112 protein-coding genes, 1 tRNA gene, 1 other RNA gene and 1 riboswitch (1 of these 115 only partly in view) are annotated in these 113938 nt (G+C 63.3%); of the genes, 65 read left to right on the top strand and 49 right to left on the bottom strand.

The genetic code is table 11. From position 1 onward, the window contains the following. Positions 1-101 precede the first annotated feature (101 nt). Positions 102-470: a DUF1304 domain-containing protein gene (locus JGU71_RS05355; RefSeq protein WP_199703015.1), complete on the top strand. Its 369-nt coding sequence runs from the start codon at positions 102-104 to the stop codon at positions 468-470. A gap of 76 nt (positions 471-546) precedes the next feature. Here JGU71_RS05355 and JGU71_RS05350 read toward each other — a convergent pair whose 3' ends face one another. Together JGU71_RS05350 and hisN are read right to left on the bottom strand one after the other, a co-directional pair. Next, positions 547-903, bottom strand: coding sequence for a hypothetical protein (locus JGU71_RS05350; protein ID WP_199703014.1), 357 nt, complete (start codon positions 901-903; stop codon positions 547-549). Between the two features lie 21 nt (positions 904-924). After that, positions 925-1728, bottom strand: a complete 804-nt coding sequence (gene hisN / locus JGU71_RS05345; RefSeq protein WP_199703013.1) for a histidinol-phosphatase — start codon at positions 1726-1728, stop codon at positions 925-927. Between the two features lie 33 nt (positions 1729-1761). Here hisN and JGU71_RS05340 point away from each other — a divergent pair, with 33 nt between their 5' ends. After that, the gene (locus tag JGU71_RS05340) at positions 1762-2682 is read left to right on the top strand and encodes a DUF4073 domain-containing protein (protein ID WP_199703012.1); all 921 of its coding nucleotides are present in this window, start codon (positions 1762-1764) and stop codon (positions 2680-2682) included. 6 nt (positions 2683-2688) lie between these two features. Here JGU71_RS05340 and JGU71_RS05335 read toward each other — a convergent pair whose 3' ends face one another. Continuing rightward, positions 2689-3183, bottom strand: a complete 495-nt coding sequence (locus JGU71_RS05335; RefSeq protein WP_199703011.1) for a beta-class carbonic anhydrase — start codon at positions 3181-3183, stop codon at positions 2689-2691. A gap of 253 nt (positions 3184-3436) precedes the next feature. Between JGU71_RS05335 and prfB the strand changes: the two genes are divergently transcribed. From prfB to JGU71_RS05300, 8 genes are all read left to right on the top strand, one after another. Next, positions 3437-4549, top strand: coding sequence for a peptide chain release factor 2 (gene prfB / locus JGU71_RS05330; RefSeq protein ID WP_199703010.1), 1113 nt, complete (start codon positions 3437-3439; stop codon positions 4547-4549). Positions 4550-4574: 25 nt separating this feature from the next. Continuing rightward, positions 4575-5459 carry a mechanosensitive ion channel family protein gene (locus tag JGU71_RS05325; RefSeq protein WP_199703009.1) on the top strand — a complete coding sequence of 295 codons (885 nt, stop codon included), beginning with the start codon at positions 4575-4577 and terminating at the stop codon, positions 5457-5459. Beyond that, positions 5456-5815, top strand: a complete 360-nt coding sequence (locus JGU71_RS29705; RefSeq protein WP_233528789.1) for an Rv3103c transmembrane domain-containing protein — start codon at positions 5456-5458, stop codon at positions 5813-5815. The genes JGU71_RS05325 and JGU71_RS29705 overlap by 4 nt, the downstream gene beginning before the upstream one ends. 4 nt (positions 5816-5819) lie before the next feature. Further along, positions 5820-6488, top strand: coding sequence for a lysophospholipid acyltransferase family protein (locus JGU71_RS05320; RefSeq protein ID WP_307829511.1), 669 nt, complete (start codon positions 5820-5822; stop codon positions 6486-6488). Positions 6489-6575: 87 nt separating this feature from the next. Beyond that, positions 6576-7265 (top strand): cell division ATP-binding protein FtsE, encoded by a 690-nt coding sequence (gene ftsE, locus JGU71_RS05315; protein WP_199703007.1) that lies wholly within the window; start codon positions 6576-6578, stop codon positions 7263-7265. A 54-nt stretch (positions 7266-7319) separates the two neighbouring features. After that, complete coding sequence (gene ftsX, locus JGU71_RS05310; RefSeq protein WP_199703006.1) at positions 7320-8225, top strand: permease-like cell division protein FtsX; 906 nt, start codon at positions 7320-7322, stop codon at positions 8223-8225. Between the two features lie 70 nt (positions 8226-8295). Continuing rightward, positions 8296-8769, top strand: coding sequence for an SsrA-binding protein SmpB (gene smpB, locus JGU71_RS05305; RefSeq protein ID WP_199703005.1), 474 nt, complete (start codon positions 8296-8298; stop codon positions 8767-8769). After that, positions 8766-9629 carry an EamA family transporter gene (locus tag JGU71_RS05300; protein WP_504739549.1) on the top strand — a complete coding sequence of 288 codons (864 nt, stop codon included), beginning with the start codon at positions 8766-8768 and terminating at the stop codon, positions 9627-9629. Before smpB ends, JGU71_RS05300 begins: the two co-directional genes overlap by 4 nt. Before the next feature lie 69 nt (positions 9630-9698). On the opposite strand, the gene JGU71_RS05295 is transcribed toward JGU71_RS05300, so the two are convergent. The 6 genes from JGU71_RS05295 to JGU71_RS05270 form a co-directional block, all read right to left on the bottom strand. Beyond that, positions 9699-11024: an ABC transporter substrate-binding protein gene (locus tag JGU71_RS05295; protein WP_199703004.1), complete on the bottom strand. Its 1326-nt coding sequence runs from the start codon at positions 11022-11024 to the stop codon at positions 9699-9701. A 76-nt stretch (positions 11025-11100) separates the two neighbouring features. Continuing rightward, positions 11101-12300 carry a branched-chain amino acid ABC transporter permease gene (locus JGU71_RS05290; RefSeq protein WP_199703003.1) on the bottom strand — a complete coding sequence of 400 codons (1200 nt, stop codon included), beginning with the start codon at positions 12298-12300 and terminating at the stop codon, positions 11101-11103. Continuing rightward, positions 12297-13250 carry a branched-chain amino acid ABC transporter permease gene (locus JGU71_RS05285; RefSeq protein WP_199703002.1) on the bottom strand — a complete coding sequence of 318 codons (954 nt, stop codon included), beginning with the start codon at positions 13248-13250 and terminating at the stop codon, positions 12297-12299. Before JGU71_RS05285 ends, JGU71_RS05290 begins: the two co-directional genes overlap by 4 nt. Then, complete coding sequence (locus JGU71_RS05280; RefSeq protein WP_307829510.1) at positions 13247-15115, bottom strand: AMP-dependent synthetase/ligase; 1869 nt, start codon at positions 15113-15115, stop codon at positions 13247-13249. The genes JGU71_RS05285 and JGU71_RS05280 overlap by 4 nt, the downstream gene beginning before the upstream one ends. Further along, the gene (locus JGU71_RS05275) at positions 15112-15918 is read right to left on the bottom strand and encodes an ABC transporter ATP-binding protein (protein WP_199703001.1); all 807 of its coding nucleotides are present in this window, start codon (positions 15916-15918) and stop codon (positions 15112-15114) included. The genes JGU71_RS05280 and JGU71_RS05275 overlap by 4 nt, the downstream gene beginning before the upstream one ends. Next, a complete protein-coding gene (locus JGU71_RS05270) occupies positions 15915-16703 on the bottom strand; it encodes an ABC transporter ATP-binding protein (RefSeq protein ID WP_199703000.1) in 789 nt (262 codons plus the stop codon). Before JGU71_RS05270 ends, JGU71_RS05275 begins: the two co-directional genes overlap by 4 nt. 252 nt (positions 16704-16955) lie before the next feature. Here JGU71_RS05270 and ssrA point away from each other — a divergent pair. The 4 genes from ssrA to JGU71_RS05255 all read left to right on the top strand — a co-directional run bounded on the left by ssrA (position 16956) and on the right by JGU71_RS05255 (position 22107). Then, positions 16956-17329: a transfer-messenger RNA gene (gene ssrA / locus JGU71_RS05265) on the top strand. Between the two features lie 231 nt (positions 17330-17560). Then, positions 17561-20326, top strand: coding sequence for a DEAD/DEAH box helicase (locus JGU71_RS05260; protein ID WP_199702999.1), 2766 nt, complete (start codon positions 17561-17563; stop codon positions 20324-20326). An 84-nt stretch (positions 20327-20410) separates the two neighbouring features. After that, positions 20411-20542, top strand: coding sequence for a hypothetical protein (locus JGU71_RS30175; protein ID WP_267908364.1), 132 nt, complete (start codon positions 20411-20413; stop codon positions 20540-20542). Next, a complete protein-coding gene (locus tag JGU71_RS05255; RefSeq protein ID WP_199702998.1) occupies positions 20542-22107 on the top strand; it encodes a mucoidy inhibitor MuiA family protein in 1566 nt (521 codons plus the stop codon). The genes JGU71_RS30175 and JGU71_RS05255 overlap by 1 nt, the downstream gene beginning before the upstream one ends. Positions 22108-22128: 21 nt before the next feature. On the opposite strand, the gene JGU71_RS05250 is transcribed toward JGU71_RS05255, so the two are convergent. From JGU71_RS05250 to JGU71_RS05235, 4 genes are read right to left on the bottom strand one after another with little or no spacing between them, the layout of a single operon-like run. Then, positions 22129-23418 carry an acyl-CoA dehydrogenase family protein gene (locus JGU71_RS05250; RefSeq protein WP_199702997.1) on the bottom strand — a complete coding sequence of 430 codons (1290 nt, stop codon included), beginning with the start codon at positions 23416-23418 and terminating at the stop codon, positions 22129-22131. Positions 23419-23430: 12 nt separating this feature from the next. Continuing rightward, positions 23431-24048, bottom strand: coding sequence for a TetR/AcrR family transcriptional regulator (locus JGU71_RS05245; protein WP_199702996.1), 618 nt, complete (start codon positions 24046-24048; stop codon positions 23431-23433). Between the two features lie 2 nt (positions 24049-24050). Beyond that, positions 24051-25103, bottom strand: a complete 1053-nt coding sequence (locus JGU71_RS05240) for a zinc-binding dehydrogenase (RefSeq protein WP_199702995.1) — start codon at positions 25101-25103, stop codon at positions 24051-24053. Then, positions 25100-25840: an SDR family NAD(P)-dependent oxidoreductase gene (locus JGU71_RS05235; protein ID WP_199702994.1), complete on the bottom strand. Its 741-nt coding sequence runs from the start codon at positions 25838-25840 to the stop codon at positions 25100-25102. The genes JGU71_RS05240 and JGU71_RS05235 overlap by 4 nt, the downstream gene beginning before the upstream one ends. A 102-nt stretch (positions 25841-25942) precedes the next feature. Here JGU71_RS05235 and JGU71_RS05230 point away from each other — a divergent pair, with 102 nt between their 5' ends. Next, the gene (locus JGU71_RS05230) at positions 25943-26551 is read left to right on the top strand and encodes a TetR/AcrR family transcriptional regulator (RefSeq protein WP_199702993.1); all 609 of its coding nucleotides are present in this window, start codon (positions 25943-25945) and stop codon (positions 26549-26551) included. Positions 26552-26562: 11 nt separating this feature from the next. On the opposite strand, the gene JGU71_RS05225 is transcribed toward JGU71_RS05230, so the two are convergent. From JGU71_RS05225 to JGU71_RS05205, 5 genes are all read right to left on the bottom strand, one after another. Next, positions 26563-27960 (bottom strand): HNH endonuclease signature motif containing protein, encoded by a 1398-nt coding sequence (locus JGU71_RS05225; protein WP_199702992.1) that lies wholly within the window; start codon positions 27958-27960, stop codon positions 26563-26565. 130 nt (positions 27961-28090) lie between these two features. After that, the gene (locus JGU71_RS05220) at positions 28091-28816 is read right to left on the bottom strand and encodes a metallophosphoesterase (RefSeq protein WP_307829507.1); all 726 of its coding nucleotides are present in this window, start codon (positions 28814-28816) and stop codon (positions 28091-28093) included. A 387-nt stretch (positions 28817-29203) separates the two neighbouring features. After that, positions 29204-31138: a neutral/alkaline ceramidase gene (locus JGU71_RS05215; RefSeq protein ID WP_307829506.1), complete on the bottom strand. Its 1935-nt coding sequence runs from the start codon at positions 31136-31138 to the stop codon at positions 29204-29206. After that, positions 31135-31977: an SDR family oxidoreductase gene (locus tag JGU71_RS05210; RefSeq protein WP_199702991.1), complete on the bottom strand. Its 843-nt coding sequence runs from the start codon at positions 31975-31977 to the stop codon at positions 31135-31137. The genes JGU71_RS05215 and JGU71_RS05210 overlap by 4 nt, the downstream gene beginning before the upstream one ends. Next, a complete protein-coding gene (locus tag JGU71_RS05205; protein ID WP_307829505.1) occupies positions 31974-33320 on the bottom strand; it encodes a D-arabinono-1,4-lactone oxidase in 1347 nt (448 codons plus the stop codon). The genes JGU71_RS05210 and JGU71_RS05205 overlap by 4 nt, the downstream gene beginning before the upstream one ends. Before the next feature lie 59 nt (positions 33321-33379). Between JGU71_RS05205 and JGU71_RS05200 the strand changes: the two genes are divergently transcribed. Continuing rightward, positions 33380-34378, top strand: coding sequence for a LysR family transcriptional regulator (locus tag JGU71_RS05200; protein ID WP_307829504.1), 999 nt, complete (start codon positions 33380-33382; stop codon positions 34376-34378). Continuing rightward, positions 34375-35571 (top strand): MFS transporter, encoded by a 1197-nt coding sequence (locus JGU71_RS05195; RefSeq protein ID WP_233528788.1) that lies wholly within the window; start codon positions 34375-34377, stop codon positions 35569-35571. The genes JGU71_RS05200 and JGU71_RS05195 overlap by 4 nt, the downstream gene beginning before the upstream one ends. Before the next feature lie 128 nt (positions 35572-35699). Here JGU71_RS05195 and JGU71_RS05190 read toward each other — a convergent pair whose 3' ends face one another. After that, entirely contained in the window at positions 35700-36383 is a 684-nt protein-coding gene (locus JGU71_RS05190) for a TetR/AcrR family transcriptional regulator (protein WP_307829503.1), read from the bottom strand. A gap of 111 nt (positions 36384-36494) precedes the next feature. On the opposite strand from JGU71_RS05190, the gene JGU71_RS05185 reads away from it, so the two are divergent. Then, positions 36495-38006 (top strand): MFS transporter, encoded by a 1512-nt coding sequence (locus tag JGU71_RS05185; RefSeq protein WP_199702989.1) that lies wholly within the window; start codon positions 36495-36497, stop codon positions 38004-38006. Positions 38007-38100: 94 nt separating this feature from the next. On the opposite strand, the gene JGU71_RS05180 is transcribed toward JGU71_RS05185, so the two are convergent. Then, entirely contained in the window at positions 38101-38715 is a 615-nt protein-coding gene (locus JGU71_RS05180; RefSeq protein ID WP_199702988.1) for a TetR/AcrR family transcriptional regulator, read from the bottom strand. Between the two features lie 112 nt (positions 38716-38827). Here JGU71_RS05180 and JGU71_RS05175 point away from each other — a divergent pair, with 112 nt between their 5' ends. From JGU71_RS05175 to JGU71_RS05145, 7 genes are all read left to right on the top strand, one after another. Continuing rightward, on the top strand, positions 38828-40237 hold the full coding sequence (locus tag JGU71_RS05175; RefSeq protein WP_199702987.1) for an ABC1 kinase family protein: 1410 nt from the start codon (positions 38828-38830) through the stop codon (positions 40235-40237). Then, complete coding sequence (locus JGU71_RS05170; protein WP_199702986.1) at positions 40234-41352, top strand: cytochrome P450; 1119 nt, start codon at positions 40234-40236, stop codon at positions 41350-41352. The genes JGU71_RS05175 and JGU71_RS05170 overlap by 4 nt, the downstream gene beginning before the upstream one ends. 90 nt (positions 41353-41442) lie before the next feature. Then, entirely contained in the window at positions 41443-42060 is a 618-nt protein-coding gene (locus JGU71_RS05165) for an LON peptidase substrate-binding domain-containing protein (RefSeq protein ID WP_233528787.1), read from the top strand. Positions 42061-42198: 138 nt separating this feature from the next. Further along, positions 42199-42618 (top strand): fluoride efflux transporter CrcB, encoded by a 420-nt coding sequence (crcB, locus tag JGU71_RS05160; RefSeq protein WP_199702985.1) that lies wholly within the window; start codon positions 42199-42201, stop codon positions 42616-42618. Then, positions 42615-42977, top strand: coding sequence for a fluoride efflux transporter CrcB (gene crcB, locus JGU71_RS05155; RefSeq protein WP_199702984.1), 363 nt, complete (start codon positions 42615-42617; stop codon positions 42975-42977). The genes crcB (JGU71_RS05160) and crcB (JGU71_RS05155) overlap by 4 nt, the downstream gene beginning before the upstream one ends. 52 nt (positions 42978-43029) lie before the next feature. After that, positions 43030-44673: a phosphoglucomutase (alpha-D-glucose-1,6-bisphosphate-dependent) gene (pgm, locus tag JGU71_RS05150; protein WP_199702983.1), complete on the top strand. Its 1644-nt coding sequence runs from the start codon at positions 43030-43032 to the stop codon at positions 44671-44673. A gap of 73 nt (positions 44674-44746) precedes the next feature. Next, a complete protein-coding gene (locus JGU71_RS05145; RefSeq protein WP_233528851.1) occupies positions 44747-45958 on the top strand; it encodes an MFS transporter in 1212 nt (403 codons plus the stop codon). On the opposite strand, the gene JGU71_RS05140 is transcribed toward JGU71_RS05145, so the two are convergent. Continuing rightward, positions 45929-46660 carry a VIT1/CCC1 transporter family protein gene (locus tag JGU71_RS05140; protein WP_307829502.1) on the bottom strand — a complete coding sequence of 244 codons (732 nt, stop codon included), beginning with the start codon at positions 46658-46660 and terminating at the stop codon, positions 45929-45931. The two genes, JGU71_RS05145 and JGU71_RS05140, sit on opposite strands and share 30 nt — an antisense overlap. 115 nt (positions 46661-46775) lie before the next feature. Here JGU71_RS05140 and JGU71_RS05135 point away from each other — a divergent pair, with 115 nt between their 5' ends. Both JGU71_RS05135 and JGU71_RS05130 read left to right on the top strand, forming a co-directional pair. Continuing rightward, positions 46776-47525 (top strand): DsbA family protein, encoded by a 750-nt coding sequence (locus tag JGU71_RS05135; RefSeq protein ID WP_307829501.1) that lies wholly within the window; start codon positions 46776-46778, stop codon positions 47523-47525. Positions 47526-47708: 183 nt separating this feature from the next. Then, positions 47709-47781, top strand: a tRNA-Ala gene (locus tag JGU71_RS05130). Between the two features lie 79 nt (positions 47782-47860). Here JGU71_RS05130 and JGU71_RS05125 read toward each other — a convergent pair. The 5 genes from JGU71_RS05125 to JGU71_RS05105 all read right to left on the bottom strand — a co-directional run bounded on the left by JGU71_RS05125 (position 47861) and on the right by JGU71_RS05105 (position 50494). Next, positions 47861-48094 (bottom strand): hypothetical protein, encoded by a 234-nt coding sequence (locus tag JGU71_RS05125; protein ID WP_199702980.1) that lies wholly within the window; start codon positions 48092-48094, stop codon positions 47861-47863. A gap of 125 nt (positions 48095-48219) precedes the next feature. Continuing rightward, on the bottom strand, positions 48220-48540 hold the full coding sequence (locus JGU71_RS05120) for an SH3-like domain-containing protein (protein ID WP_199702979.1): 321 nt from the start codon (positions 48538-48540) through the stop codon (positions 48220-48222). Beyond that, positions 48537-49127: a nitrile hydratase subunit alpha gene (gene nthA, locus JGU71_RS05115; protein ID WP_199702978.1), complete on the bottom strand. Its 591-nt coding sequence runs from the start codon at positions 49125-49127 to the stop codon at positions 48537-48539. The genes JGU71_RS05120 and nthA overlap by 4 nt, the downstream gene beginning before the upstream one ends. After that, positions 49124-49804, bottom strand: a complete 681-nt coding sequence (gene nthB / locus JGU71_RS05110; RefSeq protein WP_199702977.1) for a nitrile hydratase subunit beta — start codon at positions 49802-49804, stop codon at positions 49124-49126. The genes nthA and nthB overlap by 4 nt, the downstream gene beginning before the upstream one ends. A 66-nt stretch (positions 49805-49870) precedes the next feature. Further along, entirely contained in the window at positions 49871-50494 is a 624-nt protein-coding gene (locus JGU71_RS05105) for a CYTH domain-containing protein (RefSeq protein ID WP_199702976.1), read from the bottom strand. Between the two features lie 219 nt (positions 50495-50713). Between JGU71_RS05105 and JGU71_RS05100 the strand changes: the two genes are divergently transcribed. The 3 genes from JGU71_RS05100 to JGU71_RS05090 all read left to right on the top strand — a co-directional run bounded on the left by JGU71_RS05100 (position 50714) and on the right by JGU71_RS05090 (position 52660). Beyond that, complete coding sequence (locus tag JGU71_RS05100; protein ID WP_199702975.1) at positions 50714-51556, top strand: SH3-like domain-containing protein; 843 nt, start codon at positions 50714-50716, stop codon at positions 51554-51556. 34 nt (positions 51557-51590) lie between these two features. Continuing rightward, a complete protein-coding gene (scnC, locus tag JGU71_RS05095) occupies positions 51591-52298 on the top strand; it encodes a thiocyanate hydrolase subunit gamma (RefSeq protein WP_199702974.1) in 708 nt (235 codons plus the stop codon). Between the two features lie 80 nt (positions 52299-52378). Next, positions 52379-52660 (top strand): SH3-like domain-containing protein, encoded by a 282-nt coding sequence (locus JGU71_RS05090; RefSeq protein WP_233528848.1) that lies wholly within the window; start codon positions 52379-52381, stop codon positions 52658-52660. A gap of 1 nt (position 52661) precedes the next feature. Here JGU71_RS05090 and JGU71_RS05085 read toward each other — a convergent pair whose 3' ends face one another. From JGU71_RS05085 to JGU71_RS05070, 4 genes are all read right to left on the bottom strand, one after another. Beyond that, the gene (locus JGU71_RS05085; protein ID WP_199702972.1) at positions 52662-53639 is read right to left on the bottom strand and encodes an MOSC domain-containing protein; all 978 of its coding nucleotides are present in this window, start codon (positions 53637-53639) and stop codon (positions 52662-52664) included. 36 nt (positions 53640-53675) lie between these two features. Beyond that, positions 53676-54590, bottom strand: a complete 915-nt coding sequence (locus tag JGU71_RS05080) for a MerR family transcriptional regulator (protein WP_199702971.1) — start codon at positions 54588-54590, stop codon at positions 53676-53678. An 86-nt stretch (positions 54591-54676) separates the two neighbouring features. Next, positions 54677-55186: a nitroreductase/quinone reductase family protein gene (locus tag JGU71_RS05075; protein WP_199702970.1), complete on the bottom strand. Its 510-nt coding sequence runs from the start codon at positions 55184-55186 to the stop codon at positions 54677-54679. Between the two features lie 99 nt (positions 55187-55285). After that, entirely contained in the window at positions 55286-57115 is a 1830-nt protein-coding gene (locus tag JGU71_RS05070; RefSeq protein ID WP_199702969.1) for an AMP-dependent synthetase/ligase, read from the bottom strand. A gap of 206 nt (positions 57116-57321) precedes the next feature. Here JGU71_RS05070 and JGU71_RS05065 point away from each other — a divergent pair, with 206 nt between their 5' ends. Then, positions 57322-57936 carry a TMEM175 family protein gene (locus JGU71_RS05065; RefSeq protein ID WP_199702968.1) on the top strand — a complete coding sequence of 205 codons (615 nt, stop codon included), beginning with the start codon at positions 57322-57324 and terminating at the stop codon, positions 57934-57936. A 13-nt stretch (positions 57937-57949) separates the two neighbouring features. Here the strand turns inward: JGU71_RS05065 and JGU71_RS05060 are convergent, their stop codons facing one another. After that, the gene (locus JGU71_RS05060) at positions 57950-58984 is read right to left on the bottom strand and encodes a patatin-like phospholipase family protein (protein WP_199702967.1); all 1035 of its coding nucleotides are present in this window, start codon (positions 58982-58984) and stop codon (positions 57950-57952) included. A 173-nt stretch (positions 58985-59157) separates the two neighbouring features. On the opposite strand from JGU71_RS05060, the gene JGU71_RS05055 reads away from it, so the two are divergent. Then, positions 59158-60651, top strand: a complete 1494-nt coding sequence (locus JGU71_RS05055) for a sugar transferase (protein ID WP_199702966.1) — start codon at positions 59158-59160, stop codon at positions 60649-60651. A gap of 24 nt (positions 60652-60675) precedes the next feature. Here JGU71_RS05055 and JGU71_RS05050 read toward each other — a convergent pair whose 3' ends face one another. Then, complete coding sequence (locus JGU71_RS05050; protein ID WP_199702965.1) at positions 60676-62925, bottom strand: putative bifunctional diguanylate cyclase/phosphodiesterase; 2250 nt, start codon at positions 62923-62925, stop codon at positions 60676-60678. 292 nt (positions 62926-63217) lie between these two features. Next, a riboswitch (cyclic di-AMP (ydaO/yuaA leader) is annotated at positions 63218-63371 on the top strand. A gap of 60 nt (positions 63372-63431) precedes the next feature. Between JGU71_RS05050 and JGU71_RS05045 the strand changes: the two genes are divergently transcribed. The 8 genes from JGU71_RS05045 to JGU71_RS05010 all read left to right on the top strand — a co-directional run bounded on the left by JGU71_RS05045 (position 63432) and on the right by JGU71_RS05010 (position 70678). Next, complete coding sequence (locus tag JGU71_RS05045) at positions 63432-63986, top strand: C40 family peptidase (RefSeq protein ID WP_372433127.1); 555 nt, start codon at positions 63432-63434, stop codon at positions 63984-63986. A 129-nt stretch (positions 63987-64115) separates the two neighbouring features. Further along, complete coding sequence (locus JGU71_RS05040; RefSeq protein WP_199702963.1) at positions 64116-65585, top strand: serine/threonine-protein kinase; 1470 nt, start codon at positions 64116-64118, stop codon at positions 65583-65585. Next, positions 65575-66498 carry a serine hydrolase gene (locus JGU71_RS05035; RefSeq protein ID WP_199702962.1) on the top strand — a complete coding sequence of 308 codons (924 nt, stop codon included), beginning with the start codon at positions 65575-65577 and terminating at the stop codon, positions 66496-66498. The genes JGU71_RS05040 and JGU71_RS05035 overlap by 11 nt, the downstream gene beginning before the upstream one ends. 376 nt (positions 66499-66874) lie before the next feature. After that, positions 66875-67372, top strand: a complete 498-nt coding sequence (locus tag JGU71_RS05030; RefSeq protein WP_233528786.1) for an RNA polymerase sigma factor — start codon at positions 66875-66877, stop codon at positions 67370-67372. Positions 67373-67526: 154 nt separating this feature from the next. After that, complete coding sequence (locus JGU71_RS05025; RefSeq protein ID WP_199702960.1) at positions 67527-68198, top strand: hypothetical protein; 672 nt, start codon at positions 67527-67529, stop codon at positions 68196-68198. Next, positions 68188-68763 carry a DUF6529 family protein gene (locus JGU71_RS05020; protein ID WP_199702959.1) on the top strand — a complete coding sequence of 192 codons (576 nt, stop codon included), beginning with the start codon at positions 68188-68190 and terminating at the stop codon, positions 68761-68763. The genes JGU71_RS05025 and JGU71_RS05020 overlap by 11 nt, the downstream gene beginning before the upstream one ends. A 103-nt stretch (positions 68764-68866) precedes the next feature. Then, entirely contained in the window at positions 68867-69319 is a 453-nt protein-coding gene (locus JGU71_RS05015; protein ID WP_199702958.1) for a Rieske (2Fe-2S) protein, read from the top strand. Between the two features lie 195 nt (positions 69320-69514). Further along, positions 69515-70678 (top strand): N-acetylmuramoyl-L-alanine amidase, encoded by a 1164-nt coding sequence (locus tag JGU71_RS05010; RefSeq protein ID WP_199702957.1) that lies wholly within the window; start codon positions 69515-69517, stop codon positions 70676-70678. On the opposite strand, the gene JGU71_RS05005 is transcribed toward JGU71_RS05010, so the two are convergent. Then, entirely contained in the window at positions 70675-71559 is an 885-nt protein-coding gene (locus JGU71_RS05005) for an alpha/beta fold hydrolase (RefSeq protein WP_307829499.1), read from the bottom strand. The two genes, JGU71_RS05010 and JGU71_RS05005, sit on opposite strands and share 4 nt — an antisense overlap. A 54-nt stretch (positions 71560-71613) precedes the next feature. Here JGU71_RS05005 and JGU71_RS05000 point away from each other — a divergent pair, with 54 nt between their 5' ends. Beyond that, positions 71614-72645 (top strand): CobW family GTP-binding protein, encoded by a 1032-nt coding sequence (locus tag JGU71_RS05000; protein ID WP_199702956.1) that lies wholly within the window; start codon positions 71614-71616, stop codon positions 72643-72645. Here the strand turns inward: JGU71_RS05000 and JGU71_RS04995 are convergent. Then, on the bottom strand, positions 72642-73262 hold the full coding sequence (locus JGU71_RS04995; RefSeq protein ID WP_199702955.1) for a TetR/AcrR family transcriptional regulator: 621 nt from the start codon (positions 73260-73262) through the stop codon (positions 72642-72644). The genes JGU71_RS05000 and JGU71_RS04995 overlap by 4 nt on opposite strands. Positions 73263-73416: 154 nt before the next feature. Here JGU71_RS04995 and JGU71_RS04990 point away from each other — a divergent pair, with 154 nt between their 5' ends. Beyond that, positions 73417-74304: an AurF N-oxygenase family protein gene (locus JGU71_RS04990; protein ID WP_199702954.1), complete on the top strand. Its 888-nt coding sequence runs from the start codon at positions 73417-73419 to the stop codon at positions 74302-74304. Continuing rightward, entirely contained in the window at positions 74301-76070 is a 1770-nt protein-coding gene (locus JGU71_RS04985; protein ID WP_307829498.1) for a DUF4873 domain-containing protein, read from the top strand. Before JGU71_RS04990 ends, JGU71_RS04985 begins: the two co-directional genes overlap by 4 nt. Before the next feature lie 12 nt (positions 76071-76082). Here the strand turns inward: JGU71_RS04985 and JGU71_RS04980 are convergent, their stop codons facing one another. Genes JGU71_RS04980 through JGU71_RS04970 form a run of 3 tightly spaced genes read right to left on the bottom strand, consistent with a single transcriptional unit; the run spans position 76083 to position 78657 of the window. Further along, positions 76083-76496: a molybdenum cofactor biosynthesis protein MoaE gene (locus JGU71_RS04980; RefSeq protein WP_199702953.1), complete on the bottom strand. Its 414-nt coding sequence runs from the start codon at positions 76494-76496 to the stop codon at positions 76083-76085. Next, positions 76493-77476 (bottom strand): bifunctional molybdenum cofactor biosynthesis protein MoaC/MoaB, encoded by a 984-nt coding sequence (moaCB, locus tag JGU71_RS04975; protein WP_199702952.1) that lies wholly within the window; start codon positions 77474-77476, stop codon positions 76493-76495. The genes JGU71_RS04980 and moaCB overlap by 4 nt, the downstream gene beginning before the upstream one ends. Then, on the bottom strand, positions 77473-78657 hold the full coding sequence (locus tag JGU71_RS04970; RefSeq protein ID WP_199702951.1) for a molybdopterin molybdotransferase MoeA: 1185 nt from the start codon (positions 78655-78657) through the stop codon (positions 77473-77475). The genes moaCB and JGU71_RS04970 overlap by 4 nt, the downstream gene beginning before the upstream one ends. Before the next feature lie 94 nt (positions 78658-78751). Between JGU71_RS04970 and moaA the strand changes: the two genes are divergently transcribed. The 3 genes from moaA to JGU71_RS04955 all read left to right on the top strand — a co-directional run bounded on the left by moaA (position 78752) and on the right by JGU71_RS04955 (position 82931). Further along, positions 78752-79813 (top strand): GTP 3',8-cyclase MoaA, encoded by a 1062-nt coding sequence (gene moaA / locus JGU71_RS04965; RefSeq protein ID WP_199702950.1) that lies wholly within the window; start codon positions 78752-78754, stop codon positions 79811-79813. After that, complete coding sequence (locus JGU71_RS04960) at positions 79806-80039, top strand: MoaD/ThiS family protein (protein ID WP_199702949.1); 234 nt, start codon at positions 79806-79808, stop codon at positions 80037-80039. Before moaA ends, JGU71_RS04960 begins: the two co-directional genes overlap by 8 nt. A 72-nt stretch (positions 80040-80111) precedes the next feature. Next, on the top strand, positions 80112-82931 hold the full coding sequence (locus JGU71_RS04955) for an NAD(P)-binding protein (RefSeq protein WP_233528784.1): 2820 nt from the start codon (positions 80112-80114) through the stop codon (positions 82929-82931). A gap of 69 nt (positions 82932-83000) precedes the next feature. Here the strand turns inward: JGU71_RS04955 and nadE are convergent, their stop codons facing one another. Next, entirely contained in the window at positions 83001-83825 is an 825-nt protein-coding gene (nadE, locus tag JGU71_RS04950; RefSeq protein WP_199702948.1) for an NAD(+) synthase, read from the bottom strand. Between the two features lie 34 nt (positions 83826-83859). On the opposite strand from nadE, the gene JGU71_RS04945 reads away from it, so the two are divergent. Beyond that, a complete protein-coding gene (locus JGU71_RS04945; protein WP_372433102.1) occupies positions 83860-84633 on the top strand; it encodes a fructosamine kinase family protein in 774 nt (257 codons plus the stop codon). Here JGU71_RS04945 and JGU71_RS04940 read toward each other — a convergent pair. The 6 genes from JGU71_RS04940 to JGU71_RS04915 form a co-directional block, all read right to left on the bottom strand. After that, positions 84619-85599: a Gfo/Idh/MocA family protein gene (locus tag JGU71_RS04940; RefSeq protein ID WP_199702947.1), complete on the bottom strand. Its 981-nt coding sequence runs from the start codon at positions 85597-85599 to the stop codon at positions 84619-84621. The two genes, JGU71_RS04945 and JGU71_RS04940, sit on opposite strands and share 15 nt — an antisense overlap. Further along, positions 85596-86516, bottom strand: a complete 921-nt coding sequence (locus tag JGU71_RS04935) for a sugar phosphate isomerase/epimerase family protein (RefSeq protein WP_199702946.1) — start codon at positions 86514-86516, stop codon at positions 85596-85598. The genes JGU71_RS04940 and JGU71_RS04935 overlap by 4 nt, the downstream gene beginning before the upstream one ends. Then, a complete protein-coding gene (gene iolD / locus JGU71_RS04930; RefSeq protein WP_199702945.1) occupies positions 86513-88417 on the bottom strand; it encodes a 3D-(3,5/4)-trihydroxycyclohexane-1,2-dione acylhydrolase (decyclizing) in 1905 nt (634 codons plus the stop codon). Before iolD ends, JGU71_RS04935 begins: the two co-directional genes overlap by 4 nt. Then, a complete protein-coding gene (iolB, locus tag JGU71_RS04925) occupies positions 88414-89292 on the bottom strand; it encodes a 5-deoxy-glucuronate isomerase (RefSeq protein WP_199702944.1) in 879 nt (292 codons plus the stop codon). Before iolB ends, iolD begins: the two co-directional genes overlap by 4 nt. Next, positions 89289-90269, bottom strand: a complete 981-nt coding sequence (iolC, locus tag JGU71_RS04920; RefSeq protein ID WP_307829497.1) for a 5-dehydro-2-deoxygluconokinase — start codon at positions 90267-90269, stop codon at positions 89289-89291. The genes iolB and iolC overlap by 4 nt, the downstream gene beginning before the upstream one ends. Positions 90270-90357: 88 nt before the next feature. After that, on the bottom strand, positions 90358-90963 hold the full coding sequence (locus JGU71_RS04915; RefSeq protein ID WP_307829496.1) for a TetR/AcrR family transcriptional regulator: 606 nt from the start codon (positions 90961-90963) through the stop codon (positions 90358-90360). 100 nt (positions 90964-91063) lie between these two features. Here JGU71_RS04915 and JGU71_RS04910 point away from each other — a divergent pair, with 100 nt between their 5' ends. The 3 genes from JGU71_RS04910 (at position 91064) to JGU71_RS04900 (ending at position 94087) form a co-directional block, all read left to right on the top strand. Further along, positions 91064-91627 carry an NAD(P)H-dependent oxidoreductase gene (locus JGU71_RS04910; RefSeq protein ID WP_199702942.1) on the top strand — a complete coding sequence of 188 codons (564 nt, stop codon included), beginning with the start codon at positions 91064-91066 and terminating at the stop codon, positions 91625-91627. A gap of 132 nt (positions 91628-91759) precedes the next feature. Then, positions 91760-92947 carry a hypothetical protein gene (locus JGU71_RS04905; protein WP_199702941.1) on the top strand — a complete coding sequence of 396 codons (1188 nt, stop codon included), beginning with the start codon at positions 91760-91762 and terminating at the stop codon, positions 92945-92947. A gap of 45 nt (positions 92948-92992) precedes the next feature. Further along, complete coding sequence (locus JGU71_RS04900) at positions 92993-94087, top strand: hypothetical protein (protein WP_199702940.1); 1095 nt, start codon at positions 92993-92995, stop codon at positions 94085-94087. Here the strand turns inward: JGU71_RS04900 and JGU71_RS04895 are convergent. Then, positions 94053-94499: a carboxymuconolactone decarboxylase family protein gene (locus JGU71_RS04895; protein WP_233528783.1), complete on the bottom strand. Its 447-nt coding sequence runs from the start codon at positions 94497-94499 to the stop codon at positions 94053-94055. The genes JGU71_RS04900 and JGU71_RS04895 overlap by 35 nt on opposite strands. Positions 94500-94612: 113 nt before the next feature. Between JGU71_RS04895 and ykgO the strand changes: the two genes are divergently transcribed. From ykgO to JGU71_RS04855, 8 genes are all read left to right on the top strand, one after another. Next, the gene (gene ykgO, locus JGU71_RS04890; RefSeq protein WP_199702939.1) at positions 94613-94735 is read left to right on the top strand and encodes a type B 50S ribosomal protein L36; all 123 of its coding nucleotides are present in this window, start codon (positions 94613-94615) and stop codon (positions 94733-94735) included. Positions 94736-95212: 477 nt separating this feature from the next. Further along, the gene (gene nrdH / locus JGU71_RS04885) at positions 95213-95446 is read left to right on the top strand and encodes a glutaredoxin-like protein NrdH (RefSeq protein ID WP_199702938.1); all 234 of its coding nucleotides are present in this window, start codon (positions 95213-95215) and stop codon (positions 95444-95446) included. A gap of 24 nt (positions 95447-95470) precedes the next feature. Then, positions 95471-95929, top strand: a complete 459-nt coding sequence (nrdI, locus tag JGU71_RS04880) for a class Ib ribonucleoside-diphosphate reductase assembly flavoprotein NrdI (protein ID WP_199702937.1) — start codon at positions 95471-95473, stop codon at positions 95927-95929. Between the two features lie 62 nt (positions 95930-95991). Next, positions 95992-98073, top strand: coding sequence for a class 1b ribonucleoside-diphosphate reductase subunit alpha (gene nrdE / locus JGU71_RS04875; RefSeq protein WP_233528841.1), 2082 nt, complete (start codon positions 95992-95994; stop codon positions 98071-98073). Between the two features lie 83 nt (positions 98074-98156). Beyond that, complete coding sequence (nrdF, locus tag JGU71_RS04870) at positions 98157-99122, top strand: class 1b ribonucleoside-diphosphate reductase subunit beta (RefSeq protein ID WP_199702936.1); 966 nt, start codon at positions 98157-98159, stop codon at positions 99120-99122. A 77-nt stretch (positions 99123-99199) separates the two neighbouring features. After that, positions 99200-100060: an SDR family NAD(P)-dependent oxidoreductase gene (locus tag JGU71_RS04865; protein ID WP_199702935.1), complete on the top strand. Its 861-nt coding sequence runs from the start codon at positions 99200-99202 to the stop codon at positions 100058-100060. Beyond that, positions 100057-100758: an acetoacetate decarboxylase family protein gene (locus tag JGU71_RS04860; protein ID WP_199702934.1), complete on the top strand. Its 702-nt coding sequence runs from the start codon at positions 100057-100059 to the stop codon at positions 100756-100758. Before JGU71_RS04865 ends, JGU71_RS04860 begins: the two co-directional genes overlap by 4 nt. A 78-nt stretch (positions 100759-100836) precedes the next feature. After that, the gene (locus JGU71_RS04855) at positions 100837-101229 is read left to right on the top strand and encodes a VOC family protein (protein WP_199702933.1); all 393 of its coding nucleotides are present in this window, start codon (positions 100837-100839) and stop codon (positions 101227-101229) included. A 9-nt stretch (positions 101230-101238) separates the two neighbouring features. Here the strand turns inward: JGU71_RS04855 and JGU71_RS04850 are convergent, their stop codons facing one another. Both JGU71_RS04850 and JGU71_RS04845 read right to left on the bottom strand, forming a co-directional pair. After that, positions 101239-102270, bottom strand: coding sequence for an ABC transporter substrate-binding protein (locus JGU71_RS04850; protein WP_199702932.1), 1032 nt, complete (start codon positions 102268-102270; stop codon positions 101239-101241). Positions 102271-102303: 33 nt separating this feature from the next. Next, positions 102304-103149: a hypothetical protein gene (locus JGU71_RS04845; RefSeq protein ID WP_199702931.1), complete on the bottom strand. Its 846-nt coding sequence runs from the start codon at positions 103147-103149 to the stop codon at positions 102304-102306. A 166-nt stretch (positions 103150-103315) separates the two neighbouring features. Here JGU71_RS04845 and JGU71_RS04840 point away from each other — a divergent pair, with 166 nt between their 5' ends. From JGU71_RS04840 to yczE, 6 genes are all read left to right on the top strand, one after another. After that, positions 103316-104131 (top strand): DUF427 domain-containing protein, encoded by an 816-nt coding sequence (locus tag JGU71_RS04840; protein ID WP_199702930.1) that lies wholly within the window; start codon positions 103316-103318, stop codon positions 104129-104131. A gap of 226 nt (positions 104132-104357) precedes the next feature. Beyond that, on the top strand, positions 104358-106103 hold the full coding sequence (gene ctaD / locus JGU71_RS04835; protein WP_199702929.1) for an aa3-type cytochrome oxidase subunit I: 1746 nt from the start codon (positions 104358-104360) through the stop codon (positions 106101-106103). 160 nt (positions 106104-106263) lie between these two features. Further along, a complete protein-coding gene (serB, locus tag JGU71_RS04830; protein ID WP_199702928.1) occupies positions 106264-107499 on the top strand; it encodes a phosphoserine phosphatase SerB in 1236 nt (411 codons plus the stop codon). An 11-nt stretch (positions 107500-107510) separates the two neighbouring features. Then, positions 107511-108227: an aminoacyl-tRNA hydrolase gene (locus JGU71_RS04825; protein WP_199702927.1), complete on the top strand. Its 717-nt coding sequence runs from the start codon at positions 107511-107513 to the stop codon at positions 108225-108227. 6 nt (positions 108228-108233) lie between these two features. After that, the gene (locus JGU71_RS04820) at positions 108234-108674 is read left to right on the top strand and encodes a TIGR03668 family PPOX class F420-dependent oxidoreductase (protein WP_199702926.1); all 441 of its coding nucleotides are present in this window, start codon (positions 108234-108236) and stop codon (positions 108672-108674) included. Between the two features lie 61 nt (positions 108675-108735). Further along, complete coding sequence (gene yczE / locus JGU71_RS04815) at positions 108736-109416, top strand: membrane protein YczE (RefSeq protein WP_199702925.1); 681 nt, start codon at positions 108736-108738, stop codon at positions 109414-109416. Here yczE and JGU71_RS04810 read toward each other — a convergent pair. Next, on the bottom strand, positions 109344-110645 hold the full coding sequence (locus tag JGU71_RS04810) for a glycosyltransferase (RefSeq protein ID WP_199702924.1): 1302 nt from the start codon (positions 110643-110645) through the stop codon (positions 109344-109346). The two genes, yczE and JGU71_RS04810, sit on opposite strands and share 73 nt — an antisense overlap. 303 nt (positions 110646-110948) lie before the next feature. Then, positions 110949-113069, bottom strand: a complete 2121-nt coding sequence (gene glgX, locus JGU71_RS04805; RefSeq protein WP_199703565.1) for a glycogen debranching protein GlgX — start codon at positions 113067-113069, stop codon at positions 110949-110951. Between the two features lie 87 nt (positions 113070-113156). Here glgX and JGU71_RS04800 point away from each other — a divergent pair, with 87 nt between their 5' ends. Beyond that, on the top strand, positions 113157-113938 hold the 5' portion of the coding sequence (locus JGU71_RS04800) for an ABC transporter ATP-binding protein (protein ID WP_199703564.1). It continues 52 nt past the right edge of the window; 782 of the gene's 834 nt are visible here — the first part of the coding sequence; its start codon is at positions 113157-113159; its stop codon lies off the right edge, out of view.

The raw sequence follows: 113938 nt of genomic DNA, 5'->3' as shown, positions 1-113938 counted from the left end.
TGGCCGGCATGGTCGGTAGCTATCTTACTCCAGAGTAAGGTACGGCGTCGAGCATCTGCGATGAAAGCGAATTCGGCACCAGGTTGTGAGAGCCTTGTCACATGCCCATCGCAGCCGGAATCTTCGCGGCCATCGCCGCCGCGCTACACGTGCTCATCTTCGTGATGGAGAGCGTGTTGTGGACCAAGCCCGAGGTCTGGAAGCGGTTCTCGGTAGCCAGTCAGGCGGACGCAGAGGTGTTGCGGCCCATGGCATTCAACCAAGGGTTCTACAACCTGTTTCTCGCGATCGGCATCGTCGTCGGACTGATCATCGGTGGGGACGCTGGTCATGCCCTCGTCGTGTTCGGCTGCGCCAGCATCGTCGGCGCCGCGCTCGTCCTCGCGGTCGGCGGGGCCAAGTATTTCCGCGCCGCGATCATGCAGGGCAGCACCCCGTTGATCGCACTGGTGCTCATCGCCGTTCTCTGATGCGGCTACGCCGCTCGTGCGTCTTTTCGGCGCGCCCGACCTCCGAAAAGACTCACGAGGCGCGAAGCGCCCCTGTCTATTTGTGCACCGGTGACCAGAACACGGCGACGGCAATGTTGAGCACGGTAAGTCCGAAGATGGCGTAGAACAACGCATCCGGAATCTTCGGCTTGCGGATGTTGGCCATGACGAGGACCAGGATCACCAGGCCGACACCGAGTTTCACAGCGACCTTCGCGTGATCGACGGTCGAATCGCCGGCTTCGAGAACGCCGACAAGGAGCAGGCCGGCGAGAAACGCGGTGCCCGACCCGTCACGCATCGGTCCGTTGATCCGTTTGTCGCCCGCCGACATCTGGACGAACATCCCACCCAGCAGTGCGCCGAAACCCAGAATGTGGACGAAAAGCAGAACGAGCCGCACGAACTCCATGGCGCTGAGCCTAAAACCGAGTCACGAATCCCGCAGGCGAGTGAGAACTTCGTCGTGCAACAGCCCGTTGGTTGCAACCGCGTCGCCGCCGTGTGGGCCCGGCGCGCCCGCGAGTGAGGTGAATCGTCCGCCGGCTTCGCGAACGAGGAGGTCGAGCGGCGCGAGATCCCACAGGGAGACTTCTGGTTCGGCGGCGATCTCCAACGCGCCTTCGGCGAGCAGGCAGTAGGAGAAGAAGTCGCCGTAGCCGCGCACCCGCCACACGTCGTCGGTCAAATCGACGAACCGGTCCCGGAGTCCGCGATCTCGCCAGCCCGACAGGCTTGCGAAACTCAGGCTCGCCGACCCGAGACTGCCGACGGTCGAGACCGACAGCTGTTTCGCCTCGTCACCGTCGAATCTGGTCCACGAGCCGCCACCGGCGGCAGCCCACCAGCGACGCGCCAACGCGGGCGCGCTGACGACCCCGACGACAGGCACGCCGTCGTCGAGTAGCGCGATCAACGTCGCCCAGATCGGCACGCCGCGGACAAAGTTCTTGGTCCCGTCGATCGGGTCGATGACCCACTGCCTGCCTTCGAAGGTGACTGTGCCGCCGAACTCCTCGCCGAGCACGGCGTCGTCGGGTCGCTGTGCCGTGAGCGCGTCGCGCGTCACTCGCTCGACGGCGAGGTCGGCGTCGGAGACGGGCGTCAGGTCGGGCTTGTCGTCGATGCGGAGGTCGAGCGCACCGAAGCGGTCGCGAGTGATGTGGTCGGCCGCGTCGGCGATCAGGAGCGCGAGCTCGAGGTCGGCGCGGTACGGAGAATTCTCGGCGCTGGACACGTTTGTCACCGTACCGGTGCAGAATCTGCGGTTATGAGCCAACCAGTCCGCTTCGATGTGATCTCCGACGTGCAGGGTGACGTGGACGACCTCGACGTCGCGTTGGCCGCCTTCGCCGAATTTCCGCAAGCGGATCAGTTGCTGATCAACGGCGACCTCACGTTGCGGGGCTATCGGTGGCAGTGGGACGAGTTGACGGCCAGGCTTGCCGCGACGCCGCATCCGCCTGTGCTGTTCACGATCGGCAACCACGACTTCTATCTGCCGCTGCACAAGTGGCGCTCTAGTTCGACGGCGATCAACCGGTTCCGCAACTACACCGCGATGCCGGGGTTGTACTCGGCCCACGACGTCGGTGGCGTTCGGGTGTTGCGGCTCGGCTCGATCGACGGCCGCGAACGCGGTGGCCACGAGGTTGTGCTCGGCGACGCGCAGCTGGGTTGGCTCGCAACCGAATTGGCGGCGCCGCGGACTCGCGGGCCGGTGCTTGTCGCGAGCCATCACGTGCTGCCGCGCACGATTTCTGCGACGGGGGACGACCCGGTTACCCAGGCGCCGAACGTGTATCAACGCGACTACGCGGAAGCGGATCGGCTACTCGAGATTCTCGGAGCTCATCCCGAGGTGTTGTTCCTGAGCGGGCACACGCACTGGAGTCTGTACCGCGACGACTGGTTCACCCGTCGCATCGTCGCAGGCGGCGACCCTGCCGGGTTTGCCGTCGCCAACACGGGTGCTGTCCAGTTCGGCTGGGAGGCGAACGGCCGCGGTGGCGAACAAGCGCACGACGACTCGCAGAACCAGGGTCTGCGGATCGTCGTCACCGACGATCAGGTTCGCATTCACGCACTGGATTTCGCTGCGCGCGTGGTGATCCACACCGTCGAGTTTGCGGTCGGATCACCCGACATCCGTCAGCTCAGCGGACTGACCTGGGCGGATGCTTTGAGCTGACACAGCTCACGACGCGGTGACCTCGTTCAGCTTGCCCGTCGCGACGTCGAAGACGAACCCGCGCAACGACTCGGTCTTGGTGACGAACGGGTTGTTCTCGATACGACGCAGCGACTGCCGCACATCTTCCTCCAGATCGGGGAAAGCCTCGGCGGACCAGGTCGGCTTGATGCCGATTTCATCCTGGATGCCACGCTTGAAGTCGTCGTCGGAGAAGGTGAGCATGCCGCAGTCCGTGTGATGGATGAGGATGATTTCCTTCGTCCCGAGCAGTCGCTGGCTGATCGCAAGCGAACGGATCTCGTCGTCGGTGACGACGCCACCCGCATTGCGGATGACGTGTGCTTCGCCGTCCTTCAGACCGAGGATGCGGTAGACGTCGAGGCGGGCGTCCATGCAGGCGAGGACGGCGACGTTTCTGCTCGGCGGCAGCGGAAGGGGTCCGCTGAACTCGGCGGCGTAGTCGGCATTGTTGGACAGGTATTCGTCGGTGACGGTCATGGTGTGGAAACCTCCGGGCAGTCATGACACGCGGTCACGAAAGTAGTCACGAAAAGTAGTCAGGTAAGCACCCGTGCATGAGCGCCGACTCCAAGGATGGCGACCGGCATAGAGGTCGTGGAAGGGTTCGAATCGACCTGAGCCGAAACCTATCCGCGCGGCGTGTGGTGTCGAGCGCGCCGCCGATGCAAACTCGGCTGGTCGGACCGCCGGATGTCCGGTACGGCGCCGATGCCCGGTAACCTTGAACCTCGTGCATCCTGACGTAACGGCCGATCTCGCCGAGCTAGACACAACTCTCAAAACCATCGAGTCGGTTCTCGATGTCGAAGAGCTGCGCCGACGCATCGACGAACTCGAACACCAGGCGGCGGATCCGTCGCTGTGGAACGACCAGGAGCACGCTCAGCAGGTCACCAGTCAGCTGTCGCACGCGCAGAGCGAGCTTCGCAAGGTCGAGGAGCTGCGACAACGCCTGGAGGATCTGCCTGTTCTGTACGAACTCGCCGAGGGTGAGGAAGGCGATGCAGCGATCGCCGCGACGGCCGATGCCGACGCCGAACGCGCAGCCTTGCACGGCGATATCGAGGTCATGGAAGTACGGACCCTGCTCTCCGGCGAATACGACAAACGTGACGCATTGGTCAATATTCGAAGCGGCGCGGGTGGCGTTGATGCGGCAGACTGGGCCGAGATGCTGATGCGTATGTACATCCGCTGGGCCGAGAAGCACGGGTACGGCGTCGAGGTCTACGACACGTCCTACGCCGAGGAAGCCGGTATCAAGAGCGCGACGTTCGCAGTCAAAGCGCCGTATTCCTACGGAACACTTTCGGTCGAGCAGGGTACGCATCGGCTCGTCCGAATCAGCCCGTTCGACAACCAAGGTCGACGACAGACGTCGTTCGCCGAGGTGGAGGTGTTGCCGGTGGTCGAGACGACCGACCATATCGATATCGCGGAAGGCGACCTGCGTGTCGACGTCTATCGCTCGTCGGGTCCCGGCGGGCAGAGTGTCAACACGACCGACTCCGCCGTCCGGTTGACCCACATCCCGACCGGGATCGTCGTGACGTGTCAGAACGAGAAGTCGCAGCTGCAGAACAAGGTTTCGGCTATGCGGGTGCTGCAGGCCAAACTGCTCGAGCGCAAGCGGCTCGAAGAGCGCGCCGAAATGGATGCGCTCAAGGGCGAGGGCGGCAGCTCGTGGGGCAACCAGATGCGCTCCTATGTGCTGCACCCCTATCAAATGGTGAAAGACCTCCGTACCGAATACGAGGTCAACAACCCGTCGGCGGTGCTCGACGGTGACATCGACGGCTTCCTGGAATCCGGGATCCGCTGGCGTATGAGTGAGCAGGCCTGACGTGCAGGTGCCGGGAATCGCGCCAATGACCGATATCAACGAATGGTTCAGGTCGAGCGGCTTGCAGATCGTGCTGCTTCTGATCGGAGCCGTGCTCGTCGGACGATTCGTCACCTGGGGTCGCGATCGAATCACCGAGCAGATCGACTCCAGCTTCCAGACCAGCGACGCGTTGGTTCGGACCGAAGCTGCGAAGCACCGTCATGCGCTGGCACAGGTCCTGACCTGGGTGGTGTTGACCTTGATCTACATCTTGGTCGGCATGCGGGTGCTGCAGAATTTGGGCTTTTCGCTCAACGGTCTTGTCGCACCCGCCGCCGTGCTCGGTGCCGCACTCGGCTTCGGCGCGCAGCGAATCGTCCAGGACCTCCTCGCGGGCTTCTTCATCATCACCGAGCGTCAGTACGGCTTCGGTGACGTCGTGGAGATCTCGGTGAACGGTTCCGCCGAAATAGCAGAAGGTACCGTCGAAGACGTCACGCTGCGCATCACGAAGCTGCGATCGACCGACGGTGAAATGATCACCGTCCCCAACGGGCAGATCGTGAAAGTCAAGAACCTGTCCAAGGATTGGGCGCGCGCGGTGGTCGAGATCCCGGTGCCGACATCGGTCGATCTCAACCTTGTGAACGAAGTCCTTCGTGACGTCGGTGCGAAGGCGTACCGGGAGAAGCGACTCCAAGCAATGCTGCTTGACGAACCGACAGTGATGGGAATCGAGAGCATCGAAGTGGATCAGGTCAACATTCGTATGGTTGCGCGGACCCTGCCTGGCAAGCAGTTCCAGGTCGGGCGCGATCTCCGGGTGCGAGTTGCTGCAGCACTGCGTCGTGAAGGACTCGGCGCCGCAGCAGCGGGTATGAGCGGTACTGCGATCGCGGGTCCGGATACCCCGGAGGAGACCGCGTGAAATTGCACCTGCGACGTTCCACCTGGATTCTCATCGCCGCGTGGGTTCTGACGTTGACCGTCTACATCCTCGTTCGCCCCGAGCCGACGACAATCGAGAATGCTCCTGCACCCATCGCCCCCGTTGCCCCCGCCGCCGAGAATCGGAGCGAGCCAACTCGGGAGCCGATCACCGAACCGCCGACGACCACCACACAGACCACTGCGCAGACCTCGGTGTCACCGACCACCGCGGCACCGAGCAGTGCACCGGCCGTTCCCGGGAGCCAACTGCCGACCAGCGCGCCTGCGGATTCAGTGCCACCGCCGCAGACGCAAGCTCCCAACGTCGAACCGACGGCTCCTGCAGGGGGATAAGAACGTGTCGGATGAGTCGAGGCCCGACGGGCTGCGCAAGCGGGCGTGGCTGACGACCAAGTTGCTGCGTCGGCTGTTGCGGTTTCTCGCGTTCGTCAAGTTCGTCGACGTGACGGTGACCGGCCGCGAGGTCATCCCGAAGTACGGCGCGATCATCGTTGCCAGCAACCACATCTCGATGGTGGACGCCATCTTCCTGTGGGGCGCACTGCGGCGGCGAGCGGTTGCCGTCGCGATGGCAGAGCTGTGGACCATGCCGGTCGTGTCCTGGCTGCTGCGCAACCTCGGACACATCCCGGTCGTTCGTCGCAACGCCGATTCCGGACGCGACGCCGTCGCAGCGTCGGAGTCGGTTCTGAATCACGGTGGTGTCCTGCTCATCTATCCGGAAGGTCGCTGCGTCAGCCCGGGTGACACCGAGCCCTACAAACCCGGTGTCGCGAAGCTGACGATGAGCACCGGCGTCCCGATCATCCCGGTCGGTGCGATCGGCACGAACAAGGTCGTCCCGCTCAAACGCGACCTAGAGGGTGCGAAGAAGTTCAACCGGAACCAGAAGGTGTGGATCAAGTTCGGGCAACCGATCGACCCCGCCGATTTCGACTCCTGGGAGCAATTGCTCGCAGAAGTGCGCCGCAGCATCGTTGCGCTGGTCGAGTCGGAAACGGTCTGATGCGAGACCGATCGCCTCGGTTTCGATAGCCCTGCTGCCCGCGTCGCAGCCGGAGTGAGGGTAGGGGGAGAGCTAAACTGGCTCCCCGTGATCAGCGTCCAGAATGTGTCCAAGTCTTACAAGGCGTCCGGCAGGCCCGCCTTGGACAAGGTGAACATCGAAGTCGACAAAGGTGAGTTCGTTTTCGTCATCGGTGCGTCGGGTTCGGGAAAGTCGACACTGATTCGACTGCTGCTGAAGGAAGAGTCGATCACGTCCGGCGACATCAAAGTCGCGGATTTCCACGTCAACAAACTCGCTGCGCGCCGCGTGCCGAAACTGCGGCAGCGGATCGGCTGCGTCTTCCAGGACTTTCGTCTGCTGCAGCAGAAGACGGTCGAGCAGAACGTCGCCTTCGCGCTCGAAGTGATCGGGAAGCCGCGCGCGGTGATCAAGCGGACCGTCCCCGAGGTACTCGAATTGGTAGGCCTGGCAGGTAAGGCCGATCGACTGCCGACCGAACTCTCCGGCGGCGAGCAGCAACGCGTAGCCATCGCGCGGGCCTTCGTGAACCGGCCACTGGTATTGCTCGCGGACGAGCCGACCGGAAACCTCGACCCCGATACGAGCCAGGACATCATGTTGCTGCTCGAGCGCATCAACCGCACCGGGACGACGGTCATGATGGCGACACACGACAACCACATCGTCGACTCGATGCGGCGTCGCGTGGTGGAACTGGATCTCGGGAAGGTGATTCGTGACGAGGCGCACGGGGTGTACGGCGTCGGCAGGTAGCCGGCCGACTCATCCCGAAGCTCACCGTCATAAGAAGAAAAGGAATTCGATTCCATGCGCGCCAGCTTCATCTTCAGCGAGGTCCTGCGGGGCCTGCGCCGAAACATCACGATGACCATTGCCATGATCCTCACGACCGCGATCTCGCTCGCGTTGTTCGGTGGCGGCCTGCTAGCCGTGCAGATGGCAGACAAGACCAAGGACTTCTTTCTCGACCGCATCGAAGTCCAGATCTTCCTCACCAACGATGTGTCCGATTCCGATCCGGACTGCGCCCAGGATCTGTGCAAGACGCTGCGTAGCGATCTGGAGAACACGCCGGGCGTCACGTCCGTGCAGTATCTGAACAAAGCCGATGCGTTGCAGGATGCTCGCGAACGGGTGTTCAAGAATCAGCCCGAGTTCGCCAACCTGATCAGCGCCAACGCGTTGCCCGCGTCGATGAAGGTCAAGATGGAGAACCCGGAGCTGTATCCGGCGATCTATCAGCAGTTCAGTGCCAGGCCGGGTGTCGCCAACATTCTGAATCAGAAGGAACTGGTCGACCGGCTCGTGAGTGTGTTCAACGGTCTGCGTAATGCGGCGTTCGGTCTCGCGCTCGTGCAGGTGATCGCAGCGTTGCTGTTGATCGCGAACATGGTGCAGATCGCGGCCATGACCCGGCGGGCCGAAGTGGGCATCATGCGTCTCGTCGGCGCGACTCGCTGGTACACCCAACTGCCGTTCCTGCTGGAGGCCATCGTCGCGGCGCTCGTCGGGTCGGTCCTTGCGATCGTCGGCCTGTTCGCCGCCAAGCCGCTCGTCATCGACAGCGCGCTGGGTGACCTCTATGCCAGCAACGTATTTCCGCCGATCACCGCGAGCGACATCCTGCTGATTTCCCCGTTCCTCGTGCTCGGAGGCATCGGTTTTGCGGCCGTGACCGCGTACGTGACGCTGCGGTTGTACGTGCGGGAATAAATCGATTGCCGCAGGACCTATTGTTGACTGGAGTTCACGATCTGACGTCCGGCGCGAAAGGGGCCCTGGCATGAAGGAAAAGGGCCGCAAGAACATCGCGACCAACCGCAAGGCGCGGCACAACTATTCGATCATCGACGTCTACGAGGCGGGTATCGCGCTGGTCGGCACCGAGGTGAAGAGCCTGCGCGAAGGTAAGGCCTCGTTGGTCGACGCGTTCGCGACGGTAGACGACGGCGAAGTGTGGCTGCGCGGGTTGCACATCCCGGAGTACACGGCGGGCACGTGGACCAACCATTCGCCGCGGCGCACCCGAAAACTGTTGCTGCACAAGCGCGAAATCGAGCACCTCGTCGGTAAGACACGAGAGGGCAATCAGACGCTCGTGCCGCTGTCGATGTACTTCGCCGACGGCAAGGTCAAGGTCGAGTTGGCGCTCGCTCGCGGTAAGCAGGACTACGACAAACGCCAGGATCTGGCCAAGCGTGATGCCGAGCGCGAGGTGACTCGCGAACTCGGTCGCCGTATCAAGGGCATGCGCTGACCGCGATCCTGCTCGCGCTCGCTGCTGCAGTCAGCTATGGAGTCAGTGACTTCATCGGCGGTGTCGCATCGAGGCGGGTTGCAGCTCTTCGGGTGGTGATCGTTTCCTACCCGCTATCGGTACTGATCGTGTTGGTCATTGCACCGTTCGTCGGTGGCTCGCTGTCGACCGCGGGACTGCTCTGGGGTGCGGCGTCCGGCGTCGCGGGCGGTCTCGCGGTGTGGTGGTTCTACCTGGCGTTGGCGTCGGGTCCGATGGCGGTGGTGTCGCCGCTGACCGCAGTTCTCGTAGCCGGCATTCCGGTCGGTGTCGGCCTCGCGGCGGGGGAGCGCCCGGCTGCGCTCGCGTTCGGCGGTATCGCGTTGGCGCTCGTCGCGGTCGTGTTGGTCAGCAAGGAATCGCCTGACAAAACGACGTCGGAGATCACCGGCGGGCGGGACATGCGTTTCACCAAGACCGTGGCGTGGCTGACGGTGGGGTCGGGCGTCGCGTTCGCGTTTGCATTCATCTTCCTGCACAAGATTCCCGAAGGCGGCGGGCTCTGGCCGGTGCTGGCCTCTCGTGCGACAGCGACGGTCGTCGTGTGGGGTGTGGCGCTGGCTGCGCGGCAGTTCTCGCCGCCGCACGGCGAACCGCTCAAGCTCGCGATCTACGTCAGTTTTCTCGATGTCATAGCGACGACAGCGACCATGTACGCGTTCCAAGGTGGCCTGTTGTCCCTGGTCAGCGTCATCGCGTCGCTTTATCCCGCCGCGACGGTGATGCTCGCGATGGTGATGCTCGGTGAGCGGGTCGGTCGGCTGCAGCAGGTCGGGATGGTGCTTGCCCTCGCAGCCGTCGCGCTCATTGCGGGGGCATAGGCGGCTACGCCGCTCGTGCGTCTTTTCGGTGGTCGGGCCCACCGAAAAGACGCACGAGCAGCGTGCTGCCTATGGCCGAACGCAGGGTTCGGTGTAGGTGATCTTCTCCAGGCTCGGCGCCTTGTAGCCGTCGACGACCGTCTTCATTCCCAACGGCGCGGCCGCATCCGGGACCGCGATGGTCGCAACCTGAGTTGTGACATCGGGCTCGGTGCCGAAGGTGGAGTTCGGCAGCATGCCCTTGTAGTCGACCTCGAGTCCGTCGACCAACGAGCGGACGCCGGCACGGTTCAGCTTGTCCTCCGCGTTGGCCTTCTCGAGTAGCGACTTGATCGGGTACGACAACGCCCAACCCGCGAGGTAGCCCCAGTTGGCCGGTTCCTTGCCGCCGGAGGCGTCGCGTGCTGCCTTGACGCCTTCACTCGGACCGTCCCAGCCCTGCATCGGTGCGGTGCCGTTGTAGAGCGCCGTCAACGCAGGTGCCGCGGCTGTCTTGAGCAGTGCGCCGTTCCAGGTCGGACCCGCTCCGAGGAAGCGGCCTTTGTAGCCTGCCTGCGCTGCCTTCGCGACGATCTCGGCCATTTCCTGAGGTCCGGTTGCGAGGACGACGACATCGGGTGCGGCCGCGATGATCTGGCCGACGGGACCGTCTTGGCTGCCGGCGATGGCGTTGGGTGCGGTCTCGATCTCGGCAACGAGTTCGGACTCGTTCGCGTCGACCCACTTCTTTGCGCCCGCTGCGTAGTCGCCACCGTAGTCACCCTTGTAGACGACGGATGCGACCTTCGCCGGCTTGTTGTGAACGGAGGCGAACCAGTCGAGTCCGATCACCGCTTCGGTGCAGTAGGAGTATCCGGCCTCCAGCATCACGCCCTTGTCGTCGGCCGGGAACTGCCACCCCGACCAGAAGGTGCCTGCCGCGGCGACAAGATTTCCGGTGTCCATCTGATCCAGGACCGCCTGGGTGTTGACGGTGCCCAGACTCATCGCCAGAGCAAGGACATTCGGCTCGACCTGCTGGTAGGCGGCAGCGTGCTTCTGCACGTCGTACGAGGTGTTCTTGGTGTTGGTCGCGATATCGATTTCGTAGTCACCGATACCGCCGTCCTCGTTCACCTGCTTCCAGAACGCGAGCTGCGCCTCGTTGATCGACTGGCCGAGCACCGCGAACGGACCACCCTCCAGGTCCGAGAGGACGCCGAGGTAGATGCAGCCCTTGTTCGTGTCGATCGCGTTGGGGCAGGGCTCGTCCGACACCCCAGGACCGGACGCGCCGGTCGGGGCGTCGGACCCGCCTTCCTCGGCGCTCGTACATGCGGACCCAAGGAGCAGGGCCGCAGTGGCAGGCAATGCTGCCGCTCTGAGTAACCACGTGCGACGCCTGGATCGCGTCATTGCAATCTCCTCTGTTGGTTGTACTTCTGGTGAGAACTGAACTGGGCCAATAGGTTTCGGATGGATCGCTGGGTCGTCAATACGAGAACGGCCAGCCTTTGAAGTAGTTGCGTATTCGGGTCCAGAGGCCGAACATGCCACGTGGTTCGAGGACGACCATCCCGACGATCAAGAGCCCGAACAGGATCGTCTTGATCTCGTCGAGGCTCATGCCTGCGATGTCGCCGCTCTCGGAGGTGATCGACGGGAAGAGTTGCGTGAGCTCCTCGAGCAGGCGGGGGAGCAGGACGATGAAGCATGCCCCCATGATCGAACCGGAGATCGTTGCGATGCCGCCGATCAGCACGATCGCGAGAAAGTCGATGGACAGCAAGAGGTTCCAGCGTTCTGGGCTGATGCGGCCGATGACGACCGACAACAGGCCACCGGCGACGCCTGCATATGCCGAGGAGACGACGAACGCCAGTGTTTTTGTCCGCTGCAGTGGCACACCCATCACTTCGGCGGCGATGTCGCGGTCGCGAACAGCGGCGAACGCTCGACCGACCTTGGAACGGGCCAGGTTTCGGGCCATGATGGCGAGCACGACAAGGACGACCAGTGCGACGAGGTACAGCGCCCGTTGTTCGTTGATCAGGACGCCGCCGACCTTGAACGGCTTGCTGAGGTCGGTGCCGAACAGGACGACTTCGGCTGGGGCGCGGCCGATTCCACCACCGCCGGTGATGGCGGTCCAGTGGTTGAAGAAGTGCTCGCCGAGCATCAGCAGGCCGAGCGTGAGCATCGCGAGATACAAACCGCGGACCCGGGAGGCGAGTGGAGCAACGATGAGCCCGAGCAGACCTGGCACGATCGCCGACAGGGGTAGCCACAGTGCCATGTCCCAGCCGAGCCCGATGACGGACTTGGTCTCCGTACCGCCGAATACCGCCGCGGTGTAGGCGCCCGCGCCGACGAAAAAGGCGTGGCCGAGGGAGATTTGGCCTGCGTAGCCGGTCAAGAGGTTGAGGCCGATGCCGCCGATCGCGTACACGGCGGCCAGCGCGAGAAGGTTGGTCAGGTCCTTTGCGATCAGGAACGGTGCCGCGAACGCGAGGACGACGAGTCCGACCGTCCACCACGCCTTTGCCGGTGTGTTCCAGATGGCCTGGTCCGCCGCATAGGACGTATAGACCTTCGGTCGCCCACGCAGCACTGCCCGCGGGGTTTTGATCTTCGTCTGCGTGGCCGTGCCGTCCGGGGTGGTCTGGCCGCTGAGATTCGACACTGTCGTCATACTCGCTGAACCTCTTTCGTGCCGTACAGGCCGTACGGCTGCACAAGAAGGACGACGAACATCAGCACGTACGGCATCACCACGTCGAAGTTCGCGCCGAGCCACGGTGCCGCGTCGGGTTGGTAGGTCTTGGTAAGCGCTTCTGCGACGCCGACGATCAGACCACCGATCACCGCTCCCTTGATCGAGTCGAGGCCGCCGATGATGATGGCGGGCAATGCCTTCAATGCCACCAGTGCCGCAGCTGCAGCGACGCCGCCTGCTGCTGTGCCGACGAGGATTCCGCCGACGGCAGCCAGCGCTCCCGCGATGGCCCAGGACAGGGAGAAGATTCGACCCGCGCTGATGCCTTGCGCCATGGCGGCTTCCTGGTCCATCGCGGTCGCGCGCATCGCGAGGCCGTATCTCGACCGTGCGAGCCAGGCGCCGAGCAACCCGATGACAACGGCAGCGGTGACGATCTTGAAGATGTCGGTGTAGTTGATCGCCAGGCCGTCCTGGCACGGGAGTGGGATTCCGGGAATCTCGACAGCGTCGGCTGGGCGCTCGCCGCCGATGCAGAAGTTGCCGAGACCCCACGGATCGCCCGACGTGATCACGCTGGGGCCGAACAGTTTTGCCGTCACGACGAGTCCTGCCGCGAACAGTCCGATGGTCACGAGTGCGGCCGCGAACGGCGGTCTACCGACCATCGGTCGCATGACGGCGCGCTCGCACCCCATGGCGATCGCGGCGACGGCGATGATCGCGCCTGCGACGCCGACCGGGAACGGCAGGCCGAGCGTATCGACGATGGTGAAGCTGATGTAGGTACCCAGGATCATAAAGATCGGCTGGGCGAAATTGAGCACACCCGTCGCGCGATAGATGATGACGAATCCGACCGCGATCAGGGCGTACATGCCACCCAATCCGACTCCGCGGACCAATGATTCGAGCAGTTCGATCATCGGCTCTCCCCGCGATACATGTCGTCGATCAGGTCGGCGAACTTGTCGGCCAGAGCCGAGCGTTTGACCTTGCGCGTCGCCGTGAGTTCGCCATCCTCGTGGTCGAGTTCCTTGGTGAGCATCCGGAATTTGCGAATCGTTTCCACCCTGGCGAAGTGCGCGTTCGCGTCGTCGACGGCTCGGCCGACGAGTGCAACGACCTCCGGCTTCGACGACAGGTCCTTGTACGTCGTGTAGTGAATGCCGTTGCGGGTGGCCCAGTCCGAGACGGCGTCGAACTCGATCCCGATGAGCGCGGTCAGATACGGTCGCCGGTCACCGATGACGACCGCTTCGGCGATGTAGGGCGACGCCTTGAGTTGGTTCTCGATCTCCGACGGCGAGACGTTTTTGCCGCCCGCGGTGATGATGATGTCCTTCATCCGGTCGACGATCTTCAGATAGGTTCCGTCGACCCACTGGCCCACGTCGCCGGTGTGCAGCCAACCGTCTGCGTCGAGCGTCGCCGCAGTCGCGTCGGGCCGGTTCCAGTAGCCGACGAAGTTGCCGTCGTGACGCGTCAGCACTTCGTTCGTGTGCTCGTCGAGTTTCACCTCCAGCCCGTCCGCTGCCTCCCCGACTGTCCCCAACTTCATGCGGTGCAGCCTGGTAGACGTTGCGAGAGCGGAGTTCTCGGTCATGCCGTAGGCCTCGTAGATCGGAATGCCGATGCCGAGGAAGAATTCGAGGACGTCCGGTGAGATCGGCGCGGCGCCGGAGATGGCGGTGCGCACTTTGCGGAGACCGAGCTTGTTCTGCAGCGAACGAAAGACAAGCGGGTAGCCGAGCGCTGTGCAGATGCGCGACACCGCGGTGTGGTCGCCGCCGTTCGCGCTGCGTTGCGCCGCGCACTTTTCGGCGAGGCGACGCCCGACCGCGGAGGCAGCGCGCTTGAGCGGCGACGCCGACGCAGCCTTGATCGCGACGGTCGACGCCAGCTTCTCCCAGATCCGTGGCACCGCGAACAGCAGCGTCGGTTGGACTTCGGCGAGGTCGTTGGTGACCGTGTCGAGCGACTCTGCGAAGTGGACGACGACCCCGGCCCCTGCGTTCTGCCAGATTGTGAATGCGCGTTCGGCCACGTGGCAGAGCGGCAGATACGACAGGATGACGTCGGTGGGTCCGGGTGCGGGCGAGATCAGCCAGTTGCCCGAAATCAGATGTGCCACAGAGAATTCGACATTGCGCACCGAGAGCATCGCGCCCTTCGGTGGTCCGGTCGTTCCCGATGTGTAGACCAGGGTGGCGAGGTCGTCGGGTTGGGCAGCGGCCCGTGCGTTCGACACGTGATCGGGGTGGGTGCTGCGGTGGGAGACGCCGTTGCCGAGCACGTCTTCGTACGAGATCAGTTTTGGGTGATCGTAATTCGAGACGCCGCGACGATCGAAGTACACGATCCATTCGAGGTCGGGGCACTCTTTTTCGACGGCAAGTACCTTGTCGACCTGCTCCTGATCCTCTGCGAACAACACTTTCGCGCCGCAATCGACGAGTTGGTAGCGGACCTCCGGCGCAGGGTTGGTCGTGTAGAAGCCGACGGTCACCGCGCGGATGGAGAGGATCGCGATGTCCGCGTATAACCACTCCGGACGATTCTCCGACAGAATGCCGACCCGATCGCCGACGCCGATTCCCAAGGCCGCCAACGAATGCGCGACGATGTCGACCTGCTCGGCGTACTCCGCCCACGTGATCCCGCGCCAGATGCCGAGCGATTTCTCGCGCAGAGCGATCGTGTTCGGCGTCAGTTCTGCGTGCCGTCTGATGCGTTCGGGAAGCCCGGTCGCAGGTTGGATTGCGGTAGTCGGTGGCGCTTGTACGGTCACGTCCGCGCCTCGAGTTTCGCCTGGTCGGCCGCAGCGGTTTCCGGATCTGCGCCGCCGAGGTAGGCGGCGATGACGGCAGGGTCGCGTTGCACCTCGGCGGGTGTGCCGAGCGATATCCGGCGACCGAAGTCGAGGACCATGATGCGGTCGGCGAGGTCCATCACCAGTCGCATGTCGTGCTCGACCATGATCATCGAGATGCCGAGTTCGGCACGGATGTCGAGGATGTAGCGGGCCATGTCTTCGGTCTCTTCGACGTTCATGCCCGCGACGGGCTCGTCGAGCAGCAGTAGTTTCGGTTCCATGGCAAGCGCGCGACCGAGTTCGACGCGTTTCTTGATGCCGTACGGCAGCATCCCGACGGGATGGTTGCGGACGCCTGCGAGGTTCAGAAAGTCGATCAGATCTTCGGTGAAGCGTCGCGCCGCGAGTTCGGCCCTTCGTGCGCGTCCGATGTGCAGAGCGGCTTCGAAAGCGTTGTAGCGCAGGTGGATATGGCGCCCGAGTTTGATGTTGTCCATCACCGTCAAGTTCTCGAACAACTCGATGTTCTGGAACATTCGCGCGATACCGAGCTTGGCGATTGCGTCGGGTCGGCGGCCGAGTACGGCGTCGCCGTTCAACGTGATCGAACCGTGGTCGGGTCGGTACACGCCGGAGAGGCAGTTGAAGATCGACGTCTTGCCCGCGCCGTTGGGACCGATGACGGCGAACAGTTCACGGTCTGCGACGTCGAAGCTCACATCGGACAGCGCCTGCGTACCGCCGAATCGGAGGCCGAGGTTGTCCACCTGCAGGGTCATGATGCCCACCGCTTGCGACGCTTGTAATGCTTGAGGTCGCGGTACGACGACGCGCTGCCTTCGGCACCGAGCCCGAGATAGAACTCCTGAATGTCGGAGTTCGACCGTAATTGCTCGGCCGGACCGTCGAGTACAACCTTTCCGTTTTCCATCACATAGCCGTGTGTTGCGATCGCCAGGGCCATCGCTGCGTTCTGCTCGACCAAGAGCACGCCGGTGCCTGCGCGATTGATCTCGACGATGAGGTCCCGAATCTGGGCGACGACCAGGGGCGCCAGGCCGAGACTCGGTTCGTCTAGCAACAGATACTTGGGCTCGGCCATCAGTGCGCGACCGATGGCGAGCATCTGCTGTTCACCACCGGAGAGATAGCCGGCGCGTTCGCCTCTGCGTTGGGCAAGCACCGGGAACATCGTGTAGACGCGGTCGAGGTTGGCGGCGATGCTGCCGCGGTCGCGGGTGTGCGCTCCGACTCGGAGGTTCTCTTCGATCGTGAACTCGACGAAAATCCGGCGGCCCTCCATGACCTGGCTGATGCCGGAGGTGACGACGGTCGCCGGGTCGGCGCCGGTGATCGTCTTGCCGTCGACGCTGACCGACCCGGCGGTGATCTTGCCGCGATGGGTGTCGAGCAATCCTGTGATGCCACGAAGCGTTGACGTTTTGCCTGCTCCGTTCGCGCCGAGCAAGGCGACGATACCGTCGGCGGGGACCTCGAGACTGACGCCTTTGCAGACGAGAACGACGTCCTCGTAGACGACCTCGAGACTTCGAATCTCCAGCAAGCGAGCCCCCTCTGCGCCCAAGGCCGGGTGGCCAGGCGCGTCGTGACGGGCGAACGATATCCCCTGGTCTTTACCTCGGCATTGGTTTTCGCTAAGTGACCCGTGAGTAACAAGGCGGCTCCGCCGCTCGTGCGTCTTTCCGGAGGTCGGGCACACCAAAAAGACTCACGAGCGGCGGAGCCGCCTTTAATGGGATGAAGTCAGCGGCTCGGCGCGTTAGACTGTGTAGCCCGGCAAGGTGTCGGGACGTACGGGGCTGAACGGTTTCGACTTTGTACGTGGATTCAGGGGAAGCGTGTCGGTGCAGGCAAGAGACCACCGTAAGCGTCATTGCAACCAATTAAGCGCCGATTCCAATCAGCGCGACTACGCTCTCGCTGCCTAAAAGCACCTAGAGCGTGTCTGTCAGTCCGGGTTCGCCCTCGGTCCGGGTACTGGCATCAGCTAGAGGGCTTTACCAATCGATTCGGTCGCGGAATCGAGCGGGACATCAAACAGCGACTGGGATCGTCATCCTGGCTTGTTCGCGAGACCAGGAGATCCAAGTAGAGACCTAGCGGACTGCACACGGAGAAGCCCTGGAAATGCGGCGGAGGACCCGGGTTCGATTCCCGGCAGCTCCACAGCAAAGGACCCCAGGTCGAGCAATCGACCTGGGGTCCTTCGTGTTTACAGCCCGCTGAGCAGACGAGGTCGGCGAGCCGCCGTGAGCTGAGGGGCGAGGGCGTGAGGCATGCGGCAAGTCCGCAATCGATGGACGCAATCGATATAGTGGCTCTCGCGGGGTGGATGGGGATATCTGGCTTGGTTCAGCCGACTCCGCGACCAAAATTTCTGCCATCGGGGGAGGGCGAACCGTGGATGATCTGAAGTACCAAGTCTTCTTGATTCTCGGGAAAGACGGCAAGTTCGAAGAGAAGACGTCAGAGATCGACCACTATCGCGTCGATGCGGAGGGCGTTCACGTCCGGTTCAGGGGTTCGGCAAAAACATTTGCATACGGTGCGCAACGTATTGCTATCTTGCGCAGCCCAGTACAAGTTCCTCTCGACGGGATCCGCGTCGAGATCGACGGCAAGGTGATTGGAGATGTGAGTGGAGTACTGTGTTTCGACAACCCTGCCGGGACCTGGTGGCGAATCTTCGCCTCCGACTCACCTGCCAATTCCTTCAGCACGTTCCCCGGTCCGCGAGTGCGAATCCTGCGTGATGAGGCGGCTTTGGCTCCGCGAGCGGCTGCGATACTGAACTACTGGCGCTCAATCGTCGAAATTCTTGGCGATGATGATCCACTTGCATGGCCGTATGGACGGCTGCGGTCCGTACATCCCGAGAGTGTGTTGAGCCGGTATCTCAATGCCGAGCCCATCGTGCCATCAGGATTTCCTGCGCCGAGGATCTTCCCGTTTTCGTCGAATCTTAGCCAATCCGACGCGGTGGAGAACGCGCTGCTTTATCCGATATCGGTTATCGACGGTCCGCCGGGCACCGGGAAGACACAAACGATACTGAATGTAATTGCAAACATACTTGGCGACGCAGATGCGACAGTGGGAGTCGTTTCTTTCAACAATGCGGCCGTCGCAAACGTTGGCGAGAAGCTGAAAGAGGAGGGCTTCGGCTATATCGTCGCGTCGCTTGGAAACAAGGAAAACAAGGAGGCCTTCTTCGCATCTCGGAACGAGGGAACTGGAGACCCCGACCGACCGTCGACAGAAATCGGGCCCGAGTCGAACATTCAGCTGATGGAGGTCAATGCGCGTATGCGACGACTGCAAGTGGTCGATCGCGATCGCGCGCTTCGGCGTCATGAGTTGAAGGCCTATTTGTTGGAGCAGCGGCATTTCTTAGAGCATCTCGACCGTCACCAGGTGCCGGCGCTGGCCGATATTCCGTTGCTGCGAAGGTCCTCGGAACGCATCCTCGACTTCCTCGCCGACGCTGAGATGGCGGCATACTACGACGGACCGGTAGGTCGAGTCGTCCGCCGGATTCGAGGCTACTTTCGGTACGGGCGGACTGGTGGAATGAATCCCGCTGATACCGATGTATTGCTGCAGCTGCAGCGCATCTACTACGAGAAGAGGGTCGATGAACTCGCGCAGCAGATTGCGGTCGCCGAACGAACCCTTTCCAGCGCCAACTTCGCCCGGGACCGGGAGGAACAAGGGCAATTGTCGACCGCCATGTTCCGTAACGCTCTGAGGCTCAGATATGCCGATACTGAGTGGGTAGAGTACAAGGCTGACGATTACAAACACCGCTTCGCGCAGTTCAGTAAAGCTCACCCAGTCATTTTGAGCACGTGCCATTCCCTCGCGAACAGCATTGGTTCCGGCAAGCTACTCGACTATTTGATTATCGACGAGGCGTCGCAGGTGAATCTGCTTGCTGCGGGTCTCGCACTTGCGAGCGCACGAAATGTGATAGTCGTGGGAGACGAGCGGCAACTCCCGCACATCGTGGACCAGACGGTTGCTGCTACTCCACCTTACTCGGCTTACGATTACGTCCGCCACAATATTCTTTCGTCGCTGCTCGAACTGTACGGAAATACGTTGCCGCGCACGATGTTGCGAGAACATTATCGCTGCGATCCGATGATCATCGAGTTCTGTAACAAGAAGTTTTATGGCGGCCAGATGATTCCTTTCACAACGAGCTCATGCACGCAGCCGTTGCTCGTCATGAGTACCGTTGCAGGGAATCACATGCGTCATCATCGTGAGGGCGGAAAGTCGAATCAGCGCGAGGTCGATGTAATCCAACAAGAGGTTATCCCGCAGCAATTTGCCGGAGTCTCTCCTGATCGGATCGGCGTTACGGCGGCGTATCGTCGGCAGGTCGGAAAACTCGGAGATGCGTTAGACAACCTCGATGTCGACACTGTGCACAAGTTTCAAGGGCGACAGAAAGACATTGTCATTATGTCCGCGGTCATCGACGAGTCCAAGCAAGGAAATATTGGGACGAAGTTCGTCGACGACGCGCACCTTGTGAACGTCGCGGTCTCGCGTGCAGTCGAGCGATTTGTGCTGGTCACTAACCATGGAAAACTACGCCGGACGCGCAACTTGCGCGATCTGGTCGACTACATCGAATACCGCGACCCGACTGCGACCTTGAAAAGCGACGTAATCTCAGTCTTCGACCTCCTCTATCGCGACTACTCGGCGCGCCTCGCGCCGTTGGCGGCGCGCCTGAAGCGGGTCACGAACTACGACTCGGAGAACATTGTCTGGACTGTCCTGCAGGACCTTTTTGCTGAGTCTCCGTACAGCGACTTCTACGCCCACAACAATGTAAAGCTGCGCCACCTCGTGCATAGTCTCGATGGGCTGACAGTGGAAGAACGTTCATACGTCAGACACGGAGCGTCGCTCGACTTCGTGGTCTTCAACCGTACGTCGAATCGAGTGGCGTTCTCGATCGAAGTTGACGGATTTTTGTTTCACGAAGATAGACCCGAACAGTTGCTTCGGGACCGAAGAAAGGATGCGATCTGCGCAGCTCGCGGACTCAATCTGTTGCGACTCCCAACGACAGGCAGTGGGGAAGAGCGCTTGATTCGTGAGCGGTTCGACAACGTAATCTATGACGAAGACACGGCATCGGCCAACTGAGGAACGTTCAGGTTCTGCCCGCAATCATCGACTTTTCGGGGCAGTAGACGACCAATCCGAAGAATGCGCTGGAGGACCAAGTTCGTGTCGTCGCCGGAGGTGGCCTCGCCCGACTTCGACGTTATCGGTTCGTTGCGAGCGGATCTGCCCAGTTGTCTGCTCGATCTGACGTCCAGCCACGGCACCAAGCTCAGCTTCCGCATTACCCTGGCCTGATGGCCCAAGCTGATCTCTTGCTCGAAGCTCCGATCGCGGCAGTCACGGTGTATCCGAACAGCGCCCGCGTCACGCGACGCGGCGTGCTCGACGTGAATGCGGGGGACAGCCGCGTTGTCCTCGACGGTCTGCCGATGCAGTTGGATGCGGAATCCGTCCGCGTCGCGGGTCGGGGTGCTGCAACGGTTCTCGGCGTCGACGTCGGTGTTCGGCACCACCCGGAGACGTCCGACGACGCGGTTGCCGTGCTGCACGGTCGCCGTCGCGCACTGGAGGCCCGGCTGCGGGAATTGGAAGACGCGATCGACGTCGAGTCGACCCGCAAGACCTTCCTCGACGGACTGTCGAACCATGCAGGCTCGAGCTTCGCACGCCAGATCGCCGCGGGACGCGACCCCGATGTCGCCGGGTTCGCCGAGACACTCGCGACGGGCCAGGGCGAGCTCCGAGCGCGACAACGCGCGTTGCGAGTCGACGTCGAGCAATGTCAACGTGAGATCGCCGCGGTTGCAAGAGAACTCGACGACCGATCCGCCCAGGTCGAACCCGATCGGCTCGCGGTCACCGTCGCGATCGCAGCTGAGGCCCATACATCGGTGGAGTTCGAGGTCAGCTACCTCGTCTCCTCGGCAGGTTGGTCGTCGACATACGACGTCAGGCACGCCGACGACCGCATCGGCGTCAGTTGGTACGGCGTGATCAGTCAGTGGAGCGGCGAGGATTGGCCGGAGTGCGACCTCGCGTTGTCGACCGCTCGGGTATCGGGATCGCTGACCGTTCCCGATCTTTCACCCTGGTACCTCGAACGCAGACGGCCCCTGCCGCCGATGCCGAAGATGGCACGGGGTGGTTACGGCGGTCCGCCCGGCGCCCCGGCACCGATGCAGGCCTTTTCGGCCCCGATCACCGATGCCGTCGAGATGGTGACCGCGACGGCGACCGTGGAACAGGGTGTTGTTGCCGCAACCTATCGTCCCGCACGGCCTGTCGCGGTCCCTTCCGACGGCGAAAAGCACAGGGCGACAATCGCGGTTCTCGATATGGAGAGTCACCTCGACTACATCACGGCACCCGTGCTCAGTGCCGAGACGTACTTGCGGGCCACTGCGACCAACACCTCGCCGCACACTCTTCTGCCGGGTCGTGCAGCGATCTTCCACGGCGCCGAGTTCGTCGGCGCCACCGATCTCGAATCCTGGGCGCCCGGCGAAGAAGTCGAACTGGCGCTCGGCGTCGACGACCGGGTCCGCGTCGAACGCGAATTGATTCGCCGAACCGCTGGACGTAGCTTCACCTCCAACCGACGCGAAGCCGCGTATCAGCTCACGATCACCAACCACACGCCCCGCCAAGCGAAAGTAACTGTACGAGATCAACTTCCGGTCTCGCGTGACGAGGCGGTCGCAGTGAAAGACGTGCGGATCGAGCCGCGACCGGCCGAGGTTACCGACCTCGGCGAAGTCACGTGGGTCCTCGATCTCGCCGTCGGCGCGAAGGCGGAGCTGACGATGAGCTTCCGCGTCGATATCGGCAAGGGCATCGAGCTTGCGGGTTGGCGGGACTGACTCCCCTCGGACCTGCTCGGACTAATGGTTCGCCACGACATGCTCCATGCGGGCCGCCACATGTGCTTGCGCTGCTTCGCGTCTCGACGGTCTGTGCTCGGTCGGCCACAGACCCGGCGCGGGTTGGTAGCCGCGGAGCAGTTGCTTCGCCAACGTCACCTGATGCACTTCGGTCGGTCCGTCGGCGATGCCCATGATCTCCGCATAGATCATCATGTCCGCGAACGGCATCTCGTCGGATACGCCGAGGGCACCGTGCAGATGTAGGGCCCGCTGTGCGACATCGTGCATGACTCTCGGCATCGCAACCTTGATGGCTGCAATATCTTTGCGCACCAACAGATAGTCCTGATGCTTGTCGATCAGCCATGCGGTCCGCAGGACGAGGAGGCGGAACTGTTCCATTTCGATCCAGCTGTCCGCGATCTTCTCCTGCGTCAGCTGTAGCGATCCGAGGGTCCCGCCACGGACTTGGCGAGAGACTGCTCGCTCGCACATCATGTCGAAAGCCTTGCGTACCAGCGCAACCGTCCGCATCGCGTGGTGGACGCGACCACCGCCGAGCCGCGTCTGCGCAACGGCGAAGGCTCCACCTTCTGGGCCGAGGAGGTTCTCCGCAGGCACCCGGACGTCGGTATAGCGCACGTAGGCTTCGTGATCGCTGAAGCCGGCGACGCGGACGTTGCGGACGATCTCTAGCCCGGGCGTCTCGGCGGGCACGATGAACATCGACATACCCTGGTAGGCACTCACACTCGGATCGGTCACCGCGAGCACGATGTAGAACTCGGCGAAAGCGGCGACGGAGTTGAACCACTTCTCGCCGTTGAGTACCCACGAATCACCATCGCGCACAGCGTTTGTGGTGAACAGGGTCGGGTCCGAGCCGGCGTGGGGTTCGGTCATCGAGTAGCAGGAACCGATGTCGCCGTCGAGTAGCGGCTGCAGATACTTCGCCTTCTGCTGTTCGGTTCCGTAGTGCGCGAGAATTTCGGCATTGCCCGAATCCGGTGCCTGACAACCGAAGATGGACGGCGCCCATGTCGACCGACCCAGAATCTCGTTCAGCAGTCCGAGCTTCACCTGGCCGTAGCCTGCGCCACCCAACTCGGGGCCGAGGTGGCAGGCCCACAGCCCCTTGTCCTTCACCGCCTGTTTGAGAGGCCGGGTGTAGGCCATCGCCTTCTCGTCCGAGCGATCGTACGGATTCTCGAAAACCAGGTCGAGGGGCTCGACCTCGGTTCGAACGAACTCGTCGGCCCAGTCGAGTAGTTCTTGAAACTCCGGCTCCGTTTCGAAATCCCATGCCATCGAAAGACTCCCTCACCTAGTTGTTTTCACGCCGTCGAGCAGTAGTGCGGCGAGCAGATCGCCGATTTCTTCGGGAGTGCGGCCGCCACTGGGGCGGTACCAGAAACTCACCATGTTCACGGTGCCGAGCAGACTGTTGGTGATCACGTGGTCGGCGCTGGCGAACGCGCCGTCCGCGTAGCCCTTGTCGAGCACCTGCTGCCAGCACTGCTGAACTCGATCTCGCAGTTCCTGCAACTCCGCTGCGTGCGTATCGTCGAGACTTGTGCCGTCCCGCAGTTGAATCCGCACTTCGCGACTGTGCTCGACGATGCGGGTGACGTGACTGCGGATCAGGTTGCCAAGGGTGAGTGTCGGCTCGTTGCCCGCAGCGACGATCGCTTCGGCTTCGACCAGCAGTTCGGTGACGTAGTCCCGCAGCACTTCCCACAGCAGCTCTTCCTTCGATTTGATGTGGTAGTACAGCGCACCCCTCTGGACGTCGGCTCTGGACCCGATCTCCGCGACGCCGGTACCGTGAAAACCTTTCTCCGCGAACAGCTCGAGTGCTGCCTCGACGATGCGGCGACGGGTGTCGCCCGCGTCGGGGTCGGAGGCGGGTGGGCGGCCACGTCGCCGTGGTGTCGTCATCGTCAGGCAGCCGGATCGAGGACGATCTTGCTGACCCCGTCGGTTCGACCGGCAAACATCTCGTATGCGCGCTCGCCCTCCGACAAACCGAGTCGATGTGACACAACCTCTTCGGGGCGAAGACGTCCCGCAGCGGTGAGCCGGAGCAGCGTCGGTAACTCGTATTGGACCGAGCAGAGCCCGATCGTGAATTCGAGTTCCTTGACCTGGGCAAGGGGCATGTTGAACGCGTACTTCGTGTTCTGGTTGACGCCGATCACGCCGACCCTGCCTGCGCGTCGGACTGCGCTCGTAGCCAGTTTGATGGTCGCATCCGCGCCGACAGCTTCGATGGCGACGTCGGTGCCCTTGCCGTTGGTGAGTTCGCGAATCCGGGCTTTGGGATCGTCGGAATCGATGGGCTCCGCGCCCATCGCTGCCGCACGGGTGCGCCGCTCCGGCAACAGGTCCACCCCGAGCACGCGGGAGGCGCCCATTGCGAACGCCGATTGGATCGCGAGTAGGCCGACCGGACCGAGTCCGACGACCGTCACGGTGTCGCCGGGAGCGACTCGCGCTCGTCGCGCGCCATACCAGGCCGTTGCTGCGTTGTCGGCCAACACCACGGCGGCGTCGTCGGAGATCGAATCGGGAAGCGCAACAAGGTTTCCATCGGCGCGGGGGACTGCGAGCAGTTCTGCTTGCGCTCCCGGCAGTGCCGAGCTCAGGCCGTAGCAGGCGGTCAGTGCGGTAGTGCCGGTCTCGCAGCCGGCGACGACGCCTGTCGCGCACGACTGGCAGCGCCCGCAGCCGACCGAGGCGGGCACGAGGACCCGCTGGCCAACGACGAAACGGCTCACTGCCCGACCGACCTCGACGACCTCTCCGACGGCCTCGTGCCCGACGCAGAAGCCGAGGTCGGCGCTGAAGCCGTGGCCGCCGTAGATGTGCAGGTCGCTGCCACATATGCCGGTGGACGTGACGCGGACCAACGCGCTGTCGTCGTCTCCGATCATGGCGTCGGGAACATCGCGATAGCGGATCGCCTGCGGGCCTTCGTACACGAGCGCTTTCATTTGATACCGCCGTCGAGCCGCAGAATCGCACCGGTGCAGTAGGCCGATGCATCGGTTGCGAAATACAGTGCTGCGCCGATGATGTCGTCCGGCACGCCGACCCGACCGAGTGCAATGTTCGCCTCGAGGTGCTCACGCAGTCCGGCCGGCCAGCCGTCGGCGATGTCGGTCGCGAACGGACCGCACTGAATTGCGTTGGTACGGACTGTCCTACCGAACGACTGCGCCAGTCCTTCGGTCAGTGCGTTGAGTCCGGCTTTCGCCGCGGAGTACGGCAGTGCCAAACCGTCGGCCCTGATCGCGCCGATCGAACTGATGTTGATGATGGAGCCACCGTCGCCCGCAGCCATACGAGTGCCGATGACGGACGAAAGTCGAAACGGTCCTTTGAGATTGACGCCGATGACCTTGTCGAACAGTGCTTCGCTCACCTGGTCGAGACTCGGGTAGAGCGGCGAAAGGCCGGCGTTGTTGACGAGTACGTCGACGCGGCCGAACTCGGCGTATGCAGTCTCGATCAGAGCGTCGCAGTCGTTCCAGTTGCTGACATTCGCTGCGACGGGAAGTGCTCGGCGACCGTGTTTTTCGCGGATTTCGGTGGCGAGCTTCTCGCAGCTGTCCAATTTTCTGCTGGCTATGACGACGTCCGCGCCTGCCGCCGCGAAGGCTTCGACCATCGCTTTGCCGAGTCCGCGGCTGCCGCCGGTGACCAATACGACCTTGTTGTGCAGCTGCATCCACTACCTCCGCAATTAATGTATTGATCGGTACAATACATAGCGAGGTGTAGTCGCGCCAGAGTGTCGGATGCGTTGGTGCTCGATGGTTAGATGGATTCGATGAGTACCGCGGGGACAAAGGGCGTGCCGCGCGCAGAACGCGAGCAGCAGATTCTCGATGTCGCGACCGACGAGTTCGGTACCAGTGGCTACGCCGGGATCTCGATCAACGCCGTGGCGGCGAAAGCCGGCATATCGAAGCCGCTGATCTACGGCTATTTCAAGACGAAGGACGGTCTCTACATCGCCTGCGTCGAACGTGCAGGTGCAACCTTGGTCGGCGCGATCGAAGACGTACTGGTCACCAACGAGCCCACGCTCCAGCTTGCGTCGGAGACGCTTCGCGCGGTGTTCGAGGCGCTGGCGCCGCGCCCCAACGACTGGAACGTCATCTTCGACAGGACGGTGCCGAAAACCGGTGCAGCGGCCGACGCCGCTCGCAAGGTGGTGGCGCAGATCGGCGATCAGGCGTCGCGCGGCGTCGCTAGTTTCCTCACTGCAGGTGGGCTCGACGACGAGTTGGATATTTCGGCTCTCACCGAGGTATGGGTGAGCAGCGTTACGGCACTTGTCAATTGGTGGCTGCGGCACCCGGATCAGACGGCCGAGCAAATGGCAGACCGAAGTGGCCGCATTCTTGCGGCGCTTGCTGGACGAGCCTCGCTCTGACGCGCTGAGGTTCAGACGAGGTCCCAGTATTCGTGGGGATGGAAGTAGTGATTGATTCGGGGTTTTCGCGTCGGGTCGGTGTGTTTCGGCGGAACCCACAGAATCCGGCCGGGATACTGATGATCGGATCCGGCGACGATGGTGTGCCAGTCGGTGTCTTTGAGTCCAGCCAGTGGATGGTGCGCGTCGCAGACGAGTGCCAGTTGATCGACGTCGGTGAGCCCGAGTTCGGCCACCCATTCCCGGCAGTGATGACACTGACATATATTCGCTGGTCGCCAACATCCCGGGAAGGTGCAGCCTTTGTCCCGGGCATAACACACCAGACGCTGATCACCCTGCGCGATCCGTTTCGATCTGCCTAGGTAGATGGGGCGGCCATCATCGTCGAACAACGCCAGATAGTGGTGCGCATGAGCCGCCATCCTGACGACATCTCGGATCGGAAGTAACGATCCGCCGCCGGTGATCGCAGTCCCGGACGCCTCTTCGAGTTCTTTGACGGTCATGGTCGCGACGACGGTGACCGGGAGACCGCGGTGCTGGCCGAGGGTGCCGGAGGCGAGCGCGTCGCGTAGCACCATTGTCAGTGCGTCGTGTTGACGCTGCCCGACCGACCGGTCGTCGCGTCGGACGACGTCCTCGTTCGGTTCGGCATCGACCGTCGAGTCGGCGTCTGCCGGATTTCCGACACCGGGTTTCGCGTATTTCGCGAACAGCGCCTCGAGGTAGGACCGCAGTTCCGGGTCGACGCAGAAACTGCCTTTGGTCATCAGGTCGGTGCCCTGCTTACCGAGGATGAAAGTCCGTTTGCGGTCGCGGTCCACCTCGGGTGCGTTGCCGTCGGGATTGAGGTAGGCGAGGATCCGGTTGCCTGCGCGGCGGAGTTGGTCGGGCCGCAGGATCCGGGCTTGCTCGGCAAGTTTGGCTTCGGCTTGCTCGCGGGTCTCGGCGTCGACGTAGTTGGGGACCTGGGCGAAGAATTCGCGGATCACGGTGATGTGGGCACGGTCGATCGCCCCGTCACGGTGGGCGGCGGCGGTGTGCGGGTAGATCGGGTCCAGGGGTGCGCCGGAGAATCCGGTGCGGGGTCCGAGGTCTTCGGCGATGCGGCGGCGGGCTTTGGCTTCGCTGGGATGGATCCGCAGGGTGTTGGCGAGGACGTCGGCGAGGCGGTAGTCGCCGAGTTCGCCGGGGATCCATTGTTCCTGCATGTCGGCGATCAGGACGGTTCCGAAACCGGAGATCGTGCGTGTTGCGGTTTCGAAGCGTTGCACGAGGTCGAGACGGTCGCGGTTGTTCGACAGTTCGCCGAATCCGACGTCACGTAACCCTTGGAGAGCTGTTTCGAACGCGACCATCGCAGCCTCGACCGCCGTGGCGGGTTGCGGTGTCGGGTTCGAAAGCATGTGCTAATCGTAGCGGCACCCACCGACACGGTTTCGACGGAAAGTGCCTGCACAACACCACAATTCCACCTACTACTCGTGAGTCTTTTCGGAGGGCCCGACCTCCGAAAAGACTCACGAGGCGCGCGCCCTAGGTGCCCGCTAGCTGCTGCTGGAATGCCAATGTTGCAGTCGCGCTGGGGATATCGACCGTGTACACGCGAACGGCGACCGAGCTCGGGGAGATGTCGAGCACCATGAACCCGAGATTGCTGAAGTCCTGGTACAGCGCAGGATTGGTGATCCGCGACTGACCGCCGACCGACTTGGCCGCCGCGCCCGAGACGATCTGGTACGCGCCCTTGGTTGCTGCGGTCGGGGTGAGGACCTGCTGTGAATGGTCGTGCCCGGCAAGCAGAATCGGGACTCGGCCGAGGACTTCCTGATCGAAGAAGTCCTTCGCGTAGGTGCCGTTGGCGTGCGGCAGCATCGCCGGAACTCCGTCGTAGGCGCCGGCATTGCCGTGCGGTCCGTTCGCGATGTACGGGAAGTGATTGCACGTGATCTTCCACTTCGCAGGCGACGCCGCCAGACTCTGTCGCAGCCATTCCCGCTGGCCGGTCATGTACGGACCGTTCGGCGCCCAGTAGTTCAGGATCTGCGGAATGTAGGAGCACAGCGGATTCAGATCGAGCACGAAGAATTCGACGATCGGATCGTTGGCAGGGAGAGCAACCGAGTAGTACCGCGACGGCATCCACCAGCGCGGCGAGCGCACGTGATAGCCGACCTCGTTGTTGCCCTTCTCCAGCCAGCTGCCATCGCCCGGAACGATGAGGGAGTTGTCGTGATTGCCGAGTGCCATCAGCCACGGCACGTCCAGGCCGGTGTTGGGTACCTCGAACTTTGGTGCTGAACTCGTCGTCGTCCGGCGTCTCCGCGCCGTCCTCGTAGATGTTGTCGCCCAGGCCGATTGCGAGCGACAGCTGCTCGCCCGCAAACAATTTCTTCGCGGCCTGGGTCACTGCGAGTTGCCCCGCCGCACCTGTTCCGGCGTCACCGGTGACGAGGACGGTGAGATTCTTGCCGGTTGGAAACGGATACTTCGACGCGGTCGCCCGCGCCACCGCGCCGCCGGGGACAAGCGTCGCTCCGACGGCTGCGGCCGCGGCGAGAGTTCCTGTCAACATCGACCGACGACTGAAACTCCGACCGTCGAATGCTTCGTTCACTGTTCCTCCGAAAGCTGCAGCAGGGACTTCCCCTATTCGATACCAAACGTGGTCGACGTGCCGGTGAACGGCGAGAGTCGGCCTACCGCGTCGCGGGCATCGCCGTGGTAGCGCAGGCGATAGGTGCCTGCCGCCGCGTCGTCCGGGATTTGCCACGCTACCTCGACGACCGACCCAGCCTTGCCGCGACGCTTCCAACGGTAGGTCGTTGCGAAGTCGCCGTCGTCCGCAATCCTCGCCCAGCCACCTTCCGTCTGCTGCTGGACCTCGAGATAGGTGTCGCCCCGGCGTAGATCGTTGTTCGGGTAAGCGCCGACGAAGGTCGCAACTACACGATCGCCGGCGACGTAGCGGTGTGCGGGTGTCGTCAACTGATCGCCGAAGTCGTGACCCGGGAGGGCCTCGTCCGCGGGCGCCCGTGCTGGTCCGCGGCGCTTTCGGCCAGAGAGGTCCGGCGCCGGGTCGCCGCGGTCGACGGCAACCCCGTCCGCCATCGCGGTTGCCAGTTGCGCCGCGATCTGTTGCAGCGCAGGCAGTTCCCATTTGCCGAACATGGTGCTGCCGCCCTCGTAGCGTTGGGCTTCGTACTCCTCTGGCGTCGTGACGTAGTGGATGTAGCCGTTGCTGTAGCCGGCGACAAGAACGTCGGCCAACTCGGCTCCGACTATGGCTGCGACCGTGCGCCGCAGCCGCAGGCCGGCGACGATCGTCACTTCGCCAGGTATGCCGATCAGGTACAGCTGCCCGATTCGGAACAGCTGCACCGGAACTCGCTCGATGATCATCGGAACGACCTTGTTGATCGATCCCGCTGGAGCGACAAGGCCTTTGGGCGCGTGACTGTCCGCGAGCGAGCCGGACAATCGGTAGATCAGGTGCCGTGAGATCCGATCGAACAACGGGTTGCCGTTCTCGCTGAAGCCTGCGAATCCATCGCCATCCGCGGAGGCTCCCGCAATTGCAGCGGCCCCCGGGATAGGTGCGCCTGTGTGATGGGTCTTGCCGTCACCGGTGAATTCGGGCGCGACTTCGTAGCCGGAAAGCGTGACATACAGAGTTCGGCTGTCCAGCCCGCCAGCGACAGCGGCAGTCTGTTCGGTGAGAGCCTTTGTTGCAGAATCGAACTGGCGCAACCCGATGATTCGGGTGTTGCTCACCTCGTCATCGGTTGGTCCGCTGCCTGGTTTCAGGTTCAGGTTGGGGGACATGTCGCCGGAATTCGTCTGCGCGAACGCGGCGACGAAGGCGGGGGCGTGATCGCGCAGATAGTCGACGTTCTCGGTCAGTCGCTCCCAGTGGTAGCTGGCGTAGCCCTTGTTGTCCGAGCTGATCAACGTGTTGGTGTTGGTCATGCTGGTGTTGTGTGTGGCGAACCACGTGATGGCACCGACCGTTGTTTCCTCGCGTTCCATAGCAAGAACGGTGACCTGCGGGTCGTTGGCCTCGGGGAAGAACGTCTTGTCGTGCAGAGGATTGCGGTCGAAGGCGACGCGGGATCGATTGACGCTGGCGTTGTGCAGTTCGCCGCGTGACAGCGTGAGCGTTGTGGGGGTGAGGTCTGCGTCGGCACGCTCGACGGCCTCGGCGGCACCGTCGACGATGGCATCGAAGGTCTTGGCGCGATAGCCGTTCGTCGTGGCGTTGTAGGTGTAGTGATGGGAGTAGCCACCGGGTCCGCAGTGGGTGTGTGTCGCCGTGATCATCGTGTTGGAAGCCGTGTAGCGAGCGCCGAATCGTGTTGCGATCCTTGCCAACACCGCGTTGCAGATGCTGTCGAAGATCAACGGGAGCTCGCACACCACCAACAGCAGACGATCCGCGCCGTGCTCGAAGACGAACGCCCGCGCGCGTAGGCGGGTGTGAATGCCGTCGCTGCGCTGTTCGGCTTTGCCGTACCCGAGCATCCCGGCGTCGGCGGGTTCTCCGGTGATGTCGGAAATACCGCGGCCGACCGAATAGCTTGTCACTGCTTACCTTTCGCGAAGGACTGCATCCTGCCGCCAGCGGGCCTGACCGAGTCGACTTTGTGATCTGCATAGCGCCGCAGCACAGGTGCTGCGATACTGCCCAACGAGGCCAGTGTCGAACTCGTGCGGTCCGCGTAGATGGCAAATCGCTTCTTCTCGATGCCGTTCACGATCTTTGCCGCCACCAGCTCGGGACTCAATGCTGAAATCGTCCCGCTTATCGCGGCCCTCTCGGCTGGCTTGTATCTGTTCTCGTCGGCTAGCTGGGGAGTGTCGACGTCTGGGGGAAATACGCACCCCACGTGCACACCATGGGGTCGCATCTCGTCGCGTAGCGCCTCCATCAAACCGCGGACCGCAAACTTTGCCGGACTGTATGCGGTGTAGCCGTAGATGCCGAAAATGCCTGCCATGGAGGAGATTGCGACGATGGAGCCGCGCTTTCGTTCGACCATCTCGGGAGCGACCGCGCGAATCGCGTGGAGTGTGCCGAAGTAGTCGACGTCCATCATCTGGGAGTACACAGCGTCGTCCAGTTCGAGGAATCGTCCCGGTCGTGCGACCCCGGCCGAGGTGATGAGGATGTCGCAGTGGCCGGCGGCGGAAACCAGTTGACCAAGTGCATATTCGAGAGATTCACGTTTCGAGACATCAGCCGCGGCGGTGTGCACCGTGCCGCCGTCGCTCCGGATGGTGGACGCGGCCTCTTCGAGTCGTTCGACGCCGCGGGCCAGTAGCGAGACCGTCGCGCCGCGGCGGGCCAACATCGCCGCGGTGGCGAACCCGATGCCGCTCGATCCTCCCGTGATGACTGCATGAGCGCCGGCGATTCGCGTCACCGTCGGGCGCCGTTCGCTGGTGCGCCAAGAGTCCTGTTCAGGTATGCGTTGGTAAAAATGCCTGTGGGGTCGACCTCGTCGCGCAGGTCGACGAAGCGGTCGAATTCGGGGTAGAGGCCGCGTAGTTCGTCTGCGCTGAGGCTGTGCATCTTTCCCCAGTGCGGCCGGCCGCCGACGGCACCGAAGATTCCTTCCAGCGCAGCAAAATACGTGGCGTACTGCATCCGGTGATACTGATGGAACGCGATGTAGCAGGTGTCCCGCTGGTAGGTGGGAGCAAGCGGAATGTCATCTGCGGCAACGAACCTCACCTCGAGTGGAAACGAGATCTTCTCGTCGTGGCTCTCGGTCCAACGCCGGATCTCGCGCAGCACGTCGTCGGCATCTTCGCGGGCGATGGCATATTCACCCTCGTTGAATCGAATGTCGCGTTTGGAGGCAAACGCGTTGTGCGACATGTCGGTGAAGTCTCGGCCACCGAGTGCTCGTGCGCCCACGCGGGTGATCGCCGGAATCGTGCGCTGGTATCGGCTACCGAAACGGAGCAGTCGCTCGAATACGACGTCGGTGAGGAAGTCGTCGTCGAACTTGCTTCGGCGCTGGCTGATCGGCTGCAGGTGCGCGTTGGCTGGCAGCCGGGTCGTCCGACGGGTCGAGGCCAGACGGCTGTGCGGAAACCAGAAGAACTCGAAGTGATCGTTGTCGTCGACGAACGAATCCAGTTCCTCGACAGCACGATCGAGGGACATCGTTTCCTCGACGACGTGCAATGCGAAGGCAGGCACACACTGCAGGGTCACCGCTGTGACTATTCCGAGTGCGCCGAGACTGACTCGCGCAGCGGAGAACAGATCTGGTCGCTCGGTGGGCGAGCAGGTCACGATCGATCCGTCCGCTAGGACGATTTCGAGCCGCCGGATCTGCGTCGAGATGCTGCCGAACTTGGCTCCGGTGCCGTGGGTGCTGGTTGCTGTTGCGCCGGAGATGGTTTGGCGATCGATGTCGCCCATGTTCTCGAGCGCCAGTCCCCGTTCGGCCAATGCTTTGTTCAGTCGATGCAGGGGAGTGCCGGCGGCGACCGTGACGATGCCGGTGGATTCGTCGCAATCGATGATCCCGTCGAGGTGCGTGAGTCGAAGGGATACATCGTCGGGCACGGCGATCTCGGAGAACGAGTGTCCTGAACCGACGGCCTTCACCCGTAGACCTGCTCGGGCCGCATCCTTCACTGCGGCCGCAACCGCGGCACAGTCACGTGGCTCGACGACGCGAGACGGCTGCGCGGTCAGTCGGCCACTCCAGTTGTGCCAGGAGGAAGGCAGAGCTTCGGTCGGTGCGGTCACTTCGGTACTCCTGAGGTCGTGATGTGCTGGGCCCAACACTCCTCTCGAATCGGTGAGTTGTGAAACACCGGCTCCGACCTGATTTACAATTTTTGATTGTGGATGTGTCGAGCAGGAGGCTGCGATACTTCGTTGCCGTGGCCGAGGAGTTGCATTTCAGCCGTGCTGCCGCGCGGTTGTTCGTTGCGCAACAAGCCCTGTCGAAACAGATCAGGGAACTCGAAGACGATCTCGGTGCTCAGCTGCTCAGGCGCACAACGCGTTCCGTCGAACTGACGCCGGCGGGCGAGCTGTTCCTCGAAACCGCGCGCGAGATGCTCGCAACACTGGACGCGGGCGTCGAGGCGACCCGTCGAGCTGCACTGGGCGAGTCAGGTGTCCTGCGTCTGGGGTTCCTCGTCGGAGCAGCGCTCGAACTGACTGCGCCGATCCTCGAGCAGTTCGCCGAAAACTATCCCGATGTCCGCGTCGAACTTCGCGAGTTCGGATTCAACGACCCGGCTGTCGGGCTCGGTGACGGCACCTCCGACTTGGCATTCCTCAGATTGCCGACCGGTGTCACGGATATCGATATTGTGCCGCTGTTCGTCGAGCCATGTGTCCTTGCGCTGCCGAGCGCGCATCGACTTGCCGGTCGGAAGTCGGTCGCCGTCGATGAAGTGCTGGACGAACCCATGGTTGTTGCGCGCACGGCAGATGATGTGTGGCAACGGTTTTGGACGCTCGACGCGCATCGCGGCGAAAAACGCGCAAAGATTGCCTCGTTCACCAACTCGCACACAGAGGAAATTGCCGTTGTCTCGGCAGGCGTCGGGTGCAGCGTGATGGTGGCGGGGGCGGCCAGGCACACTCCGCACAGCGGGGTCCGCTACGTTCCGATCGACGGGTTCGAGGGTTCGGTGGTCGCGCTCGGCTGGCCTGGTGGTCGGCGTTCGGTTCTTGTCGATCGGTTCGTGCAGGTTGCCCTCGACGTCTGTGATCGCGAAACCGACATCGTGTCCCTGATCGAGCACCCGTTCGAGGCGGTGGACCCGGAGGAAAGAGCCCGAATTCGATGATGCAAACACACGTGAGCCGCTGGCCGATCGTCGCCGCGTTTGCGATGGTCGGAGCAGCCACGCAGGTGCTGTGGCTCAGTTTCGCCCCGGTGACGACCGTTGCTGCCGAGCACTACGGCGTCTCCGAGTCGGCGATCGGCTGGCTGACCAACGTGTTTCCGCTGTTCTACGTTGTTTTGGCGATCCCGGCCGGCTTGCTGCTCGATCGGTGGTTCACGCAGGCTTTGGCAGCGGGTGCGGTGCTCACCGCGGTCGGCGGGCTGCTGCGGTTGATCGGCGACGACTTCGTCTGGGTGTTGACCGGACAGATCGTCATTGCGATCGCGCAGCCTCTGGTTCTCAACGCAATCACCGGAATCACCGGACGTTATCTCGCGGAGGAGGATCGTCCCGCCGGCATCGCGATCGGTTCGGCGAGCACGTTCGCCGGGATGATCATCGCCTTCCTGCTCGGCGCGGTTTTCACCGATGCCGAGCAACTCGGCGCCCTCATTGCAATCGGCGCTGCATTATCTGGCATCGCAGCCGTAGTGCTCGTCGTCGCGCTACGAACGCCGTTCGCCTTCTCGCACCGGCGTCCGCCTGCGGGTCTCGCCGCTCTTCGGATCGCCTGGAACGACGACTTCATCCGGCGGCTGTGTGCGCTGGTCTTCTTTCCGTTCGGGACCTTCGTCGCATTGACGACGTTCGCTCAAGCGCTGTTGGAACCCGCAGGTGTGGATTCGGGGACCGCGAGCATCATCCTTTTGCTCAATGTCCTTGCCGGAGTCGTCGGCTGTGCCGTGCTGCCGATCGTGGCTGCCCGACACGGCTGGGAGCTGAAAATGCTTGTGCTCGGCGCTATTACAGCGTTTCTGGGCTGCCTTGCGTTGGCGGTTGCCCCCGGCGCGATCGTGGCCTACGGCAGTCTGACCCTGATCGGTCTGCTGTTGTTGCCCGCGCTGCCGATCGTTTTGGCGATGACCGAGAGGTGGTCGGGCGAAGCGGAGGGTACGGCTGCTGGATTGATTTGGATGTCCGGAAATCTCGGCGGACTGGTAGTCGCGGCAACGGTCGGACTGCTTGTCGACCACCCGGGTTCGGCGTTTCTCGTCGCTGGAATCGCCGCTTTGCTCGCGGTGCCGCTCGTGCGGGGAATCGTTCCGTATTTCAGTTCGGATACCGAGGTCGAAACTGCCGAACCGACGCGTTAGCCAACGCGAGATCAGGGTGCGGCTGGCGAACGACGTTGGTCGCCAGCCCAGTCGGTCTCTAGTGGTCGCGAGACCAACTGCGCTCCGATAGTAGCGCTGAAACCGGGTAGCTGACGACTAACGGTAGGTCAGCGCCGACGGCCGAAGCAGGCCGACTTCGCTTCGTGAACCTGCTCGAAGGTCATCGGTCCGACGGTCAGTGGCTGCCGCGGTCGAGAGTCGGCTCGCAGGCCGTCGAGCATGATCGAGAAGTAGCGTCGCCACACTTCGGGATGGACGGTTCTGGCGAAATCGGCGATCCAGTCGACCATGTGAATCGTGGCGAAAAAGTCCTGCGCCTCCGCGTCGGGGCGCAGTTCGCCGGCGTCACGGGCGCGATCGATCACCTTCGTCACCGCGGGTTCCATCCGCTCCCGCACGCACGCGAACCGAGTCTGTTGACCGTCGAGGGTCATGAGAACCTCACCGAGACCACGATTCTCGGCCATGTGGCGGCACATGTATTCGAAGAACTGCACGAGGCCCTGCCACGGGTCGGGATTGTCGAGTGCGAGCTCGGCCTGACCCGCCATGTCGTCGACATGCTTCTCGAAGACGCCTGCGATGAGGTCCTGCTTGTTGCTGAACCGTCGGTAGACGGTGCCGACCCCTACGCCTGCGTGTTCGGCGACGTCGTCCAGCGTGATTTCGAGACCACGCGTGGCGAAGAGTTCGCGCGCGGCTTCCAGAATTCGCTGCTGATTGCGTGCGGCATCCGCGCGTAGCGGGCGGGTAGCCGGAGCCGCGGGTGCCTTCGTGGTGATGGTGTTCACATCCCCATCTTAGCAAGTTTCCGAAATAAGTGGAGACATCGCCTCCGTTACGTGTTACGTTGTTTCGAGTAAGTGGAGGAACGACCTCCATCTAGTGATTCGAGGGGATCCATGACAACCAGCACAATCGAACCCCTGGAGCCGGCCGACGCCGATGTCGCCGCACCACAGGCTCGCGGACGGGGATCGCACGCTGCAAGGTGGTGGATTCTCGGTGTTCTCGCGCTCTCGCAATTGATGGTCGTGCTCGACGCGACCGTGGTGAACATCGCGCTCCCGGCAGCCCAGCGTTCGCTCGAATTCTCCGACGCCGATCGCCAGTGGGTGGTGACCGCATACGCACTCGCGTTCGGCAGCCTGCTGCTACTCGGTGGCCGGCTCAGTGACCTCTTCGGTCGCCGCACGACGTTCCTCATCGGACTGAGCGGTTTCGCCATCGCCTCCGCAGTTGGTGGCGCAGCAACCAGTTTCGAAATGCTCGTCGCAGCCCGCGCCGGCCAGGGCGTCTTCGGTGCGTTGCTCGCACCTGCAGCATTGTCGCTACTCACCGTGACGTTCACCGAACCCAAGGAACGCGCGAAGGCGTTCGGTGTCTTCGGTGCCATCGCAGGCGCAGGCGGCGCTATCGGCTTGCTGCTCGGCGGCATGCTCACCGAGTGGGCATCTTGGCGCTGGGCGATGTACGTCAACCTGATCTTCGCTGCCGTCGCAATCGTCGGTGCCGCACTTCTGCTTGCCAAGCACGTCACGACCGACCGGCCCAAGCTCGACATCCCGGGCACACTGACCGTGACGGCCGCACTCTTCAGCATCGTCTACGGCTTCTCGCAGGCCGAGTCGCAGGGCTGGGGCGACTCGTCGACAATCAGCTGGCTCGGCGCGGGCACCGTACTGCTAGCGGCGTTCGTTTACCTGCAGAGCCGTGTTGCGAATCCGCTGCTGCCGTTGCGAATTGTCTTGGACCGCACTCGCGGCGCTTCCTACCTCGCTGTATTCATCGTCGGCGCAGGCATGTTCGCGGTGTTCCTGTTCCTGACCTACTACATGCAGCTGATTCTCGGCTTCACTCCGATCATGACCGGCGTCGCCTTCCTCCCGATGGTCGCCGCGATGATCGCGTCGTCGGTCACGTCGTCGCAGGCCCTACTGCCTCGTTTCGGCGCTCGGGTCCTGATGACGGCCGGGCTGCTCATCGGTGCGCTCGGCATGGGTCTGCTCACGCAGATCGAGGTCGACAGCAGCTACGCGCTGCACATCCTCCCCGGCTTGGTCCTGATGGGCCTCGGTTTGGGTGCGTCGATGGCGACGGCTTTCCAGGGTGCGACGTCGGCTCTCGCTCACGAAGATGCGGGTGTCGCGTCGGCCATGGTCAACACCAGCCAGCAGGTCGGTGGCTCGATCGGTACCGCGCTGCTCAGCACGATCGCAGCATCGGCGGCCGCGAGCTTCGCTTCGGGCAAGGCGGTGAACGAGTTGACTGCTATGCAGGCCGCGGTGTCGAGCTACTCGGCGACCTTCTGGTGGGCGACGTTCATCTTCCTCGGTGGAGCGGTCCTGACGGCGGTGTTGCTGCCCAACGGCGTTCCAGAGCCGAGCGAAGGCGAACCGGTGATCGCGCACTGACTCGGTAGCACCTGCACGGTTAGCACCTGCACAGTCTGCCGGCCCCCATGACCACCCGGTCGTGGGGGCCGCTTCTGTTCGCGCAGCGCGGTTTTCAGCGAGCCGGTGCGCCGCCGGTGGTGCCCTCGACACTCCGCAGCATCATGTCTACCCAGGTTTTGACGAATTGTTCGTCCCCGACGTCGTGTGGTGCCAGCCCGAACAGCAGCGGTACCAACCGTGCCGACAGCAAGGCCCCGAGGCCGACGGAGGTGATGTCGGTTGCCCGATCGGCACTGATGTCTGCTTCGTCGGCAAGCCACGAAGCGAATCCCGAATAGATTCTGCGGACCATGTTGTGGACCGCACCGTCGAGTAGGTGTGGTCGTGTCCGCGTGTCGGTCGCGAGAATGCGCAGCAGGGTTTCTTCGTTGTCGAGTTCGGTCAACACGTACTTTGCGAGCAAGGTGAGCGCGACTCGCAGGTCACCCAATCCGGACATCAACTGCGTGATATCGCGGACCGCGTTGACGCGGTCGAGGTGGCGTTCGAGACCGGCCTCGAGGATCGATTCCTTCGTGCGGAAGTGGTGATAGATCCCACCTGCACCTGGCGTCAGGCCCGCAGCGGTCTCGATCTGGGTGATGGACGTGCCTCGAAAGCTGTTCTCGCTGAACAGTTCCATCGCCGCATCGAGGATGCGGTCGCGTGTCATAGTCGTCGCTGCCACGACCTAAGTGAACGCTGAAATTTACAAAGCGTCAACTTGTTGACACCCTCGCGGCTTAAGTGTTCACTGAGGAACAGCAAGTGGGTTCGTACGGTGAGGTGGAGGACGAACGATGACGGCAGCGGACGACGCTCGGGCGCACATACCGAAGCGCGGTCGAGTGGCCAGAGCGATGCCACTCGTGGGGCTCGCGGGGCGAACCGCGGGGGAGGCTGTCGTCGAGTCGATGCGCCGACGTCGTAAGAACGCCGAAGCCGGCCGACCGGACTACCGGGTCAAGGACGCCGACCGCTACGCAAACCACCTGGGACGCTCCAAGGGCGTGTTGATGAAAGCGGGCCAAATCCTGTCCTTCACTGCCATCGGCCCGACCGTCGGCGACGAGAACCAGAACGTCTATCAACGAGCGCTGGCACGACTGCAGGACAGTGCGCCGCCGATGCCATACGAGACAGCTGCCGGCGTGATCGAAGCGAACTTGGGCAAGCCCGTCGACGAGCTGTTCGCCGAATTCGATCCCGTTCCGGTCGGCGCGGCGTCGATCGGTCAGGTCCACGCCGCGCGCCTGGCCGACGGTCGCCGCGTTGCGGTCAAGGTCCAGTACCCCGGCGTCGACGAGGCGATTCGCGCCGATCTCGCCAACACCGAACTGCTCGCCACGTTCTTTCAGATGGCGAAAGGTCTACAACCCGCACTGGCGCGACTCGACATCAAGGCACTGTCACAAGAGGTCACCGCACGCATCGGTGAAGAGATCGACTATCTCGTCGAGGCTGCCAATCAGACCGCATTCGTGGACGGCTATCGGGGTCATCCGTTCATCCGAATTCCCGAGGTCGTACCGGAGCTGACCACAAGCCAAGTTCTCACCATGGACTTCGTCGAAGGTCGACGTTTTGCCGAAGCCCTCACCGCCCCACAGGAACTGCGCGACCTATGGGGCGAGACGATCTCTCGCTTCGCTATGGGCAGCCTGCGGACCATCGGCCTCTTCAACGCGGACCCGCATCCGGGCAACTACCTGTTTCACGACGACGGCGGCGTCACGTTCATCGATTTCGGCTGCGTGAAGCGGTTCACCGAGGACAAGGTCACACTCGTCAAGAGGTCGTTGAACGCGGCCGTCGAGGACGACGTCCCAGCGCTGATCCTCGCCCTTCGCGACATGGGAATCGTCGTCGACGGCGAGCTGCCGGAACCACGCGAGATCGCGGACTTCTACAGGTGTGGTCTGGAGATGCTGACGGGTCCGCAGCCGTTCACGTACTCGACTGCGTTCGCGGCAGGCGTTGTCCAGGACAAGTTTTCGCCGGTCGGCCCGTACGGCCACGTGCTGAGAAAGGTCTCGCTCGATCCGGACTTCACGATGCTCACCCGTATCGATCTCGGCGTCACCGCCGTGCTCGGAGCGCTCGAATGCACCGGACCGTGGGAGGCGATCCGGCAGGAATGGGATAACAACGGTCCGGCGGCGACGCCCATGGGCGAGTTGGACATTGCGCACTGGGGAGCGAAGCGATGACGACTTCGATTGCAGGACAGTCTATTGCAGGACAGTCGGTTCGGTACGACGACGAGTACGGTGTGTACTTCGTCGACGGCTACGACGAGGTCTCCGCAGTGCTACGAGGCTCCGGTTGGAGCAGTGATCCGCGGCGTAACCCATTGGCACCGGCCGAGATTCGCGATCTGCCGCAGACCGCCCTCATTTTCATGGATCCACCCGACCACACCCGGCTGCGCAGGATCGTGGGCCCCGTGTTCACGCCGAGGTCGATCGAACGAATCCGGCCGAGGGTCGCATCGATTGTCGAGGCAGCGCTGGACGGTCTCGACGAATCTGCCGAGTTGGTCAGCGAATTCGCGTACGTCGTCCCGCTCGCCGTGATCGCCGAGTTGCTCGACGTCGGAGCCGAAGGCGCCGAACTGTTCGCCGATCTGACCCCCGATCTGGTCAAGATGCTCGAACTCGACGCTACGCCAGAGGATCTGGTCGCCAGCGTCGACGCATCGGTCGAGCTGATGCTCGAACTCACACCGATACTCGCCGACCGCAAACAACATCCGGGCGACGACTTCATCAGCGCACTGCTGGCGCAGGACGGCATCACCGTCGACGAGGTCCTCGGTACCTGCCTGCTCCTGCTGGCGGCCGGGCACGAGACAACGGCGAATCTGATCGCCAACGGAACCAGAGCGCTGGTGCAGAACCCGGCTCACGTTCGGCAGCTCGCACACGATCCGGTCAACGCTGTCGAGGAACTGCTCCGTGTCGAAGGGCCGGTGAAAATGGCAGGCCGGACCGCGCTCGAGGACGTCGAACTCGGCGGAGTGACGATTCCCGCAGGCAGTTTCGTATTGCTGCAGCTGGACAGGGCAAACGTGGACCCGCGTCGATTCGACGATCCGCTGCGGCTCGACCTCGGCCGAAAGTCACACGGTCACTTGGCATTCGGCTCCGGACCGCACTTCTGTCTCGGTGCTGCGCTGAGTCGCATGGAGACCGCGGAGGCGCTGACTCGGCTGTTCGCGCGCCATCCAGACCTGGAGCTTGCAGACGAAGAGCCGAGCTGGCGGGTATCCAACACGTTCCGAGCGCTCACCGAATTGCACGTCAGGGCGCTACGCGCCTCGTGAGTCCTTTCGGAGGGCGGGACCTCCGAAAGGACTCACGAGCGGCGTAGCCGCCTCCCACGTCGGCGGGGTATACCTGGTCCCGTGGAAATCATGCCGATGTTTCCCCTCGGGGCCGCGCTACTACCTGGTGAACGGCTACCCCTGCAGATCTTCGAACCTCGCTACGTCGCGATGATCCAGGCGTGCCTCGCTGCGCCGCAGCCGCGCTTCGGGGTCGTGCTCATCACCCGCGGGCGTGAAGTCGGCGGAGGTGACGAGCGCGCTCTCGTCGGGACGGCAGCGCTGATCGGGTCCTGCGTCGAGCTACCGGATGGTCGGTTCGGAATCATTGCCGTCGGTGAGCAGCGATTGCGCATCGTCCGGTGGCTGCTCGACGATCCTTACCCGCGGGCGGAAGTGGAATTCTGGCCCGACGAGCCGGACGGGGATCCAGCCGCCGCCCTCGCACGAGTCGGCGAGTTGACCGACGAACTGGAAGCGAGCTGGCACGATCTCGCTGCGAAATCCGGTGCGCCAGTGCCGACATTTGCCGACCCCCCATTGGTATCGGAACCGACACCACGTTCGTTCGCACTGGCATCCGGCCTGCCGATCGGCGAGTCCGACAGACAGAAGGTGCTCTCGGCTGCGGGGCCGACGACAAGATTGCACGTACTGGCCGATGCGCTCTCCGACGTCATTGCGGTCTTGCAGTTTCGACTGCTGTAAGGCTGGGCCTTCGGTCCGCGCGCGGTCTAACATAAACGGGTGCGGCGTTGGGGCTCGTCGTTTTTCAACCGCGGTTCCCGCCGCTAACGGTCCCTACTCGAGTAGGCCCGCGTTACCGGGTGGAGTAGGAGTACATGTATGCAGAAGCAGGATCTGGCCGTCCTCGGAGCGATTGCCGTCGGGGGTGGAATCGGAGCGGTCTCTCGGTACGGCGTCGGACATCTGCTGCCGCCCGTCCCCGGTCACATCCCGTGGTCGACGTTGCTGATCAACACCACCGGTTGTTTGCTGATCGGTGTGCTGATGGTGCTGATCACCGAAGTGTGGACCGTTCATCGATTGGTCCGCCCGTTCTTCGGAGTCGGTATTCTCGGTGGCTTCACCACGTTCTCGACCTATGCAGTCGAGGTTCACACGTTGTTCGACACGGCGGATGTCGTATTGCCTCTGGTGTACCTGTTCGGCACGGTCCTCGCAGCGGTGACTGCGGTCATGGCCGGAATGGCGGCAACGCGAGCGATCAGCGGGGTCGGTTCGAAAAGCGGTGATCGGGTATGACAGCAGCGTTGGTTGTTGTCGGAGCAATGGTCGGAGCACCTGTCCGCTATTTGATCGACAAGGAAGTACAAGCTCGCCGTGACACCCTGTTTCCATGGGGAACGTTGACGGTCAATCTGATCGGGTGCGCGATCCTCGGTGGTCTGGTCGGAGCGAGCGTGACAAGTTCGGTGATGGCATTGGCAGGAATAGGATTCTGTGGTGCGCTGACGACCTACAGCACCTTCGGTTACGAGACGGTGCGGCTGATCGAAGCCCGCGCCTACCGTTTTGCCCTTGCGAATGTGACAGTCAGCCTGGCTGCCGGGCTCGCAGCGGCGATCGCAGGTTCCGCGGCGACGAAATGGCTACTGACGTGATCGAATACAGAGCGAGTACGCGGCAACGCGCCCACGGAAGAGGAGAGTCATAGTGGCCCACGATCGAGCCGGTCAACCGGCGCGGCCGGAGGACCTGGAGGATTTGTCGCACCTGGTGACGGCGTTCTACAGCCGAGTACCGGATCCGTCGAATCCCGCGCAACAGGTGGTATTCGGAACCTCGGGTCATCGAGGCTCGAGTTTGGATGGTGCATTCAACGAAGCGCACATCCTCGCGATCACACAGGCGATCGCCGACTATCGAGCCAGTCAGCACATCACCGGACCGCTGTTCCTCGGTCGCGACACACACGCGCTGTCGGAGCCGGCCTGGACGACCGCGCTGGAGGTGCTCGCAGCGAACGGCGTGACGGTTGCAATCGATTCGCGCGGCGGTTACACGCCGACGCCGGCGGTGAGTCACGCGATTCTGCGGTTCAACAGTTCGGGCGCCATGGCGCAGGCCGACGGCATCGTCGTCACGCCGTCGCACAATCCGCCCCGCGACGGTGGCTTCAAGTACAACGCACCGCACGGCGGTCCCGCCGATTCGACAGCGACCGACGCGATTGCTGCGCGCGCGAACGAGCTGTTGTTCAACGGTCTCGAAGGAGTGCAACGCGTGACTCTCGCGCAGGCACTCGACACGGCGGTCGAGCAGTACGACTACCTCGACATCTACATCGACGATCTGCCCAACGTCCTGAACCTCGACGCGATCCGTGGCGCTGGAATCAGCATCGGCGCCGACCCGCTCGGCGGTGCGAGCGTGCACTACTGGGGTGAGATCGGCGAGCGGCACGACCTGGATCTGACGGTGGTCAACCCTGCCGTCGATGCGACGTTCCGCTTCATGACGCTCGACACCGACGGCCAGATCCGGATGGACTGCTCGTCACCCAATGCGATGGCGTCGCTCATTGCAGCGAAGAATGCCTACGACATCTCGACGGGTAACGACGCCGATGCCGATCGGCACGGCATCGTCACACCCGACGGCGGCTTGATGAACCCGAACCACTACCTCGCGGTTGCAATCGATTACCTGATCGCAAACCGAATCGGCTGGGATGCGTTGAGCAAGGTCGGCAAGACCGTGGTCACGTCGTCGATGGTCGACCGAGTTGTCTCCGTGCTCGGCCGCGGTCTCTACGAGGTGCCGGTCGGATTCAAATGGTTCGTACCCGGATTGTTCAACGGCAGCTTGGCATTCGGCGGTGAGGAAAGCGCAGGTGCGTCGTTCCTGCGTATGGACGGCGGTGTGTGGTCGACCGACAAGGACGGCATCGTTCTAGCACTGCTGGCCTCGGAAATCGCCGCAGTCACGGGCCAAAGCCCGTCGTCGCGTTATGCCGAGCTCGAAAAGCGTTACGGCAGTCCCGCATACGCACGCATCGATGCGCCCGCGACTCGGGACCAGAAGGCGGTACTCGCGAAGCTCTCGTCGGATCAGGTGAAAGCTACTGACCTCGCAGGGGAGAAGATCACCACGATCCTCTCGCACGCTCCCGGCAACGGCGCGGCCATCGGCGGCATCAAAGTGATGACGGAGAACGCATGGTTCGCCGCGCGGCCGTCCGGAACCGAGGACAAGTACAAGATCTACGCCGAGTCGTTCAAGGGACCCGACCATCTCGCGCAAGTTCAGGATGCCGCAAAGGAATTGGTGACCGAGGCGCTTGCAGCCGGTGAGTGAGCCCGGTCCCGTTTCGGACGAGGCTGGAGGGTTTCAGGGCGGCGATGCCGGCGCGGGTCCGCGATCGCAGCGGCTGCCCGCCGAGATCTGGGTGATCGTCACCGCCAGCTTCGTCATCGCGCTCGGATTCGGCATCGTCGCACCGGCACTGCCGGAGTATGCGCGCAGCTTCGGCGTCGGTCCGGCGGCTGCGTCGGGGATCATCAGCGCATTCGCCTTGATGCGCTTGATCTTTGCCCCTGCGAGCGGGCGACTGGTGCAACGACGTGGCGAACGGCCGATCTATCTGATCGGTCTTCTCGTCGTTGCCGTGTCCACCGGCGCATGCGCGTTCGCGCAGGAGTACTGGCAGCTGCTTGTATTCCGCTCTTTCGGCGGCATCGGCTCGACGATGTTCACGATTTCGTCGCTCGGGTTGGTCATCCGAATCTCGCCGCCGCACATGCGCGGACGAGTATCCGGGCTGTATGCGACGAGCTTTCTGTTCGGCGCCATCTCGGGTCCGTTGGTCGGTAGTGCGTTGCTCGGCTTCGGTTTACGCGTCCCGTTCGCGATCTATTCGGTCGCGTTGCTGATCGCCGCGGCGGTCGTCTACTTCGCGCTGCGCGATTCCACGCTTGCGACTCCTGCGGCCGCTGCAGATGCTCCGACGATGACGCTGCGGGACGGGTTGGCGAAGGTCGCGTACCGGGCCGCGTTGTGGGCCAGCTTCGTTCAGGGTTGGGCGGTGATGGGCGTTCGCTTCGCCGTCATTCCGCTGTTCGTCGTCGAGGCGTTGCATCGGGACGTGAAGATCGCCGGGTTTGCTTTGACGGCGTTCGCGGTTGGCGATGCGTTGGTTCTCATTCCGGCGGGTCGGTTGTCGGACCGCTACGGACGCAAGCCCTTCCTCGTCCTCGGCTCGATGATCAGCGGCAGTGCAACCATCGGAATGGGTGTCTCGGAATCGATCTGGGTGTTTCTGCTGACGGGTTTCGTCGCCGGTGTCGGAGTCGGACTCACGCTGCCGTCGCAGCAGGCCGCGATCGCCGACATCATCGGATCGAAGGTGAGAGGCGGACCGGTGCTCGCCGCCGTCCAAATGGTCACCGACGTCGGCGTTGTCGTCGGACCGATCGTTGCGGGTCTGTTGGCCGAGGTGCTGTCGTATCAGGTCGCATTCGCGGTGACGGGCGCGTTGATGCTTGCGGCGGCCCTGTTCTGGTCGGTGTCGCCGGAGACGTCGTCGAGAGTTGTCGCCAAGTCCTCGAAAGGGTCAGCCGGGGATGCCGATTCCGATAAGTGAGCCGATAGCGTAGGTTGCGCCGATGGCGATTGCGCCGAACAGCAACTGCCGCAACGCCCCTCGTATCGTCGACTGTGCGGTGAAGCGCGCAGCGAGTGCGCCTGCGAGTATCAGGCCTATGCCGCCGACAACGAGTCCCGCTGTGAGCGAGGCGAAGCCGAGCAAATAGGGGAGTAGCGGAAACACCGCGCCGATCGAAAACATCGCGAACGACGATCCCGCTGCGACCAACGGTGACGGTTTGTCGCTCGGATCCAAGCCGAGTTCTTGACTGACGTGGATATCGAGCGCTCGTTCGGGGTCGGCGTGCACTTCTGCGGCCGCCGAACGAGCGGTGTCCTCGCTCATGCCCATCCCGACGAACATGTCGACCAATTCGGCGAGCTCGGCATCGGGGTGCCTGCGCAATGCGTTCTTCTCGACCGACACCTCCGCGTCGAGTTGCTCGTTCTGCGTTGTGACTGAGGTGTATTCACCGAGCGCCATCGAGAACGCGCCCGATACCAAACCCGCAACGCCGCCGAGCACGATGGTGTGCGAGGCCACGCCCGCGCCGCCGATACCGGCAATGAGCGAAGTGTTGCTGACAAGGCCGTCCATCGCGCCGAACGTAGCGGCGCGCAGCCACCCACCTGAGACGTCGGAATGCTTGTGGTCGAACTCGTGCGGTAACGAATCGTCTGCGGACGGGGCGTCGGTCACAGGCGCTGAATCTACGCGCAACCTTCTCGATGGGGATTCTCAGTGCCGGCTCAGACCGAAATGGCAGAGTAGGGCGGACGTTGATGTGCAGAAGAGAGAAAGTGAAGGACTTCCGGTGAACGCCAAGCCGAAGGCTAAAGCCAGCTCGAAGTACACGCCGAAACCGACGTCGAGCGCGCCGACCTACATTCTCGGCGGCATCGCGCTCGTCGTGATCGCGATTGTCGTGATCGGCGGCGTGATCTGGCAGAACAATCGCGACAAGCCGCGCAACGAGGGCTACGGCACCGTCAACAATGCCGCGGTGCAGGTCCAGATCCAAGACCAGGGTGCAGTGCGTCTCGGACGTCCCGACGCTGCTGTCACGGTCGATCTGTTCGAAGACGCGATGTGCCCCGGTTGCCAGCAATTCGAGCACCTCTTCGGTCAGGAAATGGCCCAAGCGATCGACGACGGCAAGCTGGCGATTCGATACCACATGCTCGACGGGCTCAATCAGCTGTCAGCGAGTGGCGACTACTCCACCCGCGCAGCAGCCGCCACCCGGTGCGTCGCTGAAACTGGAAATGCGATCGCGTACAACAAGTTCCATGTCGCGCTTTACGCAGACGAGAACAAGCCCGAAGAGAAGGGCAAGACCGACCTCTCCAATGAGCAGCTCGCTCAGCTCGCGAAAGACGCTGGGATCGCGGACGCCGGCGTGCAGTGCGTTGCGAGCGGAGCGAAGGCACAGGAAGCTGCCGACGGCGCCAATCGAAGCCGTGAGGTGATGGCGGCGGCCGGAGCCAAGGTCACACCGACTGCTCTGCTCGACGGCAAGATCGTCGACACCGCGAAGGCCGACTGGATCGAGAAGCTGGGCTGATCACAGGAGATGGCTCGGCTGCTCGACGTATCAGGCAGCACCGTTTCGGGTCGGCGTGCACTCAGCTGAGCGCACACCGACCCGAACGGGTGCACAGTGACGAGGGTCCAGCTCGGGATTTGTTGACCGAAGTGCCGATGGTGTAACTTCGGTCGAGCGGTCAGGCAACCGATCGTGAAGCACGGGGCTATGGCGCAGCTGGTAGCGCACCACACTGGCAGTGTGGGGGTCAGGGGTTCGAGTCCCCTTAGCTCCACAGAAGAAGGCCGTTGAATCTCATTGAGGTTCAACGGCTTTCTTGTGAATGCAGGGTTTAGGTATGGCGGGTCCGGGGTTTACCTGGCGAGGAGGGCCAACCGACGCATTTCGGCGCGGTAGAGGCTCGGATCGATCTCTCCCTCGACGAGTTGGCGTTGCAACAATCCCTCAGCGACTTCGAGCTCGGGCGCGTGCGCTACGGCGAGTCCAGCGGATGGGTGCCGCAGCATGGCCTCGGCTCGTCGGCGAGAACGCTCTCGCTTCGACTGCGCACGGTGTCGTGTCAATTCGGTCAGCGTGGGGATCATCATCTGGGCTCCTCCGCGAAGTCGCGCGTCGTTGCAACAACTGCTTGCAATTGTTAACGCCCGCGGGTGGCCAGGTCTTCCCCGAATGAATGTTGTGTTCGTCACATCAGGCAGGGGGTGTGATGTGGCTAACCGTGGTTGTGGTCGGGGTGGTCGCTGACCAGCGCGGATTGACGCTCATCGATGATGCCGACCCGCAGCAGGTCCGCCGCGGCCAGGGCGTCCTCCAGTGCCACCGCCCATGATCGCCAGTACGGCCGGTCGGGAGATTCCGCGATGCGGGTGATCAGTCCATCGCGAAAGCGCGACCATTGGATCGTTCTCGACTCTGTCAACGCAAGCACAACGCCGAACGCGCGCTGCTGCCACGGAGCATCGAAAACGAGTTCGCCGTTCGATCGTGGCGGTGCCGCCGGACCCGTCACGTCGACAGGGATCGCACCGTTCATCGGCCAGGGTCGTGCGCGACTGCAACGCCGATCATCGAATCGCGGGTAACCAGCTCTGCCAGTTCGCCTTCCGTCATGTCGCCGGTGCCCGACGGGCGCATCGGGAGGACAAGATAACGCGTCTCGGCGCTGCTGTCCCACACGCGCACTGCAACATCGGCAGATACCGCGAGACCCATCTCGGTGAGAACTGCACGCGGCGTAGCGACCATACGAGATCGGTACTCCGCCGATTTGTACCAGCCTGGCGGCAGCCCGAGCACAGCCCACGGATAGCAGGAACACAGCGTGCACACAACGACGTTGTGGACCGACGACGTGTTCTCGACGACCGTCAGATGCGCAGCTTCGGGACCGCCGAAGCCGAGCTCGGCGATCGCTTTGGTTCCGTTGGCCAAGAGTCGTTTTCGATACTCGTCGTCGATCCAGGCACGCGCGACGACCTTCGCACCGTTGAGTGGTCCGTAGTTGACCGTGAAATGATCGATCACTCGATCGACCGCCGCTCTGTCGAGTAGACCTTTCTCGGCGAGCAGTTCTTCCAACGCCTCTACGCGGGCGGTGATGTGGGCGTCGTCGGTGCTCACGCGTCCTCCAGATACGGCTCGTAGAGCTCGATGAGCACGCTTGTATCCGCTTCGGCAGCCTCACCCCAGATTTCTCGCCCGGTGAACTCGACTGTGTACAAATGTTGTGCCCGCTCGCGTCGGCCGACCGCCCGAGCATCGGGGAACGCGGCGGAACCGAAATGAGCGACGACGACGCCGACCTTGCCCGTCACGTAGCCGGGCTGACGCGTATGCCCGTCGCGTCGCGCGCGGACCCGAACCGCGGCACCGACAGCGAATTCCGGTTTGTGTCGACTCAGTGGTGCTGCGGCGAACGGGCGGGGAGAACGTACATGCGGATCCACGCGGGCACGGTGGGGCGGGTCGAGGAGCGCGGTGCCAGGGCGGTCGACGTCGACTGGCGGATTACGCACACGTGCGTCGATCTCCCCGGCTCTCAGGTGTTTGTCGCGGACGAGGCCGTTCTCCAATGCGGCGAGCCAACGCCCGAAGTAGGACGGCAGATACTGCTCGCGTGGGAGTTGCTCCATGTCGGATCGGAACTCGTCGACGGTCTTGCGCTGTGCCGTCAAGTGAATCGACACGATGCCGAAGACCCGCTCCTCCCATCGCTGGTGGAACGGCTGCTCGTCGGCATCGTGGGGAACAGGTCCGAAGTGTTCGGCGCGACCGCCGAGATCGTGGATCTCGGGCATCGTCACACTGTATTCCGTCCGGACGCGACCGGCGGGTGATTCAGCGGCCGCAGAGCCGCCGTCATGTCAACTTTCGCTGAGGCGATTCTCGCCGAGCGAGTGGACGAATTTGGGTCCTACGAGCGCGAGCTCTCGGCGGTACGCCTCGGCCCATTCGCCGTAGGGCTGGTAGGCGAGGCGCTCGTTCTTGAATCGTTCGTCCTCGGATATCTCGGTCGCGCAGAACGCAGGAATCTGCAGGTCGACGACGGGTCCGCTGCGTTCGACCTCGGCGACGACGAGCGGCGCGTTGGTACCGAGGAACCGATCGAGGATCCAGCCGTCCTCGTCGATCCACAGCGAGTATCGAACCTTCGCGATGACGTGCTCGGCGCGGCGCACGATTTGTCCGGCGACGAGTCCGTCGAGTTCGCGTTCGGCTTCGTACCGTGTGCCACCGATGGCAGGTCCTTTCGCGGCCATGGTTCCGAATGCCGTTTCTCCTAGCGCGTCGACGAGGTCGCCGGTAGTCTCCGGTAGCTCGGCCGGTGCGGGGCCCTGCACTCTGACGCGAACCGCATAGCCGTCCGCCGCGAACAGGTAGGCCTGCACGATCAACGCGGGAGTTGGGTCGGCGGCCGCCGAACTCGGGAGTTCGTGTACGAAGAACTTGCGCTCGAACTCGAAGTCGCCGAAACCTGTGTCAGACATAGCCAGACCGTAGTACGTGGGGCGATCGGTATGCCGTAGGGCACTCCGTGCTCGTGAGTCTTTTCGGCGGGCGGGAGCGCCGAAAAGACTCACGAGCGGCGGAGCCGCCTACCGTGCAAATTCGAACGGGACGAATTGCACGAAACCGTCCGGCGACGGCGTTCAAGATCTACATTTGATTGCGACGTCAAGTTAGTTCCCGTGTCGAAGGGAGCCGCCATGAGTACGGCGGAAGAACGCGCAGCAGCCTTGGATCTCGTAGCCCGGCTCAAGTCTTCTTATCCCGAGTTGCCGAATGCGCCGACTCCGGATCTCCTCGATCACAAGCGCATCTGGGCCTATCTGAAGACCGACCACGATGTGGGCGGCGAACCCGACGCTCCGATGCGCTACGAGAACAAGCAGTACGAGATCTGGGAACACAACACGTACGTGATCTGCGAAGTGCTTGCGTGGCGCGGGATCTGGCTGTCGGAGGAGCGCCGTCGGATCGGCAACGTCGACCTCGGACGGGCGATGTACCTCGGCCTTCCCTACTACGGGCGCTGGCTGCTCGCCGTCGCGCGAGTGCTTGCCGAGAAGCAGTACATCGGACTCACCGAACTGAGCGAACGAATGCTCGAGGTCCAGGCACGCTACGAGGGTGGCATGGAGGAGGGAAAGACGCTCGAGGCTAAGCCCAAGAGCGAGGGCGACGGTTCTGCGGTCAAGCGCAATACCCATCACATCCATGCGGTCGGCAAGGGTGACCCGCAGATTTTCGCGGGCAAAGCCGGCGAAGCGCGATTCAAGGTCGGCGATCCGGTGCTGGTACGTGAATTGCCTGCCCTTTTCTACACGCGCACACCGGAATACGTGCGCGGTGCGGTGGGGGAGATTGCCGCACTCGCCTACGAGAGTCCAGCTCCCGAGGACGAGACGTGGGACCGCCAGGACGCCAAACCCGAGTGGTTCTACGTCGTCAAGTTCGATATGGCGACCCTGTGGGACGACTACACCGGACCCGACAACGACGTCCTGCGTACCGAGATCCCCGAACGCTGGCTCGTTCCGGCGACCTAGTCCGCACCGATTGCCTTCTCCAGAAAGGGATTTCATGTCCGGCCACGATCACGACCATGACCACACTCGCACTGTCGCTCCGATGGTCGACGAGATCACCGACTTCGAAGTGCTGGAGATCGCGCTGCGTGAACTGTGCATCGAAAAGGGCATCTTCACGGCCGAGGAACATCGGCGCTTCACCGAATTCGCCGAACAGATCGGACCCACTCCGGCTGCGAACCTCGTTGCCCGGGCCTGGGTCGATCCCGACTTCAAGGCCTTGGCGCTGCGCGAACCGATGACCGCGAGCAAAGAGGTCGGTGTGGATTGGCTGGAGCCGACTGGTTTCGGCACCCCGAGCGATTTCACCGCCTTCTCGATCCTCGAGGACACACCTGACGTCCACAACGTGATCGTGTGTGCGTTGTGCTCGTGTTACCCGCGACCGATCCTCGGCAATTCGCCGGAGTGGTATCGCACACCGAACTATCGGCGGCGTCTGGTTCGCTGGCCGCGTCAGGTTCTTTCCGAATTCGGCTTGGTACTGCCCGAGGGTGTTGCTGTGCGGGTGCAGGATTCGAATCAGAAGCACAGATTTATGGTGATGCCGATGCGTCCGGAGGGTACCGACGGCTGGGACGAAAGTCAGCTCGCCGAGATCGTCACCCGCGACTGCCTGATCGGCGTTGCGCTGCCGAAAGCAGGTGTGACGACCAACGTGATCACCTACACCCGTCCGGCCATCCATCCCATCCCTTGATGGAGGGAGATCACGTGAGTACGCCACACGACATCGCGCCCCTGCAGGCGATCGTGGAACGCAACCAGGTCTGGCCACGGATGGCAGCCAAGTACGGCGTGACCAACCCCGTGCCGCCGTGGAAAACCAGTCTCGACGGGATCTGCGACGCGCTCGACCGCTCGAATTGTGAAGCCGATACTCCGAACTTCAAGGACAGACGCGACGAGGAAGATGCGCTGTCGGCGACGGTCTACGCTGACCTGCCCTATCCGGAGAATCAGCTTGTCGCGCTTGCACATTCGCTTGTCGAGCGAGGAATTATCAACGAGGCGGAACTGCAGGAGAGGCTTGCCGTCATCCGGGCACGGCTCGAGGCCTGAACTACCCGGGCAGCACGCGATTTCCGGCGCGTAGCGCGTTGCGTTTGAGCCGCCCGGCCAGTCGTCCGACCGTCGATTCGAGGCCGCCTCGTGCTGCAGGCGGTTCGAAGGACACGGCGTCGCCCTGTCGCAGCCGACCCGATTCCTCGACGTCCGCGTAGACACCCAAGCATCTGTCGGCATGCCTGGATACCGCTCGCACAACGCTGGGATCGGCATCGAGTCCGTAGTGCTGTTGCTCGCGTAGCGGCATCGAACATCGCACAGTCGGGATTTCCACGCGTATCGCGGCACCTGGCGCTCGAAGAATGCCGCCGAGCCAGCCCTGCTCGACAAGTCCGTTGGCAGCGGTGGTGTCGATGACGACATTTGGTCGGAATCGTCGGGTGTCGAAGTTGCCGTTCGGCTCGTGTCCCGCCATCGTCGCCAGGCTCGCGGTGGTGAGTACGTGCAACGGGTAGGCATCGGCGAAAATGCCTATTGGAGTGGCAAACAGGGCGAGCTCGGCCAATTTTCGGAGTGGAAACATCGACAGATCAGGAAGATCGTCGGCGTCCTCGATTGCGAATTGCCGACGGATGTCGGCGTTGTTCGGGCGGACTCCTCGGTAGGCGCCTTTGTCACTGGTCGGCGGTAGCGATACCAGCGAGACGTTCTTGCGGGTCAGTTCGCTCAGCTTCGCGTCCATCCGCTCGCTGTCCGTCGAAGTGACGGTTACGCCGTCGGGAAAGGTGACCACGACGTCGACGACGTTTCCCGGCCCCGCGTCGGCAGGCGGTTCGGCGACGAAACGGGCCGAGCAGCCGAGCAACACGGGCAACCGACGTGCCGTCGTGACGGCGCCGAGGTCCAGGTCCCGCACTGCCCATAGCCGGTCGGCTCGAAGTGCGCGGTCGTCGATGTGCGCATCGGGCAACTGCTCGCCGCCCATCGATTTGACCGGGTAGCGCCACAGTTCGGCAATTGTTCCGACAACCATGGACTGAAAGCTACCCCGATCTGTTCGCGATAGCTCTCAGCCGGCCTCGTGCTCGGATTGTTTGTCCAGCAGGTCAGCGAGGAAGTTCCCCACGACGGTTTCGATCGTTCGCTCGATCGAAATCGCAAGGGATGCAGTTACAGAACTCACCGCGAGCGTTCGGAATTCGACGAGCATGCTCGCCAGGTCCGTCAGATCGGCCTCGCCGCGCGGCTTGGCAGGGTCGAAGCGCCTCGCCACCTGTTGGGCGCCGGCATCCACGAGGGTGCGACTGATCTTGTCGATCGACGGCGACACCTCCTCGTGGACGTCGATCACCGTGTCCATTGCCATCCCGTAGTTACGCATCGCCTCGAACGCGCGCAGTAGTTTCGGGCGGGCGGCGATGGCCTTGTCTCCGTCGAGGCTGACCAACCCGAGAGAGACGAGACGGTCGAGGCTGTGCTGGTCTCCGGCGAGTCGCCGAACGGCGTCGACGCTCATCTCTTCCGGCTCGTCCTCGGACCACTTCTTGACGAGTGCTTCCTGGAGTCCGAGCACATCGGCAAGTTCCTTGCCGTCTTCCAACGCGGTGAGCATCTCGCGGACGTGGGTGATGTTGTACCCGCGATCGAGCATCGACGAGATTAGCTTCAACCGTTCGAGGTGCGAATCGTCGAAGAGGGCAAGGCGACCGACCCTGCGAGGCGGCTGCAGCAGTCCCCGTTCGCGGTAGGCGCGAATGTTGCGGGTTGTCGTGCCGGACAGCCGGGCAAGGTCGTCGATGCGGTACTCGCCGCTGCTGTTCGAATCCGGTTGCAGCAGAGCCAAATCGAGCAATTGAGCGACCGCGCCGCCGATTGCATCGCGAGACTGACGACGGACCCGACCCGGCGCCTTGCGAATGTTGTCGAGAGCAACGGCGACCGGACTCGGATGCGCAGGCTTGCGCGGCGGTAGAGAAGGGGTCACACCGTCACCTCGCAACGTCGGTCACAACTTCGACTGTGCCATTTTTCAATGGACGGTTTCGATCGTAGCGGAGTACAGCGTCGGACCTACCGTCGGTCGAGGGCGAAGACCCGCAGGTCACGGTCGGTGCGTCCGGTGTAGTTCTCGTATGTCTTTGTGAAGTCGACGAACATCGCAAAGGCGCGGTCCCGCTCGTCCCCGTGCAGCTGAGTTGCGGTGACGGGAATCTCGGCACCGCCGATGCTCACCGATGCGTCCGGGTTCGCGAGCAGATTCCACGACCAGGCCGGATGCTTCTCCTGTCCGAAGTTGCTGCCTACGAGGAAGATTCGATTGCCGGAACGCATATAGGTCAGCGGATTGGTTCGGCGTTCGCCGGACTTTGCACCGACGGTGTGGAGCAACAACAGCGGCACACCGACCGGCCCGAGGATCGTGTAGCGACCCCGACTTCGGACGAGCAGCTTGTGGTCGTACGGGACAAGTTTGCGGAAGATCCACGAACCCGTCCGCGAGGATGTGAACGCTGTGATCGGTTTGTTGAGCCACGGCCGGTCACGACCCCAGCGGACATCGGGAAACGCCTCGTCGGACATCGTCCAATTATGGATCCGCGCTCGGTCGGCGTGCACGAAAACGGGTCGGTGTGCACTCGTCAAGAGTGCACACCGACCCGATTCGATGCGTGGTGACGGCTACCGAAGGTCGACCACCGACGCCGGCGGAGTCGTGTCGTAGAGATCGACGATCGCAGTGGCGTACTTCTCGGCAATCGGCTTGCGCTTGAGCTTCATAGTCGGTGTCAGCTCGATACCGCCCGGCTCCCATGCGGTGTCGGTGATGACGAACCTCTTGATCTGCTCGACGCGGGACAGCTTGGCATTGCCTGCTCGGATCGCCTCGGCGACCTCCTTGCGGATCTCTTCTCGGGCAGCCAAAGTCGCGATGTCGGCATTCGGGGTGTCGAACGCCTTTGCCCGCGCCGCAGCGGCATCGGGGTCGAGAGCGATGATCGCCGAGATGTACGGCTTGTCGTCGCCGATCGCGACGACCTGGCCGATGAGCGACGTCGCCGCCTTCATTGCGTTCTCGATGTTGGTCGGCGACATGTTCTTGCCCGACTCGCTGATGATCAGTTCCTTCTTGCGGTCGACGATCTTGACGTTGCCTTCGTCGTCGATCGTGCCGATGTCACCGGTCGCCAACCAGCCGTCCGCGTCGAGCGTTTCGGCTGTCTTGTCGGGCTGCTTGCGGTACCCGCGCATCACGGCGGCGCCGCGGATGAACAGTTCGCCGTCCTCACCGAGCTTGAGCTCGATACCGGGAAGTGCCTTGCCGACGGTTCCGATCTTCGGATTTTCGCGGTCGGTCAGTGTGGTGCCACCGCACGACTCCGACATGCCCCACACCTCCTGTACGGGGATGCCGATGGCGAGGAAGAATTCCAGCACCTCGACGGGGATCGCGGACGCGCCGGAGATCGCGAGCTGCACCTGGTCGAGGCCGAGAGCGTGACGAACCTTCGAAAGCACAAGGGTGTCGGCAATTTTGTGCTGTGCCGAGAGCACAGGGCCAAGGCTCTTGCCTTCGATATTCAGTCGTGCGGCCTTCTTGCCGACACCGACTGCCCAGCCTGCAAGGTTCTTCTTGACCGGACTCTGCTCTTCGGCCAGCTTGGCCTCGATGCCCGTACGAACCTTCTGCCACACCCGCGGCACACCGAAGAAGATCGTCGGACGCGTGTCAGGGAGAGCCGCAGCGATCTCGCGAGGATCGATGACCGAGGTGATCTGGATGCCGCGAACCTGGTTGGCCGCGTGCGCGGAAACCCGGTCGGCGATGTGTGCGGCAGGCAGGTAGGACGCGATTCGATCGTTGAACCCGACATCGAGATACGGATTCAGAGCGAGCAGTTCGGCGATGATGCTGCGATGGGTCAGCTCGACGCCCTTGGGCGGGCCGGTTGTGCCCGACGTGTAGATGAGCGTTGCGAGGTCGTCGGGTTGTACTGCACGCCAAGCGGATTCGAAGTCGAAGCCGGGAGCCGGGGTCGATTCGAGCTCGGCGAGGGAGATGGTGCCCTCGGCAGTTCCGTCCACGACGACTATGTGTTCGAGTGCCGCGCCGGACGCCTTGATCTGCGAAAGGAACACCTGCTCGGTGATGACCACCGTGTTCTCGGCATTGCCGAACAGGTAGGCGATCTGCTCCGGAGAGCTGGTGTTGTAGATGGAGAACGGCGTCGCGCCGAGGTGCAGCGCCGCGGTGTCGACGAGGTGAAACTCGGGCCGGTTGCGCAGCATGATGCCTACGGTGTCGCCTGCTTTCACGCCGAGCCCTGCCAGGCCGGCGGCGATCGCCTGTACACGTTGTGCGTACTCCGACCAGGTGATCGTCTGGACATCGCCGGGCGTGCGAATCGCAACGCTGGACGGCTGGAGCCGGACGGTTTCCTGAAAGGCCTCGGGAAGGGTACGAACGCTCTTTCCCGACGCGTGCTGGAACGCAATATCTGTGTCAGTCATGCCCACTCCAAGTGGTTGCCCGGGCTGCGGTTCGCTCGGGGGATCGTCATCGTTGAACGAAGTGTCGTGTCGAAGTGATAGTGGCGGTTGTCACAACTACCGACAGCGCCAGAACTTACCACCGTGCGCACGTTTTGTCTGATTCGCGGGGGGAGCGGCAGGGGATCGTCATTAGGCGCATCGGGCGACCGTTTTACGCTGACGACATGACAGAGCCGGGCGGACGCGGTCGCTACGTCGACCGCTTCCTGACGTTCATCGATGCGATCGTTGCAATCGCCATCACGCTGCTGATCCTGCCCCTCGTCGATCTCACCACCGATTACACGGGATCGGCCGTGGATCTGATTCGTGAGCACGTGCCAGAACTGCTGGCCTTCGGCCTGAGTTTCGTTGTGATCTTCCGATTTTGGAAGGCGCAACATCACATTCTGCGTGACGTGATCGACCTCGATGGTCCCGCAACGCAGACGTTGACCTGCTGGGCGTTCACCATTGTCTTCCTGCCCTTTCCGACGGCACTCGCATCGTCGAGTCCGCCGGATGAAACATCGACGCGCGCGTTGTACGTCGGCACCATGGCGGCCAGTGCTGGAGCGCTGGCCGTGCTCTCGTGGGCGGTCGCTCGGAATCCCGCCTTGCGTAGTGGCGCACAGGCGCCGGACCCGAAGCAAGCGTTTGCGACGTTTTCGATTCTCGTCGTTGCCCTTGCGCTCACAACGGCGATCCCGGCGACGGGTTACTACCCGCTACTGCTGTTGTTCCTGACCGGGCGATTCGTAGACGTGTGGCACCGGTTCGAACGGAAACCTGCTTCGTAGAAGCCGAACTGGCTCAGGCGTCGACGGCCTGTGGCTCGGTGAGCTCGGCAGCACTCGTCGAGTCTCCCGGTCCGGTGAGACCTGCGTCGTCGAGCGCTTTGGCGGCAGCGTTGCGTCCGAGCTCGATCAACTCTTCAGCGCGGTGAAAGTCGAGTGTGCGACCGGCAGTCCGCGGAATCTCGATGAGGACGTCGGGTGGATGACCCGCACGCTGATAGCGGGCCAATGCTGCCTGCATTACATCCAGTGACCGGTTCATCACGTCGATTCGGCCCAGGTTGGGCCATTCGTCGTCGTCTGTCTCGGCGGCTGATTCGACAGCTGCCTTTGCCTTTTCGTCTTCGTCGTCGGCGGACGCAGCCGCGAAACGTTCGATGACGGAGGTGACCGGCGCGCTGAGCTGCTCGGCGCTTCGTCGGATTTTGCCGACCCACTCGTTGAGAGCGCCAGGGTCGGCCGGAGTGGCCGGAGTCGCCCAGTCGTCATGGCCGGGAGCATCCCCGCTGAGACTGATGCCGATCGTGAGGTCGGCGTCGATGCCCGCCGTCGCAACGACGGGCAGCGGATCGAGAATGCCACCGTCGGCGAGGACGCGACCGTGTGTCAGCAGTGGGGAGATGACGCCGGGAATCGCGATGGACGCGCGGATAGCGGTGTCTACAGCACCTCGTTGGAACCACACGGCGCGTCCGGTGACGAGGTCGGTCGCAATAGCGACGTAGGGCATCGGCAGTTCTTCGATAGTGATGTCGCCGAGGATCTCGCGAATGTGGTCGAGGATCTTCTCGGCACGAATCGCCCCTGCCACCTGTATGGAGGGGTCGAGTAGCCGAATCACTTCGAACTGAGTGAGCGAGAGCGCCCATTCGGTGAACTCGGTGAGCTTGCCCGCGGCATAGACGCCACCGATCAGGGCGCCCATCGAGGATCCCGCGACACCGGCAACCTCGAAGCCGCGACTCTCCAGCTCGTTGATTGCTCCGATGTGCGCATAGCCACGAGCCCCTCCGCTGCCGAGGGCGAGTGCGATGCGTCGAGGTTCTACCATTGCCTGATTTTATCCCGGTATGCATGGGAAAATGGCCTTGTCGGGCCGTGCCGAACATCACTGCTAGCAATTGCAAGCAACCCTGTAACAAGTTCAACGTGTTGCTGGATAGTTACTACGGACTGCCCACGCTCTGGGCTTTCCGATTGATCAGACTCTCAGGAGATCAGTAGATGGCATCAGCGGCGTTCGACACCGATCGCAGCTCGCGTACGTTCGCGCAATCCGAGCGGGAGCGCTGGCAGGCCGAATACGCCAATCGGCTCGCCATCACCGACCTACTCGTCGTCGTCGGGGCCGTCCTCACCGCACAGTTCGTTCGGTTCGGCGGCCTGAGCGGTGACACCTCGCTGTTCTCGCTGGGCCGTGAGGTTTCCTACGCCGTTGTGTCAGCTGTCATCATCGTCGGCTGGCTCGCCGTGCTCGCCATCTTTCACACCCGTTCGACCAAGGTGATCGGCAGCGGCGCCGAGGAATATCGCCGAATCGCGACCGCGACCTTCCGCCTGTTCGGCATCGTCGCCATCGTGGCTCTGCTCGCCCGAGTCGATTTGGCACGCGGCTACCTGGCGATCGCTTTCCCGCTCGGCCTCGCGGCCCTGATGCTCAATCGTCGGGCCTGGCGCCGATACGCCACCCGCATGCGGGCGAACAACCAGTACCAAACCTCGGTTCTCGTCGTCGGCAGTCACTATGCGGCCAGGGCTACCGCATTGGCTTTCGCCCGTGAACCGCACGCCGGCTACCGCGTCGTCGGGATCTGCACCCCTGAAGGTCCGACCGACGACGTGTCGTCGATCGAGGTCGGGGACCTGAACATCCCTATTCTCGGCACCGACCGAACCGTGCTGGAGACGGTCCGGTTGACCGGAGCCGACACGGTTGCGCTGACAGCCACGGACAATTTCGGTCCCGGTGATACCCGCAAGCTCGTCTGGGATCTCGAACCACTCGGTGTCGATCTCATCGTCACCCCCGGCGTTGTCGACGTTGCTGGTCAGCGGCTCGAAAGCCGACCGGTCGCCGACATGCCGATGCTGCACGTGGAGAAGCCGCAATACGACCGGACCCGCTCACTCGGCAAGAAGGCCTTCGACTTCTTCTTCGCGGCGTTCGCCACGTTGCTGATCTCGCCGATCATGATCGCTGCTGCGATAGCGGTGAAAACCAACAGCCCCGGACCCGTTTTCTACCGGTCTGAGCGAATCGGCCTCGACGGCAAGCCGTTCCAGATGATCAAGTTCCGCAGCATGTTCGTCGACGCGGACAAACACGTTGCCGCGTTGCAGGAGGAGAACGACGGCGCGGGGCCGCTTTTCAAGATGCGCGACGATCCACGCGTCACCTCGGTCGGTCGCTTCCTGCGCAGGTACAGCCTGGATGAGCTACCACAATTCTTGAACGTACTGCGCGGTGAGATGAGTGTCGTCGGCCCGCGGCCGCCGCTGCGCAGTGAGGTCGAGCAGTACAACGACACCGTTCGCAGACGTCTGATGGTCAAGCCCGGTGTCACGGGTCTGTGGCAGGTCAGCGGTCGATCGGATCTGTCGTGGCACGAAGCGATCAGACTGGACCTGTCCTACATCGAGAACTGGTCGATGATCCACGACCTGCTCATCATCAAGAAGACCATCAGTGCGGTCGCCGGGAGCGACGGCGCGTACTGACGAGGCTCACGCTGACCTCAGCGGTCAGTGGGTGAGGTCGTCGATCGATTCGGTGGTGGCCGCAGGCGCGAAGCGGGGCTGCGGCAAACCGTAGAGCCAGCCCTGTGCGTAGCGGCAGCCGATATTCCGCACCTGCTGCCGCTGGTCTGTGCTCTCGACCCCCTCGGCAACAGTGACGAGGCCAAGTGCGTTCGACATCGCTTCGATCGAGTTGACGAGGACGCGGTCTTTCGCGTTCTGCGTGCTGTCGGAACCCAGCGTGGCGATGAAGCTCTTGTCGATTTTCACGATGTCGATCGGATACTTGTTCAGATTGCTCAACGCGGAGTACCCGATCCCGAAGTCGTCGAGGCAGATCGTCACACCCATCGAACTCAAGCTGTTCAAAATCGTCAGAGCCACATCGTGGTCGTCGATGAGTGCGGTTTCGGTCAGCTCGAGCCACAAAGCCGACGGCGGCAGTTCGTTCTTGGCAAGTGCTGCAGCGACGACATCGACGAAGCTCTCGTCGCGAAGCTGGCGTGCTGACAGATTGACCGAGACCGCGGGACGGTCCGCCGTTTCCTGCCAGAACCGTGCCAACTGCTCGCACGCCGAGTTGATGGCCCAAGCCCCGATCTCGATGATGATGTCACTGGATTCCGCCACCTCGATGAAGTAACCCGGCGTCCGCAACATGCCCTTGTGGCGCCAGCGGAGCAACGCTTCGTAGGTGGCGGTTCGCTCGGTTGTCGCATCGACGATGGGCTGATAGTGCAGTTCGAACTCGCGGTTGTTCAGCGCGTCGCGCAATGCGCTTGTCACCTGCAACTTCTGCATCGCCCGCTCGCGAAGCTGGTCGTCGAAGATCGCGTAGCTACCGGCACCCTTCGATTTGGCGTGATACATCGCCGAATCGGCTTCGCGAATCAAGTCGTCGAGGTCGGCTGGTTCCCCGTGCAGCGAGCTCTGGGAGATTCCGATACTCGTCGACAGCGTGACGCGAACTTGGCTCAGCTCGAAAGGTTTGCTGAAGGCTGCCAGGATCTGTTCCGCAAGCGCGATGGTCGCAAGGCGGTCGGCATGGGTTGTGACGACGAACTCGTCACCGCCGTGCCTGTGCACGATCCCGATAGCGCCGACGACGTCTTCGAGGCGCTCCGCAGCAGCCACGATCAATTCGTCCCCGGTGCGATGCCCGTAGCTGTCGTTGACCAGTTTGAAGTTGTCGAGATCCATGAACAGCAGGCTTGTCGGGCGAGCTGGTGCACCGACGCCGTGACGTCGGTGCGATGCGTAGAGCCAGGCTCGATTGGAGAGCCCGGTCAGTTCGTCGTGGGTGGCACGGTGGCGGGCGTCCGACTCCTTGTGGGCGATGGTGCGGACGGCGCGTTCACTCCGCCACAGGACGCCCGCGATCAGGGTGACCAGAATGACCGCGCGAACGATCTGGTCGGTGATGCCGAACGGTGGCCGGGTGGCGGGAATGGCCGACGCGAGCACACATGCGACCGCGACCACAACGAACCGCGGATGTGGCCGATCGGGGGCACTCGATTCCACGGATCCGATCTTCGCCATCCCAGGGTTCAACGCTGCGGCACCGAAACAGCCGTAGGAGAGCGTCGCGGCGATCATGAAGTAGCGCCCATCGCCGCTGGCTCTGATGGCATCGGTTGCATAGATGACGTCGGAAGCCAGGAGCAGAATCGTCGCCGAACCGATCAGTACGAAGGCGCGATTGCCGCGGGCAGCAGTGAAGGCGACGTGCGCGATCATCGCGACGACGAAGGCGTCGACGACCAATTGCACTCCCGCGGCGAAACGGGGGTCCTCGAGGCTGCTGCCCGCACCGACGGCGGGGGACAGCAGGAGCACCCACGCGGCCATGAGGGCGCCGACTCCGACGAGCGCCGAGTCGATGGCGACGGTGCGTGCCGTGTTCTTCGAGTACGTCCGGAGCCAAACCAACGCTGCCGCAGCGGTGAGCGGACCGGCGAGGAGCATGATCAGTTGGGGTACGAGGGCGACGCCCGGGTAGTGATCAGCTGCCCGTCCGAGCAACATACCGCCGGTGGTCGACACCGTATTCGCCGCCGCGATCAGCCACCACGGTGCAGGCAGATGCGGCTTGTGTCGGTATATCCCGACAACGATTGCGACCGTCGAAAGTATCGCGGTCGTTGCCAGCGGGGCTTGATTGGCCGGAGCGGGCAGCAACAGCACGGCGGTTGCTGCGACGACAGAACCAGCAAGGAACAGCCAGGCGGGTGCGCTCGGCCGCCGGGTGCTCATCGAACTCCTCGGGTTGTCCACGCAGATCTCGAGATCCCCACATGCAAGACGTGGCGAATTCGGTCGATGCGACTGAACCCGAGACGATTAGCGCGATGTTATCTCGAGGTTTGCGGGGGTTTCGGTGGAAGTCGCGGATTCGGCTCGACGATGTGCGAGGTATGTCCGTTTCGTGCTGTGCGCTAACACACTCGAAACGTGACGCGCCGTCTTCCTCACTGGACAGGCGCGCTTGCTTTCCGTAATCTTCCCGTGACCTCGAAAACCAGCCGAGCCGCTCCTGGTCCGGCATCGACGGTCACCGCCTAATCGAAGTCCGTGGACTTCGAGCCGGGGAACCATGTTCTCTGGGGTGAATCTCCCTGTACCGCTTGCGGTTTGGGAGTAGGGCTGCCCTTCCAGGCCCGAACCCGTCAGCTAACTCGGTCGGCGGACCGATGGAAGAATGGAGATTACTTTCTGTGGCTAAGCACAGATTGCAGCGCGAGTCGAGCGTCAGTCGAACCGTGCGAGGGGCAGTGATCGCAGGCGCGGTCACCGCTGGAACTGTCGGTCTGCCCGCGGTACCGGCAATGGCCGCGACCGTCACGATTCCCGGCATCGGCGATTTCAACGTCCCGGATATGCCGCAGCTTCCGGTCTTCGCCGCACCCGAACTGCCGCCGCTTCCGCAGTTCCAGGGCCTACCCGGCATTCCGCCGCTGCCGCAGGTCGCGGAGTCCACCGGCGAACGCGCACTCGATGCCGCACGTACGAAGGTCGGCGCGCGCTACTCGTGGGGCGGTACCGGACCGAACGCCTTCGACTGCTCCGGTTTGGTGCAGTGGGCCTACAAGCAAGCGGGCATCAACCTGCCACGCACGTCGTTCGAACAGGGCACCGTCGGTCAGCCGGTTTCGATCAGCGACCTTCGTCCCGGCGATATCGTCATCTCGAACGGTGGTGGCCACGCGTCGATCTACGCGGGCGACGGCCAGATTCTCGAAGCCTCGACGACCGGTGTTCCTGTGCAGTTCTCACCGCTGAGCTCGCAGTCGTTCTACGCGGCACGCCGCATCTGATTTCGACGGTCGACGCGACCGCGGCTGCGGTCGACGTCGCCTTCGTCAGGTGTGGAGTACGGGGACCTCCAACGCGTCTGTCTACGATGGGTTTCGTTGCGATCTGCCATCGGACGCTGAGGGGGTGACATGAGCGAGCCCGGTCACATCTCGCGTGCAGGTACCCGATTCGGGCCTTACCAGTTGCAGAGACTGCTCGGCAAGGGCGGCATGGGTGAGGTGTACGAGGCCTACGACACGGTGAAAGACCGGACGGTCGCGGTCAAACTGCTCCCCGAGTCTCTTGCGAAGAACCTCGACTACCAGGAACGATTCCGCCGCGAGTCGCGGGCCGCCGCCCGATTGCAGGAACCGCACGTCATCCCGATCCACGACTGGGGTGAAATCGATGGCGTTCTCTATATCGACATGCGGCTGGTGCCTGGGGAAGACCTGCGTGCGGTGCTGCGGCGCGAGACACTGCTTTCTCCCGCACGCGCGGTCGGCATAATCGGCCAGATCGCAGCCGCGCTCGACGCGGCGCACGCCGATCATCTCGTCCATCGTGACGTGAAGCCTGAAAATATCCTGCTCACCGCCAACGACTTCGCCTATCTCGTCGATTTCGGTATTGCCAACAACGAGACCGATCCGAGTCTGACAAAAGTTGGTACGGCGATCGGCTCCTATGCGTACATGGCGCCGGAGCGGTTCGACTCGGGCGGCGTCACCAAACGAGCCGACATCTATTCGCTGGCGTGTGTGCTGCACGAATGCCTGACCGGCGCGCCGCCGTATCCGACGACAAGCGTGAGCGTGCTGATCATGTCGCATGTGAACGCGCCGCCGTCGCGACCCGGAACGCACCAGGCCGGCATCACGCCGGGTCTCGATGCTGTCGTTGTGCGAGGCCTGGCCAAGAATCCGGCGGACCGATTCGAGTCAGCGGGCGACTTCGCTCGTGCGGCGCAGCAAGCGTTGATCGGTACCGGCCCGGACGGTGTCTACATACCCGCTCCGCCGACGGTGCCGAACGCGCCTGTGTTCGGTGAACGCAATCAACCTCCGCAGCAGATGCCGCCAGGCGGTCCGCGGAATGTGCCACCACCGTTGCCCCCGCCACCGAACTGGCAGCAGCCGAACGGTCAGCCGTATGCGCCTCCCACGAAGTCGTCCGGGTCGCGAATCGCAGTTGGGGCGTTGCTTGTCGTCCTGCTCGTACTCGGCGTGACCTTCGGCTGGATCTACCTGACGAGGTCGGACGACGGGTCGACGAACGCGCGGGACGGCGTCACGACGTCGGAATCCCCGGGCGAATCGACGAACCCGACACCGACGACCGCGGAACAGGTCTCGCTGCCCTCGGGGGCGCAGCCGTGCGATCAGCTCTACCCGGAAACATCGGCGTACACCACATCGGCGAAGGGCACGCTCATCACGTCGTGCCCGTTCGCGGAAGAAGTTCGTGTCGCCTATGCGGGTAGCGGGCCGCCAGGGGAGTCGCGACCGGTGGTCGCCATCAGTCCGGTGACACAGCAGGCCTACACGATGGACTGCACGGCGAGTGGTCCACTCGTTACCTGCACAGGAGGGGACAACGCGGTGGTCTATGTCTACTGAGCGGCGGCGACGGTGGTCGTCCGGCATCGCTGCCGTCACGGTTCTGCTCGCACTCGGCACCGGTTGCCAGTCACCCGAGCGGGCTACCGACGGCACTCCCGCTGCGCAACCGCCGACGGTCTCGAGCGATCGATCCCCGACCGGATCGGGGTCGGCGACAGCTCCGCCGACGGCATCGACAGCAGCACCGGGGTTACCGCAGCTCCAAGCCAGCTTCGAGGAATTGCAAGCGACGCTCGCGGGTACGGTCGGTGTCGCAATCGCTCCAGTTGGGGCGGGCGGCAATCCGATCATGTTGGGCGAGTGGACAAGTGGTCCAGCGTGGTCGACCATCAAGGTGCCTTTGGCGATTGCAGCATTCAGGCAGGTCGGCTCGGGTGCATCGAAATACGCCACCCCAGCGATAACGCAATCCGACAATGCTGCAGCAGAACAGCTTTGGGAACAGCTAGGCACACCCGCTCAGGCAGGGCCGGCCGTTCAGGCGGTCTTGGTGGAAACCGGTGACGAGATCACGACCGTCCAGCAACGTAAGATTCGACCGGAATACTCGGCCTTCGGGCAAACCGAATGGTCACTCGCAGAACAGGTTCGGTTCACAGCCGACCTGCCGTGCCTCCCGCTGGCAGCACCCGTCGTCGACCTGATGGGTTCGATAGCAGCGGATCAGCAGTGGGGGCTCGGGGCCGTCGAAGGAGCGAAATACAAGGGCGGCTGGGGTCCGGGCGCTGTCGACGGCGGCTACCTGGTCCGGCAGTTGGGGTTGATCACAACGCCGACCGGACAGATCGCGATCTCGATGGCGGCGTCGCCGAAATCCGGGACTTTCGAGGACGGCACCGACATTCTGACCGAGATCGGCCAGTGGCTCTCGAAGCACGTATCCGAATTGACGCCGGGGAACTGCGCATAGGCGCTCCGCGCTCGTGAGTCCTTCCGGAGGGCCTGACCACCGAAAAGACTCACGAGCGGCGTAGCCGCCCGGTGCGAACCGAAGGGGCGCTGCGTCCGTATTACCCTGCAGCGAGCGTGTGGTGTCCGCTCCTTCTGGCCCGCATAGCGGCCGATCGATCGAACGTTTACCCACCCTAGGGTGCATTTTCCGTATCCGTGATACCTATGCCTACCTCGTGCCACAAGTAGGTAGTGTTCGCCGATGTGGTGCGGGGGTCACATCCCGCAATCTAATTCACATGACTACTGCGACAGGATCTTCCGCTCGCCTCCGCCTGGTTGCGGACACCGAGCGTTGCGCCCCCCATTGCGCTCGGCTGTGCACGGACGAGGGAATGGCTGCCATCATGGCTGCCGACCGCGGACTGCTGCAGTGGCGGGCAACCAACAGCCTCGGCGATTCGGGTCTGGCAGAACAGGCGGTGCAGGAGACCTTCCTGCGGGCGTGGAAAGCGTGCCGGACGTTCGACGACCGGGCGGGGTCGGTGCGGGCCTGGTTGCTCGCGATTCAACGCAACCTCGTCATCGACATTGCGCGAAGCCGCGCGATTCGGCCCGGCGACACGCACTGGGACGAGATCGACGACATGATGAGCCACACCCACAAGATCGCCGACTTCACGAACGCACTCGCCGAATCCTGGTACGTCGAGGAATTGCTCGACCGACTGCCCGCATCGCAGCGTGAAGCTGTCGCACTCGTCGTCGTCGCCGATCGGCCGTACCAGGACGTTGCCACCGAACTCGGTGTCCCGGTCGGCACTTTGAAGAGTCGAGTGCACTACGGGTTGCGCACTCTGCGCGGACAGCTTGCCGTCATCGACGCTGCTTAAGCGCCTTCGCGTGCGGTCCAGCGTGGCCTTCGGCGATTCGGCTGAGAAATAGGCAGTCGGTACCGATGTACGAAGGCCCCTGGCGGGGCGAAAATTGAACCGAAACCGTGACGGACAGCCCATCCGACGGTCGACTTCCAACAGAGGATTCACCATGAAACGCCGAGGCCCTTTGCTGACCCTGGCGGCCGCAGCCGTCCTGGGCATGGCATTACTGATAACCAACATCTCGAAGCAGGAAGAACCGAACAAGCCGGCGCCCGCAGCACAGTCGCAACCGGCTGTCGCGGAGTCGGCAGGACCCGCGCCGACGGCCGGCGACGCTCCGGCGGCGGCCGCGCCGTTTCCGGCGAAGCAGGACTACGTCGACAACGAGATCGCGACCGCGACCGGGGTGATCACGCTGTCGATCACGATCGAGGGTGACAAAGCGATCGCGTATGCCTGCGACGGCAACACGATCGAGACCTGGCTGAAAGGTAGCGCCGTCGGTGGCGAGCTGTCACTTGCGAACGCAGACAACACGTCTCGCCTCGACGGCCGTCTGGACGGACCCGACCTGGCAGGCACATTGTTCATCGGTGACAAGAGTTGGCCGTACGTCGCCGCGCCGGTGGCACCGCCCGCCGGCATCTACGTGAATACCGTCGACGGGTCGCGACAGAGCTGGATCGTGGCAGCGGACGGCACGGTGACCGGCGTCCAACGCGGACCCGGCGGGGTGACGTCCCCGGCCCCGGCGTTGAGCCCGAACGGGACCGCCGTCGTCGACGGCGAGACTGTGACGGCCGTTCAGGTGAGCGGCGGTGACGTCGATGTCTTCTGACGACATCACCGTTGTCCAGCGCACGTCCCGCGGACCGTCCGCGGGTGCGATCCTGGTGCCGTTGCTGATCGGAGCGTTGGTAACCGTGGCGCTCGGGGTGTACTCGAAGGTCCACAACCCACAGTTCTTTTCGATCAACGTCGCTGGATTTTCGGGTCCTCTTGCCGTGAAGTCGTGGCTCGGCACGGTCGCCGCCGCGCTGGCCGTGCTCCAGTTGTTCTCTGCGGCAGCGATATACGGCAAGATTCCGGCAATCGGATCGCCGCAGTGGATCGGTGTCGTGCACGTCTGGTCGGGTCGACTCGCCGTGCTTGCAACCGTTCCTGTCGCGGTCCACTGTCTGTACGCACTCGGTTTCGAGGACACGACGACGCGGGTGTTGGTGCACTCGTTGCTCGGTTGCTTCTTCTACGGCGTATTCACCGCAAAGATGCTGCTGCTGACCAAGCAGGGGTTGCCGGGCTGGGTCATTCCAGTGTTCGGTGGGGTGGTGTTCGCCGGACTTATCGGGTTGTGGCTTACGTCGTCGCTGTGGTTCTTCCAAGAAAAAGGCATCACGTTCTGATGTAGTGAACCCGAAGCTCTGCTGCCACGTGAAAAGACAGTGCAGCTGCGTCGACAGCCCTCGGCGCAGCTGACAACCACGACCACGATTACGGAGTTACGACATGCAACTCGACGACCCTCAGCTCACTCGCCGGACAGTTGTCGCAGGCGCGGGAATTGCGGCAGCGGCCACGGCATTGGCGGCGTGCACCACCTACGGCAAGGACTCGGCGCCTGCCGGATCTGCAGCAACACCCGCGCCGGTGGTGCCTGCGCCTGCGAACGGTGCAGCGCCCGTCGATGCCATCGCCAAGACGTCCGACATTCCGGTCGGCTCAGGCAAGATTCTCGGCGACATCGTCGTCACGCAACCGACTGCGGGGGATTTCCGCGGGTTCTCCTCGACGTGCACGCACCAGGGATGTCTTGTCAACGAGATCTCCGATGGCACGATCATCTGCCCGTGTCACGCGAGTTCGTTCAACCTCGACGGCACGGTCGCGGGTGGTCCGGCGCCGTCGCCGCTGCCGGGTATCGGCATCGCGGTGCAGGGTGACTCGATTGTGAAGACCTAGCTCTTCGGAAAGTCCGGCGTTACCTGATCGAAGCGCCGAAGGTGGCCTCGACACGCCTCCTTCCCCGAACAACAGTTCCGTAACGGCCTGCTCGCAGCCTTGTCAGTTGAGGCCAATGTTGCGACAGTGGCTAACGGGATTGATGTCAACTAGTGGGGAAGGAGGCGGCACGGCGATATTGGCGTGCCGATCCGAATGAAGAAAAGCCTTATGAAAGCCGGGCTTTGCCTCGCTGTCGCATCGACGTTGGCGTTGCCCGCTACCGCGCATGCCGCACCGACGAAGCCTGCGCCGACAACACCGACCGAAACGACGGAACCAGCCGCGCCTGCCGACATGAGCACGAAGCTCGCGGGGCGCACGGTCTTCCTCGATCCTGGTCATCAGGGCACCGGACATTCCGAAAACCTGTCCCGTCAGGTCGACGACGGACGCGGTGGCACGAAGGATTGCCAGACCACCGGGATGACGAGTATGAACGGCGTCCCCGAGCACACCATTGCCTGGAACGTCTCGCAGCTGATCAAGACATCGCTGGAAAGCCTCGGCGCCAGTGTTGTGCTCAGTCGCAACGACGACACCGGCTGGGGCGGCTGCGTCGACGAGCGCGCCGCGGCGGCAAGCAAATCGGGCGCAGACGTCGCGGTCAGCATTCACGCCGACGGCGCACCCGCCGAGGATCACGGCTTCCACCTCATCATCCCGCAGTTACCGATACCGAGTGCTGCCGCGGACAAGGCGCAGTCCGAAGGCGGTCTCGCAGCGTCGAAGGACGTGCGTGACGCATACGTGAAGGCAGGCTTCAGCCCGGCCAACTACGCCGGTGTGGACGATGGACTGCAAACGCGAAGCGACGTTGCAGGTCCCGCGCTCACCACCGTTCCACTCGTCTTCGTCGAGATGGGCAACGGCGCGAACGCAGAGGACGCCGCGCTGCTGGAGAACGGCGACGGCCAACTCAAGCATGCCATCGCCATCACCACCGGAATCGTGACCTACCTGCTCGACGGCAGCCCCGATATCACGACCCCGGCCCGTGGCACACCGCCGAAGTCCACAGCACCGAGTTCGTCGGAGTCCGACGAGTTCTCGGACGAATCGTCGGACACCGAGACCCCCAAGACACCGAAAGCCAAGACGACACCGAAAGCCAGTACGCCGAAGGCGGACAAGTCGGGGACCGGAAGCTCCGGTGACTCCGTGCCAGCAACGATCATGGAGATCGTGCGCCCGCTGCTCAATGCACTCGGTGTAGGTAGCGCCGAGTCGATGGTCGACGACGAGATGTTCGGCCTGGTCTCGAATTTGGCGAGTCAGCTACTCGGCCTCGGGCTCGGTGCCTTTCAGGGAACTCGCTAGTCCGCCTGTTTCGGAAGCTCGCCCCGTCGCAGAAACGCCGACAGCGCGGCACCGACTGCGTCAGGATTCTCCACCTGAGGATAGTGACCGGTCGGTGGCGCGGCGTCGAGCACCACGAACTCCGCGTCGGGTAGCCGCTCGCGTAGCCGTGGCAGCACGTGGCCTCCGCTGACGGGATCGGCCGTACCCCAGACGAACAGTGTCGAGCCGGCGTAGGACTCCAACGCCTGCTGCCAACGTTTCGCATTGACTTTGCGTTCGTCGATGTACTGCAACAACGCGTGCTGGACTCGTTTGCCGCGGTTGCTCGAGGTCGACACCCACATCTCGTGCAGGACATCGTCGGCCACGGGCCTGCCGAAAACCTTCCTCAGCGATGCCGAGAAAGTACGTTCGCTGGCGGCGCGGGACAGCAACCCGCCGATCGGACCGTGGATCAACTTCTGAATCCTGATGGGACGGTGCAGGTCCGGGTACAGACCTCCGTTCAGCCAGGCCATGGACGTGATCCGATCGGAGCGCCGCGCAAGCAGTTCCTGCGCAACGCTCACACCGTAGTCGTGTGCGACCAAGTCGGTTTCGCTGATGTTCAGTGCCGCCCACACCCCCTCGACGAGCGTCGCCTGCTCGGTCAGGAGGTAGTCGTGTGGATGTGGCTTGTCGCTCGCGCCGAACCCGAGAAAGTCGAGAGTGGTTACCCGGCAACCAGCTTCGACGAGGGCGGGTAGGGCCAGCGACCAGTCGTGCGAGGAGGTCGGGAAGCCGTGCAGCAACGTCACGGGCCGACCGTCCGACGGCCCGTCCTGACGCACGAAGAGCGTGTGCTCTCCGACCTGCATCCTGTTGCCTGCGGCGATCCACTCTGTCAGCGTCGGTTCCACGACTGCAGGCTACGCCGCGCCGAACGTCGCAACCCCGGCGCTAGGGTGGTCGTCGTGAAGAACCCGATTCCCGTCGTGATCGTCGCGGGCTACCTCGGGTCGGGTAAGACGACGCTGCTCAATCATCTGCTGCACAACAGCGGTGGTGCTCGCATCGGTGTCGTCGTGAACGACTTCGGCAGTATCAACATCGACTCGATGCTTGTCGCCGGCCAGGTCGACTCGATGGTGTCCCTCGGCAACGGCTGCCTCTGCTGCGCTGTCGACGTCAGCGAGATGGACGACCTGTTCGCCCGGCTTGCGCACCCCCGATCCGAGATCGACGTCATCGTCGTCGAGGCAAGTGGACTCGCTGAGCCGAAGAGTCTGATCAGGTTGGTTCTCGGCAGTGCCAATCCGCATATCGCCTACGGGGGACTGATCGAAGTTGTGGACGCGGCCGAGTTCGCCGAGACACGCGAGCGGCATCCCGAAATCGATCAGCACCTGCGGCTCGCCGACCTCGTCCTCGTCAACAAGGCGGACAGGGTTGCTGCAGAACAGCTTTCGGCGACGGTCGCGACGGTTCGCGGCATCGTCGAGCAGGTTCCCGTGCTCGCAACCGCCGAGGCGCGGATCGATCCGCGGCTGCTGTTCGACCCGAAGACGGTGCCTGCGACGGGACAGCTGTCCCTCGACCAGCTACTGATCGAGGACCATCACCACGAGCCAGGCGAACCGCGAACCCACCGGCACCTGCACGACGATTACGACAGCGTGAGCTTCGTAACGCCGACGCCGCTGCATCCGGTCAGGCTGCTCGAGTTCCTGGAGGACCTACCGGTCGGAGTGTTCCGGGTGAAGGGTTTCGCCAGGTTTGCCGTCGCCGGCGAGAAGCGAAAGTTCGTCGTGCACAACGTGGGCCGTCATCTGCGTATCCGTGCGACGCGCTGGGTCGCGAGTGACCTACGGGAGACGCAGTTGGTGGTCATAGGCACGAAGCTCGATGTGGAGGCGATCCGCGGACGACTCGACGCCGCGGTGCACACCGGCACGGTGCTCGAGCAGCAGGCGATGCTCGGCATTCACCGATACCTGGAGCGTTAGCGGTCGTCGCGGTGTTGATCCGGCGGGGGCAGAAACGCGATCGACAGCAGTGACTTCACGAACGATCGCAGTGCTTGTTCGTCGGCGGTGTCGACGATCCCGTCCGTGGTGATGAGCGAGGCGATGATGCGGAAGGCCCACTCGGAGATCGCGCGCGGGCTCATCTTCGCCAGTTGCTCCGGGGTGAACAACCGCTCGAAATGTGGTGTGAGAGCGCCGGTTGCAACCTCGACGATCGGCTTCGACCTGGTTGTGAACCAGGGCAGGACGATCTCCGGACTGTCGCGCAGCCCCTTCTGCAGTAGTTCGTGATCGCGCGCGTAGATGACCGTGTAGACGATCGCGTCGACGAATCCGACTTCGAGCAGCTTCTCGCGGCCGCGGAGGATCGGGTCGAGAACAGCTAGGTACTTGGTCAGTTCGCGCTGGAACAGTGCGTCGACGATTGCGGCCTGGTCGCCGAAGTACTTGTACAGAGTCGGACGCGAGAACCCTGCGCGCTGCGCGATGACGGCGTGCAGGCGTGTGTTGTAACCGTTTTCGACAAGGCACAGTTCGGCGGCATCGAGGATTCGCTCCCTGATGCTCGCGGGATCTACCGAGTTGGCCGAGGTCACTGGCGTGATTGTAAATGCACCCGCTTCTGGTGTGGCCAATGTTAACGATTGTCACAGGTATTCCTTGACCGACAGACTCGGCAGGTTTACGTTTTAGGGACCAACGAAAACAATCTGCGCGAGCTGGTTCAACGACGAACACGAGGGTGCGACGATGACGCGAGCTGTCGACAAAGAGACCGTAGCGAGCAGGCTCCTCAAAGGGTCGATCAAGCATTCCTACGCGCCGGCCGTCGATATCGATTGGGACGCACCACTTCACGAGGGAAAGTACTTTCTTCCGCCCACCGTGCTTTCGCTATATCGGACGCCGATGTGGGAGACGATGAGCGAAGCGCAGCGTATCGAGCTGTCCCGCCAGGAGGCCGCGAACATTCTCAGCGTCGGCATCTGGTTCGAGAACATTCTCAACCAGGCACTGTTGAGGTCGCTGCTGCACAACGACCCGAGTTCGCTGCACTCGCGGTACATGCTGACCGAGATGGGCGACGAATGTCGACACATGACCATGTTCGGGCGAGCCATCGAACAGATGGGTGCAAAGCCGTACCAGTTGCACTGGTATCAGAGTGTCGTCGTCAATATTCTGCCCAAGTTCTTCCGTGGCACGATGTTGTGGGTCGCTGCGCTGATCGGTGAGGAAATCTTCGATGCGACGCAGCGGCGTGTCCTCGACGACCCCGAACTGCAGCCGATGATCAAGCGGCTCATGCAAATTCACGTCACCGAGGAATCCAGGCACATCCGGTTTGCTCGCGAAGGTGTCCGGCGTCGTGCCGCGGAGACCCATCCGATCGAGCGGCTGTGGGTCGGTTCGATCAACGGCGTCGGTGGACCGCTCTTCCAACGCCTGTTCACCAATCCCGTGATGTACAAGCGTGCTGGACTCGATCCGGTTGAGGCGCGGCGTCAAGCGCGGTCCAATCCGCACTTCCAGGACGTCCAGAAACGTGGATTCGAAAGCCTCGCAGCATTTCTCGCCGAGAACGGCTTGATGTTGGCGCCTGCGCGCGCATTGTGGCGACGCGGCCGGTTCCTGTGAGTGAACGCTTTCACGACGTCCTGATCGTCGGGACCGGGTTCGCCGGCCTCTGTATGGCTATCAAGCTGAAGGAGTCGGGTCGGCACAACTTCGTCGTGCTGGAGAAGGCCGACCGCGTCGGCGGAACGTGGCGAGAGAACACCTACCCGGGCTGTGGTTGCGACGTCATGTCCCTGATGTATTCGTTCTCGTTCGCGCCGAATCGCAAGTGGACGCGGATGTACGCTCGGCAGCCCGAGATTCTCGACTACATCGAGCGCGTCGTCGCGGAATACGATCTGGCGCACCATATTCGATTTGGTTCCGAGGTGATCGCCTACGATTTCGACGAGGCAGCGGACCTGTGGCACGTCAGGACGCGCGGCGGAACCTCCTACACAGCGCGGATCGTCGTCGCCGGGCCTGGCCCGCTCCACAAGCCGAGCATCCCGACCTTCCCCGGCCGAGAAACGTTCACAGGTCCTACGTTTCACTCCGCCGAGTGGGACCATTCCGTCGATCTGGCAGGCAAAAGGGTCGCCGTCATCGGCACCGGCGCAAGCGCTGTCCAGTTCGTACCCGAGATCGCCAAGCACGCCGCGCATGTCGACGTCTTTCAGCGCACGCCGCACTGGATCCTTCCGAAGCTGGACCGCGCAATCTCGCGACGGGAGAAGCAGGCCTTCGACCGGGTGCCAGGTGTTCAACGTGCCTACCGTGGCGCCATCTACTGGGCACACGAATACCTGATTCTCGGCTTCATGCATCCGAAGCTGATGAGAGGACTCGAATCGGCTGCCCGTGGTCTGCTGCACAAACAGGTCCGCGATCCCGAGCTACGTGCGGTGCTCACTCCCGACTACACGATCGGCTGCAAGCGAATACTGGTCTCCAGCAACTACTATCCGACGCTGCAGCGCTCCGACGTCGACCTGGTGACCGCCGGAATAGCCGGATTCACCGAGACTGGTATCCGGACCGTGGACGGCGAAGTCCACGATGCCGATGTCGTCGTCTACGGAACCGGCTTCGAGATCAGCGAAAGGTTCACCCACGAGCACATCGTCGGCCGCGGTGGTCTGAGCATCACGACGGCCTGGCGTGACGGGATGGAGGCCTATCTGGGTGTGGCGGTCGCGGGGTTCCCGAACTTCTTCCTCATGATGGGACCCAACTCCGGTGGCGGTAATCAGTCGATCGTTTTCGTGATCGAGGCCCAGGCGCGTTACATCGTCGAATGTCTGGCGATGATGGACGCTCAGGACGCCACTCGCATCGAGGTTCGCGCAGGCATGCAACGTGATTTCAATCGACAGGTACATGCCGAACTCGAAGGCTCGGTGTGGAATTCGGGCGGCTGCGAGAGCTGGTACCTCGACGAGACGGGGCGCAATCGCGCCGCATGGCCTGGGTCGAGTGTGTCGTACTGGCGTCGAATGCGCTCACCCGAGCGACGGGCCTACGAGTTGAGCAGCGTCGACGAGCGCGAACCTGACACCGAATTCAGCGGTGCCGCAGTACTTTCCGCGGGGGAGCGGACGCGACATGTCGATGTTCACCTCAACGGTCACCTGGAACCGCTCGACGGCAAGTATCACTGGTACGGACGAGTGGTCGGCGATATCGACGAGTTCAAGAAGCCAAGCGGATCGCCGCTGCTGCTGACCATCGGCGACGGACCCGCTACGCCAGCCGCGTTGGCGGACAAGGATCCGTGGGGCAACTACCGGATCACCGGAGTCGGTCGCGCGCCGTGGGAATCGACGGCTGTCGTCGGTTCCGGGTGAGCGAGGGGTTCGTCAGATACCGACCCACTCGCTGACGCCATCGGCGAAGTGCTGGCGCTTCCAGATCGGTACTTCGTGCTTGATGCGTTCGACCAGCTCGGCGCACGCGGCGAAGGCTTCGGCGCGATGCGGCGCAGCGACGGCAGCAACGAGAGCAAGGTCGCCGATCGACAACGACCCGACCCGATGGATGGCGGCAACGGGCAGGCCACTCGAGGCAGCGACGTCGTCGCAGCAGGTCTTCAAGAACTTCTCCGCGTCCGGGTGCGCCTGATATTCGAGCAGCGACACCGCTTGCCCGCCATCGTGATTGCGCACCACCCCGGTGAAGACGACAACCGCGCCGTGTTCGGGTCCGGCGACCGCAGCGTCCACGACCGCAGCGTCCAACGGTTCCGACGAAATTCGGGCGAGTTGTGCCGTCATTGGTGTGCACCGTCCTCATGGGGGCCGCCACCGGCGACTTGATCGACAAGGTGCCCGAGAATCGGTTCGAGCACCGCCAGACCGTCCCGAACGCCGCCGGGGGAGCCGGGCAGGTTGACCACTACCGTCGTGCCTGCCAAACCGGCAACGCCGCGACTCAGCGACGCATGTGGGAACTTCGCCGCTCCGCGCGCGCGAATCGCCTCGGCGACGCCGGGAAGCTCGCGGTCGAGGATCGCGAGTGTGGCTTCCGGTGTCGCGTCGGTCGGAGACGCGCCGGTCCCACCTGTGCTGATGACGACCGCGGGTGCACCCGCGAGTGCATCGGCGAGACCTGTCTTGATGTCCGCGTCTGCGTAGACGAGTGGTCCACGGGCGGTAAAACCCTGTCCGGTAAGCCATTCGACGATCTGAGGTCCGGTTGTGTCGGCTCTGGTGCCATTCGCTCCACCGGTCGAGGCGACGAGCACGACCGCGGACCTAGGACCGAGTTCTGCCGGTGCCTGCGTCGGCGTTCGTTCCCAGTGTCCGCGTTTGCCGCCGTCCTTGGTCAACAGTCGAACGCCGTCGATGCTCGCCGCCGGGTCGACCGCTTTCACCATGTCGTGCAACGTCAAACCGGCTATCGCGACGGCCGTCAAAGCTTCCATCTCGACGCCGGTCGGCCCTTTCGTCTTCGCCGTCGCCTCGATCGTGATCGAGGTTTCGGTGAAGCCGAACGACACCTCCACCGACGACAGCGCGAGCTGGTGACAGAGTGGGATCAGCTCGGAGGTCTTCTTGGCACCTGCGATACCGGCGATTCTGGCGGTCGCGAGCACGTCGGCCTTCGGCAGGTCGTCGGCCCGTACGAGCGCGACAACGGCTGCGGTCGTTCGCAGTTCGCCGGCAGCCACAGCGATGCGCGCGGTGTCGAATTTCGCGCTGACGTCGACCATCCGCGCGCGTCCCTCGCGGTCGACGTGCGACAGTTCACTCACAGCTCTTGTACCTGCACGTGTGCACCAGCTTCCAATACCGTCACCTCTGCGGGAATGTCGATGAGAACGTCGGCCAGCGCCATCCCGGCGACCAGATGCGAACCCGGTCCCGAGACGAGTTCGACTGTGTCATCTACTTTGCGGCCGCGGAGAAACTGCTGCCGGTCCGGTACCGAGGTAAGCGAAGCGGCAAGGCGCACTTCGTAGCCGGCGAGGTCGGGGAGGCCGGCCGCGCGTCGCAACAGGGGTCGAGCAAACACCTCGAACGAGACGAGGGTGCTCACCGGATTGCCGGGAAAACTCAACACGGGCACGCCGTCGACGACAGTCGAACCCTGCGGACCGCCCGGTTGCATTGCGACATGGCCGAATTCGCCACCGAGAGGCGTCAGCGCATCTTTGACAACTTCGAAGTCGCCCATCGACACCCCACCCGAGGTGAAGACCACGTCGGCGTCTTCGATTGCAGCAGTGAGAAGTTCACGGAACTCGGCGACGTCGTCGCTGCTCCTCGACACCGAGGTGACGTCGACACCGTTGGCCCGCAGGCTCGTCGCAAGCGCGATACCGTTCGAGTCGTAGATCTGTCCAGGCTGCAATGCTGTTCCTGCAGCAACCAATTCGGCACCGGTGGTGATGACCGCCGCACGTGGTCGTCGCCGCACCTCGACAGTCCGGACACCGACCGCTGCAAGCACGGCGACGTGCCTCGGTGCCAGCAGTACACCCGCACTGAGCAGGCGTTCGCCTGTTCGGACATCGGTGCCGGGCTCGCGGACGAACTCGCCGACCGAACGAGAGCGAGTGACGGTGACCCGATCACCGCTGGTGGTCGTGTCTTCGACGGGGACCACACAATCGGCGCCCGGTGGAACCGGTGCTCCGGTCATGACTTTGACTGCTGTCCCCGACGCGAAGGCGGCGGGTCCGGCGTCGCCGGCAGCAACCGTCTGCAGCACCGGCAGCTCGACGGGTACCGCGGCGATCGAGGCTGCATCGACGGCGTACCCGTCCATCTGCGAATTCCGGAACTGCGGCAGGTCCATCGGCGCGGTCACATCGACGGCGAGCAGCCTGCCGAGCGCAGCGTCGAGTTCGACGGTTTCGGCGGGAAGGGAGTCGAGCGCACTCAACAGCTGTGCGACGTGGCGACGATATTCGGCCACAGTTCGACGGGTCATGGGATCAGGTTATAGGTGCTCCTCTACGCGGGATCCCGCCACGGGGAGAGGCTCGAGAACTCCTGCTCGGAGCGACAGCGGCATACTGGTGAACATGACGATGGTTTCAGTGGGTATCCCCACCGTGCGCTCCGGCGCGCGGCCATCGCTCGACGGCCGACCTGACGTGCCGCAGCTGCTCGACAAGTTCGGCCGAGTTGCCAAAGACCTCAGGGTTTCGATCACCGAAAAGTGTTCGCTGCGGTGCACGTATTGCATGCCGGAAGAGGGTCTGCCCGCGATCCCCGCCGACGAGTTGCTCAGCGCGACCGAGATCGTCCGGCTCGTCACCATCGCCGTTCGGCAGCTCGGCGTCGAAGAGGTGCGGTTCACCGGCGGCGAACCGCTGATGCGTCGGGACCTGGAAGAGATCATCGCAGGCTGCGCGGAGGCCGTGCCGGGCACACCGCTGTCGATGACGACCAACGCGGTGGGTTTGCAGCACCGGGCCGCCGCACTCGCAAAGGCGGGGTTGGGGCGAATCAACGTCTCGCTCGACTCGGTCGATCGCGCGCAGTTCGCGCAGCTCACCCGCCGAGACCGGCTGCAGTCGGTGCTTGCAGGTATCACCGCGGCGCGAGCCGCAGGGCTGACGCCGATCAAGGTCAACGCCGTGCTGATGCCGCAAACGATCGACGGTGCCGTCGACCTACTGCAGTGGTGCCATGATGCGGGCGTCGAACTGAGGTTCATCGAAGAGATGCCACTCGACGCCGACCACGAATGGGCGCGCGACAACATGATCACCGCGGAACGCCTGCTCGGTGTCCTCGGCGAACATTTCGAACTTGTCGAGGTCGGGCGGGACGACCCGTCGTCGCCGGCCGAGGCATGGACGGTCGACGGGGGTCCTGGCACGGTCGGCATCATTGCCTCGGTCACACGGTCGTTCTGCTCGGACTGCGATCGGACGAGGCTCACCGCAGACGGCAGGGTGCGTTCTTGCTTGTTCAGCGATCAGGAGATCGACCTGCGTGACTCGCTTCGCAACGGCGCATCCGACGACGACATCGCGATGGCGTGGCGGGGCGCAATGTGGAACAAATGGGCAGGACACGGCATCAACGTCGACGGGTTCACCCCACCCGAGCGAAGCATGGGCGCGATCGGTGGTTGAGGTCCGCTACTTCGCCGCCATCGCCGACGCGACGGGTTGCGCCAAGGAAACACTCGACGCCGGCACGGTTGGCGAACTCCGACGAATCCTGATCACGAAGTACGGCGCTGGAATGGACCGGATGCTCACGGTCTCCGCGTATCTGGTCGGTGACGAGTTGACCCGCGACGACAGCACCGTTCTCGGCGATCGCGTCGACGTTCTTCCGCCTTTTGCCGGAGGCTGAGTCAATCCCGCCGAGGACTCCGTTGCAGCGGCGTAAGGTCCGAGATCCGGGTACCGGATCGATGGGAAACCTATGTCAACGCAGACATTTCGGTTCAGAGAATTCGAAGAAGCTGTCTTTCACCTCGAACAGGCGTCGAGTCCATGGAACTTGCTCATCGAGGTCGGCGCCACCGGCTCGCTCGACCTGAGTCGACTCGATCGCGCCATCCGTACCGCCGCCGCTCGACACCCTCTCGCGCGGGCGCGATTGCAGGATTGGAGCCGACTCGACCGGTCCTACCGGTGGCTGGTGCCGGACAGCTTCGACCTTGACCCGCTCAACGCCGTCGACTGTCCTGACCCCGATCGGCTTGCCGAAATTCGAGCCAACCTGGCAAGTGCGCCCATACCGCTGAGCCTTGCGCCGGGCTTTCGCGTCGTGCTTGCGCACGGTCGCGTCGGCGACACGGTGCTGTTCGCGTTCAGCAACGTCGCTTTCGACAGTGTCGGCGCCTACCGCTTCGTCCAGTCCGTCGCCAGCGCGTACCGCTCGGCAACCGATCCCTCGGACGTCGTTCCGATCGAGGTGGCGCGAGCACTCGACAAACGATTGTCCGCCACCGATTGGCGGGAGTGGACCAGTCGTGCGCTGCAGAGCGCGGCGCGGTTGGTCGACGGACTCCGCGGACCGTCTCGCGTTGCGACACAGGGTGAATCGCCGCATCCGGGTTCGGGCGTCGTCATTCGACAACTCGGCTCCGATCAAACAGATCTGCTGCTGCACGGCAGACCGGACCGTGCCACGCTCAACGACGTACTTCTTGCAGGGCTCCAGCTGACGATCGACCGCTGGAACTCCGAACGGGGGTCCGCCGTCGGCCGCATCTCGTTGCTCGTTCCGGTCAACACCCGCCCGAGCGATTGGTTCTGGGACGGCGTCGGCAACTACACGTCCATGGCGTCGGTGTCGACGGATGCCTCGGACCGCGTCGACCTTGCCACGGCTACTGCGGCTATCGCAGCACAGACTGAGCCGGTGCATCGCGCGCAGCGGTCGGCAGGGCTGTTCGACCTGATGGGAATCGGCAAACGCATACCGGTCGGCGTCAAGCAGGCGCTTCCTGCACTGTTGCCCTTGACCGGGAATCGTCTCGTCGACTCGGCCGTGCTCTCCAACCTCGGCCGCGTCCCTTCGGCGCCCTATTTCGACGGCTCCGGTCCGACGTCGGTGTACTTCTCGCCGCCTGCCGCGTTGCCGATCGGTGTGAGCGTCGGTGCCGTGACCGTCGCCGGGTCGATCCATCTGTCGTTGCGTTACCTGCTCGAGCAGTTCGACGCCGAGGCTGCCGAAGCGTTCACCGACCTGCTTCTCGAACAGCTCGGTGTGACCGCTGCTGTGTCGCATCAGGTTTCGTCGTCGCAGTCGCGGCCGGAGTTGACGTCGAGTGCGCCCGTGCACGCCGAGCACCGCGTAGCAGTCGTCGGCGCTGGCTTTGCCGGACTCTGTGCGGCGATCAAACTCAAAGAAGCCGGGATCAACAAGTTCGTGCTGTTCGAAAAAGCGGACGATATCGGCGGGACGTGGCGCGACAACATCTATCCGGGCTGCGCGTGCGACGTTCCGTCACACCTGTACTCGTTCTCGTTCGAGCCCAATCCGCACTGGTCGAGGATGTTCGCTCCCCAGGCGGAAATCTGGGCGTATCAACGCCATTGCGTCGAAAAGTACGAATTGACACCACATCTGCGACTCGGTAGCGAAGTGGTCCGCCTGGAATGGGACGACGATCGCCGGTATTGGCGCATCACAACACGCGACGGCCAGGTCACTACGGCGAAGGTGGTGATCTCTGCGGTCGGCGCGTTGAGTATTCCCGCCTACCCCCGGTTGAACGGTATCGAAAAGTTCGAAGGCACCGCATTCCACTCCGCCCGTTGGGATCACGATTTCGACTTCGGCGGCAAGACCGTCGCCGTGGTCGGAACCGGTGCTTCGGCAATCCAATTCGTGCCGAAGATCGCGCCGCTTGTGGAGAAGCTGACGCTGTTCCAGCGCACGCCGCCGTGGGTGATGTCGAAGCCCGACCGCGAGATGACCGACATCGAGCAGAAAATTCTTGCCAATATTCCACTGGCGCAAAGAGTTGCGCGGAGCGGCATCTACGTGTGGATGGAAAGCCGCGTGCTCGGCCTCGCGGTGGACCCGCGAGCGATGAAAGTCGCCGAGATCTATGCGCGACGGCACATCGACAATTCGATCGACGACCCCGAGCTTCGCGCGAAGGTGACTCCCGACTACACGCTCGGCTGCAAGCGAATTCTGATGTCGGACGAGTACTACCCGGCCCTCAACCGAGACAACGTCGAGGTCGTCACCGAATCGATCGCCGAGATCGGTCCGCACGGCATCACCACCGACGACCGCGTCGAGCGGCAGGTCGACGCCATCGTCTACGGCACAGGGTTTCACGTCTCCGACCCGATCGGTCCGATGCAGGTCGTCGGCAAGGGTGGCGTCGAGATTCGTGACTCGTGGAAGGAGGGGAGTGGCATGGAGGCGTATCTCGGTGTGTCCGTTGCGGGTTTCCCCAACTTCTTTATGCTGCTCGGACCGAACACGGGACTCGGCCACACGTCGATCATCTTCATGATCGAGTCGCAGGTGAACTACGCGCTGCAGGCTGTACAGATGTTGGGCGACGACGGACTCGATTCGCTCGACGTCAAGGCCGAGGTGCAGCGCGAATTCAACGACGGTCTGCAGCAGAAGCTGGACGGAGCGGTGTGGTCGGCGGGCGGCTGCGAGAGCTGGTATCTGGATGAGTTCGGTAAGAATCGGACGCTGTGGCCGAGCTTCACCTTCGAATATTGGTATCGGACAAGGAATTTCGAGCCGGAGCTGTACACATAGGCCGCACGCGGCTCGTGCGTCTTTTCGGCGGGCCCGACCACCGAAAAGACGCACGAGCGGCGTAGCCGCCTAGCGCCACCAAACGTCCGTCGGCGTGACCGGAACCGTCCTTTTGTGGCGCGTGGCAAGGAAAGTCGACTCCAGTTTCGCGGCGACCTCGGCCGCAACGTCCTTGCCTTCGAGGTAGTCGTCGATCTGCGCGTAGGTCACCCCGAGAGCTACCTCGTCGGGCAGCGCAGGGCGGTCGTCTTCGAGGTCGGCCGTCGGCACCTTCGCCCACGTGCTCGGTGGCGCACCGAGCTCGGCAAGCAGCGCCGCGCCCTGGCGTTTGGTGAGCCCGGTGAGTGGTGTCACGTCGACCCCGCCGTCGCCGAACTTGGTGAAGAATCCTGTCACCGCTTCTGCCGCATGATCGGTGCCGACCACCAGGTGCCCGAGTTCTCCTGCGATCGCGTACTGGACGATCATCCGTTTGCGCGCTTTGACGTTGCCGCGGACGAAGTCTCGCAACCTGTCCACACCCAGCCCTGCCGCTGCGGCAGCACCGGCCGCGTCGGCACCCGGCTTGATGTCGACGACGACGCAGCGGTCGGGTGAGATGAACCGAAGCGCGATCTGAGCGTCGTCCTCGTCGGCCTGTATTCCGTACGGCAACCGGACGGCGACAAAGGTTGCCTCGTGTCCTTCGCTGCGCAGTTCTTCCGCAGCGAGTTGGCAGAGTCTGCCGGTGAGCGCGCTGTCCTGCCCGCCGCTGATCCCGAGCACAAACCCCCGTGCGGAGGTGGAGCGCAGGTAGTCCTTCAAGAACTCCACTCGACGCCTGACCTCGGCTCTTGCGTCGATGATGGGCGCGACGCCCAACTCGGCAATGATCTGCTCGCGTAGATTCGCCATGTAGGCACTGTAGCTACGAACAGGGGAGCACCAGGTGGTGAGGTCGAGCGCGTTGTTCACCAAACGAAACCCCGACGCGCACCCCGACTTCTTTGCGGCGGAGGCCGCAGGGTTGCGCTGGTTAGGCGCGGCGGGCGCTCCGGTGGTCGATGTGATCGATGTCGCGCAGGACCACATCGACCTCGAACGGCTGATGTCCGGTCGGGCCGACCCCGCCGCCGCGCGCGTCCTCGGGAGGGCTCTCGCAACGATGCACGACGCCGGTGTCGACGGTGGTTTCGGTTGTCCGCCGGACGGATTCGCCGGGCAGATCTTCATCGGTAGACGCCCGATGAGCAGTACACAACACAGCCGGTGGGGTGAGTTCTACGCCGCCGAACGGGTGGTCGGGTTCGTTCGAATCGCTGTCGACGCAGGCAGTGTGTCGACCGAGCAACTCGGCGATATCGAACGTGCCTGCGGCGCTGTAGCCGACGGCACATTCGACGACGATGCCGCGCCCGCACGGATCCACGGCGACCTGTGGAACGGCAATGTCGTATGGACGCCCCGCGGAGCGGTGCTGATCGATCCGGCAGCCCATGGTGGCCACCGCGAGACGGACCTTGCGATGCTCGCGTTGTTCGGCTGCCCATTCCTGCCCGACGTCATCGCAGGTTACTGCGACGTGCATCCGCTGCGGCCGGGGTGGCAGGAGCGGGTGCCGCTGCACCAGCTGCATCCGCTCGCGGTCCACGCCGCAGGCTACGGACCCGGCTACGGTCGGCAATTGCACAGTGCCGCAAGGGAGGTGCTACGGCTGCTCTAGCTCGACGCTCACTCGGTTGCCCGTCTGCAGCGACAGCAATCCTGCCGCACAGACGGCCGCGGCCGCGTAGCCGTCCCAGGCGCCCGGGCCGTCGACGAACGAGCCGGTCGCCGGTCCCGCGTGTACGGCGTCGACCCAACTCTGCACCTCGGCGTCGTACGCAGCGGCGAAATGGTCGATGAAGCCGGGACTCTTTCGACCGAAACCCAAAGTTGCACTGCCGCTTTCGCCGACGACCTCCATACGAACCTCGTACCCGATGCCACTCGTGACAAAGAGTTCCACATCGACGAGCCTGCCGGATGTGGTCTCCATGATCACCAGCTGAGGGTCCTGCAGTCCGCGTCGCGCCTGCGAATTGGGTGTGGGCCTCAGCACCTGAACAGACCGGATTTCCTCGCCGAGGAGATACCGCGTGGCATCGATTTCGTGCACGAGGCAGTCTTTGATGACCATCGAGCTATCGAAATAGTCTGGTACAGAGGGATTTCGGTGCACACAATGCGCAACGAGAGGGGTGCCGAGCTTGCCGCTCGCGATCGCGTCGCGGAGCGCGAGGTACTCGGTGTCGTAGCGGCGCATGAACCCGACCTGGACGAGCTCGACGCCCGATTCGATTTCGCGACGGACGATGTCGAGGGCAGTCTCGGCTTCGGTCGTCAACGGCTTCTCGCACAGAACCGGTTTGCGTGCGGCGAGGCAAGCGAGGACCTGCTTCTCGTGCATCGTTGCCGGAGACGCAAGGACAACCGCGTCCACGTCGTCGGCCGCGATCGCGTCGTACGGATCGGCGACGGCGCGGGAACCGGGCGCAAACGCCGAGACAGCCGCGGCGCGATCGGGGAGTACGTCGCTGACGACCGTGCAGCGCGCGCCGCGGACGCGTTCGACGATCCGCCGGACATGATCGGCGCCCATCACCCCGACGCCGACTACCGCAACACGTAACTCGTCGCGCCCGGTCATCGCACATCCTCCGGTGTGAAGTGCAGCGCGGGTATCCCGCACCCCGACAAAAACTTCCGTGTTCGCTGCGCAATCGGCAAAGGCCGGTCCGGCTCGCACGGATACATGTCCTGTTCGACGATCGCGAAGACGTCGACGTCGAGGTGAGCGATCGCAGCGAGAATCGGTGGCAGGTCGGGAATGCCGGTGGGCGGTTCTGTCATCACTCCGCGCCGGACCGCATCGCCGAAAGGCACGTCGTCCGTCGTCACCGCGGTCGAGATGGCTGGGTCCACCTGCTTGAGATGGAGGTAGCCGATGCGATCCGGGTACTTGCCGATGATCTCGAGATTGTCCCCACCGCAGTAGCTGATGTGGCCGGTGTCGAGGCAAAGATGCACAAAGTCGGGGTCGGTGGATTCGAGCAGCCGATAGACCTCGGCAGGTGCACCGACATGACTGTCTGCGTGCGGATGATATTGCAAGGCAACGCCGTAGCTCTCGTACATCGCCTTGGCGAGGCGGTCGACGCCGGACGTTTTCGCGTGCCACTGCTCGGCCGACAGGTCGCGGCACTCGAGATCTGCGCCGGTCGCCGAGTCGCGCCACATCTCGGGAATGACGACAACATGTTTGCCCCCCGCAGCCGCGGTGAGCTCCGCAACCCGACTCACCTGACGCCACACGGCATCCCAGGATCCGGGTCGGTGCAGTTGCTCGAAAACCGTTCCTGCCGAAAGGGTCAGCCCGCGTGAGTCGAGTTCGTCCCGCAGTTGCTCGGGGTCGATCGGTAGATAGCCGAAGGGCCCCAACTCGATCCACCGATAGCCGGCCTCGGCAACTTCGTCGAGAAAACGGTCGTAAGGCAGTTGCCGTGCATCGTTTGCAAACCAGACACCCCACGAGTCCGGTGCCGACCCGACACGGATCACACTCATGGTTCGGGTTCCGATTCCGCCGGCCGGAAGTAGGTCCGCTGCGCTGCTCGCGAGGATTCGTACCGTGCGCGGGCCTCTTGCGTCGAGGGCAGCGCCGATACCTCGGCAACCGGTACATCCCACCAGGATTCGCTACTGGGTGACCTATCGGCAGGGTCGGTCTCGACGACGACGACGCTGACCGTTGTGCGTTCCATCGCCTCGCGAAGGGCGATGGCGAACTCGGCGCACGTCGAGGCCTTGCGCACATACGCACCGAGGCTTGCCGCGTTGGCGGCGAGATCGACGGGCAACGGATCGCCACCCAACCGGCCGTCGGCCGAGCGATAGCGGTACTCGGTGCCGAACCGCTGCGAACCGATGGATTCCGACAGACCGCCGATCGACGCGAAGCCACGGTTGTCGACGACGACGACGATCAGCCGGACGCGTTCCTGAATTGCAGTGATCAACTCGCCTGCCATCATCAAGAACGACCCGTCCCCGACCAGGACGAACACGGTGCGATCCGGACTCGCGAGGGCGACGCCGAGTCCGCCCGCAATCTCGTATCCCATGCAGGAGTAGCCGTATTCGACGTGATAGCCCTTCGGGTCACGCGCCTGCCACAACTTGTGCAGATCGCCGGGCATGGAGCCCGCGGCACACACGACGACGTCGCGCGGTGCCGACACGGTGTTGACGATACCGATGACCTGGGTCTGGGTGATCGCATCAGCCGAAGGGGCACAGGCGGTTACGACGGTCGCACGCCACGAGGAGGCGAGGACTCTCGTGCGTTCGCGGTGCTCGGCAGGCACCTCGTAGTCGGCGAGTTCCATGATCAGTTCGTCGAGTGTCGTGCGTGCATCGGCCTGCACGCTCACGGCACTGTTTTTCACTGCGTCGAGATTCGCGATGTTGATGTTGACGAATCGCACGTCCGGATTCGCGAACGCAGAGTTGGAGGCAGAGGTGAAATCGCTGTAGCGCGTACCGATTCCGATGATCACGTCGGCGTCGGCGGCAATCGCGTTTGCAGCGGTCGTACCAGTCGCACCGATCGCGCCGACCGACTGCGGGTGATCGTGGCGAAGCGCGCCGGTACCTGCCTGCGTGTGCGCTACCGGAACGCCGGTCTGCTGTGCGAAGCGCGCCAGCGAATCGGTAGCCCGCGAATAGATCACGCCACCACCGGCGATGATCATCGGCGCACGCGCTGCCCGAATCACCTGGATCGCGCGTTGCGTAGCCTCGTGATCCGGTCGTGGGCGACCGATGTGCCAAACCCGTTCGACGAAAAGGGCTTCCGGCCAATCGTGTGCCTGTGCTTGGACGTCTTCCGGCAGCGCGACAACGACCGCACCGGTATCGGCTGGATCGGTGAGCACTCGCATCGCGCCGAGCAGCGCTCCCGGAAGCTGTTCGGGACGCCACACTCGGTCGAAATACCGTGACACCGGCCGGAATGCATCGTTGACCGTCACGTCGCCGCTGTCCGGCAGCTCGAGTTCCTGCAGCACCGGGGTCGCCACCCGCGTTGCGAAAGTGTCGGAAGGCAGCAACAGCACCGGGATTCTGTTGATCGTCGCCAACGCGGCTCCGGTGACCATGTTCGTCGCACCCGGACCCACACTCGTTGTGACCGGCAAGGTTTGGAGCCGGTCCGCCGCGCGGGCGTAACCGACAGCGGTGTGCACCATGCCCTGCTCGTTGCGACCGAGGATGTAGGGGAGCGCGCTCGGATCGTTCGACTCGGATTCCAGCAGTGCCTGACCGATGCCCGCGACGTTGCCGTGCCCGAAGATCCCGAGGCACGCGGGAAACAGACGCTGGGTGACTCCATCGCGTTCGGTGTACTGACAGGTCAGGAATCGGACGAGTGCTTGACCGACCGTTGCCCGAGTTGTCTTCTCCGTCATGGGCGATCCGGAACCCGACCGAAGGGCAGCCGCGGGTCGATCGCCGCATCCGTCCATGCAGCCCGTATCCATGCCTGTTCGGGGTCGTCGGTGATCCGCCACGCGCGCACGTCGCCTGGGCCGGCCATCACGTTGAGGTAGTACATGTCGTGACCGGGTGCCGCGATCGACGGACCGTGGAAGCCGTGCGGAACGAGCACCGCGTCGCCGGAATGCACCTCCGCGAGCAACTCGATCGGCCGTGCCGGTGTGCCATGGATCCGCTGATAGCCGAAGCCGCGTTCGCCGGTGGGACCCGGTGCGATCTCGAAATAGTAGATTTCTTCGAGTTCGGTTTCGGTGTCGGTGTTTTCGTCGTGTTTGTGACTCGGGTACGAGGACCAGTTGCCGCCTGGGGTGATGACCTCGCAGGCGATGATCGAATCGGCTTCGAATTCGTCCGCGGTGGCGAAGTTGTGGATCTGGCGGCTGCAGTTTCCGGCACCGCGCTGTTCGACGGCTACCGCCTCTGCGGCAACATAGCGAAACGGATGTTGCGCCGCCGCGCGCGCACCGCAGAGTGCGAACCGGCCGCCGAACTCGCTGTCGATCGAGAACTCCGAATCCTTGCCGACATAGGCGAAGTCGGTAGGACCGTCGAAAACCGAAGCGCGACCCTGCAACTCGAACCGAGTGTCCCCACACGTCACGGCCGCCGAACCCGCAAGTGGCACGACGAGTATTTCGTCGGCTTCGGATTCGAGCGAGATACCTTCGTCCGCGGACAGGGAGACGATCCACAGACTCGTGTGGGCCCAGCCCGCCGATTCGGGCGTCACCGACAGCAGGACAGGTGGCTCGGAGGTCGGGTCCGCCACAATTACGAGTTCAGTCATCGTCCGACCATTCCTGCCGCCTCCGATTGTTCGGCGAGTGCGGCGACTTCGGCCGAAGTTGGCATCGCCGTCGAACATTCGAGACGGGACGCGACGATGGCGCCTGCTGCATTCGCATATCGCACAGTCTTCTCCAACGGCCACCCCGCAAGCAGTCCGTTGCACAAACTGCCTCCGAACGCGTCGCCCGCGCCCAAACCGTTGACGACGTCGACGATGTTCGGTGCGACCGTGACGGATTCGTGTGCCGTTTTGGCGAGCACTCCGGCGGGTCCCATCTTGACGATCGCAAGTTCGACGCCACAGGCGAGCAAGGCATCGGCTGCGCGGTCGGGATCTGTTTCCCCGACTGCGATTTCACACTCTTCGCGATTGCCGACGGCAACGGTGACGTGATTCAACGCGTCCCGGATCTGGGACCGCGCTGCTTCGGGCGACGTCCAGAACATCGGTCGGTAGTCCAGGTCGAGAACCGTCAGCGGGGCACGTGCCCGCGTCTCCCATGCTGCGAAATGCGCGGCACGGCTTGGTTCTTCGCATAGTCCGGTGACGGTCGACCAGAGCAGCGCGGCTGATCCGATGGCGTCGTAGTCGAGTTCGTCGGCGCGCACCTGCAGGTCGGGCGCACTCGGCTGCCGATAGAAGTAGATGGGGAATCGATCCGGCGCGAATATTTCGCAGAAGGTGATCGGAGTTGCCAGGTTGTCGTCCGTGCCGACGAAGCGAGCGTCGACACCCAGTTCGCCGAGACTTCTTCTGACGAAAGTCCCGAACGGATCGTTGCCGACTCCGGAGACGAGTGCGGTCGACAAACCGAGTTTGGCGGCGGCAACTGCGACGTTCGCGGCGCTCCCGCCGAGAAACTTGCCGAATGCAGTGACATCTGCGAGCCCGACCCCAGCCTGCAGCGGATACAGGTCGACGCCGCATCGCCCGATGGCGAGTACGTCGAATGCGCTGGTGCCTGCCGTCGTCACGTGTGGAGCTCCCGAGGTAGACGTGCGTTCTCCTGATCTTCGCCTTTCCGACATTGTCACAGATTCGTCGTCAGCGACGTCGACACGACTATCCCGAACAGCGGGTGACGCGCCTGACCAGGTCCTCCCATGCCTCACCGATCTGTTCGATCGTCATCCCGCGAGCCTTCGTCTGATGCATGAACAATCCGGCATCGAGTGGTGCGAGCAGCGCATCGGCAAGCAGGTCGACGTTGCCGGGTATCTCCGCCTGTCGAAGCAGCATCGCCACGTGCGCGTGACACAGCAGGTACGCCGGATGGATATAGCGCAGCTCGGTCGACGAGTCGGCTGCGCGTAGCACTTCGCCGGCGACCTCGACGAGTTCGAGGCGTGCGCGCCCGAACGCGATCAGACGGTCGATCGGATCGGCGCCAGGGCCGAGCGGGGGAGGGCCGAACATGAAGTCGTTCTGCAGTTGACTTTCGGTGTGGTCGAGCAGTGCCCGCATCATCCCGGCGCGGCTACCGAAGCGGCGAAAGACTGTGCCTTTGCCCACTCCGGCTTTGTTGGCGACAGCGTCCATCGTCACACAATCGGGTCCCTGTTCGGCGACGAGTGCTTCGGCTGCATCGAGCAGAAGTCGACGGTTACGGGCGGCATCGGCCCGTTCTCCGGGCTCGTTGCCGACAACATGCAGATTTTGACCGATCACGAAAAGAATTCTACTCGCCGGGAATGCAAGTGGACCGCGGTCCGTTTGTACTGCTATACCTGATGAAGAACCAACTCGATCGGTCTAAGGAAGTAGCTCAATGACTCAGTCTCGTGTTCTCGCACTCGTCGGAAGCCTTCGCGATGGTGCGGTCAGCCGTCAGCTGGCCGAAACGGCAGCCCACGTGGCGCCGGAGGGTGTCGCTGTCGACGTGTTCGACGGACTTGCCGATCTGCCCTTCTACAACCCTGACATCGACGATCCGAACTCGCCGATCCCAGCCGTTGCAGCACTTCGCGCGGCAACCGCTCAGGCCGACGCGCTCATCCTCGTGACGCCGGAATACAACGGCACGATTCCCGCCGTCCTGAAAAACGCCATCGACTGGATCTCGCGTCCGTACGGCATCGGCGCGATCAAGGACAAGCCGATCGCCGTCATCGGTCAGTCGCCAAGCGCAAACGGCGGCAAGTGGGCGCAGGAAGACACCCGTAAGGCCGTAGGCATTGCAGGCGGTCGGGTCGTCGACAATGCGACGCTCATCGTCGGAGGCACAGGCCAGAAGTTCGGCGACCTCCACCCGCGCGAGAACGTCGAGGTCTCGGACCTGATCGCCGGAGTCGTTACCGAACTCGTCGCAGCATCAGCGCCGGTCGCTGCCTAGGTCGCTTCGCGCCTCGTGAGTCCTTTCGGCGGGTGCGACCTCCGAAAAGACTCACGAGCGGCGTAGCCGCCTTTCTGGAACAGTGGATTGGGACGGACAGATTTCAGGTCCAAATCGAACCAGGAGGGCTGCATGGCTGACGACAACGTCGTCGACGGCTGGCACGAAACCGAAGCGGATCGCCGCGTTCGCATCTCTGCTCAGGTCCGACAGTGGTGTGAGCTCGGCCGCATCGACACCGTCGACCGACCGCTGTCCGACGACGCGGCTGTGCTCATCGCCGCAGGTCACCTGGACGAATCGACTCGAACAGTCCTGCTGAACCGGCGAGCCGAAGGACGAACCATCCCAACGGTCGGCGGTTTCGGTGCGTTGCGCCTGGTTTTCGACGAGTACCGGCGCGTCCAGGAAAAGGCGGCACAGCTGCGGCCTGGACCCGTGCAGATGATCTACAACTACCGACTCGGGGAATTGCTACGACGTCTGCAGGCAGCGCGCAGCACCGTAGTGACATCGCCCACGCACTATGCGACCGGAATCCGCGCGATACGCCGCGACCGACGGGCAGGCGTCCACTTGGATCTCGAGCAACGAGACGCATTGTTCGCCGCATTGCGGGCGACACCGGCTCCGGCCCGCGCGACCTCGATGATCCAGGTGCGCGGTGTCGCGGTCGAAGCAGCGGAAAGACTCGCTCAGCAAACACGCAACGCCCGTCTTGCCGACGCAGGCCGCAGGGCTGCGGATGCCCTTGCCGGAAGTCCGGGCGGCGACGGGCAGTCGTTCACCGATCGGCACGACGCTCTACTGTTCCTTGCAGGCACCCTGTTCGACCGAATCGACAGCTCGCGGGTCTGGCATTCCGACCACTTTCTCGTCCAGCGGGCGCAGTTGGACCTCGCCGACGAACTGTTGCAGATCGCGGTCGACACCGTTGCGTTGCGAGGCATCGGAATCGAACTCGCGACTGCGGCGCGTGCGGCACGGTCGGACTCGGCCCGCGCCCAGATCGCAGCACGTGAGCGGGCTCTGGCTCCGGTATGGAATCAGCTCGTCGAGCGGGTTTCCGCGCTTGCTCGGATCGGCGATCTGCTCGGCAAGGCCGAGGAGCAACTGCAATCGATCGCCGCGGTCAATCACACGCTCAGCCTCGATTCGCGGATCGACGAGTTGCTCGCACGATCCGGCAATCGCGAACTCTCCGCGGCGAATACACATTTCGTCGGTGATCAGTTCGCCGATGTCGACGAGCTGATGATGACGTATCAGAGTGTGCTCGGCGCCGACATCGCCGCACTGACAGCACGTGGCACTGCCTGATTCATTCCTATGGTCCGATTGCTCTCCGCGGAGGACAATCGGCCAATGTTGGACAAAAGGCTGAAGACTGATCGGCGGAATCGGGTCCTTCGGGATGCCTACGGCGGCCCCTCCGGCGAGGCGTTCATGGTCATCGCCATCCTCACCATTCTGTTGACCCGCGCCTATCTGCACCTCACCGACTATCCCCAAGTCGGCGGCGGCAATCTGCACATCGCACACGCGCTCTACGGCGGTGCGCTGATGATGCTCGCGCTACTGATCGGCTGGACCTTCCTCGGCTTTGCGACGCGGGTGGTGTGTGTCGTCCTCGGCGGGATCGGGTTCGGGCTGTTTCTCGACGAGGTCGGCAAGTTCGTCACCAAGGACAACGACTACTTCTACGGTCCGTCGGCGGAGATGATGTACGTCCTCGTCGTCGTGTTGCTCGTTCTCGGCCGCATCGTTCGTGACGTTCGGCCGCCGACACCCGAGGAATGTCTGTCCAATGCGGCCGCCATCGCAGCATCGGGCATCGTGTCGGGCCTACCCGAGCATCGGCGGGAGTGGGCACGCCTGCTCGTCGACCGGGCGGAAGCCGACGGTGGCGACCCTGAGGTCGTTGCCGACATCCGGTCACTACTCGCGCACGCCGCCCCCGTGCCCGCACGACTCCGTGCGCTGCAGGAGCTGGTCCCGCGGCTGATTCCGGACTTCTTCAGAAGTCCCCGGTGGGTGCCGGTCGTCGGTTGGATTCTTGTTGCTCTGTCGTTCCTCGGCTTGGCGTTCGGTGCGCTCGGAGTCGCCCTCGGTGGCTATTTCTACGAGGACGACAAGGTGACGTTCGAGCTGGCCGGGATGAGCGTTGCGACGGCGATCCTGTTGGTCAGTGCGACCATCACGTTCGCTCTCGCCCTCCCGGCCATGCTCTACATGAACCGCACCGACCGCTTGTGGCCGATCCGGCTGCTCCGCGACGCGGCGCTGATCTTCACGATGCTCAACGCCCTTGTGCAGTTCGCGACATCCGGGTTCGCCGCGGTCGCCAACCTCGGTGTCGGACTGTTCGCGCTCCTCGTACTGAACTACAACATGAACCGCCGGATCGCCGCGCGCGCCGAGTTGCTCAGGACTCCAGTGGCGGTGGCGCCTGGTGCGTAGCGACGGCGATCCGATTCCAGACATTGATGGTGGCGATCGCCAGGATCATGTCCGAGAGTCCCTTGTCGCCGAACTCCTTGTTCGCACGCGCCCATAGGTCGTCGTCGACTCCGCCGGCGCCGATGTGAGTCACGGCCTCGGTGAGTTCGAGAGTCAGGCGTTCGCGGTCGTCGAAGAACGTGGCTTCCTTCCATGCCGAAACCGCGAAGATCTTCCGATCCGGCGTTCCTTTCTTCTGCATATCGACCGAATGCATGTCGACGCAGAAGGCGCAGCCGTTGAGTTGCGATGCGCGGAGCTTGATCAGCTCGATCAGATCGGACTCGACCTCTTTCTGTCCGTACATCTCGAGGCCGACGAGCTTGCGTAGGCCTTCGGGGCTGACATCGCCGATGGTGAAACGAGTCGACATTTCGTGCTCCTGTTCGTGTGCTTGCGTGGTTACAACAGGTGGACGAGGCAGCTCGCGAAAACGTGACAAGCCTCTTATGAAAACGACAACCGTTTGCATGTAGGCTGGATGGCATGAAGGTACGGAAGTCGCTGAGGTCGCTGAAGAACAAGCCGGGCGCACAGGTGGTTCGTCGTCGCGGCAAGACATATGTCATCAACAAGAAGGAACCGCGCTTCAAGGCGCGACAGGGCTGATCGGCCCGACGCGCCCGACGGCATCGAACGATGCGTCGGTGTGTAGCCAATCGGGTCGGTGCGCGGTCGATCGGCCGCACACCGACCCGAATCGACACGCCCTGATCGCGCTGGTGCGCTGGACCAGCTGCTCCCTTTTATAACGTACGTCGTACGGTGTTAGCCGAGCAATTACCCGACGCGGTCGAATGTGACGCACGACACGCCGACGATCGGCATAAATTCGCGAACTTTCGAAACGTCCACCAGGGAATTTCATCAATGTTGTTCGCAACATGTCGTGTTGCCCTTCCTTGTCGGACACTAGGTGTAGTGTCTTGAGGACTGGGAGACCACAACGGGGACGAGACCCGATCGGAGCCGCAAAGGCACCGGGCGAGCTCGAAACGGCGTTCTCTCTCCGTGGCACCAGCAACACATTCCAGCGTCGCAAGTCAGCTCTGAGTCGACTCGAAGGCCGTAGAAAGAGGGACCTAGATGACCATCACCGTGTACACCAAGCCTGCATGCGTTCAGTGCACCGCGACCTACCGCGCGCTCGACAAGGCGGGTATCGAATACTCGGTCGTCGACATCTCGCAGGACGCCGAAGCCCGCGACTACGTCATGGCGCTCGGCTACCTGCAGGCGCCCGTTGTCGTCGCTGAGGATTCGCACTGGTCGGGCTTCCGTCCGGACCGCATCAAGGCGCTCGTCACGAGCGCGGCCTAGTCAGATCGAGTTGGTGACGGGCAGATGAGTTCGCTTGTCTACTTCTCGAGCGCATCGGAGAACACACACCGATTCGTTCAGAAGTTGGATCTGCCCGCGACCCGCATTCCACTGCACGATCGCGAAGGGGCCTTCCGGGTCGCCGAGCCTTATGTGCTGATCGTTCCCACCTACGGCGGCGGTGCTCACATCGCGGGCCGGGACAACGGTCACGTTCCCAAGCCGGTTATCAAATTTCTCAACAACACACACAATCGATCATTGCTCCGGGCGGTCATTGCGGCCGGCAACACGAACTTCGGCGACTCGTATTGCTTCGCTGGAGACGTGATCTCGCAGAAGTGTCAGGTTCCGTACCTGTACCGCTTCGAACTCATGGGAACTGCTGAGGACGTCGAGCGCGTCCGCGAAGGATTGGGATTGTTTTGGCAACATATACCGCGACTCCATCAACCGACTCCGCTGTCGCGACTGGGCGCCTGAATCAGGGGCCGGTCCGTACTCCGGAGGCCACCGACGGGCTCGATTATCACGCACTCAATGCGATGCTCAATCTGTACGGACCCAACGGCGAGATCCAGTTCGAGAAGGATCGCGAAGCGGCCAACCAGTACTTCCTGCAGCACGTCAACCAGAACACAGTCTTCTTCCACAACATGGACGAGAAGCTGGACTACCTGGTCAAGGAGAACTACTACGAGCGCGAAGTTCTCGATCAGTACTCACGCAACTTCGTGAAGCACCTGATCGACCACGCGTACTCGAAGAAGTTCCGGTTCCCTACGTTTCTCGGCGCGTTCAAGTACTACACCTCGTACACACTCAAGACGTTCGACGGTAAGCGCTACCTCGAGCGCTTCGAGGATCGCGTCTGCATGGTTGCGCTGACCCTTGCGGCAGGCGACGAGATTCTGGCGAAGGAATTGGTCGACGAGATCATCGCCGGACGCTTCCAGCCCGCGACTCCGACGTTCCTCAACTCCGGTAAGAAGCAGCGCGGCGAGCCTGTCTCGTGCTTCCTGCTTCGTATCGAAGACAACATGGAGTCGATCGGGCGTTCCATCAACTCGGCGTTGCAGCTGTCCAAGCGTGGCGGCGGAGTTGCGTTGCTGCTCACCAACATTCGTGAGCACGGCGCGCCGATCAAGAAGATCGAAAACCAGAGCTCGGGCGTGATCCCGATCATGAAGCTGCTCGAGGATTCGTTCTCCTACGCCAACCAGCTCGGCGCGCGTCAGGGTGCAGGCGCGGTCTACCTGCACGCGCATCACCCCGACATCTACCGGTTCCTCGACACCAAGCGTGAGAACGCCGACGAGAAGATCCGCATCAAGACGCTGTCCCTCGGCGTTGTCATTCCCGACATCACGTTCGAGCTGGCGAAAAAGAACGAGGACATGTACCTCTTCTCGCCATACGACGTCGAGCGGATCTACGGCGTTCCGTTCGCCGATATCGACGTAACCGAGAAGTACTACGAGATGCTCGACGACAAGCGCATTCGGAAGTCGAAGATCAAGGCGCGCGAGTTCTTTCAGACGATTGCGGAGCTGCAGTTCGAGTCGGGCTACCCGTACATCATGTACGAGGACACCGTGAACCGTGCGAACCCGATCGCGGGCAAGATCACGCACTCGAACCTGTGCTCGGAGATCCTGCAGGTGTCGACGCCGTCGGAGTTCAACGACGACCTCTCGTATTCCCATGTGGGCAAAGACATTTCGTGCAACCTGGGTTCCTTGAACATCGCGAAGACGATGGATTCGCCCGACTTCGCGAAGACGATCGAGGTGTCCATCCGGGCACTCACGGCCGTCTCGGATCAGACACACATCTTCTCGGTGCCGTCGATCGAGCAGGGCAACAACGATTCGCATGCCATCGGTCTCGGGCAGATGAACCTGCATGGGTACCTGGCACGCGAGCGCGTCCTGTACGGCTCCGAAGAAGGCATCGACTTCACCAACATCTACTTCTATACGGTGTTGTTCCACGCGATCCGGGCATCGAACCTGATCGCCAAGGAACGCGGCAGCTACTTCAAGGGCTTCCCGGAGTCGAAGTACGCGTCGGGTGAATTCTTCGACAAGTACACCGACCAGGTGTGGGAGCCGAAGACCGACGTCGCGCGGCAGTTGTTCGTCGACGCCGACGTGCACATCCCGACCCAGCAGGATTGGGTCGAGCTCAAGGCGTCGGTCCAGGAGTACGGCATCTACAACCAGAACCTGCAGGCCGTCCCGCCGACCGGATCGATCAGCTACATCAACTACTCCACCAGCTCGATTCACCCGGTGGCGTCGAAGATCGAAATCCGCAAGGAAGGCAAGATCGGCCGCGTGTACTACCCGGCGCCGTATCTCACCAACGACAACCTGGACTACTACCAGGACGCGTACGAGATCGGCTACGAGAAGATCATCGACACCTACGCTGCGGCGACTCAGCATGTCGACCAAGGGCTTTCGCTGACGCTGTTCTTCAAGGACACCGCGACGACCCGCGATATCAACAAGGCGCAGATCTACGCGTGGCGTAAGGGCATCAAGACGCTGTACTACATCCGGCTGCGTCAGATGGCTCTCGAAGGCACCGAAGTCGAAGGTTGCGTCTCCTGCATGTTGTAGGCGGCTCCGCCGCCTGTGCGCGGTCGACGGGTCTATGGACCCGTCGACCGCGCACAATCCCTAAGCGAAGCGAGGACTGAATCATGGTCAAACTGATCGATCGGGTATCGGCGATCAACTGGAATCGTGTGCCCGACGAGAAGGACGCCGAGGTGTGGGATCGGCTCGTCGGAAACTTCTGGCTGCCTGAGAAGGTGCCGGTGTCCAACGACATTCCGTCGTGGGCGACGCTAAGCGCGACCGAACAGCAGCTGACGATGCGAGTGTTCACCGGTCTGACGTTGCTCGACACCATCCAGGGCACGGTCGGCGCCGTGAGCCTCATCCCCGACGCCATCACACCGCACGAAGAAGCGGTGTACACCAACATCGCGTTTATGGAGTCGGTGCACGCCAAGAGCTACAGCTCGATCTTCTCGACGTTGTGCTCGACACGCGAGATCGACGACGCGTTCCGGTGGTCGGAGGAGAATCCGAACCTGCAGCGCAAGGCCGAGATCGTGCTGAAGTACTACAAGGGTGACGAGCCGCTCAAGCGCAAGATCGCCTCGACGCTGCTGGAGAGCTTCCTCTTCTACTCGGGCTTCTACCTGCCGATGTATTGGTCGAGCCGAGCCAAGCTCACCAACACCGCCGACCTCATTCGCCTGATCATTCGCGACGAGGCCGTGCACGGTTACTACATCGGCTACAAGTACCAAAAGGGCCTCGAGCTGCTGACTCAGGCCGAAAAGGACGATCTCAAGAACTACACGTTCGAGCTGCTCTTCGAGCTGTACGACAACGAGGTCGAGTACACCCAGGATCTCTACGACGAGGTCGGCCTCACCGAGGACGTCAAGAAGTTCCTGCGCTACAACGCGAACAAGGCCTTGATGAATCTCGGCTACGAGGCGTTGTTCCCGAAGGACGAGACCGACGTCAATCCGGCGATCCTGTCGGCGCTGTCGCCGAATGCGGACGAGAACCACGACTTCTTCTCCGGATCGGGCAGCTCGTACGTCATCGGTAAGGCCGTCAACACCGAGGACGACGACTGGGATTTCTAGCCCCAGCTCAGAGACTCTTGGTTTTCGGGCGACCTCTGTGGCACTATTGACGAACTGTCAATAAGCGGAGGTCGACAATGACGTCAGTATCGATCGAGAGACTCTCGATTGCCATCACCGGGGGAGCGCGCGGCATCGGTCGCGAAATCGCGGCTGCATTCGCGGCGCGTGGAGCGCACGTCGCCATCGGCGACATCGATGCCGACGCAGTGGCCGCGACTGCTGCCGAACTCGGTCGCGGCGTCGTCGCGTTCCCGTTGGACGTCACCGATGCGGCGGGCTTCGCGAAGTTCCTCGACGAGGCAGCGGCGACGTTCGGAACTGTCGACGTACTGGTCAACAACGCGGGCATCATGCCCATCGGCTCGTTCGTCGACGAGGCCGACAGCCTCACCACGCGTACGGTCGACATCGACATTCGCGGTGTCCTCACCGGGACGAAGCTGGCAGGCCGCACGTTCGTCGAACGTGGTTCGGGCCATGTCGTCAACATCGCTTCGATCATGGGAACGATGGCATCGCCCAACGCGGCAACCTACTGTGCGGCCAAATTCGCCGTCGTCGGATTAGGCCAGGCGCTACGTCAGGAATGGCGTGGGACCGGCGCTCACATCACGACGATCTGTCCCGGTTTCGTTCGGACCGAGCTGATTTCGGGCATGACCGCCAACGCCGTCATGCAGAAGGTCGGGATGGTCGACCCGCAGGCAGTTGCCGACGCGGTCATCGATGCGGTGGCATCCGGCAGGTCTGGTGAGACGTTCGTTCCCAAGCCGGTCGGCTTCATCTCGAAGGGCACCGCACCGCTTCCCGCGGGTCTGCGCGACGCCCTGTTCCGACTGTCCGGCGGCGAGAAGGTCACCCAAACCATCGACAAGTCAGCGCGTCAGGCATATCAGCAACGCGCGGCAGGCGACAGCGAAGGAATCTCACGATGAGCGTCATCGATATTGCAGCGGTTCCAGGTGTGCCCGAGACCGTCCTGACGCAGGCGCTGCTCGACCGGCTGCCGGGGAACCTGGCACCCGCGCCGTGGACGTGCTCGAGCGAGGCGCTCGTCTGGACGAACCGTGGTGGCAGTGCAGCAACAGCAGCATTGCAGTCGGTGATCGGCGGCGACTCCGGCGTGCCTGCGGTCTGTGGCGGCATGGTGCGCTACACCGACACTCCGGTCGGCTCCTACGACGAGGTCTTCGGTGCGGTCGGCTTCCGTCGCGGACTCGGCGTTCGCGGCAACGTTGCGTTCATGGCTGTCGACTCGGAGGTGAGCATCGTCGGTGGCCGAACGAACTGGGCGATGCCGAAGACGCTGGCGAGCTTCGACGGCGAGATCTCAAGTGGTACGACGATGCGGGCCGCCAACGCCGTTGGCCCGTCGTGGTCGGTCGCGGCGACGCCACGAGCGCTCGGACCTGCCATCCCCATGTTCTCGGCAGCGGTTGTCCTGCAACGTTTTCCGGACGGTGTCGTCCGACACTCGAAGCTGCAGATGAAGGGTAGGGCGCGGCCCGCACTGGTGAGCGTCGACGTCGAATCCGACGCGACACTGCCGCAGTGGCTACGACCGGGACGCCATCTCGGCGCGATCATCGAGTCGATGACGTTCACGCTCGGCGCACCATACGAGGTGCGCTGAACAATCTGCGGAAACGTGTCGGTCCGCCGGTCTAACGTCTCCCTCGTTGGCGCATTCAGCGATATCGAGGAGGCGGACATGACTGGCAGGATCGTTCATTTCGAGGTCCCGTTCGACGACAAGGAGCGCGCGCACGCGTTCTACAAGGATGCGTTCGGTTGGGGTGTCACCGAAATGCCGGAGATGGGGTACACCATCGCGCAGACCGGGCCTGTCGAGGACTCGGGTATGCCGACCGAGCCCGGCTACATCAACGGCGGCATGTACTTGCGCGATGCGCAGTCGCCCACCAGTCCGGTCATCGTCATCGACGTCCCCGACATCGACGCCGCTCTGGTGACCATCGAAAAACTCGGCGGCACAAAGGTTGTCGAAAAGATGCCGGTCGGGGAGATGGGCTTCGCGGCCTACTTCACGGACACCGAAGGGAACACCCTCGGCTTGTGGGAGACGGCCGCGCCGGCGGGGTAGACCGCCGGATCAGCCGGACACGTACCCGTTGAGGGATCCGCTGAGGTCGGTCAGGATCGCGCGCGCGGCGACGAGGCCGCTACCGCTCCAGATGGTGTCGTCGACGGCGAACACTCGCTTGTCCTTCGTCGCGCCGAGATCCTCCCACTCGTCGCTCTCCATGACGTCGATTCCATGGTCCTTGCCGTCGTCACCGGCGAAGCTGACATAGATGATGTCGCCCTCAGCGCGTTTCAGGTCGTCGGCGGCGAGATCGAAGGAGCCCTCACGCTGATACGGGGGGCGTCGAACGCCTGCGTCCGCGAGGACTTGCCCGGCGAACGATCCTGGACCCTGTACCGAAATGGAGTCCGCGGTGAAGCGAACGATCGACGCTTGCGTCTGTTCCGACGCCAGGGCCGCACCGACCTCACGAGCGGCGACCTGGTAGTCCTCGACTGCCTTGATTGCTGCGCCGCCGCGGCCCAAACCTGCAGCGCCGACGCCGAACTGACGTTTCCAGCCACCGTCGACGGAGTCGTACACGGTCGGGGCAATGTTCGAAAGCTGTTCTGCGACAGCCTTGTCCGGAACAGTCGAACCAAGGATGACGTCCGGGTCGAGCTCGGCGATCTTGGCGATGTCGGGTGCGCCGACCGTACCGACACTGGGAATCAGGAGGACGCCGGTGCCGAGATAACTCGGTTGTGGTTGCGCCCCAGGCAGTGTCGCCGCACCGACGACGCGTTCCCACAGTCCTACCGCACACACGGTGTCGAGAGCTTGCGTACTCAGCACGACGATCCGCGTCGGGTCGGCGGGGACGGTCGATTCACCGCCTGCATGTGTCACTTGCCGGGTCGAGCCTTCGCCCTGATCCGGGAAGGAGGGCGTCGGGCACGCTTTGGTGGTGTCGCGCTCGACCCCGACGACGCCTGCTCCGGCGATCACCGTCGTCGTCCGAACGATCTCGTTGGCTGCATCGTCGGATTCGGTTCCGCTGCACCCGGCGAGCAGAACGACAGCAGACAGGGCGGCAACGGCGAACAGCTTGCGGGGCATGCGGTGAGGGTACCGGCCGCGCGAATGGTGGTGTCAGCCGAGCAAGGTCGTGATAGCCCCGGCGATGGCGTTGTCGTCGATCAGGCCGCCGCCGGGAATCTTCGCCGTGGCCAACTCCTCGGCGAGCCGAACCTTGACGGCGTTCGCCCACGTCCGGGAGTCGTCGCCGATGGCCACGTCGTCGACTTTGGCGATACGAAACAGCCCGTGTGGGAACTTGCGGGCGTGGACACCGATCTCGACGCGAGCCGAGTTCGGGCTCGTCGCAATCGCCACGACCTGGACGTGCACGACCTTCGCGCCCGCTAGCTCGACCGAGTTGCCGGGTCGGAACGTGAGAACCTGCACGACCGACGGACCTTTCCGCCCGGACCGATGCCATAGCTGCGACCGAACGAATGTCCAACCCATCGCGTCGACCGCCGCGCGGAGCGTGTGATGAACCGGCAGCGCATCGATGTCGAATCGAGCCGTACCGCCGTACGCGAGCGGGCTCAGTTCGACGCCGGGGCGAGAACTGTAGGTGAGGAAGCGCAGATCGCCGATTGCTGTCGGAGGCGCCCAGATCGGCAACCTGACTGTGAAGGGCAGGTCGGCGGTCGGCCCAGCCGTGTCGGCATCGGCAAGAACGGCCTGCTCGGCTATGTCGAGCGTGGCGGAAACCTCGCTCGACGTGAGGCCCTCACCGCTGTGGTAGGTGTTGTCGACGTCCTTCTTGCCGTTCACGACAACCTTTGCCTTGCAATCGCCGAGGCGGTAGCCGGGCGCGACCTTGGCCGAGACGAGCGCGAGCGACACCTCGCGGCCGGGTACTGCTGGTTCCGTGCCCACTTCGAGCTTCCGTGTGGTGCGTTTCTTACGCCAGAACAGCAATCCCATAGCGCGGGATCGTAGCGCGACACCTCACGAGCGTCCGGAGTTCGAAATGGGATCGGAGCCAACGAAAATTCGGTAGGACATACCGATGTCGCAGGTCGGCAGGCGGCGTAGACAGAAAGGCATAGACAGAAAGTAGGCACAGTCGCCGCGTCGAGAGGAGACAGAGATGGCGATCGACCGCGCGTCGAAGTTCTTCGACCATCTGGACGAACTCAGGTATCAGCCGACCGAGAAGCGGGTTCGGGTACTTGCCGCGGGGACAACCGTCGCGGATACCCGCGCGGCACTGTTGATCTGGGAGCCCCGCCGTGTCGTTGCGTCCTATGCGATCCCGACGGTCGACATCAGAGGTGACGTCGTCGCGATCGAGGCGACCGCAGCCGACGAGCGGCCGGTGCAACTCGGCGCTGGACCTCCCGTGCTCGACCCGAGTACCGCGTTCGCGTTTCACACCGCTGCCGGCACACCTGTCGAAATTGTCTCCGGCGCGGCGAGAGGTGTCGGCTATCGCCTCGCCGACCCCGACCTCGACGGTTACGTCGTCCTCGACTTCGACGCGTTCGACTGGTTGGAAGAGGACGAATCGATCTTCGGGCACCCGCGCGACCCGTTCTCCCGCATCGATATGCGTTCGAGTTCGCGACACATCAGGATCGAGCTCGGCGGCGTCGTGCTGGCGGAGTCCTCCCGGCCCGTCCTGCTGTTCGAGACGATGATTCCCGCTCGGTTCTACCTTCCTGCGGACGATTTGCAGGTCGCGCTCACCCGAAGCGACACCCGAACAGTCTGCGCATACAAGGGTCACGCGACGCACTGGTCGGTCGACGTTGCGGGTGAGGACGGCACGGACATCGCTTGGAGTTACGAGAAGCCGCCACCGGAACTGAGCCAGGTGGCCGGTCTCGTCTGCTTCTATCAGGAACGAGTCGACGTCACCCTCGACGGTGTTGCACAGCTGCGCCCGGTAACTCCCTGGTCGTAGCCAGGCATAACGGACGAGTCGAACAGCCATCGATCCGCGGGCGTCAATCCTGGTACGGGCGCACGATTTCGGGCCATTGACTGCGCCGTCGCTGGGCGGCAGAGTTTAATTACGACACACGGTAGGACCGGGTCTGCGCCGTGGCGAAGCACCGTCTACGATTCGATGAGCGATAGCCAGCGATCGTCCGCCTCGCCGCGAGCCGGACGAGCATTCAGGAGGATCAGTGACTGCGGTAGAGCCCAAGCCGGTTCCTCAGCTCGAAGCTGTCAGACCGTACCCACCTCGGGTCGGCCCCAAGGGCTCGTACATCTGGAAGATGGTCACGACGACCGACCCCAAGGTGCTCGGGATCATGTATCTCGTCACCGCGGTCGGCTTCTTCCTCATCGGCGGCCTCATGGCGCTGCTCATGCGTTCGGAACTGGCCGTTCCAGGCCTGCAGTTCCTGTCCAACGAGCAGTACAACCAGTTGTTCACCATGCACGGCACGATCATGTTGCTGTTCTACGCAACGCCGATCGTGTTCGGTTTCGCGAACGTCGTGCTGCCGCTGCAGATCGGTGCTCCTGACGTCGCGTTCCCGCGTCTCAACGCGTTCAGCTACTGGCTCTACCTCTTCGGCGCGACGATGGCGACCGCCGGCTTCATCACCCCAGGTGGTGCCGCCGAGTTCGGTTGGACCGCGTACTCGCCGTTGACGAGCGCACTGTATTCACCCGGCGTCGGTGCCGACCTATGGATCATGGGCCTCGCGGTCAGTGGTCTCGGCACGATCCTCGGTGGCGTCAACATGACCACGACCGTCATCGTGCTGCGCTGCCCCGGCATGACGATGTTCCGGATGCCGATCTTCACGTGGAACATCCTCGTGACCAGCATCCTGGTTCTGCTTGCGTTCCCGCTGCTCACCGCAGCGTTGATGGGCCTCGCTGTCGACCGTCACCTCGGCGGCCACATATACGACCCAGCTACCGGTGGCGTGTTGCTGTGGCAACACCTGTTCTGGTTCTTCGGTCACCCCGAGGTGTACATCATCGCGCTACCGTTCTTCGGCATCGTGTCCGAGATTTTCCCGGTATTCAGCCGAAAGCCGATCTTCGGCTACACGACCCTGGTCTACGCGACGCTCGGTATCGCTGCGTTGTCCATCGCCGTGTGGGCGCACCACATGTACGCGACCGGCGCCGTGCTGCTGCCGTTCTTCTCCTTCATGACGTTCTTGATCGCCGTTCCTACGGGCGTCAAGTTCTTCAACTGGATCGGAACAATGTGGCGAGGGCAATTGACCTTCGAGTCACCGATGCTGTTCTCTGTCGGTTTCCTCGTGACCTTCCTCTTCGGTGGTCTGTCGGGCGTCATCCTCGCGAGCCCGCCGCTCGACTTCCACGTCACGGACTCGTACTTCGTGATCGCGCACTTCCACTATGTGCTCTTCGGCACCATCGTGTTCGCCACCTTCGCCGGAATCTACTTCTGGTTCCCGAAGATGACCGGTCGCATGATGGACGAACGCCTGGCCAAGTGGCACTTCTGGTTGACGATGGTCGGTTTCCATGCCACCTTCCTCGTGCAGCACTGGGTCGGTAACGAGGGCATGCCCCGCCGCTACGCCGACTACCTGCCGGGCGACGGTTTCACGTTCCTCAACACGTTCTCCACCGTCGGATCCTTCATCCTCGGCGCATCGACATTGCCGTTCGTCTGGAACGTCTTCAAGAGTTTCCGCTACGGCGAAGTTGTCACCGTCGACGACCCGTGGGGCTACGGCAACTCCCTCGAATGGGCAACGACCTGCCCGCCGCCGCGGCACAACTTCTACGAGTTGCCACGCATCCGGTCGGAGCGTCCGGCATTCGAGCTGCACTACCCGCACATGGTCGATCGAATGCGAGCTGAAGCTCATGTCGGCTGGGGCGCCGGTGGTCACGCCACCGAGGTCCAAGAGAAGAAACCTTCGCTGACCAAGTAGTCGCAACGCCGAGTCCCCGCCGGTTTCACCGGCGGGGACTTTGCTGTTGTGCCCAACCTCTGCTTTCTCGGGCTGCGCAACCACGGTCGGTTCACCATTGACACAATGGGTCCCGACTGGCTGCTAGCCCGGCCGCTTCGCGACGAACGGAGTTCATTCGGTGGGTTCATCCGTCACCACTGTGCTAATCACCGTGACCGGCCAGGACAAGCCTGGTGTCACATCGGTACTGCTAGCGGCGCTCTCGCGCCACGATGTGAGCCTCCTCGACGTCGAACAGGTCGTGATTCGCGGCCGTCTGACGCTTGGGGTTCTCGTCTCGTGTCCCAACGACCCCGAGGCACTGCAGGACGAGCTGGAGGAAGCGATGAACACGGTCGGCGTCGAAGTCGACGTGTCGATCGGCGCAGACCCCATCGGTCGAGCGGGTTTGTCGACCCATGCGGTCGTCGTGCTCGGCAGTCCGGTCACGGCCCGGGCGTTCAGTGAAATTTCGCGCAACCTCGCGAAACAAGGCACCAACATCGATTCCATTCGGGGAATTGCCGACTACCCGGTGACGGGCCTGGAACTGCTGGTGACGACGGTCGACACGGGTGCCGACGCCGACGCCAGGCTGCGGACCGGGTTGGCCGAGGTCGCGGTTCGCGAGAACGTCGACGTCGCGGTCGAGCGGGCCGGTCTCGCGCGGCGCAACAAGCGCCTGATCGTCTTCGATGTCGACTCCACTCTCATCCAGGGTGAAGTCATCGAGATGTTGGCTGCGCGCGCGGGTGTCGAGGACGAGGTTCGCGCGGTCACCGAGGCAGCGATGCGTGGCGAGATCGACTTCGGGGAATCGCTGCACCAGCGCGTTGCGACCTTGGCAGGGCTGGATGCAAGCGTCATCGACGAGGTCGGTGAGTCCATTCAGCTGACCCCGGGCGCACGCACCACCATCCGCACGCTGCGCAGGCTCGGGTTCCACTGTGGCGTCGTCTCGGGTGGCTTCCGTCAGGTGATCGACGGCTTGGCGCACGAACTCGAACTCGACTTCGTCGAGGCGAACACCCTGGAGATCATCGACGGCAAGCTGACCGGCCGGGTCGTCGGTGAGGTCATCGACCGCAAGGCGAAGGCGGTCGCGCTGCGAAAGTTCGCTGCCCAGGTCGGGGTCCCGATGGAGCAGACCGTCGCCGTCGGTGACGGCGCGAACGACATCGACATGCTCAACGCAGCCGGTCTCGGCGTCGCGTTCAACGCGAAGCCCGCGCTACGTGAAGTTGCCGACGCAGCGCTGTCGCATCCGTTCCTCGACGCGGTGCTCTTCATCCTCGGTGTCACGCGCCACGAGGTCGAGGCTGCCGACGCGTTCGATGGGTTGGTACGACGCGTTCCGCTCGGACCAGCGGTGTAGCGAGTGCGGAGATGAGCGATTTCGCGGCTCGCCACGCGGTCCTTGCGGCTGGCTACGGCGCACGCGACGAGCCGGACGATCCCGCGCTGATCCAGGCGATGCCGATCGTTCTGCACCTGCCGAAGCAGGATCCACCCAAGCGTTCGGCGGTGCTGGAAGCAGCTGCGGCGTCGGTTGTCGCGCTGTGCCTCGACGAGCGAGTCGGTGTGAACGGACCGTGGGAGACCGCATTTCGTAACTGGGTCGACGTGCGTATCCGCAAGGTTGCCCGACGCGCACGGGGAGCGCATTGGCTTGCAGCGCAAGAGATCGACGGGATCACCGTCGACATCGATGGTGCGCAAGCACGTGCGCTGGTGCCAGGTCCGGTCGGCGAGCTGGACCCTCGGATCAAGCGCCTGCAGGTGGGCGGCACTGATCTCGAACACGACGATCCCGCCGAACGCACCGGTGTCCCGGTGCTCTGGGTCAATTCCGCCCTCGACATGACACTCGGCAAGACGGCAGCCCAGGTCGGCCACGCCTCCATGCTCCTCGCTGCGGCGATGACCACCGACGACGCGTTCGAGTGGTCGGTGCGCGGATTCGATTGTGCTGTGCGGCAGGCGGATTCGCACACGTGGGCGAAGCTTGCGCAGGAGGTCGCCCGCGGCGCGGCTGTCGGCGTGCGCGATGCCGGTTTCACCGAGGTTGCGCCCGGATCGATGACCGTCGTCGCGATGGTCTGACGCCCGATGGATCTCGAGACAGCGCGACAGCGGTTTGCCTCCGCGCGAGTCGCACGACTGGCGACAGCGAGCGACTCGGGTCAGCCGCACTTGGTTCCCCTTGTGTTTGCCGTCCGCAACGATCTCGGGCACGGCCACACTGTGTGTTTCGCGGTGGATCACAAACCCAAGCGCTCTCGACAGCTTCGTCGCCTCGACAATATTGCGGCCAATCCGGCTGTAAGCCTGCTGGTCGACCACTACGCCGACGACTGGTCGACGTTGTGGTGGGTCCGAGTCGACGGCACAGCGACCGTTCTTGATGCCGAGAGCGACGACGGTCGGTCGGCGATCGACGCCCTGGTGGCCAAGTATCGGCAGTACGACCAGGTGCGGCCGGCCGGACCTGTCGTCGTGGTGCGAGAACTGACCTGGCACGGGTGGTCAGCGGAAGTGGCCAGCGACTAGGCAGGCCAGAATCCCGCAACTGGCTCTTTGTTGGATGGCCAGTTGCCGTCACGCTGGTGTCATGCTTCTTCGTCGACTCGGTGCTCTCTACTTCGGTCTCTGGCTCTACGGGTTCTCCATGGCCGTGATGATTCGCGCCAATTTCGGGTTGGACCCCTGGGACGTCTTCCATCAGGGCGTCACCGAGCACGTTCCGCTCAGTTTCGGCACCGTCACCGCGCTGACCGGCCTCGTTGTGCTGCTGGCCTGGATTCCGCTTCGACAGCGCCCAGGTCTCGGGACGATCAGCAACGTCGTCGTCATCGCAGTATCCGTGGATGCGGGATTGGCGACACTGCCCGACATCGACGAGGTCTGGCTGCGGGTCACCGCAATGATCGCAGCGGTGGTACTCAATGCCATAGCCACCGTGCTCTACATCGGCGCCGGAATGGGTCCCGGACCGCGCGACGGATTGATGACTGGACTGGTCGCGCGGACCGGTCTCTCGGTCCGACTGGTCCGCACAGTCCTCGAAGTGACGGTGCTCTCGACCGGGTGGTTGCTCGGCGGCAGCGTCGGCGTCGGAACGGTCGTCTATGCCTTCGGGATCGGCCCGCTCATCCAACTGTTCATCCCGGCGGTGCAGCGGTACCTGCCGGGATTTGCGGTGGCCGACAACGCCGAACCTCAGCGAGACGCCGATGCGGTCGTCGACACCAACCGCTCGATCAGTTCGGTACCCAACGTCAGCGCGTCGTAGCTGCCGTACTCCTCGCCCAACGCTTGCGCTTTCGCTCGGTAGCCGGGCTTGTCGAGTATCGCGCGGACGGCGTCGCGTACCGCCTGCGGTCGGGGTGCTGCGGTCCGCAGATTGATTCCTGCACCGGACCATTCGACCCGCATCGCGACTTCGGGTTTGTCCTCGGTAGTTCCGGCAACGACAAGCGGAACGCCGTGCGAGAGAGCGAGTTGCACGCCGCCGTAGCCGCCGTTGGTCACCACCACCGAGACTTTCGGTAGCAGGTGGGCGTAGGGGATGAACTCCTCGACACGAGTGTTGGCGGGCGGATTGTCGAGACCGAGATCGGCTGCCGGTCGACCGCCGGTCGCGACGACAAGGAGGACGTCCTCGTCGGCAAGCCCGGCCAGAGCAGGGGCGAACAGTTCAGGGGTCGCGTTCGCGATCGTGCCCTGCGTGATGTGGACGACCGGGCGGCCCGAGTCGAGTTCGTGCCACCACTGCGGCGGAGCCCAGGCAGCATCCGAGGATGCCGAGATGGGCCCGATGAAATGCACCTGAGACGCCAGGTCGCTGCGCGGGTACTCGATGCCGGGAACGGACGGATTCAAATACAACGCGGCGGTATCCGTTGCGTCCATCAACCAACCAGCAGGTCGTAGACCTGCGGCGACGCGAACGGAGTTCCAGCGCTTCTGCACATCACGAAAGACGACATGCTGGACGAGCCAGTTCAACGCACTGTTGCGAATCCGACCGAATGCCGAGGCGCTCGGCGCCATTCCGAGGCCGAACGGTGCGGTATCGCGGCTCGTGAGAACAAGCGGTACGACGTTCAGTACGGCAAGCGGTATGCCGGTCAGCTCGGCGAACATCCGTGCGCCGAGGCAGGCCGTGTCGCACAGGACGAGATCGGGCGTGAAGTCGATCGTGGCGGCCTGCAGATCACGAAGCTGGCGCGGCGCGTTGTCGATGAATCCGAACTTCAGATCCACTTTCAGCGCGGCAATTCCCTCCAGTTCGTCGCCGCCGGCCACATAGCGGTCGCGACCGAATCCTTGCAGTTCGTGGGAGAAGGTGGCGGGAACGAAAGGGATGCCCGCGGCTTGCAGCTGCGCTCCGAAGGTGGACGTCGTACTCCACCGGACCTCGTGACCCCGTGCAATCAGTCTCTGTGCCAGGGGAATCAGAGGAGTGACGTGACCGTAGATGGGGACGGTCGCAATGAGGATGCGTGCTTTGACTGCCATTGATCTGCCGTTCGTCGGGGGCTTTCCTCATTTCTAGAGACTCGCCGGGTTCGCGGAATCGGTACCGCATGCCTAAATCTGTGCCCGGACTCGACGGTGTTGTTGTCGGGCGGAATGGGTAGTCGAACCGAACAAACGGGCAATCCGTTGACAATCGTGAGTCCGACAGGAGTTACCGGAGAGGGGCAAGCATCGTGGATGTCAACGTAGTGCTGCTGGTGATCGTCGGTCTGTGGATCGCGGCGTCGATACCCGTTGCGATCATGCTCGGTCGGATGTTCGACGCCGACAGGCGGCTCGGGATCACCTCGTACGCGGACGGGCCCGGTAGGCAAGAACAGTCGGACCGGTCGTTTCGACAACCGCGTCCGGCTCGATCGCAAGCATCTCACGAGGGCGACCCAACGAATCGGACGAATCGAAGGCAGGCTCCAACGTGCCGTCGAACCACTCCGGAGCGCCGAGGCTGATACCGGCCGCGGGTCCGGCATGGAGAACCAGGAGCCAACTGGTCTCGTCGAGATCGACCTCGTCGGCAGCCGACCGCACGTCGGAGACGTCGATCCACGCCTGCAGGGTGCGGCGCGAATCGTCGTGCCACGCATCGTTGTCCAGCTCACGCCCATCGATGCCGAACCACACCAGATCGGGATGTCCGGTCGGTGTGTCGCGGCCTGAGAAGAACTCGGCCTGCCGCAATGCCGGCGCCGACCGTCGTAGCGCGCCCAGACGCGAAACATATTCGGCGAGTTCGTCGTTCCCGCCCGTCCAGTCGAGCGGCCACGAATCCTGCAGTGGCGCATCGGCTGCGACGCAGTAGGCATTGTTGTTGCCACCCTGGGTGTGCCCGATCTCGTCGCCTGCCAACAACATCGGAGTTCCCGTCGACAAGAGCAGGGTTGCGAGCAGCGCGCGGGCGTGCCGACTCCGTGCCGCGACGACGTCGGGATCGTCGCTGGGTCCCTCGACACCGTGGTTGGTGGAGAAGTTGTGTTCGGTGCCGTCTCGGCCGTACTCACCGTTCGCCTCGTTGTGCTTGTGCTCGTAGGAGACGAGGTCGGCGAGGGTGAACCCGTCGTGAGCGGTGACGAAATTGACCGACGCCCATGGCCGCCTGTTGCGGCCGTACAGTTTCTCCGAACCCGCAAGGCGAGAGGCCAATTCGCGAACGTTCTGGTCGCCGTTCCAGAATCGCCGAACGTCGTCGCGAAACTTGTCGTTCCATTCCGACCACTGCAGCCCGAAGTTGCCTGCCTGATATCCAGCTGCCGTCGCATCCCACGGTTCGGCAATCAACTTGGCGCGCTGCAACATCGGGTCGGCGACGATCGAACTCAGCAGCGGCGCACGCGAATCGAACGGTACGCCGGCGGTTCGACCCAAGGCGGACGCGAGATCGAACCGGAAGCCGTCGACGCCGAGACGACCGTGGAAGTAGCGCAGGCTGTCACAGATCATCGCGACGACCGCGGGGGAGTAGGCGTCGATCGTGTTGCCGCAGCCGGTTATGTCGATGTCGCGGCCGTCGGCGTCGAGTTGGTAGTAGCCGGGCGCGTCGAGGCCACGCCAACTCACGGTCGGCCCGGCAATCGACGCTTCGCACGTGTGGTTGTAGACGACATCGAGAACGACCTCGATTCCTGCGGCGTGCAGCGCGGCCGTCATGGTCGCGAACTCGTCGATCTCGCGGCCAGGCGCTGTCGCGTAGCCGGGGTGCACCGCGAAATAGCTTGCGGTGGAGTAACCCCAGTGGTTTCGCAGCCCCCGTGACCGGACGGAAGGTTCGCTGAGAAAGGCGTGCACCGGCAACAGTTCGACGGCCGTGACACCGATTCGCCGGAGATGATCGAGGATCGGTTCCGCGGCGAGTCCCAGATATCGGCCACGATGTTCCGGCGGCACGTCGGGGTGCCTAGCCGTGAACGATCCGACATGCAGTTCGTAGATCACCGTGTCGGCCCACGGCGTTTCGAGATGGTCGGTCACGGGGCCCGGCTCGACACCGACCACCGACCGCGGCATATGGGCGAACGAATTGACCAGGGACGGATCGCCGAACGGGTCGTCGCCGGCGTAGCTGAGCAACGCGGTCGCATCGCCAAGCCTGCCGTCGATCCTGCGCGCAGCAGGGTCGAGGAGAAATTTCCGAGGATTCATCCTGCGGCCTCGTCGGGGATTCCACTCGCCGTACGCCCGGTACCCGTACTGCTGGCCTGCGCGGACGCCGTCGACGGTGCCGTGCCAGATTCCGTAGGTGTGGTGTGGCAGGTCGATTCGCGTCTCCGCGCCGTCGTCGACGAGACAAACCTGAACCCGTTCGGCATCGGGCGCGTGAACGGCGAAATGGGTGCCTGAGCGTGTGAGTGTCGCTCCGAGCGGATAGGGCGACCCAGCAGGCAGCGGATCGGTTGCATAGCGCTGCACTGGAGTCGTCGAAACAGAGGGGCTGAAATCCGGTTGCCGCGACACGATGTCGATACTGCCGTGAAGGTTCGCCCGATGTGGGCAAAGATGGTGGCCGTGCCCGAACCCGATCCAGATCTCCTCATCGATTTTGCCGACGTACTCATCCGCCGTTCGGGGGTGACGCTCGTCGGCCCGGTGACGTGGCAGGTCGAGCTCGACGAGAAGTGGGTCGTTCTCGGTCCGAACGGTGCGGGTAAGACCTCGCTGCTCCGAATGGCTGCAGCCGAAGTGCACCCGACGTCGGGGCGCGCTCATCTGCTCGGTGAAGTCCTCGGCCGCGTCGACGTGCAGGAACTGCGACCGCGAATCGGACTGTCGTCGTCGGCGCTGGCGAGTCGGGTACCACCCGACGAGAAAGTCAGCGACCTCGTCATCTCCGCCGGGTACGGCGTCCTCGGCCGTTGGCGGGAGAAGTACGAGAAGGTCGACGTCACTCGTGCTGTCGATACGTTGGAGAGCCTCGGAGCGGAGCACCTCGCCGACCGGACCTACGGAACGCTGTCGGAAGGCGAGCGCAAGCGGGTTCTGATCGCGCGAGCGTTGATGACCGACCCTGAGTTGCTGCTGCTCGACGAACCTGCCGCGGGCCTCGACCTCGGTGGGCGCGAGGAACTGGTTGCTCGGCTCACGGACCTCGCCGAAGATCCGGACTCACCCGCGACCGTGCTCGTCACCCATCACGTCGAAGAGATTCCGCCCGGATTTACCCACGGCCTGCTGCTCAAAGAGGGCGAAGTGGTGGCCCAAGGCTTGCTCGAAGACGTGCTGACCAGCGAGAACCTCAGCGCTGCGTTCAGTCAGTCCATCAGCTTGGATCGTGTCGACGG

This window comes from Antrihabitans stalagmiti (assembly GCF_016482825.1).
GTDB lineage: Bacteria > Actinomycetota > Actinomycetes > Mycobacteriales > Mycobacteriaceae > Antrihabitans > Antrihabitans stalagmiti.
This window is presented reverse-complemented; position numbering and strand designations above follow the sequence as displayed.

Bases quoted from the DNA above. Each gene is read 5' to 3' on its own strand.
- JGU71_RS05040 (WP_199702963.1), top strand. From the start codon at position 64,116: ATGAGCGAGCCCGGTCACATCTCGCGTGCAGGTACCCGATTCGGGCCT.
- JGU71_RS05240 (WP_199702995.1), bottom strand. From the start codon at position 25,103: ATGAAAGCGCTCGTGTACGAAGGCCCGCAGGCGATCCGCTATCGCGAT.
- JGU71_RS04825 (WP_199702927.1), top strand. From the start codon at position 107,511: ATGAGCGATTTCGCGGCTCGCCACGCGGTCCTTGCGGCTGGCTACGGC.
- nthB (WP_199702977.1), bottom strand. From the start codon at position 49,804: ATGCCCGAGATCCACGATCTCGGCGGTCGCGCCGAACACTTCGGACCT.
- JGU71_RS05295 (WP_199703004.1), bottom strand. From the start codon at position 11,024: ATGACGCGATCCAGGCGTCGCACGTGGTTACTCAGAGCGGCAGCATTG.
- JGU71_RS04860 (WP_199702934.1), top strand. From the start codon at position 100,057: ATGAGCGTCATCGATATTGCAGCGGTTCCAGGTGTGCCCGAGACCGTC.
- JGU71_RS05195 (WP_233528788.1), top strand. From the start codon at position 34,375: ATGATGCAAACACACGTGAGCCGCTGGCCGATCGTCGCCGCGTTTGCG.
- JGU71_RS04865 (WP_199702935.1), top strand. From the start codon at position 99,200: ATGACGTCAGTATCGATCGAGAGACTCTCGATTGCCATCACCGGGGGA.
- crcB (WP_199702984.1), top strand. From the start codon at position 42,615: ATGACAGCAGCGTTGGTTGTTGTCGGAGCAATGGTCGGAGCACCTGTC.
- JGU71_RS05100 (WP_199702975.1), top strand. From the start codon at position 50,714: ATGAGTACGGCGGAAGAACGCGCAGCAGCCTTGGATCTCGTAGCCCGG.
- JGU71_RS05065 (WP_199702968.1), top strand. From the start codon at position 57,322: ATGACAGAGCCGGGCGGACGCGGTCGCTACGTCGACCGCTTCCTGACG.
- JGU71_RS04845 (WP_199702931.1), bottom strand. From the start codon at position 103,149: ATGGGATTGCTGTTCTGGCGTAAGAAACGCACCACACGGAAGCTCGAA.
- JGU71_RS05035 (WP_199702962.1), top strand. From the start codon at position 65,575: ATGTCTACTGAGCGGCGGCGACGGTGGTCGTCCGGCATCGCTGCCGTC.
- JGU71_RS05010 (WP_199702957.1), top strand. From the start codon at position 69,515: ATGAAGAAAAGCCTTATGAAAGCCGGGCTTTGCCTCGCTGTCGCATCG.
- smpB (WP_199703005.1), top strand. From the start codon at position 8,296: ATGAAGGAAAAGGGCCGCAAGAACATCGCGACCAACCGCAAGGCGCGG.
- yczE (WP_199702925.1), top strand. From the start codon at position 108,736: ATGCTTCTTCGTCGACTCGGTGCTCTCTACTTCGGTCTCTGGCTCTAC.
- JGU71_RS05125 (WP_199702980.1), bottom strand. From the start codon at position 48,094: ATGATGATCCCCACGCTGACCGAATTGACACGACACCGTGCGCAGTCG.
- JGU71_RS05325 (WP_199703009.1), top strand. From the start codon at position 4,575: ATGACCGATATCAACGAATGGTTCAGGTCGAGCGGCTTGCAGATCGTG.
- nadE (WP_199702948.1), bottom strand. From the start codon at position 83,825: ATGGCGAATCTACGCGAGCAGATCATTGCCGAGTTGGGCGTCGCGCCC.
- nrdF (WP_199702936.1), top strand. From the start codon at position 98,157: ATGGTCAAACTGATCGATCGGGTATCGGCGATCAACTGGAATCGTGTG.
- JGU71_RS05185 (WP_199702989.1), top strand. From the start codon at position 36,495: ATGACAACCAGCACAATCGAACCCCTGGAGCCGGCCGACGCCGATGTC.
- JGU71_RS04990 (WP_199702954.1), top strand. From the start codon at position 73,417: ATGACGCGAGCTGTCGACAAAGAGACCGTAGCGAGCAGGCTCCTCAAA.
- nrdH (WP_199702938.1), top strand. From the start codon at position 95,213: ATGACCATCACCGTGTACACCAAGCCTGCATGCGTTCAGTGCACCGCG.
- nrdI (WP_199702937.1), top strand. From the start codon at position 95,471: ATGAGTTCGCTTGTCTACTTCTCGAGCGCATCGGAGAACACACACCGA.
- JGU71_RS05060 (WP_199702967.1), bottom strand. From the start codon at position 58,984: ATGGTAGAACCTCGACGCATCGCACTCGCCCTCGGCAGCGGAGGGGCT.
- JGU71_RS05355 (WP_199703015.1), top strand. From the start codon at position 102: ATGCCCATCGCAGCCGGAATCTTCGCGGCCATCGCCGCCGCGCTACAC.
- JGU71_RS05290 (WP_199703003.1), bottom strand. From the start codon at position 12,300: ATGACGACAGTGTCGAATCTCAGCGGCCAGACCACCCCGGACGGCACG.
- JGU71_RS05250 (WP_199702997.1), bottom strand. From the start codon at position 23,418: ATGGCATGGGATTTCGAAACGGAGCCGGAGTTTCAAGAACTACTCGAC.
- moaA (WP_199702950.1), top strand. From the start codon at position 78,752: ATGACGATGGTTTCAGTGGGTATCCCCACCGTGCGCTCCGGCGCGCGG.
- ykgO (WP_199702939.1), top strand. From the start codon at position 94,613: ATGAAGGTACGGAAGTCGCTGAGGTCGCTGAAGAACAAGCCGGGCGCA.
- JGU71_RS04955 (WP_233528784.1), top strand. From the start codon at position 80,112: ATGTCAACGCAGACATTTCGGTTCAGAGAATTCGAAGAAGCTGTCTTT.
- scnC (WP_199702974.1), top strand. From the start codon at position 51,591: ATGTCCGGCCACGATCACGACCATGACCACACTCGCACTGTCGCTCCG.
- JGU71_RS04810 (WP_199702924.1), bottom strand. From the start codon at position 110,645: ATGGCAGTCAAAGCACGCATCCTCATTGCGACCGTCCCCATCTACGGT.
- JGU71_RS05335 (WP_199703011.1), bottom strand. From the start codon at position 3,183: ATGACCGTCACCGACGAATACCTGTCCAACAATGCCGACTACGCCGCC.
- JGU71_RS04895 (WP_233528783.1), bottom strand. From the start codon at position 94,499: ATGTCGACTCGTTTCACCATCGGCGATGTCAGCCCCGAAGGCCTACGC.
- JGU71_RS04840 (WP_199702930.1), top strand. From the start codon at position 103,316: ATGGCGATCGACCGCGCGTCGAAGTTCTTCGACCATCTGGACGAACTC.
- JGU71_RS05015 (WP_199702958.1), top strand. From the start codon at position 68,867: ATGCAACTCGACGACCCTCAGCTCACTCGCCGGACAGTTGTCGCAGGC.
- JGU71_RS05085 (WP_199702972.1), bottom strand. From the start codon at position 53,639: ATGGTTGTCGGAACAATTGCCGAACTGTGGCGCTACCCGGTCAAATCG.
- JGU71_RS05025 (WP_199702960.1), top strand. From the start codon at position 67,527: ATGAAACGCCGAGGCCCTTTGCTGACCCTGGCGGCCGCAGCCGTCCTG.
- JGU71_RS04905 (WP_199702941.1), top strand. From the start codon at position 91,760: ATGGCTGACGACAACGTCGTCGACGGCTGGCACGAAACCGAAGCGGAT.
- JGU71_RS05225 (WP_199702992.1), bottom strand. From the start codon at position 27,960: ATGCTTTCGAACCCGACACCGCAACCCGCCACGGCGGTCGAGGCTGCG.
- JGU71_RS05230 (WP_199702993.1), top strand. From the start codon at position 25,943: ATGAGTACCGCGGGGACAAAGGGCGTGCCGCGCGCAGAACGCGAGCAG.
- JGU71_RS04910 (WP_199702942.1), top strand. From the start codon at position 91,064: ATGACTCAGTCTCGTGTTCTCGCACTCGTCGGAAGCCTTCGCGATGGT.
- JGU71_RS04935 (WP_199702946.1), bottom strand. From the start codon at position 86,516: ATGAGTGTGATCCGTGTCGGGTCGGCACCGGACTCGTGGGGTGTCTGG.
- JGU71_RS04820 (WP_199702926.1), top strand. From the start codon at position 108,234: ATGGATCTCGAGACAGCGCGACAGCGGTTTGCCTCCGCGCGAGTCGCA.
- JGU71_RS05050 (WP_199702965.1), bottom strand. From the start codon at position 62,925: ATGAGCACCCGGCGGCCGAGCGCACCCGCCTGGCTGTTCCTTGCTGGT.
- JGU71_RS04940 (WP_199702947.1), bottom strand. From the start codon at position 85,599: ATGACCGGGCGCGACGAGTTACGTGTTGCGGTAGTCGGCGTCGGGGTG.
- JGU71_RS05120 (WP_199702979.1), bottom strand. From the start codon at position 48,540: ATGAACGGTGCGATCCCTGTCGACGTGACGGGTCCGGCGGCACCGCCA.
- iolB (WP_199702944.1), bottom strand. From the start codon at position 89,292: ATGACTGAACTCGTAATTGTGGCGGACCCGACCTCCGAGCCACCTGTC.
- JGU71_RS05075 (WP_199702970.1), bottom strand. From the start codon at position 55,186: ATGTCCGACGAGGCGTTTCCCGATGTCCGCTGGGGTCGTGACCGGCCG.
- JGU71_RS04980 (WP_199702953.1), bottom strand. From the start codon at position 76,496: ATGACGGCACAACTCGCCCGAATTTCGTCGGAACCGTTGGACGCTGCG.
- JGU71_RS05030 (WP_233528786.1), top strand. From the start codon at position 66,875: ATGGCTGCCATCATGGCTGCCGACCGCGGACTGCTGCAGTGGCGGGCA.
- JGU71_RS04850 (WP_199702932.1), bottom strand. From the start codon at position 102,270: ATGCCCCGCAAGCTGTTCGCCGTTGCCGCCCTGTCTGCTGTCGTTCTG.
- crcB (WP_199702985.1), top strand. From the start codon at position 42,199: ATGCAGAAGCAGGATCTGGCCGTCCTCGGAGCGATTGCCGTCGGGGGT.
- JGU71_RS05235 (WP_199702994.1), bottom strand. From the start codon at position 25,840: ATGCAGCTGCACAACAAGGTCGTATTGGTCACCGGCGGCAGCCGCGGA.
- JGU71_RS05175 (WP_199702987.1), top strand. From the start codon at position 38,828: ATGACGGCAGCGGACGACGCTCGGGCGCACATACCGAAGCGCGGTCGA.
- JGU71_RS04900 (WP_199702940.1), top strand. From the start codon at position 92,993: ATGTTGGACAAAAGGCTGAAGACTGATCGGCGGAATCGGGTCCTTCGG.
- JGU71_RS04970 (WP_199702951.1), bottom strand. From the start codon at position 78,657: ATGACCCGTCGAACTGTGGCCGAATATCGTCGCCACGTCGCACAGCTG.
- JGU71_RS05055 (WP_199702966.1), top strand. From the start codon at position 59,158: ATGGCATCAGCGGCGTTCGACACCGATCGCAGCTCGCGTACGTTCGCG.
- ftsX (WP_199703006.1), top strand. From the start codon at position 7,320: ATGCGCGCCAGCTTCATCTTCAGCGAGGTCCTGCGGGGCCTGCGCCGA.
- JGU71_RS05090 (WP_233528848.1), top strand. From the start codon at position 52,379: ATGGCAGCCAAGTACGGCGTGACCAACCCCGTGCCGCCGTGGAAAACC.
- JGU71_RS05340 (WP_199703012.1), top strand. From the start codon at position 1,762: ATGAGCCAACCAGTCCGCTTCGATGTGATCTCCGACGTGCAGGGTGAC.
- JGU71_RS05245 (WP_199702996.1), bottom strand. From the start codon at position 24,048: ATGACGACACCACGGCGACGTGGCCGCCCACCCGCCTCCGACCCCGAC.
- nrdE (WP_233528841.1), top strand. From the start codon at position 95,992: ATGCTCAATCTGTACGGACCCAACGGCGAGATCCAGTTCGAGAAGGAT.
- JGU71_RS05285 (WP_199703002.1), bottom strand. From the start codon at position 13,250: ATGATCGAACTGCTCGAATCATTGGTCCGCGGAGTCGGATTGGGTGGC.
- JGU71_RS05070 (WP_199702969.1), bottom strand. From the start codon at position 57,115: ATGACTGACACAGATATTGCGTTCCAGCACGCGTCGGGAAAGAGCGTT.
- JGU71_RS05255 (WP_199702998.1), top strand. From the start codon at position 20,542: ATGGCCCAAGCTGATCTCTTGCTCGAAGCTCCGATCGCGGCAGTCACG.
- JGU71_RS05105 (WP_199702976.1), bottom strand. From the start codon at position 50,494: ATGTCTGACACAGGTTTCGGCGACTTCGAGTTCGAGCGCAAGTTCTTC.
- JGU71_RS05275 (WP_199703001.1), bottom strand. From the start codon at position 15,918: ATGACCCTGCAGGTGGACAACCTCGGCCTCCGATTCGGCGGTACGCAG.
- JGU71_RS05170 (WP_199702986.1), top strand. From the start codon at position 40,234: ATGACGACTTCGATTGCAGGACAGTCTATTGCAGGACAGTCGGTTCGG.
- iolD (WP_199702945.1), bottom strand. From the start codon at position 88,417: ATGACGGAGAAGACAACTCGGGCAACGGTCGGTCAAGCACTCGTCCGA.
- JGU71_RS05165 (WP_233528787.1), top strand. From the start codon at position 41,443: ATGCCGATGTTTCCCCTCGGGGCCGCGCTACTACCTGGTGAACGGCTA.
- JGU71_RS05350 (WP_199703014.1), bottom strand. From the start codon at position 903: ATGGAGTTCGTGCGGCTCGTTCTGCTTTTCGTCCACATTCTGGGTTTC.
- JGU71_RS05020 (WP_199702959.1), top strand. From the start codon at position 68,188: ATGTCTTCTGACGACATCACCGTTGTCCAGCGCACGTCCCGCGGACCG.
- JGU71_RS04855 (WP_199702933.1), top strand. From the start codon at position 100,837: ATGACTGGCAGGATCGTTCATTTCGAGGTCCCGTTCGACGACAAGGAG.